We start from the raw sequence: 115,343 nt of genomic DNA, 5'->3' as shown, positions 1-115,343 counted from the left end.
TGCATGCCAACGTCGACCATCCGGCGTTCCTGCAGCAGGCGCGTGAAGACGGCTTCGAACTGATGTCCATCAACGTGGACTATCCGGATTTCCCGAGCATCGCCGACCAGCGTGCGGCGGCCATCGCGCTGGCCAAGGCCGATCCGGCGAGACTGCACTGGGCAACGACGTTCTCGATGGACGGATTCGGCACGCCGGGCTGGGCCGATCGCGTCAACGCCGGCCTGGCCGGGGCGAAAGCTGAAGGTGCGCGCGCGGTGAAGATATGGAAGAACGTCGGCATGATCGAGAAGGACGCCGAGGGTCGCTTGATCATGCTCGATCACCCGGGCCTGTCGCCGGTCGCCGAGCAGGTGCGGTCGCTGGGGCTGGTGCTGATCGGTCACCAGGGCGAGCCGCACAACTGCTGGCTGCCGCTGGAGCGGATGACCACCGACAACGATCGCGAGTACTTCCGGAACCATCCGCAGTACCACATGTACCTGCATCCAGAGCAGCCCAGCTACGACGACCAGATCGCGGCCCGGGACCGCTTCCTGGCGGCGCACCCGCGGCTGCGCTTTGTCGGTGCGCACATGGGCAGCCTCGAGTACGACGTGGACCGTCTTGCTGCGTTCCTGGATCGTTTCCCGGCCGCCACCGTCGACCTCGCCGCGCGGATGAGCCAGGTGCAGTACCAATCGTTGCGCGACCGCGAGAAGGTGCGCTCATTCTTCATCCGCTACCAGGACCGGCTGCTCTACGGCACCGACCTGACCGTCAATCCGGATACCGACCCCGCCGAGTTCCGGGCGTCGGCGCATGCGGTCTGGACGGCCGATTGGCGCTACCTGGCCACGGGCGAGAGACAGCGCGTGGACACGCTGGATGCCGATGTTCCCGGCCTGGCACTGCCACGCGAGGTGATCGACAAGGTGTATTACCGCAACGCGGTGCGCGTGTTCCGGACCGCGAGCCCGGACTAGGCGAGGATCAGCTCGAAGCCCAGGTGCTCGCTCGCTTGGACGATGTCCTCGGGCGCGCTGCGGTCCGTGATCAGCATGTTGAGCTCGGCGATGGGGATGATGCGGTGCAGGCAGATCTTGCCGAACTTGGAGCTGTCGGTGATCGCCACCACGACGCGTGCGGCCTCGACCATCTTGCGGTTGAGCATCGCCTCCGGCTCGTAGTGCGTGGTGATGCCGCGCTCCAGGTCGAAGCCGTCCACGCCCAGGAACAGCATGTCCACGTGCAGGGCATCCAGCGCCTCCACCGTCAGGCCGCCGTAAAACGCCATGTTCTTGCGGCGCAGTTCGCCGCCCAGCATGACGATGTTGATGTTGTTCTTCGGGGCCAGCGCGCCGAGTACGCCGAAGTCGTTGGTCACCACGGTCACGTCGATGTTCGGCAGCGATTCGGCCAGTTGGATCGCCGTGGTGCCCGAATCGATGGCGATGGTGTCGCCCGCCTTGACCAGCGCGGCCGCGCGCTGCCCGATGCGGCGCTTCTCATCCAGGTGGGACGTGCGCTTGGCTTCGTAGTGCGGCTCGGTGGCCGGGCCAGTGCCGACGACGCTGCTGTCGATCGCCCCGCCATACGCCCGGGCCATCACGCCGCGCTCGGCCAGGTAACGCAGGTCCTTCCTGACCGTCTGCATGCTCACTCCGAAACGGCGGGCGAGCGAGGCCACCTGGACGCTGCCGTGCTGTCGCACGAGCTCGCTGATCTGCAGGCGGCGTTGGCTGGTATCACGGGTAACGGACATGGGACCTCCTTGTAGCGCGGACAGTATGGATTATTTCGTTAAATTTCGCTATTGATACAAAACGAAACATGCTATAGGCTCGGTTTCGTTTGGTTGCGTAACATAACTGCCACCTTCTGAGGAGAGACCCATGAAGACCGCGCGGCTGCACCGGAACTTGCTCTTTTGTAGCGTTGCCCTGGCCCTCGCAGCGCCGGTCGGCGCGGCGGCCCAGCAGGCGGAGGCCGATCCCGCGGCCCAGGCGCCGGCCGGGCAGGACCAGGGCGAACCTTCCACGTTGGATACCGTGGTCGTCACCGGCGTGCGCGGCAGCCTGGCGCGCGCCATCGAACTCAAGCGCGATGCCGGCACCGTGCAGGACTCGATCAGTGCATTGGAACTGGGCAAGTTCCCCGACGACAACGTGGCCGACTCGTTGAGCCACATCACCGGCGTCTCCATCTCGCGTACCGCCGGCGGTGAAGGCCAGAAGGTCAGTGTGCGCGGCCTGGGTCCGGAGTACACGCTGACCACGTTCAATGGCCGCATCCTGGCCACCGATGGCGCGGGCCGCGATTTCGCCTACGACGTGCTGCCGGCCGACGTGATCAATGGCGCCGACGTCATCAAGGGCGCGCAGGCGTCGCTGTCGGAAGGGGCCATCGGCGGCCTGATCAACCTGCGCTCGGCCAGCCCCTTCGACCAGAAGGGCCAGCAGGGCATCGTCAGGCTGGAAGGGGATCGCAACCTCATGTCCAGGCTCAACGGACAGAAACTGTCGGCGACCTACAGCAACACCTTCGCCGACGACACGGTCGGCGTGCTGTTCGGCCTGGTGTACGCCAAGCGGAAAGACCGTACCGATATCGCCGGCAACGACGGCGGCTGGAGCCGCAACGCAGACCCCAACGACGAAAGCTGGCTGTGGGGCAACACCTGGGGGGGCGCGATCGATCCCAACGGCAATGGCGTACTGGACCAGGACGAGTACGGCCTGATCGGCCCAGGGCAGTTCCGCGTGGGTTCGATCCTGGAGGAGAAGAAGCGCCGCGCCCTGTCGGGCAAGATCGAATGGCGCCCGAACGACCGTTTCAGGCTGACGATCGACGGCCTGAAGACGCGGCTGGATTCGCCGCAGGTGGGCTACCAGCAATCGTACTATCCGCTGTTCGCGCCCGGACGCTGGTCGGACATGACCATCCAGGACGGCATCGTCACCGGCTTCACCATGGACAACCCCGATCCGGAGCTGCGCCTGAATCCGGAACTGCTGAACATGACCGAGCACCGCGTGGTCGACACCGATCTGTACGGCGCCAATGCCGAGTGGAAGGTCAACGACGACCTGTCGCTTGCCGGCGACGTATACCGCTCCACCTCCAAGCGCTACTCCGGCGGGCAGGACACCTACGTGGTGCTGCGCATGAACCAGCCCAACGTCGCCCGCATCGAACTGGGCGGCGGTGCGGTGCCCAACGTCACCGCCGTCTTCGACGACGGGCGCGAGCTGGCCAGCGGCCTGGCCAACGGCCAGTTCGGCGGTTCCGACTTCAATACGCACTACATGGAGCTGCGCGGCGACAACATCGTCGACGAGATCACCGGTGGAGCGTTGGGCGGCAAGCTGTTCGTCGGCCGCTTCGGGCTGGACAACCTGCATTTCGGTGTCACCGGCACCGACCGCAAGAAGTCGCGCGACCTGATCAACAACACGCTCAACGGTGGCGCGGACTACTACTCCGGCGACAACGCGATCAACGTGGGGGCGCTCGATGGCAATGTGCTGGCGCACGCGTTTTCGCTGCCGAACTTCATGAGTGGCGTGCATTCCAGCTTCCCCCGCACCTTCCTCGCGTTCGATGTGCCGAACTACCTGCGGGCGCTGGCCGCGTACGACGGCAACGCGCGTCCCGGCGGCGGGACTTACGATTTCGGCAACGCGGCCCCTCAATGGAATCCGCTGGAAAGCTACCGCGTCACCGAAAAGACCACGGCGTTCTATGTTCAGGCCGACCTGTCGGGCGAACGATGGAGCGCGGACGTGGGCGTGCGCCTGGTCAAGACCAAGACCACCTCCGAGGCGTGGGATGCCCGGATCCTGAGCATCACCGAGAACGGCGCGTTCAACTACACCGCCGACTACGCCGAGCCGAGCGCGATCCGCCAGGACGGCGACTACCGCTATGTGCTGCCATCGGGCAACTTCACCTGGCGCTTCAACGACGATCTGCAACTGCGTCTCGGCGCGGCGAAGACGATGGCGCGGCCGCCGGTCGACAAGCTGGCGCCCACCAACACCACGGCCAGTGTCTCGTGGGGTGAGTTCACCCAGATCTACGGCGGCAACGTGGACCTGAAACCGTACACCGCCAAACAGGGCGACGCCTCACTGGAGTGGTATTTCAGCGAGAATTCGATCTTCAACGTGGCGGTGTTCTACAAGCGCATCGAAAACCAGATCACCACCAGCTGGGAGCCGGGGCAGGATATCGGCGTGGGCCCGATCGTGGATGCGGACGGCAACCCGATCACCACCGGGCCGACGCTGTTCAATGTCCAGCGCCCCATCAACGGCGACTACGCCAAGGTGCGCGGCATCGAAGCGGGCCTGCAGCACTTCTGGGAGAACGGGCTGGGTTTCCGCGCGCAGTACACGCGCAACTGGTCCAAGAGCTTTGTGGGCGACCAGGAGCGGCCCCTGGAAGGGATCGCGCCGTCGGTGTACTCGCTGGGCGTGATGTACGAGAAGGGCCCGTGGTCGCTCGGTGCCACCGCCGATCGCACCGATGGCTTCGTCACCGCCATCAACGTGCTGGGCGAGGGCTACAACGAACAGGCCGATGCCATCACCTGGCTCACCGCGCATGTCTCCTATAAGTTCAACGATCGCTTCAGCGTGTCGCTGGAAGGCCAGAACCTGCTGGACGAAGCGCAGACCTACAGCATCAACGGCAATCCGTTGCTGTCGCAGGGCTACTACCGTTATGGTCGCTCGCTCAACCTGGGCCTCAGCTACCGCTTCTGACGGGGTGGACGTCAAGAGGCTCCCGTTCCGGGAGCCTCGGGCCCGGCGCAGGAGCCGTCATGTCCTCCCTGTCGGCCAGGGCCGCTGGCGTGGGGATGCCGTCCACCGCTGCGCCGGCCCGCCCTGGCGGGCCTCGCCGCAAGGCAGAGGGCGCAGACGGGTACCCGCTGCCGGTGAAGCGATCGGGTCTGGAACTGTGACGGCCATAACACACGAAATGTGAGTTACGCTATACCGGAGCCGCCGACCACCCTCTCATGAGCCCACCCGATCTGCTGTCTCCACGCGTCGCCGTCGTCGAAGACGAGGACGAACTGCGCGCCCTGATCGTCGGGGAACTGACCGAGCGCGGCTACGACGTTGTAGGGCTGGCGAGCGCGGAAGCCCTGTACCGCCACATGAGTGTCCAGGCGCTGGACATTGTCGTGCTGGACATCGGCCTGCCCGGCGAGAGCGGGCTGGGGGCGGCCTCGCACCTGCGGCAGCTCGACTCGGTGGGCATCATCCTGCTGACCGGTCGCGGCGGCAGGAAACTCATGGCGCAGAGCCTGGCGATGGGCGCCGATCTTTTCCTCACCAAACCCATCGATTACGACGTGCTGGCCGTGGCCGTCGCCAATCTCTACCGCCGCCTGGCGCCTGCGACGAACGATGCGCCTGCGGATGATCCGCGTGCACCCGGCTGGTCCTTGTCCGACGCGGGCTGGACCCTGCATGGGCCCGGTGCCGGGACGCTGGCCCTCAGCGAGGCAGAACGCACGATCCTTGCCCGGCTTCTGGAGCAGCCCGGCACGCCCGTATCGAGAGCGGCCCTGATCGAAGCGCTGACCGATCAGCCATGGGATTTCGATCCTCACCGCCTTGACGTCCTGGTCCACCGTCTTCGCGGCAAGGTCAACAGCCGTTTTTCGCAGCCGCTGCCGCTGCGCGCCGTGCGTGGAATGGGCTACGTGTTCGCGCCCTGACGCTCCCTTCCCGTGAGAAACGGTGAGTTTGGGTGAGCCGTCGTCATTGATGCCCGCACCATCGCAATAGAGACTTCGCGCACTTCCGATACCGGCATCGGTACCGGAACCGCACCGCACGAGCGGTGATGTCTTCTCGCCATCCCGAGGGTCGCCCCCCCGCCACGGTTCACGCCGCGACGCGGGCAAGGCCGTCCTGATGGCTTGCCGGGTCCGATCCGGCCAAGCGGAACAGGGGAAAGTCAGTGAACGAGCAGGGTGAGCCGACGTTGATCGGCGGATGCGCGCGCGCGCGCGCGGGTTCGACAGGATGGCCGCTGCGGAACCGCAGCCGGGCATGGCGCTGGATGACGCTGGCGACATGGCTGCTGGCACCCGCCGCGCTGGCGGCCGATCTGCAGATCACCGACCTTTCCGACACGGGCTACGATCCGACGCCGGCTGGCGGCGAGGTGGTCTACAACGTCACGGTCGAGAACGGCGCCGCCGACACGGTGCCCAACGCCGTGGTCATCTTCGACCTGCCTGCCGGCACCGTGGCCGGCACGCTGCCGGCGTTCTGCAGCGCCGACGCCGGCGTGCCCGCGCGCGTGGTGTGCGCGGTGGGCGAACTGGTGGGTACGCAGACGGCGCAGGGCGCACCGGTCAGTTTCCAGCTGGGCGTCGATACGGGCGGCCAGGCGCCGGGCACGGTGACCCTGCGCGGTGCCATCGGTTTCGGTTCCGCGGTACCGCCGGCCGGCACGCCGATCACGGCGCTCACGCCGGGCGATGCGTTCTTCGCCAGCGACACCAACACCGCCAACAACCAGCGCAACGAAGCCACCACGCTGACCACCGCCGGCGACCTGCGCCTGCTCAAGAGCGCCACACCGGACCCGGTGGTGGGCGGTGCCGAAGTCACCTACACCCTGACCGTCTTCAACGACGGCCCCAGCCCATCCACCCACTTCCGCGTGGTGGACACGCTGCCGGCGGCGACCACGTACGTGGCCAGCAGCTTCAATGGCGCCGGCTGGACGTTCAACAGCGGCACCATGACCGCGACCCACGCCGGCACCCTGGCGGTGGGCGCGAGCAGCAGCTTCAGCTTCCGCGCCCGCGTGAACGCCGGCAGCGGCAACATCATCAACGCGGCGACGGTGGAAGCCATCGGCACGCCCGATGCGGACCCAGGCAACAACGATGCCGACGTCACCACCGGCATCACGCCGGGCGCCGACCTGGCCCTGAGCAAGTCCGCCGCACCCGCGCCCGCGATCGCCGGCCAGTCCGTCACCTTCACCCTGACCGCGCGCAACCTGGGCCCCAGCGTGGCGCAGAACGTCAGCCTCACCGACGCGCTGCCGGCGGGTTTCGTGATCACCGGCGGCACCCAGCCCGGTGGCTGGAGCTGCAGCAACGATGGCGCCAACGGCACGCGCACGTGCACGCGCGCGGCGGACATGCCGGTGGGCGCGGTGGAAACGCTCACCATCGTCGCCACCGTGCCCTCCACGGGCGCCAACAGCAGCGGCGACGTCACCAACACGGCGACGATCACCTCCGCCACGCCGGATCCGAACGGTCCCGTCCTGGGCGTGAACAACAACCAGGGCAGCGTCACCTTCACCGTGCTGGCCGACGGTGCCGACCTGGCGATGACCAAGAGCAAGTCGCCGGCGCTGGTCGCGGTGTGGGATGGCATCGGCCCCGACACCGACAGCCGCATGACCTCGCTGATCCGCGTGCGCAACCTGGGGCCGCGCGCGGCCAGCGGGCAGGTGCAGGTGGTCGACGAACTCGCAGCGGGTGAAGAGTTCGTGTCCGCGTCGGGTCCGTGGACCTGCACGGTGGACAATCCCTACGCCGTGCCGCCCGCGCGGCAGCGCGTGACCTGCGACCTGGATGCCGGTTCGCTTCCGCTGGCGGTGAACAGCGACTCGCCGCAGCTGCAGATCATCAGCCGCGCGCGTGCCGCGGGCGCGCTGACCAATACCGCGTGCACCGGCGGCTCTAACGGTTCGCTCGAACCGCTGACGGCCGGCGGCATCGACCAGGATCCGGAAACCGGCAACGACTGCAGCGGCGCCGGCACGCGCACCACCGACGAGCGCGCCGACCTGCGCATCGCCAAGCAGACCAATGGCCCGGGCGATGCGGACAACGTGCTGACCGCCGCGCAGGATACGGTGACCTACACGCTCACCATCACCAACGACGGCCCGGACAGCACCACCGGCATCGTGGTGAACGATGCCATCCCGGGCTTCGTCGCCGGCCGCACCACCGTCAGCGCGAATGCACCCGCAGGCTGGACCTGCACCACCGGCGCATCGGTGGTGTGCCGCTCCGGCACCACGGCCCTGGCCAACGGCGCCAGCGCCGTCATCGTGCTGACGGTGCAGCGCGCGCTGTTCGACAGTGCCGGCCTGGGCGCGGGCACCTGTGGTGGCGTGCCCACGACCAATGCGTTCTGCAATACCGCCGGGGTCGGCATCGATGCCGCCGTGGCGGGGTCGGTCGGCGAGATCGACGCAGCCAACAACAGTGCGTCGGACTGGCTGCAGGTCGATCGTGTCGCCAACGTGCAGACCACGGCCAAGAGCATCACCTCGGGCGCGACCGGCCAGGCCGGTGTCAATACCACCTACGTGATGTCGTTCCGCAACCAGGGGCCGTCGACGGTGCCGGGCGTGGTGTTCCGCGATGTGTTCACGCTGCCCGCCGACGATGCCGGCTTCGTGCTGATGTCGGCCACGCGCACCGGGGGCGGCACCGCCACGTGCACGGCCACGCCGGGCCCCGGCATCACCACGGCGCCTGCCGCAGGTGGCGTGTCGTACGCCAATCCGACGGCGGGCACCGCACAGGTCACGCTGACCTGCGCGCCGCTGTCGCTGGCCAATGGCCAGACCGAAAGCCTGACGGTGGTGATCCGTCCGAACGTCAACGTCGGCAACACCGGACGCGTGTTCACCAACGTGGCGGACTTCTTCTTCGACCGCAACGGCGACGGTACGCCCGACCCGGCCAGCGGTTCGGATGCCAATGGCAGCTTCGACTTCAATACCGACGCCAGCGCCGGCGACGACCAGCGCAGCGCCAGCCTGCCGTTCAACAGCGGCAGCGTGGACCTGATCACCAACAAGGTGGATACCGGCTTCACCGGTGGCGTGGATCCGTTGGGCTACGACGCCGTCACTGCGGCCAACAACGCCATCACGTATCGCGTGACCGTGCGCAACAACGGGCCGTCGGTGGCGACGAACGTACGCATCAGCGATACGTTGACGCCGCTCGCGGGGCGTACCGTGCGCTTCCTGGGCGTGTCCGCATCCACAGCGGGGCCGTTCGTCGATACGGATTGCAGCGTGACCGCGGGCAGCAACCCCACGGTGGGCGCACCGCTGGTGCTGGATTGCGTGATGCCGGGCATCGGCTTTTCCACCAACCTGCCGGGCGTGGTGGCATCCGGCCAGACCAGCACGCTGTACCTGCGCTATGCCTACGAGACACCGCCCGGCGCCACCGGCGATACGCTGCTGAACTCGGCCACCGCCAGTTCGGCGGAGACCGACACCAACCTCGCCAACAACACCGCGGACCAGGACACGACGATCCGCTCGCGCGCCGACCTGGCCGTCACCAAGACCATGGTCGCGCTGGCGCCGGATCCGGATCCGGCCGTGGCGCTGCCGCCGACCATCGCTTCGGTGTCGCTGCGGCAGCCGTTCTACTACGTGATCGGCGGGGTCAACAATGGTCCGGGCGCGAGTCTCTCGCGCGACCGCACGGGTACCAGTCCGCTCAATGGCACCGGCACGGTGGTGACCGACACGCTGCCGGCGAATCTCATCGTCACCGGCCCGATCACCTGGCGCAAGGACGGCCCTGATCCGGGCGGCGACGAGCAGCCTGTCGGAACGGGCACCTGCAGCCAGGCGGGCACCACCGTCACCTGCAACCTGGGCGACATGACGGTCACCGGTCGCGCACGCATCATCGTGCCCGCGCGCTGGGATGCGTATCCCGCCGGCGGCACCAGCAACAACACCGCGACCATCACGACCGAACAGGTCGATCCGGTCCCGGGCAACAACACCACCACCGTGCCGCTGGGCGTCACCCGCTCCAGCCTGGCGGGCGTGGTGTTCGAAGACCGCGACCGCGCCGGCGCCAACGGGGGTACCCACCAGGGGGCCGCCACCGAACCGGCCATCGCCGGCGTGACCATCACCCTGACCGGCATCGATGCGTACGGCAACGCCGTCAATCGCAACGTCGTCACGGCCGCCGACGGCAGTTACAGCTTCACCGATCTGTCGCCGGCCGATGCCGCCGGCTACACGCTGACGCAGACGCAGCCGGCCGGTCTGATCAACAGTCCCGCGGCCCTGCCCACCAGCGGCGGCGCGGAGCCTTCGCTGGGGGGTACCTACAGCGCCGGTTCGCCCGACTCGGTCATCGCCGCCATTCCCGTCGGTGAAAACCAGGCCGGCGTTCGCTACAACTTCCCCGAAGTGCGCCGCCCGGCGCTGTCGGGCTTCGTCTACATCGATGGCAACTTCAGCGACGTCCGCGACGGGGGCGATGCGCCCATCAGCGGTGCCACGGTCGAACTGCTCGACGCCGGCAGCGGTGCCGTCGTCGCGACGACCACGACCGATGGCAGCGGTGCCTACAGCTTCGGCAATCTGGATCCGCTGATCGTCTACACGCTGCGCGAAGTACTGCCCACCGGCAGCTACCAGAACCGTCCGACCGCGGTGAATCCCGGCCAGGTCGGCGGCGTGCCCTGCGCCACGGGTTGTACGCCGGGCACCGGTGTGGCGGGGGATGCCGCCACCACCGACCGCATCAGCGGCATCGACCTGGGGGCGGGTGCGGACGGCACCGCGTTCAACTTCGGCGAAGACGCCGTGGCCGGCATTTCCGGCAGCGTCTACGTGGACCGCAATGGCAACGGCAACTTCGACGGCGGTGACGCCGGCACGGTCAATTCGCGTCCCAACGGCGGGCTGCAGGGCGTCAGCGTCACGCTGACCGGGGCGGGCGCCGACGGCATTTTCGGCAATGGCGACGATCCGGCCCCGGTGACGGTGCAGACCGATGCCACCGGCGCCTACCAGTTCGCCGGCCTGGTGGTGGGGCAGGACTACCGCGTCAGCGAAACGCAGCCTGAGGGCTATGCCGACGGCAGCGAAAATCCCACCAACGCCATCGACATCGCCAACCTGCCGCCGGCCGGTTCGGCCGGCCACGATTTCGGCGAAACGCTGGGTTCGCTGGCGGGCGTGGTGTTCGAGGATTTCTCGGCCACGGCCGCCAACAACAACAACGGCGCCTTCGATGGCGGCGAGAATCCGATCGCCAACGTCACCGTGACGCTGACCGGTACGGATGTGCTGGGCAACGCGGTGAATGTCGCCGCGCAGACCGACGCGGCCGGCGCGTACGCGTTCCGCGACCTGCTGCCGCCGCAGGGCGGCACCACGTACACGATCACCGAGACGCAGCCGGCGGGGTACATCGACGGCCGGCACACGCCGGGCAATGCCGCCACGCCGGGCAGCGCCACCACGGCGAACGTGATCGACGGCATCGCGATCGATGCGGGTCAGGCCGCCACCGGCTACCTGTTCGGCGAACTCGCCAACGCCGTCATCAGCGGCACGGTCTATCTGGACCGCAACGACAACGGCGACCAGGACGGGGGCGAAGCCGGCATTCCCGGCGTCACCGTGGTCATCGAAGGCGCGGGCCCGGATGGCGTGTTCGGCACCGGCGACGACCTGCCGCCGGTCACCCTGACCACCGATGCGAACGGCGGCTACAGCTACGGCGGTGCCGTCACGGGCCAGAACTACCGCATTGTCGAGACACAGCCCACCGGCCTGGCCGATGGGCAGGAGAACACCTCCAACCGCATCACCCTGACCAACCTGCCGGCTGCCGGTTCCAGCGGCAACGACTTCGGCGAACTGGCGGCATCGCTGTCCGGCAGTGTGTGGCTGGATGCCAACAACAACGGCGTGCGCGACGCAGGCGAGAACGGCATTGCCGGCGTCAGCGTCAGCCTGCCTGCCGGCACGCTGGATGCGCTGGGCAATCCGGTCGCCACGGCCGTGACCGACGCCAACGGCGACTACCGCTTCGGCGATCTGCTGGCCGGCACCTATGCCGTCGTCGAACAGGCGACGCAACCGGTGGTCGGCGGTGTGACCACGCTCAATGGCATCACCGTCGCCGGCACTGTCGGCGGCAGCAACAGCGGCACCGCGACCCCGGTGATCACTGTGCCCAGCGCCGTGACGGGCATCGTGCTGCCTGCGGGCGGTGCGTCCGTGCAGAACGACTTCGGCGAAACGCTGGGCGTGTCGCTGTCCGGGCGCGTGTTCTTCGACGCCGACAACGATGGCGTGCAGTCGGGCGCGGCCGAAACCGGCATCGACGGCGTGACCCTCACCCTGACCGGTACCGATGACACCGGCGCGTCGGTGTCGGTGACCACCACCACCGATGCGAACGGTGACTACGCCTTCGATGGCCTGCGACCCGGCACCTACACGGTGACCGAGCCGCAGCAGCCCACCGGCACCAGCAACGGCCAGACCGTCGCCGGCACCATCGGCGGCACGCCGTCCGGTACCGCCACGCCCATCACCACCGTGCCCAGCGCGATCGGCACCATCGACCTGACCACGCCCGGCACCGCCTCGGTCGACAACCTGTTCGGCGAGATTCCGCTGAACAGCGCGATCAGCGGCCGCGTCTGGGAAGACATCGACAACGATGGCGTCATCGACCCGTCCGAGCAGGGCATCGGCAACGTGGTCGTGCGCCTGAGCGGTACCGACCTGGCCGGCAACGCCATCACCCGCGAGGTGACCACGCAGCCGGACGGCCGCTACGCCTTCACCGGACTGCCGCCCGGCACCTACACCCTCACCGAGCCCGAGCAGCCGGCCGGCACGCTCAACGGCACCACCGTGCCCGGCACCGGCGGCGGCACCGCCACGCCGCCGACCAGCACACCGTCGGTGATCAGCGATGTCGTGCTGGGCGTGGGCCAGGAGGCCAGCGGCAACGACTTCGGCGAAGTGCCTTCCGGCAGCATCGCCGGCCGCGTCTACAACGACGGCAACAACAACGGCGTGATCGATGCCGGCGAAGGCGGCTTCCCCAACGTGCAGGTCGTGCTGACCGGCACCAACGAGCTGGGCGAAACGGTCGAGGTCGCCGTCACCACCGACGGCGAAGGCCGCTACCGCTTCGACGACCTGCGCCCGGGCACCTACACGGTGACCGAGCCCACCCAGCCGGCGGAGACCCTCAATGGCATCACCACGCCGGGCACCGTGGAGGGCACGGCGGTGGGCGTGGCCACGCCGGTGAGCACCACGCCGTCGGCCATCAGCGGCATCGTGCTGCCGCCGGGGGGCGATTCCATCGACAACAACTTCGGCGAGATCGGCGATTCTCCGGACCTGGTGGTCAGCAAGACCGCCACGCCCACCACCTTCACCGTCAACAACCCGGGCAGCTACGCCATCCGTGTGCGCAACATCGGCCAGCAGCCGAGCGCGGGCGAGTACGTGGTGGAGGACCGCCTGCCGGCAGGCCTCACGCTGGCGGCCACGCCGACCGGTAACGGCTGGACCTGCACCGGCGCCTCCGGCGACAACCGATTCCGCTGCAGCAGCAGCGCGGCGATCGCGGCAGGCGCCACGCTGGCCGATGCCATCGTCGCGCAGGTCCGCGTGGATGCGTCGGCGGCGACCGGCTCGCCGGTCGATAACGCCGTGCTGGTGGAAGGCGGCGGCGAGAACGAGTTCCGCACGCCGACCACCGACGAGCGCGCCGACTTCGAAGGCAATCCGGCCGATCTGCCGGTGTGCGATCCGGCGATCACGCAGAACGCGTGCCGCCTGCCCACCGCCGTGCAGTTGTCCGCGTCGGTGTCGGGCACGGTGTGGTTCGACCAGGGCAGCGAGTTCGGCCTGATCGATGGCGGCGACCGTCGCCTGTCCGGCTGGGTGGTGGAAGTGGTGAACGGCAGCGGCCAGGTCGTCGGCACGGCGACCACGGGCGCGGACGGTACGTACTCGATCGCCGACCAGGTGCCGGGCATTCCGCTGGCCATCCGTTTCCGCGACCCGGCGACGGGCGTGGTCTGGGGCCTGCCGGTCAGTGGCGAAACCGTCACCGGTCCGCCGGTGCCGTGCGATGCGGGCAGTGCCATCGCCAATGGCACGGCCAGTTCGTGCCGCAGCAGCGACAGCGGCTTCACGCATCTGGCGGTGGTACTGGCGCCGGGCGCCAACCTGCCGCAGCAGAGCCTGCCGCTGAATCCCGGTGGCGTGGTGTACGACGCAACCACGCGCACGCCGGTGCCCGGCTCACGCGTCACGCTCACGCCGGTGGGTACCTGCGCGGGCTACACGCCGGAACAGCACGTGCTGAACGCCGCGCTGGGCGGTTACACCGTGCAGGGCACGTCGGTGTCGATGACGGTCGGTGCGGAAGGCTTCTATCAGTTCCTGCTGGGTCCGGATGCGCCTGCCTCGTGCCGCTTCCAGCTGGAAGTGACGCCGCCGGCCGGCTACACGTTCGAGTCCGGCATGATCCCGGCGGAAACCGCGCCGCTGTCGCCGCCGTCCACGCCGGGCGTGGGGCATCCCGTGCAGACCAATGCCACCGCGCCGACGGCGCCGGTGGGCACGGAAACCCGCTACTACCTGGAGCTGACGCTGGGTTCGGGCGTGGCGGTGCCGGTGCACAACCACATCCCGCTCGACCCGCAGGTCGCACCGGGCCTGGTCATCACCAAGACCGGCGACCGCAAGACGGTGGAAGTGGGCGACAGCCTGGTCTACACCATCACCATCCGCCAGACGGCGGGTGCGTCGATGGGCACGGTCAATGTGGTCGACCGCCTGCCGCATGGGTTCACCTTCATCGATGGCACCGCGCGTGTCGATGGTGCAGGCATCGCCAATCCGCTGGGCAAGCCCGGCCCGACGCTGGTGTTCGATGTCGGCCCGCTCGCCGTCGGCGCGCAGAAGACGCTCAGCTACCGCGTGCGCGTCGGCGTGGGCAGCATGCAGGGCGATGGCATCAACCGGGCGCGCGCCCACGGCTGCTCGATCGACGGCGGTTGCGTGGATCCGGCCACGCTGGCGCCGTACCCGAACGGCGGCGTGGTGCCGTCCAATCCGGCCGAGTACCGCGTGATCGTCAGCGGTGGCGTGTTCACCGACGAAGGTTGCGTGCTGGGCAAGATCTTCGTGGACTGCAACGTCAACCACGTGCAGGACCGCGAAGAGATCGGCATCCCCGGCGTACGCATGTACTTCGAGGACGGCACCTGGATGGTCAGCGACTCGGAAGGCAAGTACAGCTACTGCGGCCTGCCGCCGAAGAGCCACACGCTGAAGGTCGATGCGTCCACGCTGCCGGTCGGCTCGCGCCTGACCACCAGCAGCAACCGCAACCTGGGCGATGCGGACAGCCTGTTCGTCGATCTGAAGAACGGCGAGCTGCACCGCGCGGACTTCATCGAAGGCAGCTGCTCCAACCCGGTGATGGAACAGGTGAAGGCGCGCCGCACCCAGGGCGAGATCCGCGCGCCGGAGACCGAACGCAACCAGCAACCGTTGCGTTTCGACAGCAAGCCGGCGCGCGCCCCGCAGCAGGCCACCGATTCGGCCAACCAGCAGCCGATCGTCGCGCCCAGGCCGACCGCCACGGATGGGGATGAAGGCAAGGAGGTGCAGCCATGAGCCGCATTTCCTCCCGTCCCTCATCCCTGCCGGAAGCCAAGCCCATGCGTGTCACGCGTCATTCCCATCATCCGCTGGCGTTCGCCCTGGCGCTGGCCCTCGTGCCCACGCTGGCGACGGCGCAGACCGTGTCCGGCGACCAGCGCTTCACGCCCGTGCTGGGGCAGGGCACGCCGCTGTTCCCGCAATCCCCGCAGCTGCAGGACACGGCCTCGCAACCGCTGTACGCGCAGCCGGGCAACGTGGACTACCGCGTCAACGCGGCTGTCGACCGCGTGGTGGTCGAGATCGACCGCGACGGCGTTTCGGCCGACGGCCAGTCGCCGGTGCGCGTGGTGGTGCAGCTGTTCGGTGCCGACGGCAAGCCGCTGGCAGGCGAGGCGTTCGCCACCCTTGAGCACACCGGTGGACGCATCAAGCTGGCGGACGGACGCACCGACGAACTCGGCCCCGGCCGACTGGATGCCGACAAGGTCACCCCCGGCGTGCAGCTTCCCGTGCGCGACGGCAGGGCCGAATTCGAACTGCTCGCGCCGCACGATCCGCAGGACGTGCTGTTGCGGGTGACCTCGGGCGCGCACAGTGCCGAGGGCGTGGTCGGCTTCGTGCCGGAAATGCGCGACATGATCGCCACCGGCCTGATCGAAGGCGTGATCAACTTCCGCCGCAACGGCGACGGGCTGATCAACGGCACCCAGCGCGGCGACGGCTTCGAGCGCGAGATCCGCCGCTGGGAGAAGCAGTTCAACAGCGGCAAGGCCAACGGAGCGGCACGCGCGGCGTTCTTCGCCAAGGGCACCATCAAGGGCGAATACCTGCTCACCGCGGCCTACGATTCGGACAAGGAAGTGCGCGCCCGCCTGTTGCGCGACATCCAGCCGGAAGAGTTCTACCCCGTGTACGGCGACGCCTCGCTGCGCGGCTTCGATGCGCGTTCGGCCGAACGCCTGTACGTGCGCGTGGACAAGGGCCGCAGCTACCTGCTGTACGGCGACTTCCAGACCGGCGACAACCTGGCGACGCAGACCGGCGCGGATGCCGGCACCCGCGCCGCACCGCGCGTGCTGGGCACCTACAACCGTACCGCCACCGGGCTGGGCTGGCACTTCGAGAACGCACGCGTGCGCGGCAACGTGTTCGCCATCGAGGACTCGCTGCGCCAGGTGATCGAGGAACTGCCGGCCGCCGGCAGCGGTCCTTACGGCCTGCGCAATAACGCCGTGCTGGAAGGCAGCGAGCGCGTGGAAGTGGTCGTGCGCGACCGCAACCAGCCCTCGCGCATCGTCTCGGTGCGCCCGCTGGGCCGGCTGGTGGACTACAGCTTCGAGCCGTTCTCCGGCCGCATCCTGCTCAACAGCTTCCTGCCTTCGTTCGACAGCGACCTCAATCCCGTCTCGCTGCGCATCACCTACGAACTGGACCAGGGCACCGAGAAATTCCTGGTGCTGGGCGCGGATGCGCAGCTGCGCGTGGGCGAACATGGCGAGATCGGCGGCTCGTACGTGGACGACCGCAACCCGTTCGCCGCCTTCGAGATGGGCAGCGCGAACATCGGCTACAAGCTGGGCGCCAACACGTGGCTGGTGGCCGAAGCCGCGCGCACGCGCAGCGAAGTGAACACCAACTCGGTCAACCAGTACGGCACGCCCGCGCTGCAGGGCCTCAGCGGGCAGGTGGAAGGCAACGCGTGGCGGGTGGAGCTTGGGCACGCCAGCGCGGACGTGGACCTGAAGCTGTTCGCCGGCCAGTCCGATCCGGAATTCAACAATCCCGCTTCGCCGCTGTACGGCGGCCGCGGCGAGTACAGCCTGACCACGCGCTGGCGTCTCAACGACCGGTTCGAGCTGTATGCCGAAGGACTGCGCAGCGAAGACCGCAACCCCGAGGGCGGCGAACGCAACGCCGCCAGCGCCGGCACGCGGGTGAAGGTCACCGACAGGCTGACGCTGGACTTCGGTTACCGTGCCATCCGCGAGACGGTCGGCGCCTATTACACCTGGGCCACCAGCAGCGGCTACGGCAACATCGGCGGACTGTCGGGCGGCTACGCCACGGGCGCCGGCGGTGGTGCGCTGGGCTACGGCCAGCAGCCGTTGGATCCGTTGACCGGCCTGCCGATCATCAGCAGCGGCAATCCCAACGACGTGGCCAGCGGCCTGCCGGTGGGCACCGAGCTGTCCTCGGACATGCTGCGCATCGGCGCCGGCTACCGCGCCAGCGAACGCTTCAGCCTGGGCGGCGAAGTGGAGCAGGACATCCATGGCCAGGACCGCAACCGCGTGGCGCTGGGCATGGACTACCAGTTGCGCGAACGCAGCCGCCTCTATGGCCGCTACGAGAAGCAGACCGGCATCAGCGGCGTGAACGGCCTGACCCAGGACGGTCGCGAGGCGGACACCGTGGCGCTGGGCGTGGATACCAGCTTCATCAAGGACACGCAGCTGTTCTCCGAGTACCGCCTGCGCGACGCCATCGCCGGCCGCGACATCCAGGCCGCCTCCGGCATGCGCAACCGCTGGGACCTGCGCGAGGGCCTGCGCCTGGATACGTCGTTGGAACATACCAACGTGATTTCCGGCAATGTCGGCGATTCGACCGGCATCGGCGTGGCGCTGGATTACAGCGCCAACCCGCTGTGGCGTGGCAACGTGCGGCTGGAACACCGCATCTCCGACGACGTCGCCGGCACGCCGACCCACGAGGGCTACAACACCACGCTGCTGCAGTTCCTGGCGGCCCGCAAGCTGAGCCGCGACTGGACGCTGCTGGCGCGCAACTACCTGCTGCGCACCGAATACGACGCGCGCGGCGACGTATTGCAGGACCGTTTCCAGATCGGTGCGGCGTACCGCGACACGGACACCAACCGCGTCAACGCGCTGGCCCGCTACGAGTACAAGCTGGAGAAGGACGAGAGCGGCATGGACGGCTCGGGCTTCGGCTCGGACACGGGCCAGGACATCCGCACCAGCGCGCACATCGTCTCGGCGCATGCCGACTGGCATCCGTCGCGGCCGTGGTGGCTGACCGGCCGGGTGGCCGCGAAGTGGCAGCAGGACAGCTTCTTCTACGCCGACACCGGGCGCGTCGACGACGAGTTCAACGCGGTGCTGGTCTCCGGCCGCGTGGTCTACGACATCACCGAGAACTGGGACATCGGCGTGCTGGGTTCGGCGTTCCGCGGCCAGGACGGCGCCAACCAGTATGCGTTCGGCGTGGAAGTGGGGCGCCTGCTGCGGCAGAACCTGTGGCTGTCGGCGGGCTACAACGCCACCGGCTTCCGCGGCGACGAGGACCTGAGCGGTTACGAGTACACGCAGCAGGGCGCGTTCATCCGCCTGCGCTTCAAGTTCGACGAAGACCTTTTCCGTAGAGACGACGTCCGCTACCGCGATCCGGTGCGCTGAGGAAACACGACATGACCATCACCAAGCCCGCCCTTCTCGCCGCCGCCGTCCTCGCCACCCTGGCCATCGGCGCCAGCGCGCAGCAGACCGTGCTCACCCCGCAACGCGACCGGATCACCGACGAGGCCATCCACGCCGACCTGTCCGGCTACGAGCGCACCCAGGGGCGCATCAAGGCGCTCAACGATGCCGGCCGCCCCGTGCGCGACTACCACCTGTCCAAGGCGCAGTGCTGGCTGGACGTGTCCTTCCACGAATACGGCCGCAACGACCGCAGCGACTTCCCGCAGGCAGCGCTGACCGAATCGGAGAAGCTCATTGCCGGCATGGAGCAGGGCGTCGCACCGTTGCCGACCGATACGCCGCTGGTGAACGACGCCGCGCGCGTGCGCGAAGACCTGTGGAAGCGCCTGGGTGCGATCCATGGCACGCCCGGTTTCGCCTGCGCCCAGCAAGCCGTGGCCTGCGGCGAGGTGGAACTGGTGCATGCGGGCAACGAGTTCAACCAGCAGCAGTGGCGGCACGCCAAGCCCTATATCCAGATCGCCGAGGACTGGGTGGGCGACGCCGAAGCGATGGCGCGCCAGTGCGGCGCCGCTGCCGACGCGCCCGCGGTGGTGCCGGCCGGCACCGTGCTGACCGTCAACGTGCTGTTCGAGTTCGACCGCTCCGGCCGCGACGACATCCGGGTTTACTCGCTGTGGAGCCTGGACCGCGAGCTGGCGCGCCTGCCCAAGGAAGGACTGACGCTGACAGGCGTCGAACTGGTCGGCCACGCCGACCGTCTGCAGGGACGCGGGTTCGACTACAACCAGGCGCTCTCCGAACGGCGCGCCCGGACCGTGCAGGCCTTGCTCGTGGAGCGGGGCATCGATCCGGCCATGATCGCCTACACCTTCAAAGGCGACGTGGAGCAGGTCCAGCAGTGCGAGGGCGTCAAGCCCCAGGCGGCCCTGCGCGAATGCCTGATCCCCAATCGCCGGGTGGAAGTGCGGCTGCGCGTCCAGTCCGCCCAGGCCGACCCGCGGTAGCGCCTATACTCGTCTCTCTTCGTGGATGGGTGGAGTGGAGTGATGGGAAACCTGCGCGTGGCCCGGTCGTCTGGAGAGCGGATCCATGAATGACCGCGCCATTCCCGCTACCCGCGAGCGCCATGGCGGTCCTGCATCGCGCCTGGCCCGCCTGTGGCGCGCACCGATGGCCTGGTGGCGCGATGTTCCCATCGCCGATCCGGTGGACAGGCGCAATGCGCCGATGCTGCAGCTGATCTCCTTGCTGCTGGCGGTGCTGCCTGCGCTTGCGTGGGCCTATCGTGCCTTCGCGGTGGATATCCCGTGGCGGCCAGGCGAGCTGACCAGCATGGCGCTGAGCCTGTCGGTATGCGCCGGCGCGGCTCTCAGCTTCGTGCTGATCCGGCATGGGCGCTTCGCGTGGGCCTCGCGGCTGCTGCTGGTGGTGTTCGCCGCCTCGGTGGTGCCCGCCTACCTGACCACCGGGTTCGGCGCGCAACGCTTCGAACAGCCCGTGCTGGTCATCTGGATGGCGATCGCGGCGCTGGTGGTGGGCAGGGGCGCGCTGTGGCTGATGTTCGCCTGCATCGTGGCGGCGTTCTTCCTGGGCATTTCCGTGGATGTGTCCCGCAAGGGCGATGCCGCCGCGCTGTACGGCGACGCCGCATTCAGCGCCGCCATGTTCCTGATGATCGCCATCGTGCTCGACCGCAGTTCGGCCGCGTTGCGCCAGAGCCTGAACGAGGCCACGGTGCGCGGAAACCAGCTCGCGGCCACCAACCAGCGGCTGCAGCAGGAGATCAACGAGCGCGAGCTCGCGCAGGAGCAGCTCATCCACGCCCGCAAGGTCGAGGCGGTGGGTCGCCTGGCGGGCGGCGTGGCGCACGATTTCGGCAACATCATGGCCGTGATCAGCGGCTATGCGCGCAAAGGCCTTCGGGCCGGCCAGGTCGAGGAAGGCAGGGCGTCGTTCGAGGGCATCGAGGCGGCCGCGCGCCGGGCGACGCTGCTGACGCACAAGCTGATGACGTTCGCGCGCCAGGACGACTACGCGGAAGAGACCTTCGATGCCGCCAGCGCCCTGGTGGACATCCAGGCCATGCTGCGCCAGCTGCTCAAGCCCGAGGTGGACCTGCGTCTGGCCCTGGGCGATGCCCCGTCACCGGTCCGGATGGACCGGGACCGGTTCGAACTGATGGTGCTCAACATCGCGGCCAACGCCGACCATGCGATGCCCCACGGCGGCGTCTTCTCCATCGGCGTCGCGCAGGGCGATGAGGGGGGCTGCGTGCTGGAGTTCGCCGATACCGGCACCGGCATGGGCGAAGAAGTGCTTGCGCGCATCTTCGATCCGTTCTTCACCACCAAGCCGGCGGGCGAAGGCACCGGCCTTGGCCTGTCCGTCATACGCGACCTGGTGACACGGGCAGGCGGCACCCTAGGCGCGACCAGCCAGTTGGGGATGGGCACGACGTTCACGGTGGTGCTGCCTGCTGCGGAGTGAATCCGCCCGTGACCGCGGGCTCCACTGATTGCAAGTGAATCCTATTCGCATATAGCATAGTGCGGTCGGACGTCAGCCTGTCGCCGCGTCCCCCATGGCCCATGCAGGGCCTCGTTCTGGGGAACCACCCGTGCAGTACCCCCTGTCCCACGTTGCCGGCCAGCGCGTGTCCGTGCTGGCTGCGTGTCTGTTTTCCGTATTCCAGGCCAACGCCCAGGCCCCTTCTTCCGCCGCTCCGGAACCGACCACGCTCGATGAGATCGTCGTGCGGGGCGAGAAGACCGACCGCTCGCTGCAGGACACCACCGCCAGCGTGGCGGTGTCGACCTCGGTGAGGATCGAGCAGGAAAACCTGCTCAGCCTGTTCGACGTCCTCAACCGGACCGCCAACGTGTCGCAGATGTACGGCGACCGCGGCTTCACCATCCGCGGCATCGCCAACGAGGCCGGGGCGCCCAATCCGCTGGCGACGATCTACGTGGACGGCGCGGCGCTGCCCAGCCAGGTCAGCGATGCGGGCCCGACCGACCTGTGGGACATGGCGCAGGTGGAAGTGCTGCGCGGTCCGCAGTCCACCATCCAGGGCGAGAACGCACTGGCCGGTGCCATCGTGCTGCGCACCGAGGACCCGACGATGGACTGGTCCGGACGTGCGCGCCTGCTGGTGTCCGATCCCTCCGACCGGCGCATCGCCTTCGCCGGCGGCGGCCCGCTGGTGGCCGACGAGCTGGCGTTCCGGGTGGCGGTGGAAGACCGTTCGTTCGACGGTTTCGTCCATAACCCGACACGCGGCGTGGGCGAGGACGAACGCGAATCGACGATGACGCGCGCCAAGCTGCTGTGGTCGCCCAAGGGCATCGAAGGCCTGACCGCGCGCCTGACCTACACGCGCGACGATCGCCAGGGGCCGTACATGTACGCCTACTCGCGCAACGACGTGCCGGACTACTACGACGACCGCATCAACACCTCGGACTATCCGGGCACCACCGATGCGCTGGGCCAGATCGCCACCCTGGAAGTCGACTACGCGCTCGCCGACCGCTGGTCGCTGTCGGCGGTGACGGCGTGGTCGGACACCGACATGCAGCGCCGGTTCGATACCGACCTGACCGAGCGCGCCGAGGCCTACGGCGATACCGACGAGCAGTACGGCACGTTCTCGCAGGAGTTCCGCGCGCACTACCGCGGCGAGCGCCTGCGCGGCCTCGTCGGCCTGTATGCCTCGCAGCGTGAGACCGACAACGTCAGCATCAACCGCACCAACGTGGACACGCCGGTGTCCACGATCGCCGCCGTGCTGCAGGGCGCCGGGCTGGATGCGGCGACCGCGGCCTATGTGGCCGGCCTGTACGCGCAGGCGCTGCCGGTGATCCCGGTGGACTACGCCAGCGACGGCCAGTCGCGTTCGCGCAACGTGGCGCTGTTCACCGACTTCGAAGTGGACCTGACCCAGCGCCTGGCCCTGCTGGGCGGCTTCCGCTACGACCAGGAGGAGTACCGGTTCGGTGCCGTCGCCGTCGCGGATTTCGCCGGCACGCTGCCCGATGCGGCCGCGTTCGGTCCGCAGCTGGCGCCGGCCATCGCCGGCATCAACCAGGCCGTGCTGGGCATGGTGCAGCAGGCCAACAGCCAGACGCCGGAATCCACCCGCGATTTCGATGCGTTCCTGCCCAAGCTGGGCCTGCGCTACGCGTGGACCGACGACGTGTCCACCGCCTTCGTGGTGCAGCGCGGTTACCGCTCCGGTGGCTCGACCTTCAACATCGCACGCGGGCAGAACTATGCGTACGACCCCGAGTTCACCTGGAACGCCGAGCTTTCGCTGCGCTCCCAGTGGCTGGACGACAGGCTGACGCTCAACGCCAACCTGTACTACATCGACTGGGAAGACAAGCAGGTCACTGCGCTGTTCGGCATCAACGACTACGACTACCACACCGTCAACGCCGGCAAGGCGCACCTGTACGGGTTCGAGATCGAGGCCAGCCATCGCGTGGGCGCCGGCTTCGACTGGTATGCGTCGCTGGGCTACTCGCGTACGCGTTACGACGAGTTCAAGACCATCCTCGACGCGCAGATCAGCGACTACACCGGCTCCGAGTTCGCCTACGCGCCGCGCTGGACGTTCGCCGTCGGCGCCAACCTCCGCTTCGGCGAGCACTGGCTGGCCAACCTCAACGCCAACTACCGCAGCGACGTGACGCCCGACATCGGCAGCGACGCACGCAGGCTGTCTTCGCGCACGCTGGTCAACGGCCGCTTCGGCTACGAGAACATGGACTGGAGCGCCTACGTGTTCGCCAGCAACCTGTTCGACCGGGGCTATACGCAGTACGCCTGGTCGGACGACAGCCCGAACGTGATCCTGGGTGCGCCCCGCGTGGTCGGCATCGGCTTCGACTACCGCTGGTAAGCCCCCGGCGTCCGCCACACGGAGTTCCGATGAAGAGCGTCCTCTACCTGCTGCCCGCGCTGGTCGCCTCACTGGCCTTCTACCTGGCCTGTGCGCACCAGCGCTTCTCTCCCGGCGCGATCGCGAAGAAGCGCCCGCTGCGCATCGTCGCATGGCTCTGCACGCTGCTCACGCTCGCGCTGGCCCATGTCCAGCTCGGCGTATGGGCGGGCGTATTCGCCGCGCTTACCGCGCTGATGACGGGATGGGTGGCGCTGCCCTATATCGATGCGTGGTGGCATGCACGAAAGGAGAAGCGCCATGTGGGGTAAGTCGCTGGCTGCGGCACTGTTGGGGCTGCCGCTGACGGTGGGCATCGTCGGCCTGGTGGCGCTGCACTGGCCGGGCGCGCTGACGCGGGTGACGCTGCCCTGGCTGCTGATGTCGTTTCCGATCTGGGTGGCGGTGATGTCCGGTGCGTTCCTGTTCAAGTCCGGCCTGCGCGCCTGGCTGTGGATGGGCGGCGCGACCCTGCTGTGCTTCGGCCTGATCCACCTGTCGAAGCTGCTCGGCTGGGCCACGGAGCTGCCGGCATGAAGGCGGCCACGCTGAGGACGTACCTGTCGGTGCACACCTGGGTGGGACTGGTGGCGGGCATGGGCCTGTTCATTGCGTTCTATGCCGGTTCCATCATCGTGTTCGTCCATGAACTGCAGGGCTGGGAACGTCCCGCCGAGGCGGCGCCCGCGCGGGACGTCGGGTTGGCACAGGCGCAGGCGCTGGTGGACCAGGTGCTGGCGAAGCATCCTGAAGCGGACCATGCCTTCTTCGTCACGCTGCCCGGCGAACATGGCGCGCGGCCGCACCTGTACTGGTTCGACGAGCGCACCTCCCGACAACACAAGTTCGCGCTGGAGGACGAGGGTCTGCGGCAGACGCCCGCGCGCGCCGGCTTCGTCGAATTCATCTACGACCTGCATTTCACCGCGGGCCTGCCACGCACGGCCGGCATGTACCTGTTCGGCGTGTTCTGCATCCTCTACGGCCTGGCGCTGGTCAGCGGCGTGGTGATCTATGCGCCCGGCTTCCTGAAGGACCTGTTCGCGCTGCGGCTGGGGCGCAACATCAAGCGCATGTGGCAGGACGCGCACAACGTCATCGGCGTGCTGTCGCTGCCGTTCCACGTGATCTTCGCGTGGAGCGGCGCGGTGCTGACCATCGGCTTCCTCATGCTGGCGCCGTTCCAGTTCCTGGTCTACGAGAACAAGCTGCTCGGCATCCTGGAGAGCGACTTCGACGTGGCGCCGCACGTGGAGCCCGCCGGCATCGCGCAACCGATGTTGCCGGTGGCCGAGCTGGTGAGGCGGGCGGAACTCGCCCTGCCGGGCATCGCCATCGAAAGCCTCAACTACCACGAGGCCGGCGATGCCCATGCACAGGTCACGCTGTACGGCGAACTGCCGCAGCGACGACTGAACTCCATGGCGGGTGTGGCGCTCAACGCCGCCAGCGGGGAACTGATCAAGGCGCTGCCACCGACGGACTATCCCCTGGGCATGGCCTTCCTGCGCGGCCTGCAGCACCTGCATTACGGCAACTTCGGCGACATGGCGGTGAAGTGGCTCTACTTCGTGCTTGGCATGGCGGGTGCGTTCCTGTTCTACACCGGCAACCTGCTGTGGATCGAGGCGCGCCGCAAGCGCCGCGAGGCGGCGCAACCGCGCCGCACGCGGGTGATGGCAGGTCTGACGCTCGGCGTCTGCCTGGGATGCGTGGCGGGCGTGTCGGCGGTGTTCGTCGCGGCCGCGCTGCTGCCGACCTGGGCCGCAGCGTCGGTGTACTACGCCGTCTTCTTCACGTGCCTGGCCTGGGCGCTGGTGCGCCGTCCCGCGCACGCGGCAAACGAACTGCTGTGGGCATGCGCGGTGCTGACCGCCGCCATTCCCGTGGCGGGAGCCGTGGCCTCGGGCGAACATGTGTTTGCCGCGTTCGCGCACGGCCACTGGCACCGGTTCTTCATCGATGCGACCGCGCTGCTGATGGCGGTGGCGTTCTGGCGGATGGCCGCCGCCACCAGGCATCGCGCGCGGACGGGCGATCCGCATAGCGTCTGGGCCGACCCCCGGCGGGACTGATGTGCTGGGTCCGGCAATGTCGGCCTGCGGTCCGTCGCGGACATCACGCCGCTCGAGGGACCGGGCCACCGATGCTCACGGCGCTCCGCCTGGCTGTCAGGCTGCGCAGATCATCCGCCCCTTTTTGGATGGGTCCTTCACCATAGGGGCCTGAGCGGGCCTCCAGAACAACAAGAGCGGGAGTGACCAGTAGCCGCGTGCGTCACACGTTGATGGTTCATAGAGGCTTGAGTAAGCTGGACCCATGAACACCTCCATTGCTCCCGCCGGTTCCGGCCGTGGGCCGGCGACGCACGACATACGTGACCAGATTGTTGTGGCGGCTACCGAGCACTTCAGCCACTACGGCTATGAAAAGACCACCGTTTCAGACCTGGCCAAGGCGATCGGTTTCTCGAAGGCTTACGTCTACAAGTTCTTCGAGTCGAAGCAGGCCATTGGCGAGGCGATCTGCTCCAATTGCCTGGCACAGCTCGAAAACGAGATCCGTCAGGCCACCGAGGGCGTGGAACAGCCTGCAGAGCGCCTGCGCAAGCTGTTCAAGGCCTCTACAGAGGCGCATCAGCGGCTTTTCTCACAGGACCGGAAGCTCTACGAAATAGCGCAGTCGGCCGCCGCCGAGCGGTGGCCATCGGTCCTGGCATACGAGGAAAGGCTGCGCGCACTGCTCCAGGAGATCATCCAGCAGGGCCGGGACTCGGGCGATTTCGAGCGCAAGACACCTTTGGACGAAACCACCAGTGCCATCCATCTGGTACTGCGCCCCTATCTGAACCCGCTTTTGTTGCCGCATAGCATCGGCTACAGCGAGCAGGCTCCCACGCTGCTGTGCAACCTCGTACTGCGGAGTCTGTCTCCTTGAGCAAGCGGGTTGTGACTATTGACTAATTTAGTCACTAGGTTCAGAGTGCCGTCCACATTGGACCGACGGTACTCTCGATGCGTTATTTTGTTAAAAATTCATTAACTTTCGTACTGGTCGGTCTTCTGGCGGGGTGCGGTACCGAAGCGCCGGCTGACCCGCGAACAGAGGCGCCCTGGGTGCGCACGGCCACCGTAAGAAGTGAGGGCGCCTCATCTCGCGCATTCACAGGAACGGTGGCGGCGAGAGTCCAGAGCGATCTCGGATTCCGCGTATCAGGCAAGGTGTCGCAGCGGCTGGTGGATGCGGGACAGAAGGTGCGCCGCGGGCAGGTCCTGATGCGCATCGACCCGGTCGACCTCCAGTTGTCGGCGCAGGCGCAACAGCAGGCCGTCATGGCCGCGCAAGCCCAAGCCAGACAGGCGATCGCCGATGAGGCCAGGTATCGCGCCCTGCTCGGCACCGGCGCCATCTCCGCCTCGTCGTACGACCAGAGCAGGGCCGCAGCCGATGCAGCACGCGCCCAGCTCAGTGCCGCCAGAGCCCAGGCGCAGGTGGCCAGCAACGCCAATCGCTACGCAGCGCTTCTCGCCGATGCGGACGGTGTGGTGATGGAGACACTGGCCGAGCCGGGCCAGGTCGTGAGCGCCGGCCAGCCTGTCGTGCGCCTTGCGCGGACAGGCGAGCGCGAAGCCATCGTGCAACTTCCCGAGACGCTGCGCCCGGCATTGGGCTCGGTCGGGCAGGCCAAGCTCTATGGCGATCGCAGGGACCCCGTGCCCGCCAGGCTCAGGCAACTCTCCGACGCGGCCGACCCGCTGACACGCACCTATGAGGCCCGATACGTCCTGGACGGCGCGCTCGCAGACGCCCCGCTGGGCGCCACGGTCACGGTCGAAATTGCGGGTGGCGCCTCAGCCGCTGCCGCGCTGCGGGTCCCGATCGGCGCGCTGTTCGACCCCGGGAAAGGGACGGGCGTCTGGGCGCTGGAGGGCAGGCCGGTCAAAGCCGTGTGGCGCCCCGTCCAGGTAATGGGAATCTCGGATGACATGGCGCAGGTCAAAGGCAGCCTGCAAGCAGGCCAGAAAGTCATATCGCTCGGCGCGCATCTGATCAAGAACGGCCAGATCGTCACGCCGCTGGGCGAGGACAAGGCAGCGCACGCCGGGGCTCGGCCATGAGCGAGAGGCGCTTCAATCTTTCCTCGCTCGCGGTTCGCGAACGCTCCGTGACCGTCTTCCTTCTTTTTCTGATCTCGGTGGCGGGCGTCCTCGCATTCTTCCAGCTGGGCCGTGCCGAAGACCCGCCGTTCACCATCAAGCAGATGACCGTCGTCACCGCATGGCCGGGAGCAACGGCGCAGGAAATGCAGGATCTGGTGGCCGAGCCGTTGGAAAAGCGGCTGCAGGAACTGCGGTGGTACGACCGCTCCGAGACCTACACGCGCCCGGGCCTGGCGTTCACGATGGTGTCCCTGCGCGATACGACCCCGCCGTCCCAAGTTCAAGAGGAGTTCTACCAGGCCCGCAAGAAGCTGGGAGACGAGGCCGGGAGGCTGCCCGCAGGTGTCATCGGGCCGATTCTCAACGACGAGTATGCGGACGTGACCTTCGCCCTTTACGCTCTGAAGGCGAAAGGCGAGCCGCAACGCCTGCTGGTGCGCGATGCCGAGGCGCTACGTCAGCAGCTGCTGCATGTGCCTGGGGTCAAGAAGGTCAACATCATCGGCGAGCAGCCTGAGCGCATCTTCGTATCGTTCTCGCACGATCGGCTGGCCACCGTGGGCGTCAGCCCCCAGGAGATTTTCGCAGCACTCAACAGCCAGAACGTGCTGACGCCCGCCGGCTCGATCGAAACGCGTGGGCCGACGGTATTCGTACGGGTGGAGGGCGCATTCGACAGCCTGGAGAAGATCCGCCAGACACCGATCGTGGCGCGCGGACGTACGCTGAAGCTCTCCGATGTGGCCACCGTCGAGCGCGGTTATGAAGACCCCGCTACCTTCCTTGTCCGCAACAACGGTGAGCCTGCGCTCCTGCTGGGCGTCATCATGCGCGACGACTGGAACGGCCTGGATCTGGGCAAGGCGCTGGAATCCGAAGTCGGCAAGATCAACGCCCACCTGCCTTTGGGCATCTCCCTCACCAAGGTCACCGACCAGGCCGTGAACATCAGCTCGGCGGTGGACGAGTTCATGGTCAAGTTCTTCGTCGCGCTGCTGGTGGTGATGCTGGTCTGCTTCATCAGCATGGGCTGGCGCGTCGGCATCGTCGTCGCCGCAGCAGTGCCCCTGACGCTGGCCGCGGTCTTCGTCATCATGGCTGCCACGGGCAAGAACTTCGATCGCATCACGCTGGGCTCGCTCATCCTGGCGTTGGGGTTGCTGGTGGACGATGCCATCATCGCCATCGAAATGATGGTGGTGAAGATGGAGGAGGGGTACAGCCGTGTCGCCGCCTCGGCCTACGCCTGGAGCCACACCGCCGCGCCGATGCTGTCAGGCACCCTGGTCACCGCCATCGGCTTCATGCCCAACGGCTTCGCGCGATCCACCGCGGGCGAGTACACCGGCAACATGTTCTGGGTCGTCGGTATCGCGCTCATCGTGTCCTGGGTGGTGGCCGTGGTGTTCACCCCGTACCTGGGCGTGAAGCTGCTGCCGGACATCAAGCAGGTGGAAGGCGGACACCAGGCCATCTACAACACCCGCAACTACAACCGCTTCCGGGAGCTGCTGGCGCGCGTGATCGCGCGCAAGTGGCTGGTTGCCGGCACGGTGGTGGGACTGTTCGCGCTGGCTGTCGTCGGCATGGGCGCGGTGAAGAAGCAGTTCTTTCCCACCTCGGATCGACCGGAGGTATTGGTCGAAGTGCAGATGCCCTATGGCACCTCCATCCAGCAGACCAGTGCCGCGACGGCCAAAGTCGAGGCCTGGCTCGCCAAGCAGGAAGAGGCAAGGATTGTGACGGCCTACGTCGGCCAGGGCGCTCCGCGCTTCTTCCTGGCGATGTCGCCAGAGCTGCCTGACCCGTCGTTCGCCAAGATCGTGGTGCTGGCCGGCGACGACAAGGAGCGTGAGGCCCTGAAATTCCGCTTGCGCGAGGCGATCGCCGACGGGCTGGCGCCCGAAGCGCAGGTGCGGGTTACCCAGATCGTGTTTGGTCCGCCGTCCCCGTTCCCCGTCGCTTACCGGGTCATGGGCCCGGACACGGGCAAATTGCGGGAGATCGCCGAGGAGGTGGGCGCGATCATGCGGGGCAACCCGATGATGCGCACGGTCAATACCGACTGGGGCCCTCGCGTGCCCACGCTGCACTTCGCCCTGGACCAGGATCGCCTCAATGCCGTGGGTCTGACTTCGAACTCGGTGGCGCTGCAACTGCAGTTCCTGCTCAGCGGTGCGCCGCTCACGGACGTGCGCGAAGACATCCGGTCCGTGCAGGTGGTGGGCCGGGCAGCCGGCGATACGCGCCTGGATCCACAGAAGATCGCAGACTTCACCTTGGCCGGAAGTGCCGGTCAGCGCATCCCGCTTTCCCAGGTGGGCAGCGTGGAGATCCGCATGGAAGACCCCATCCTGCGCCGGCGCGACCGCACGCCCACCATCACCGTCCGGGGCGACATTGCCGAAGGCCTGCAACCGCCGGACGTCTCCACGGCGGTCCTGAAGGACCTGCAACCGCTGATCGAACGACTCCCTGCCGGCTACCGCATCGAACAGGCGGGTGCGATCGAGGAGTCCGGCAAAGCCACGACGGCGATGCTCCCCCTGTTCCCCATCATGATCGCGCTGACGCTACTCATCATCATCCTGCAGGTCCGCTCCATCGCCGCGATGATCATGGTGTTCGCCACCAGCCCGTTGGGCCTGATCGGCGTCGTGCCGACGTTGCTGCTGTTCCAGCAGCCCTTCGGCATCAACGCGCTGGTCGGACTGATCGCGCTGTCCGGCATCCTGATGCGCAACACCCTGATTCTGATCGGCCAGATCCACCATAACGAGCAAGAAGGCCTGGGTGCCTTCGATGCCGTCGTCGAGGCCACGGTGCAGCGGGCGCGCCCGGTCGTCCTGACCGCATTGGCCGCGATTCTGGCCTTCATCCCACTGACGCATTCCGTGTTCTGGGGAACGCTGGCGTACACGTTGATCGGCGGCACTCTGGCAGGAACCGTCCTGACCCTGGTGTTCCTGCCGGCCATGTACGCGATCTGGTTCAAGATCAGACCGTCCTCGCCTGATGAAGAAAGCGGGCCAGCGCTCGCGCCAGCACATTGAAGAGCCGCCAGGCATATGAACCCGGATTCCCTCAAGAAGGCAGCCATGGAAAAGAAAGTCGTTCTGGTCACCGGTGTCTCCTCCGGCATCGGACGCGCCAGTGCACGGGCGCTCGCTGACGCCGGGTGCGTGGTGTACGGCAGCGTCCGCGAGCTCGAACGTGCGGAGCCCGTCAAGGGCGTGACGCTTGTGCGGCTGGATGTCTGCGAGCAGGCAAGTATCGATCACGCGGTCGCGAACCTCATTGCCAGGGAGGGTCGCATCGACGTACTGGTGAACAACGCCGGCCAGAACCTGGTCGGCTCGGTGGAGGAGACCGGAATACCGGAAGTCGAGTCGCTGTTCGATACCAATGTGCTCGGCGCCTTGAGGACCATCCGCGCCGTGCTGCCCCACATGCGCGCGCGCCGCACCGGCCGGATCATCAACCTGAGTTCGGTGCTGGGATTCCTGCCGGCCCCGTACATGGGCGTCTATGCCGCCAGCAAGCACGCCGTCGAGGGGCTGTCCGAGAGCCTGGATCACGAGCTGCGCCAGTTCGGGGTGCGGGTCACGCTGGTGCAGCCCTCCTTTACCAACACCAGTTTCGAGGCGAACACGCAGCGGGTCGGCACTCCGATCTCTGACTACGATCGGGAACGGGAGCTCGCGCTCGGGGCGATCGCGCGCGCATCGAGCGAGGCCCCGGATGCGGCGGCGGTGGCCGATACCGTCGTCGAGGCCGCCCTCGGAAAGTGGAGGATGCGTCGCACGCCCGCCGGGCAGGCATCGCTCCTGGCGAAACTGCGGCGTTTCATGCCTGCCGGGGCGGTGGATGCCAGTCTGCGCAAGACCTTCGGGCTCGCCTGAGTCAAGGCGCATCGGACGCTGCCGAGATGAATGCATCCGCGAAGCGCTGGGAACGCGTGCGCGCACATACCCGGGCATGCATCCTCGAAGCGGCTGCCCAGGCGTTCGAGGCGTCCGGCTACGACGATGCGAGCATGCATCGGATCGCGGAGGTCGCGGGGTATACGAAGGCGACTGTCTACGCGCACTATCGCGACAAGGCGTGCCTGTTCGCGGCGGTCATGGACCTGCATGCGTCGGGCTTTCCCAGGGTCGTTGTGCCTGCCAATCCGGGGTCCGACCTCAAGGAGGCGTTGGCCTATGTCGCGCTCGAGATCCAGAAGCTGGCTCAACCAGGTGCGTGTCGACGCTTCTGCGCGACGCTCCGTCGTTCCACGACGGGGGTGGCCTTCTACACTGAACGCTGGAACGCCTATCTGGCGCCTTACCGGGCGTACATCTGCTCGGCCTTGGCCCGCGAGGGCGTCGATAGGGCAGAGGAGCACGCAAGTCTGTATCTGCAGTTGCTGCAGCAGGCCAACGCGCTGCAGGTCGCGCCGCTGGCGGCGACGAGTACCGACGCAACGCTGAGCCTTTTCAGTCGGGCGTTTGAGGGCCAAAGCCCTCGTGAACAAGGTCATCTCGTTGAAGTTCCTATCTCCGGCATTTCGCGTGCACAGCGTTGACGGCATTTTGCCGGGCCGGACCTACCATCCATCTACTTGGAACGCGGAGCCCACTACCATGAACGACGTCATCATCATTGGCGGCAGCTTTGCCGGTCTCGCCGCCGCCCTTCAGCTCGGCCGCGCCCGCCGGAAAGTCACCGTTCTCGATACCGGGCTGCCCCACAATCGCTTCGCCGGCCACTCCCATGGCGTGCTCGGCCACGATCACAAGCCGCCGCTGGACATCCTGGCCGAGGCGCGGAAGCAACTGGCACGCTATCCCACAATCAGACTCGTCAATGCCCGCGCCGACAGCATTTCTGGCGCCATCGACGAATTTTCTGTTCTTGCTGCGGATGGCGAAAGCATTGGCGCACGCCGCCTGATTCTGAGCTATGGCGTTGTCGACCAGATCCCTGATGTCCCGGGTTTCGCCGAAGGCTGGGGCACGGCCATCGTGCCTTGCCCCTATTGCGATGGCTTCGAAGTCGCGGGACAACACTGGGGTCTCATCTGGTCTGGCCCGCAGTCGATGAATCAGGTCAGACTGTTCCACGATTGGACCGACAGGTTGACGGTCTTCGCCGACGGTCACGACATCGCACCCGATGTCCGGACCGATCTCGCGCGCCGCCACGTAGCTATCGCGGATGGCCGGATCGTCGGGGTCGCTCGTCACGGTGGGCATAAAGCCAGCATCAAGCTCGATGTCGCGCCCGATGTTGCGGTCGACATTCTGTTCGCGCATCCGCGCACCAAGCCGTCCTCAAGCCTGCACGAGTCACTGGGCCTCGACACGGTCGCTACGCCTACGGGTATCGCCCTTAGAGTCGACGAGCGCCGCGAAACCAGCATGCCCGGCATCTACGCGGCCGGCGACCTGGCCAACCCCGGAATGCCCTCGGTCACCACGGCATCATGGCAGGGCGCGACGGCCGGGATCTCCGCTCAACAGTCGATGCTGGTGTGAGCGCAGGGCAAGAGTTCCCTCGGGGAAAACGCTAACCCAGTCGTTCCACGACGCGATGGTTCTCTTGCCGGTAGCCGAAAAACTGCGGCACGGTGGCGCTGCGGCAGAACGCAAGTGCACAACGTCCACGCGGGCCCGCACTCCTTCGGCGTCCGGGACAGCGCCTACTTCGTCACCTGGCTGAACGGACTTGGTTACACTGAGATCTGCAGTGCGCGGCCCTGAACGCCCGCACCGGCTCCTGAACAACCGAGCATCCGCGCCCGTGGCAGAACCTGATTCGCTGTATATCCAGACCTTGGGGGAGATCAAGGTCGTCATCGCCACCGAGTCCGCAGACAAGTCGCAGCACCTGCTCGCCGTCGATCGCGCCTGCGAGCGTCAAGTTCCAACAGTGTCCGAGCATCCCGACGCCGAGCGTCCGCATGACGCCAGCGCGCAGGCAATCGTGAGGCAGACGGATCTCCACGGGTTTTCCTGTGCCTGGAGATAACCCACGCTATCAGAGGCCGTGCCAAGAGGCCTGACGGTGTCCCTGGTCCGGGACCGCCCCGCGGGCCAGGCGGGCCGACCGGAAGTGCACGGTCTTGGCCATCGTTCTGGGGCGCGACGGCCTCAGCGCCTGCATCTTCTGGCCGGACAATACTGGTAGTCCGCTTCTGGCCGGCAGCGGACAGATGAGTTGGGCCGGGCGGCTATCGCCCTCTGTCCATTCCTGCATGTCAGATTACTCCGTCCGCAACACACCCCCGCGTCCACGCGAGTGTCCCCTAGATCGCAGACTTCGATCCCTGGTCGCTATCAGTCCGGGGTCAGTCTGATGGGCCCGCGCTCAGCATCTCACCGCATTTACCTAGAAAGCCATAGCAGCGAAGCTTGAGATGACTGTTCGCGTCATCGAGCAACGCATGGGCGATGGCGAGGTGTAGTCCTGCATATCCAGTTAGATGTCAGGCGGGGCGTAGACGCACCCGTCATGTACGGCGTCTTCAGATACGGAACATCCCAAGGTCGAAACCGGCCGCCACGGCGATCACCAACAAGATGGTGAGCAGCGTAGCGATGCCCCAGGGATGCGCGGAATTGATCGTCCAGCCCAGCAGTGGGACTCTCTTCGGCACCTAGAGACGGGTGTCATGGGGAGAGTGATAGAAGCCGACGCCGCTTCGCGGCGCGGCTTAGTTCAGGCGCTAGGGCTTTTTGGCCGGGGGAAGTAGTTTATCGATCCCTGGATTTTTGCCGACCTCATACCATCCGATCTTCGTACTCACAATCGTGCCGCGCACTGGATTCGATGGCTTGGGCCGGGTCGTTCTCGCCGGCACGCATTCACTGGTTGCGGATGGACAGTACCAGCATCCGTTCGCGGTGCAGACATCAACTTCACCCTTATCGTTAACAGACCACGCGCATTTTGGCCCGGCGTCTATGCACACGCCCACTGCGTTCCTGCCATCTACCGCCACTGCGGTACCGCAGTAGAATCCACCCATCAGGATTACTGTGGCAATCAATAGGGATTTCATAACACCCTCCTTTTCTTTCGGCGCCCCCTGCAAAAAATCCGACGGAGAGCCTAGGCGAACGGGGACACCGTCTGTCGGAAGACTGGTATATGCGCGATTACAAACCGACCTGCGCGACGCAGGACTAGCCCAGCACTCCGACCGGGTGTGCCAATCATCCAGTCGCATAGGACCGTGCTCGATGTGGTTACCTGCCCACCAATCTCGGTAAAGGTATATACATACGAGCGGTAAACCTTGTGGGCTTGGCGCGAGCGCTGGAGGTCAGGGTTGGCGAATGGATGGCGAGGTCGATTTGCGAAATTCCCGGCAACCAGACGACGGCACGCTCGCTGACCAACGCCGGGTCCAGCACTGCAGCCATCGCAGCTACGCTTCATGATGGTCTCTCGATCAGTTTCCGACCCGTTACAGACATCCGTCGCCGCCCGAACGCACTCATCTTCCGGCTGATCGAGGAAGAACCCTGTAGCCGGCATCATTGTGCCATGGGCCCGTGGCGCGATCGGATCCATGCATGGGGCAGGCGGGTGGATCCGCAACCGTCCACGGCATCAAGGTAAGCGAGTAGGCCACCTCAAGCGGGGTGTCCCGGCTTGTGCCAGGCAAGTCCGGGGGCACTGCGCAATGCGGTGGGACACCACGGCCGAGTGGCAGCTCATCCCACGCGAAGCGGAACTTCAGCAGGGGAATGTGCAGCACCATTCCGCTGTTGGGTAACCTCACTTCCCACGTGTAGCCGCTGGTATTGCCGGCGTGCGCTCCCGCCACTTCTTCGCCTACGAACAGTCCGCGTTGCACGTGGTGGAGCATCGAGGAAAGCTCCGCGGCTCCAGAGAACGTCTCCCCACCCGCCAGCACGACAAGTCGGCCATCGAACACGGGCGACCTCCGTTCCCAATGCGACATCAACCCTTCAGGCGGCTCGTTGCGGCGGGACAGGTGGCCATTGGGAAGGCGCTCTTGAGTGGCCAGTTCCTGTTTGTCGAAAACTTCTACCGAGTACAGGCGACCGTGCCTGTCCGCCACGGAAAGCGACGCGTCACGGGCTTCCACCGAGGCGTACTTGCGGAGCGGATCGCGGACGAGATAGGAAAACAGATAGTTCTCGTTGCCTTCCGATCCGCCGCCATTGCTGCGGAGATCCAGTATCAGGTTGCGCGCTCCGCGCTCGTGCAGTGTTTCGAATAGCTGGCCGATGACGGCTTGATAGTCGCTTCCGGCTTTGCGATAACGCTGATTGCTGAAAGTCGGGACCACCAGCCGGGCCGTCTGGCCGTCCAGCCACTCCAGTTTTGCCACCGGTGACTCCTCGGATGCCGTCTGCGCCGGTCGGGCCGAAGCAGGCATGCCCGCGACCACCATTTCGGTGATCGCGCCAGAGGCATCTTGCAAGCGTAGGCGGTAATGCCGGGCCCCTCCACGCATCCAATAGCGCACCATCGCATAGCCCGCGCCTCCGGCCTCGCGCATCGCGCCGGTTGCGATCCGGCCATCGTGTCCCAGCGCTGCCATCGACTCCCGTACCAAGTCGTCCGTCGTTTCTCCGTCTATGGCCAATAGACGTGTGCCGGGGGAAATGAAGGCTGCATCTCCCCATCCCTTCTCGATCCATGCACCACCTTCGGTCCAGTGGATGTCGAGCGGAAGCAGGCCTTGGCCCTGCCTGTCCATGCGCCTCATCGCCGGGCTGCGATGCAGGGTCAGATGACCTTCACCGATCCGGCTGAGCAGCGGCCTGAGCGTTCGAAACAATCCCTGCGCGTCTTCGATGCCGGGAAGGGCTTGATGCGCCTCCTCCTTGGCGAGCCGCCAAGCGCGCTCGGACTGGAACCACGTCGTGTCTGGAAGGCCAGCCTCAACCACTTTCACGGCAAGATCGAAGTCCTCTTCCACCTGCTCGGGCGTCATGACGGTTGACGCGTCGTCAGATGCTGCGCTCAAGCCTGTCGGCAGGCATGCAACGCCCAGGAACAGCCATTTCTTCCACGGATTGACCCGGTTCATCATCCGATGCCTAATAGGCAAAATATTGCCATTCATTGGATGCGAAGAAGCATGCCCAGTCAACCCATCCCTGAATTCCTGACGCATGTCGCCCACAACCTGAGGACGCGCCGCCTTGCGGCCGGCCTGAGCCAGCGCGCGCTTGCCGACGCAGCGGGTGTGAGCTTGCGCATGGTGGGAGCGATCGAGAACGGCACCAGCAGCGCGAGTACCTCCACCCTGGACCGGCTAGGGATCGTGCTGGGTGCCAGTCTGTCCGAGTTGGTGGCCAATCCGCAGAGCCCATCGACGCAGCGGCCACAGCGACTGGGATGGAAGGGGCGTCACGGGGGAACCGGCACGTTGTTGTCCAGCGTCCGTGCTACCCGCGAAGTGGAAACCTGGGAATGGCGGCTGGAGCCGGGCGAGTCCTATCGTGCCGGCGCCGATCCCCAGGGCTGGCACGTGCAACTGGTAGTCGCCGCAGGCCAAGTGACACTACTCATGAATGGTGAGGAACGGACACTGCGCATCGGTGCCCATCTGTACGCCAGCGATCATCCGCATACGTTCGCCAATCGTGGGAAGAGCCAGGCGCACTTCTTCCGTATCACCATCTGCTAGGCATGGCGTGCAGACACAAAGTTGTTCGCGCGCCTTGCAACGGCAACCCTTCCGTGCCGCACCAAGTCGCCGGGCTACGAAACACCGGCAGAGCGATATCGACAAACTGTTGCGTCGATCGGTTGAATCCAAGAGCGTTCTGATCTGCTATGCACGCTACTAACCGGGTACAGAAAGTGAGAAAGCCCGAACGCCTGATGGCACGCGGGCTTTCCATGACAGCGCGGCTTCGGTCCGAGAATCGTGCTACGCCTGCACTTCAGCGCGGAAGGCAATCTCGATCAGCTGTTCGGGGAAGGCGAGCGTGGAAACCCCGATGAGGTTGCTGGCGACCTGCGGAACAGGCTGGCCGTAGACGGCTGGCCTGACCTTGCCGCTGGCGGCGAACGCGGCCGGCACGTCGATGACGAACAGAGTTTCCTCCACCACGTCCGCCAGCGATCCGCCCAGCTCGGCCAACAATACCTGCGCGTTCTCGTAGGTGCGCTTCATTTGCGCCTCCATGGTGTCGAAGTTGGCAGGCTTGCCGTCGGCGCCTAGAGCGGCCGGCGCGACCAGCTGCCCTGCCGGCGTGTGCGAGAGCTGGCCCGACACGAAGATCGAGTTGTTCACGCGCACGGCCTGCACATACCCATAGGCCGATTCCCACGGTACGCCGAAGCTGGCCGTCTTGCGGTTGGAGATGCTCATTGCGTTGCCTTTTCCAGAGGGATAGCACCAGTCTGGCGGTACGTCCGGGGCCCCGCATGCCCCGAACGGGTGAGGCAAGCGCGATCGGTTGGATGTTGGACGTCTGGTTTTGGCCGATAGCGGACGAGAATTGCCACTCGAACCGATGCAGAACGATGTCCATTCGAACCCGCGCCAGCGGCCATGCTTGCAGGCCGTGTGAACTCTTTCCCTGAGTGCGTTTCGGTCGTACCCCGTCTTCCTGCCTGGTTCGCGCGTCTTCCCCTGTCGATGACGGAAGGCAACGGGCGAACCGTCTGAGTACAAGACGGGAGCCGGGTAAATCCCGGCCCGCTGCGTCGCGATATGGATCGATTTAATGCGATGATTCCGGCCAGTCCAGGGCTGTGCTTCCGGGAGGCTGGTTCATGCAGGTGGCGCGAAGCACGCGCGCATGTCTTGTCGCCGACGTCGGCGGCACGAACGCGCGCGTGGGCTGGACCCTCGACGGACAGAGCGTGCGCGACGTGCGGGTGCTGCGCTGCAGCGATCACGCTTCGCTGGCCCACATCCTGGGCGGCTATCTCGAGCGGATGGCGCGCAGCCAGCCGGAGGTGGCGCTTGGCGATGCCGTCGTGGCCATCGCGGGATATCTGCAGGGCGATCGTCTGGTCAACGCCAACCTTCCGTGGGAGGTCTCCGTTGCCCGCACCGCCGAAGCGGCGCGGCTGGATTCGCTGGTCCTGATCAACGACTTCGGCGCCGTGGCCCATGCCATTCCCGGTGTGCCGCGGCAGACGCTGGTGCCGTTGCTGCCCGGGCAGCAGGACCGGGGCATGCAGGTGCCGGCGCTGGTGCTGGGCCCGGGGACCGGCTTGGGGGCCGCCCTGTGCCTGGACCGCACCGGCGCGGAGGTGCTTCTGACCGAGGCGGGCCACGCCGCCCTGGCGGCAGGCAATGCGCTGGAACTGGCGGTGCTGCAGGACCTCGTCACGCGTTGGCGCCACGTCGACAACGAACGCGTGCTGTCGGGGACCGGCATGATGCACCTCTACGGGAGCCTGGCCCGCATGCGAGGGGAAGCGCCACTGCACCTGCGGTCGGAGCAGGTCGTCGCCGCGGCGCATGCATCGGATGCGACGGCCCGACAGACGCTGGACGTCTTCTGCGGCTGGCTCGGCGGTCTGGTGGCCGACCTGGTGCTGACATCGGGCGCGCGCGAGGTGTACCTGGCGGGCGGCGTAACCGCGCACATCGCGCCGTTCCTGCACGCCGGACCCTTCCAGCAACGCTATTGCGCAAGATTCGATCCGCCGCGGGTGCCGCCGCCGGTCTGGCGCATCGATCATGGGCAACTGGGCCTGATCGGTGCCGCGGCCCGCTGGCGGGGCCGGACTTCCCCTTCCTTCCGATCCATCGAGGAGCACGCATGAAAGGCAGAAGAAGGTTCCTGGGTCATATGGCGCTGTCCGCCGGCGCGATGTCGTGGGCCCGCGGCGTCACCGCCGGGCCAACACCGGGTGCGGGCGTCCGCGGCGGGCGCGTGGTGTCCACCTGGGATTTCGGTGTGGCCGCCAACCAGGCGGCATGGCAGCGGCTGTCGACGGGTGGGAGTGCATTGGACGCGGTGGAGCAGGGCGCGCGCTGGGCCGAGAGCGAGCTGTGCAATCCCACGGTAGGACGTTGCGGCCATCCCGACCGGGAGGGCGTACTGACGCTGGACGCCAGCATCATGGATGGAGACGGTCGCTGTGGCGCCGTGGCCGCGCTGGAGGATATCGACCACCCCATCAGCGTGGCGCGACGGGTGATGGAAGACACGCCCCATGTGATGCTGGTGGGCAAGGGCGCACAGCAGTTCGCCATGGCGCAGGGCTTCCGCAGGCAGCGCCTGCTGACGCCGGAAGCCGAGCAGGCGTGGCAGGCATGGCGCGAACGGGCGAAGTACGAACCGCAGATCAATGCCGAGCGGAACCTGAAACCGGGCAACCAGGAAAACCACGACACGCTGGGGATGCTGGCGATCGACCGCAACGGCCGGCTGGCCGGTGCCTGCACCACCAGCGGCATGGCGTGGAAGATGCACGGTCGCGTGGGCGACAGTCCCCTCATCGGGGCGGGCCTGTACGTGGACAACGAGGTCGGCGCCGCCACCGCGTCGGGCGTGGGCGAAGAGATGATCCGCAATGCCGCGAGTTTCCTGGTGGTGGAACTGATGCGTCAGGGGCGGTCGCCGATGGAGGCCTGCCGCGAGGCCATCGCGCGCGTCGTCCGCAAGCGTCCCGAGGCCAGCAGGTCGTTGCAGGTATGCTTCCTGGCCATGAACAGGCAGGGCGAGGTAGGCGCGTTCGCCCTGCATCCGGGCTTCGTCTATGCCGTCTGCGATGCCGGCAGGCAGGACGCCCTGCACGCGGCCGATGCCGTCTACGACGGCGCGGCGGCATGAGTCGCCGCGTATCCCTGTCGCTGGAGATCGCGGCCGGGTCGCTGGTGTCCGCACTGGCCGCGCAGCAGGGCGGCGCAGACCGCGTGGAGCTGTGCGACGCACTCGAGACCGGAGGTACCACGCCCTCGTACGGAACCCTGGCGTTGGCCCGCGACCGGCTGCGCATCCCCCTGTTCGTATTGATCCGCCCCCGCCCCGGCGACTTTGTCTACGACACGCTCGAGGCCGAGGTGATGCTGCGCGACATCGAAACCTGCGTGCGCCTGGGCTGCGACGGTATCGTGGTCGGGGCCCTGGATGCCGATGGCGACATCGATGAAGCCCTGTGCCGGCAGTTGGTGGCAGCGGCGGGACCGCTGCCGGTGACGTTCCACCGGGCGTTCGATGCGGTCCGTGAACCTGCGGCGGCCCTGGAGCGGATCGTCGCGCTGGGATTCTCGCGGCTGTTGACCTCGGGCGGTCGCGCGAACGCCGAGCAAGGAAGCGCGGCCATCGCGGCATGCGTGCGCCAGGCGCAGGGGCGCCTGCAGGTCATGCCGGGCGCCGGCCTCGACGCGGGCAACATCGCGCGGGTCGCCTCGCTCACGCACGCCCGCCAGTTCCATGCCTCCGCGAAAGTGCAGCGCATGTCCGCGATGCGCACGCCGTCGTCCGCGCTGCCGGGCCTGTCCACAAGCTGGAGCGAGACCGATGCCGCCCGCGTGCGCGCGCTGCGCGATGCCCTGGACGCGCTGGAAGCCGCGTAGCGCTGCTCAGCGCGACATGGAGTACGGAAGCGCCAGTCGCCCGCCGGCCCGCGCCGTGTCCGGTGCGGCCTGCATGGTGAAGCGCAGTTCGCCACCGGCCATGATCTCCTCGTGCTCCAGATAGGTGCGCTCCAGCGGCCTGCCATTGAGCGTGATGCTGCCCACGTAGGCATGGGCGTCGTCCAGCGCGTCGGCGACGACGGTGAAGCGCTTGCCGTTGGGAAGGTGAAGCGTGGCGCGGGGCAGGAACGGGCGGCCCAGTACGTACTGGTTGCTGCCCGGCGTGACCGGGTAGAAGCCGAGCGTGGTGAACACGTACCACGCTGACATCTGCCCCAGATCGTCGTTGCCGGCCAGGCCATCCGGTCGCGGCGCGTACTGGGTGTCCATGATCTGCTTCAGGCGCGCCTGCGTGCGCCAGGGCTGGCCCGCATAGGCGTACAGGTAGGCCACGTGGTGGCTCGGCTCGTTGCCGTGCGCATACCAGCCGATCAGCCCGGTGATGTCTTCCATGTGCGCGAACACCGACGGGTCCACCTTCGCGTCGAACACGGCGTCCAGCCGGTCCAGCAGCGCGTCGCTGCCGCCGTGCGCCGCGGCCAGGCCGGCCACGTCCTGCGGTACGTACCAGGAATACTGCCAGGCGTTGCCTTCGGTGTAGTCCGTGCCGTAGCCGCTGGCGGCCGGGTCGAACGGCTCGCGGAACGTGCCGTCGCGCCTGCGCGCGCGCATGAACCCGGTGGCGGGATCGAACGCATGTTTCCAATGCGACGCCCGCCGGCCGAACTCGGTGGCTACGTCGGTCCTGCCCATGGCCTGGGCCATCCGGGCGATGGCCCAGTCGTCGTAGGCGTACTCGAGGGTCTTGCTGGCGGCTTCGCCTTCTTCGTCGATGGGCACGTAGCCCAGCTCGCGATAGGCGGCGATACCGTCGTAGGGGCCGTAGTTGGCGCTGGCCACCATGGCCTGCAGGGCCTGCTCGGCGTCATAGCCGCGTATCCCTTTCATGTAGGCGTCGGCGATCACGGGCGCCGCGTGGTAGCCGATCATGCACCAGGTCTCGAGACCGTGGAACGACCATACCGGCAGCACCCCATACGGACTCTGCCGACGCGAGGCGAGCAGCGAGTTGACGAAGTCGTTGGTGCGCTGCGGCGGCTGCAGCAGGGTGGTCAGCGGATGCAGGGCGCGGTAGGTGTCCCACAGGGAGAAGGTGGAGTAGTTGGTCCAGCCGTCGGCCTGGTGGACGGCATTGTCGGGTCCGCGGTAGCGACCGTCGCTGTCCATGAACAGCGTGGGGCCGAGCAGGGTGTGGTAGAGCGCCGTGTAGAAGCTGGTGCGCTGTGCCGGGTCCCCGTGCGCCTCCACCGCTCCCAGCGCCTGGCTCCACTGCCGCTTCGCCGACGCGCGCATGCCATCGAAGTCCCAGCCCGGGGCCTCCGCATCGAGGTTGGCGATGGCGTTGTCCTCGCTCACCGGCGAAATGGCGACTTTCACCAGCAGTGGCTGGCCGGCGGCCGCTGCGACATCGAAGGCGGCGACCAGTTGGCGTCCCTCGATCTGCGCGCGCTGTCGCGGGTCTTTCTCGCCGGGAGGCGGAAATCCCTTGTAGGGAATGTCCTGTTCGGTGTCGTGCAACTGGTGACCCGTGGGCGGGCGGGAGAAACGCACGGCGAAGTACAGCTGCCGGCCCGGCGCCCAGCCGCGGGTTTCGCGGAAGCCCGTCACGGTGCCATCGGGGCGCACGCGCAGCCGCGACCACGAAATCTTGCCGGGGTAGTCGTACATGCTGGTGCGCAGGTCCAGCACGATGTGCCCCGGCTTGCCCGCGGGGAAGGTGTAGCGGTGCATGCCCACGCGCGCGCTGGCGGTGAGCTCGGCGCGCACCTGGTGGTCGTCCAGGGTGACGGCGTAGTAGCCGGGCTGGGCCGTCTCGGTGGCGTGGCGGAAGCGCGAGGTGTAGCCGCTGCGGGGTTGGTCGGGATCGCCCCGTTCCAGCTTCGGTTCCCCGGTGGCGGGCATCAGCAGCAGATCGCCGAGATCGGAGTGGCCGGTGCCGGAGAAGTGGGTGTGGGAAAACCCGACGATGGTGGTGTCGTCGTAGCGATAGCCCGCCGCCCATCCGTAGCCCTGCTTGCGTGGCTGGATGCGCGTATCCGGCGACAACTGGATCATGCCGTAGGGCACGGTGGCGCCCGGGAAGGTGTGGCCTTCGCCCCCGGTTCCGATGAAGGGATCCACCGCGTGGAAGGCGGCTTCGCCGACGCCGGCCGGGCTGGCCAGCGCCTCACCCGATGCGGTGAAGAACGCCCCCGCGATCCCTGCCAGCATGAGGGCCTTCGTGCCGAGTCGCTTCATCCGCGCACCTTTTGGATCGGTTGAATGCGGGGAAAACTAGCATACCTCCGGCATGGCCAGGAGACGGGCGCGGGCGGAGGCGTGCGTGCGCCGTCTCCTCCCGGCGGGCACGGCAACTGCTGCGCAGCAGCATGCAAGGCGGAGAGCCGCGTGATAAACCTGTCGGCATTGGATCGATCCAATTGTGCCGCCGGCCCGTGCCGGGAGCGTGGCATGGAGGGGAGCGATCGCCCGCGCTTGTCGGCCCCGCCACTGGAATCCGCATGCACACCCGCTTCAAACCGATCACGCCCGTCCATGCAACGCGCAGCCTGGTCGTGCTGCGTGCCTTGTGCTTCATCGCGCTGTTCGCCGTGCTTGCCGGCGCGCAGGCGGTGGAGCAGCGGCGGCTGGACCAGGGCTGGGAGTTCAGGCGGATACCCACCGGGGCGGGTGATGAGGATCCTGCCGGCATCGGGTCCGCATGGCGTACGGCCTCGATGCCGGGCACGGTGCACACCGACCTGCTGGCCCATGGCCTGATTCCGGACCCGTATGTCGGTGCACCGGAAGCAGGGCTGCAATGGATCGGCCTGGCGGACTGGGAATACCGCACCACGTTCCACGTGAGCGCGGGCATGCGCCAGGCCGCGCGCAGCGAGCTGGCGTTCGATGGACTGGACACCTTCGCCGAGGTGTTCCTCAATGACGAGAAGGTGCTGGACGCCGACAACGCCTTCCGTACCTGGCGCATTCCCGTGCAGGGACGCCTGCGCGAAGGGGCCAATGAGCTGCGCGTGGTCCTGCGTTCGCCCATCCGGCGCCTGCTGCCGACGGTGCAGGCCATGCCGCACCGCATTGCCGGCAACTACCCCTCGCCCTACGGCGACGAGCCGAAGGACGCCATGACGGCGAACTTCGCACGCAAGCCCGGCTATCACTACGGCTGGGACTGGGGCCCGCGCTATGTCACCGCCGGCATCTGGCGGGCGGTGCGACTGACCAGCTGGGATGCGGCCCGGGTGCAGGACCTGCAGGTGCGCCAGGACCGTGTGGGCGAAGACCTCGCCGAACTGACCGCCATTCCCACCGTGGAGGTCGCCAGGCCGGGGCGTTACATGGTGCGCGTATGGCAGACCGCACCGGATGGCCGCAGGACGCTCGCGGGCGAGCGTGAGGCTGCGCTGTCCCAGGGCATCGCGCAGGTACCGCTGTCCTTCCGCATCCGGCAGCCGCAGCGCTGGTATCCGGTCGGCTATGGCGGGCAGCCGCTGTATGCGTTCGCGGCGGAGCTCGCGCAGGGCGCGGACGTCATCGATGCGCGCAGCGTGCGCACGGGCCTGCGCAGCGTCGAACTGCGGCGCGAGCGGGACGCGGCAGGGCGCGGCTTCGCGTTCGTGGTCAACGGCATCCCGGTGTTCGCGAAGGGCGCCAACGCCATCCCCTTCGACATGTTCCCCTCGCGGGTGACGCCTGCACAGCTGCGGCGCGTGCTGCAGTCGGCGGTCGACGCCAACATGAACATGGTGCGCAGCTGGGGCGGGGGCTACTACGAAAGCGACGCGTTCTACGACATCGCCGACGAACTGGGCCTGCTGGTGTGGCAGGACTTCATGTTCGGCGGGGGCATGCAGCCGGCCTACGATCCGGCGTTCCGGGCCAACGTGGTGGCCGAGGTGCAGGACCAGGTGCGGCGCCTGCGCAACCACCCCAGCATCGTGCTGTGGTGCGGGAACAACGAAGAAGAGATCGCCTGGAAATACTGGGGCCATGGCAAGACACTGAAGGACGCCGATCCGGCTTTCGCCGCGCGGGTCTGGGAAGGATATGTCCAGCTGTTCGACCGCGACCTGCGCCGCGTCGTGGCCGAAGAGGCGGGCGGCATCGCCTACTGGCCCAGTTCGCCGAGCGACGACATGGCGGAAACGGCCAACACGCCCGCCAGCGGCGACATGCATTACTGGGAGGTGTGGGGCAATCCGGCGCGCCCGCCCTCGGCCTATCTGGGCCTCACGCCGCGCTTCGTGTCCGAGTACGGCCTGCAGGCCTGGCCGGTGCGCAGGACGATAGACCAGGTGATCGGTCGCGACGAACAGCGCATCGATTCGCCGACGGTCGAAGCGCACCAGAAGTTCCTGGCCGGCAAGGGCAACGAACGGCTGCTGCACTACATCCGCATGGAATTCGGCGAGCCGCGCGACTTCGCCGGGTTCGTCTATCTCAGCCAGGTGATGCAGGCCGAAGGCATCGGCTTGGCCGCGCGTCACCACCGTGCCAGCCGGCCGCACACGATGGGCTCGCTCTACTGGCAGCTCAACGACGTGTGGCCGGGCGCTTCGTGGTCGGGCGTCGACTGGTTCGGGCGCTGGAAGGCGCTGCAGTTCCATGCGCGCCGCTTCTTCGCGCCCGTGGCCGTGACGGCGCTGCGCAAGGACGGGCGCACGACGGTCTCCGCGGTGTCGGACCGCACCGTGCCGCGCCGGGGCCAATGGCGATTGAGAGTGATGGACCTGGGTGGGCGCGTGTTGCGCGACGAGCGCAGGGCGATCGAGGTGGCGCCGCTGTCGGCCATGCGGCTGGCCGCCTACGATGATGCCGATCTGCTTGCGGGCGCCGATCCCGCGCGGACCGTGGCGGTGTTCGAGCTGCGCGTGGAAGGCGAGCCGCCCTCACGCCAGCTGGTCTATTTCACCGAGGCCCGGAACATCGCCTGGCCCGCCTCCGCCGTCCGCGCCAAGCTGCACGCCGACCGCCGGGGTGCGGTGCTGGAACTCTCGGCCGATGCGGTGGCGCGCGCGGTCTGGGTGGACTTCGGCGAACTCGATGCCGAGCCGGCCGACAATGCGCTGACCCTGCTTCCCGGCGAACGCACGACGCTGCGCATTTCGTCCAACGCCGCCCCTGGCTCCCTGCGCCGGGCACTTCGCATCACCACCCTGGCGGACGTCCTGTCCGCACCGTCATCCTCCCGGAGCACCGCGACCCCATGAGTCCTGCCATTCCCCCGCATGCCGCTTTCCGCAGCGAGACCTTCCTGCGCGGCCACATCCGCCGCACGATGGCCTTCTACCACCCCCGCTGCATCGACCCCGCGGGCGGGTTCTTCCACTACTTCAAGGACGACGGGCGCGTCTACGACGCGTCGCACCGCCATCTGGTCAGCAGCACGCGGTTCGTCTTCAACTACGCGACGGCGGCGCTGGAGTTCGGCGACGAGGACCCGGGGCTGCGCCAGGTCTACCTGGACGCGGTACACCATGGGTTGAAGTTCCTGCGCCAGCGGCATCTGGACCCGGTGAGCGGAGGCTACTTCTGGACGCTGCGCGATGGCGCGCCGGAAGACACCACGCAGCACTGCTACGGTGCGGCCTTCGTGCTGCTGGCGTACGCCATCGCGTTGAAGGCCGGGGTCGAAAGCTGCCGTGGGTGGATGGATGCGCACTGGGACCTGCTGGAAACGCGCTACTGGGAGCCGGACCACGGCCTGTACCGCGACGAGGCCACGCGCGAGTGGCAGTTCAGCGACTATCGCGGCCAGAACGCCAACATGCACATGTGCGAGGCGATGCTGGCCGCGTACGAAGCCAGCGGCGAGACGCGCTACCTGGAGCGCGCGCTGCTGCTGGCCGACCACATGACACGCCGCCAGGCCGCGCAGACCGAGGGCCTGGTCTGGGAGCATTACGATGCGCAATGGCGCGTGGACACCGACTACCACCGCGACGATCCGAAGCACCTGTTCCGTCCCTGGGGGTTCCAGCCCGGGCACCAGACCGAATGGGCCAAGCTGCTGTTGATCCTGCACGGACACCTGCGCGATGCCGGACGCGATGTGGCGTGGCTGGTGCCGCGTGCGCGGGAGCTCTTCGATCGTTCGATGGAGGCGTCGTGGGATGGGGAGTACGGCGGACTGGTGTACGGCTTTGCGCCCGAGTCGTTGAGGAAGGACATCGCCGGGCCCTCGCTGCCCGATGGCCGGTACTTCGTCTGCGACGACGACAAGTACTTCTGGGTGCAGGCCGAATCCCTGGCCTGCGCCGCCCGGCTGGCGAAGGCGACGGGCGACGACCGCTACTGGCAGTGGTACGACCGGCTGTGGGAGTACGCCTGGGCCCACATGATCGATCACGTCCACGGCGCCTGGTTCCGCATCCTCGACCGGCGCAACCGGAAATACGACGAGGACAAGAGCCCGGCGGGCAAGACCGACTATCACACCATGGGGGCCTGCCATGACGTCCTGTCCGTACTCCGCGCGCATGACTGAGCCATCGCGCCACCGTCGGGCGCCGGTCGCCGCGGCGCTGCTCCTGCTGGCCGGTGCGCTGCCGGCGCAGGCGCACGATGCGGACTTCGCGACCTCGTTCGAGCCGGGTGAACCCGTACCGGCGCCGGCGGAGCAGGCGGACGTCGGCATCGCCGTCGGCAATGGTCCGGCGCGGCCGTATGCCGCTCCGGCGAAGATGGGCTACACCGGGCAGCGGGCGCTGCGCTACCGCGCCGATGCGGCGGGCCGCGCACGCTTGTTCGCGGTCGATATCGAAGTGCAGCAGGACACCGTGCTGTCGTGGCGGGTGCTTCCGGAAATCGTCGACGGCCACACCGCGGCCTCCACCGGCGTTGCGGTCGACCTGCTGTTCGATGACGGAAGCAGGCTGTCGCAACGGGGACTGACCGACCATCACGGTGCGCCGGCCACGGCCGGGGGACAGGCGGCATCGAAGACGCTGTATCCGCAGCAGTGGGCGCACAAGCAGGTCCGCGTGGGCGATCTGGCCGCGCTGCGCGGGAAGCGCATCCGTGCCATCGAACTGCAGGTCCAGCCGGTTCCGGCCGCGGTCTCGACCGGCTGGATCGACGATATCGCCCTGCGCCGCCAGGCGCAGCCGGAGGTCCGGCGTCCCAGCGACTACGTCATCACCACCCGCGGCACCCAGTCCAACGCCACGTTTTCGCGGGGCAACAACATTCCCGCCACGGCCATGCCGCATGGCTTCAACTTCTGGGTCCCCGTGACCGACGCCGGCTCGCTGGGCTGGCTGTACCGGTGGAACGAGCAGAACGGCGACGACAACCGGCCGCGCCTGCAGGCGTTGTCGATCAGCCACCAGCCCAGTCCGTGGATGGGCGACCGCCAGACCTTCCAGGTCATGCCGTCGTCGACGCACGGCGTGCCGGAGGCCGACCGCGGGAAGCGGGCGCTCTCCTTCTCCCACGACAACGAGGAGGCCCGGCCGCACGCCTACCGCGTGGACTTCGACAACGGCATCCGTGCCGAGATCGCGCCTAGCGAACGTGCGGCCATCTTCCGGTTCCGCTTTCCGGAGGGCGGCGAGGCCAACCTGCTGTTCGACAACGTGGATGCCCGCGCCGGGCTGACGCTGGACGCGGCGACGCAGACCGTGCGCGGCTATTCCGACACCCGCAGCGGCCTGTCCAACGGCGCCACGCGCATGTTCGTCTATGCGCGCTTCGACCGGCCGTGGCTGGACAGCGGCAAGATCGACACGGGACGACCCACCGGCTACGTGAAGTTCGCGCCGGGCCAGGCGCGCGAAGTCGTCATGCGCATCGCCACGTCGCTGATCTCGGTGGAGCAGGCGCAGCGCAACCTGGAGCAGGAAATCGGCGACGCCGGCTTCGATCTGGTCCGCGCGCGCGCGCAGGATGCGTGGGACGCACTGCTGGGCCGGGTGAAAGTGGAGGGCGCGAGCCACGACCAGCGGGTCACGGTGTACTCCAATCTGTACCGGCTCTTCCTGTATCCCAACATCGCGCACGAGAACGTCGGCAGTGCCGGGCACCCCGACTGGCGCCATGCGGACCAGAACAGTTGGTCCAAGGAGAACGCCGGCGGCGATGCCGAGCGGACCTCCGCCTCCGTGAAGCCCGGCAGGATCTACGTCAACAACGGCTTCTGGGATACGTTCCGCACCACGTGGCCGGCCTACGCCCTGTTCGCCCCCGAGCGCGCCGGCGAGATGATCGACGGCTTCCTGCAGCAGTACCGCGACGGCGGCTGGGTCGCGCGCTGGTCATCGCCCGGCTATGCCGACCTGATGGTCGGCACCAGTTCCGACGTGGCGTTCGCCGATGCGTGGCTGAAGGGCGTGGGCGGCTTCGATGCCCGCGAGGCATACGAGGCGGCGCTGCGCAACGCCACCGTGGTGCCGCCGGTATCGAACGTCGGCCGCAAGGGGCTGTCGCGGTCGATGTATCGCGGCTATGCCGACCATGGGGTGCATGAAGGCCTGTCGTGGACGCTGGAAGGCGCCCTCAACGATTTCGGCCTTGCGCAGATGGCCAGCGGACTGGCGGCCCGGGAGGAAGACCCCGCACGCGCGCGCCGCTATGCGGAGGAAGCGGAGTACTTCCGGGCCCGCGCGACCGACTACGTGCACCTGTTCGATCCCGCCACCCGGTTCTTCCGCGGCCGCGCGCCGGATGGCCGCTGGCACTCGCCGGCATCGGCGTTCGATCCGCGCGTCTGGGGCGGCGACTACACCGAAGCCAATGCATGGACCTTCGCCTTCACCACGCCGCACGATGCCGCCGGCCTGGCCCACCTGCTGGGCGGAGAGGGCGCGCTGGCGCAGCGGCTGGACGCGTTCTTCGCCACGCCCGAGACCGCGGAGAAGAAGTTCGCCGGTTCCTACGGCAACACCATCCATGAAATGACCGAAGCGCGCGATGTGCGCATGGGCATGTACGCGCACAGCAACCAGCCCTCGCACCACATTCCCTGGATGTACGTGGCGGCAGGACAGCCCTGGAAGACGCAGCGCATCACCCGCGACATCCTGGGCAGGCTGTATCTGGGCAGCGAGATCGGGCAGGGCTATCCCGGCGACGAGGACAACGGCGAGATGTCGGCGTGGTACCTGTTCGGCATGCTGGGCCTGTATCCGCTGAGGATGGGGGCGCCGGAGTACGTCATCGGGTCGCCCGCCTTCCCGTACGCCCAGGTGGATCTGGGCGATGGACGGACGCTGACCGTGATCGCCCGCAACAACGACGCACGCAACGTATACGTGCAATCGCTCAAGGTCGATGGCAAGCCCTGGTCGCAGGCGTGGATCCGCCACCAGGACATCGCCGACGGCGCCACGCTGGAATTCGTCATGGGGAGCGCGCCTTCCGCATGGGGCAGCGGCACCGACGCATTGCCGCCGTCGCTGACGCCGCCGGGCGAAGCGCCGCGCGGCCTGGCCGACCTGACATCGAACGCCCTCAGCGTGTCGCTGGGTGGACGCGGCAAGGCGGGCGCACTGGTCGACGACGACGCGTCCACCGGGCTTTCGCTGCGCGCAGACGCCCCTCTCGACTTCCGCTTCGCGGCCCCGGCGCGCGCCACGCACTACACGCTGACCAGCGCGGACCAGGCACTGGCAGGCCTGTCATGGACGCTGGAAGGCCGTTCCGGCGACGGGGCGTGGACGCGGCTGGACCACAGGCGCGAGCAGGCATTCCCGTCCGGCCGGCAGTTGCGTCCTTTCCGCATCGAGCGCCCGGGCGACTATGCCGAGTACCGGTTGCGGCTGGATGCGCCGGCAGGCGTCGCGCTGGCCGAGGTCGAGCTGCTGCGGCCGGTGACGCGGCAGGCCGTCCCGTGAGGCCGACGGCACCGGTGCCGGAGACGCATGCCGTGGCGTGGTTGTTGCGCGGCAGCATGCAACCCGGAAACCGCTGTGCTAATTATGTGCTCCGTGGATTAGACCGATCTAAACCGGTCTTTCGTGGAGGGGAGGGGCCAGGAAGGGAACCTGGGGCGCCGTCATGGCGCACGGACCGTCCTGTGGTGACAGGTTTTTATTTTCGCGAATTTTAGATCGATACAAATTCCATCGCGTCAGCAGCCGATCAATCTTGGGAGAGGGTGATTGAAATGAAATGCACGCCACACGCACGCACTCGCAGCACGCTGTATGTAGGGATCGCCATCGCGTTGTCCGCGACCGTCGCATCCGCTAACGCGCTCGCACAACAGGCGGACAGCGCGCCCGCCACGCCGGACCAGGCCCAGGTGCAGGCCACCGACCTGGATACGGTGACGGTCAAGGGCTACCGCTACTCGATCGAGCAGAGCCTGGAGCAGAAGCGCAACGCGAACGCCGTGGTGGAAGTCATCACCGCGGAGGACGTCGGCAAGTTCCCCGACAAGAATGTCGCCGATGCGCTGCAGCGCGTGCCGGGCGTGCTCATCAGCCGCGATGGCGGCGAAGGCAAGAACGTCAGCGTCCGCGGCCTGTCCTCGGAGCTGGTCCTGACCCAGTTGAACGGCAACTACATCGCCAGCGCCGAATCCAACGGCGACCCGACCCGTTCTTTCAACTACACGCTGCTGCCGTCGAACATGCTGGGCAGCGCCGAGCTGTTCAAGACGCCGGAGGCGCGCATCGACGAAGGCGGCATCGGCGGCACGGTGATCCTGCACACGCGCCGTCCGCTCGAGCTGGAGCCCAACTCCGGCTTCGTCAATGTCGAAGGCACCTGGTCGGACACCACCAGGAAGACCGATGGACAGATCTCCGGCTCGTATTCCTGGCACGACAAGGAAGACCGGTTCGGCGTGTTCGTCGGCTATACCCAGCAGAAGCGCACCACGCGCACCATGGGGGCCAGCACCGAAAGCTGGCAGTGGTACGGTCGCGACGAGGGCGGCACTGCGGTCGACGTCAACGGCAAGCCCTCGGACTTCAACTCCAACTGGTGGGGCGGCACGGGCTTCTGGGACCAGAACGGCAACTACTACACCGGCTTCATGATGCCGACGTCGGTCAACTTCAACGTCAAGGAAGAAGAACGCGAGCGCAAGGGCGGACAGCTGACCTTCCAGTTCAAGCCGACCGACAACCTGACCCTGACCGCGAACTACTTCCGCTTCGACCTGTCGCAGGACTCGCAGACCAATACGCTGAAGGTTCCGGAATGGAACATCGCCCGTTACCACGGCGACGGCAACTGGCGGGGCGGCCGCCTGCTGGACGGGCTGACCTTCGACCCCAGCGGCACCATCGTCACCGGCGCGAACTACAGCCTGCATCCGGGCAAGGCGTACTACTGCAGTGAGGAAGAGGCCGCCGCTGCCGGCATGGCCCCGGGCGGCTGGGGTTCGGACGACTGCACCGTGCCGACGCCGCAGATCACCGGCAGCTACAACATCGAGAAGTCGCTTTCGCAGACCGCCGACTTCGGCGGCGAGTGGCGCGGCGAGAAGCTGGACGTGTCCTTCAAGGTCGGCCGCACCTGGGCCAAGGGCGGCCCCGAGCTGCAGTTCTCGCTGCCCATCAAGCCGCGCCTGCAGAATGCGGACGGCAGCTGGACCAACGGCAACTACGCCAGTGCCTGGGACCTGACCGGCACGCCGACGATGACGTTCTCGCCGGAGCTGCTGCAGAACCTGCAGAACGGCATCCTGCAGGTCGACCTGGGCTCGACCGGCTCGTCCTGGACCCGCAACGACACCCGCCAGAAGTACGCCCAGATCGACGGCACCTGGCACTTCGACGGCGATGTGTTCGAGTCGCTGCAGTTCGGCATCAAGGGCCGCGACGGCGGCATCCACCGCAGTACCGGCAACAGCTACTGGGTGTGCCCGGGCACCGACCCGGGCGACTACGACAACCGCTACTGGGCCGGCCGCTGCAACAGCGTCGCCACCCAGTTCTCGCCGAGCCTGATCACCTCGCTGGGCAACCTGCCCGGCGGCATCAACGCCAGCGCGTACCCGGCGATCAACTTCCCCGGCTACATCGCCTATCTCAACAGCACCTACGGCGCCATGCAGACCCGCGAGGAGGAGAATTTCGTCTACAACGTCGACGAGAAGATCTACTCCACCTACCTGCAGGCCAACTTCCGCACCGACCGCCTGCGCGGCAACGTCGGCGTGCGCATCGCGCGCACCCGGCAGCACGCCGACTCGACCGACAAGATCACCTCCTACCAGGACTACTTCTTCGACGGCGCCGATGGCAACCCGCTGGCCTGCGTGCAGGGTGACGCGATGCCGACCGGCGCCCCCGCCGACACGTATTGCGGCAGCGAGGGCTTCTGGAGGCTCCACGAGCGGGTGGCGCGGCCCGAATCGTACGAGGTCGCCGCGCTCGACCGCACCTATACCGACGTGCTGCCGAGCTTCAACCTGGCCTACGACCTGACCGATGACCTGGTGCTGCGCGCGGCCGCGTCCAAGGTGATGTCGCGTCCGAGCTACGGCGACATCGCCTCGCCGGGCAGCCTGGAGTACTACAGCCAGGAATACGTCGACGACCGCCGTCTGACCGGTGGCGCGGGCGAGCTGGGCTGGTACGGTTCGGGCAGCAACAAGGGACTGGAGCCGTACCAGGCCGACCAGTTCGACCTGGGCCTGGAGTGGTACTTCCATCCGGGCTCGGTCGCCGGCGTGGGCCTGTTCCGCAAGAACGTGCAGAACTTCGCCGTGAACGTGATCACCGACGTGAACATGCTCGTCGGCGGCGAAATGGTCACCGTGCAGAACTACAGCACCCAGGCCGGCGGCCGGGATGCGGTGTCGCAGGGCGTGGAACTGTATGCCCAGCACACGCTGGATTTCGGCCTGGGCTTCCAGTTCAACTACACCTACAACGACGCCAGCAAGGCGGCCGTGACGCTGGAGGACGGCACCGAAGTCGGCAAGACGTCGATGCCCGGCAGCGCGAAGAACCAGACCAACTTCACCGTGTTCTACGAAACGCAGGACCTGTTGCTGCGCGCCTCGTACAACCGCCGCGGCGAAGTGGTGCAGGGTCTGGTCAACGGGCTGAACGTCTATGAGGAGCCGTACTACCAGATCGATCTGAACGCGGCCTACAACATCACGCCCGCCCTCAGCATCAGCGCGTCGGTGCTCAACCTGACCGAGGAAGAGACGCGCTCGCACCTGGGCAACGACACCAAGGACCGCTTCTACACCAACGGGTATGCGGGCCGCATGGCTTACCTGGGCTTGACCTACAAGTTCTGAGGTCGCGCCGCGTGTTCCGGCCCCATGCTTTCTCTCCCGCCCGGCGACGGGCGGCATGGGGCCGACGGCCCGGCCACGGCCGGGCCACTTTTCTCCTTGCGTGCGGGATGCTTCCGGATGCCGCGCGCGCCGAACCACAGGACGGGAACGCATGAAGCCGACCACCCCGCTTTCGCTGCTCCGCACCGTACCGCTGCTGTTCGCGCTGGCGGCCCCTGCCGCCGTGCCGGCGACGGCGGCCGCGCAGGGCCCGAGTGCCGAGGTCAACACCTTCATCGGCAGCAAGGATGACGGCAACACGTTCCCCGGCGCCTCCGCACCGTTCGGGATGATCCAGGTCAGTCCGATCGGTTCCCACTACTCGGGCTGGCGCTACGACGATCCGCAGATCCGCGGCTTCGGCCACTCCTTCCTTTCCGGCGCGGGATGCTGGGAGCAGGGTGGGCAGGTCTCGGTGCTGCCGGTGACCGGCCGCATCGGTCCCGGCGGCGATTTCGATACGGCCGATCCGAAAGCGTTCGACCACAAGCGCTACGGCGCGCGCTACCGCCACGACGGCGAAAGCGGGCAGGCCGGCTACTACAGGGTGCGGCTGACGGATTACGGCGGGATAGATGCCGAAGCCACCGCGCTGACCCGCGCGGCGGCCGAGCGTTACACCTTCACCGCAACGGGCGAAGGCCATGTGCTGGTCAACATCGGCCAGGCCAACGAACGCCACGCCGTGACCGGCAGCAGCCTGGCCGTGGTCGGCGACCGCACGGTGGAAGGCAAGCTGGTGACCCAGAGCTTCTGCGGTGGGCATCAGTACACCACCTGGTTCCGCCTGGAGTTCGATCGCCCGTTCAAGGCGTTCGGCACCTGGGGCGAGGCCGGCGGCGTGCCGGGTTCGCGTCACGTGATGGAGGGCGAAGGCAAGCCCAGCGGTGCGTGGCTGACCTTCGACCTGGGCCGCGACCGCAGCGTCACCGCCGTGTCGGCGATCTCGCATGTCGACGCCGAAGGCGCGCGCAACAACCTGCGCAGCGAGGGCATGGCCGGGGGCAGGCTGCTCCGCTTCGAGCAGATGCGCGCGCGTGCGCAGAGGGCCTGGGACGCCGAACTGTCCAGCGTGCGCGTGCACGGCGGCGGGCGCGACGATCGCGTGGTCTTCTACACCGCGCTGTACCACGCGCTACTGCAGCCGTTGACCGGCAGCGACGCCGACGGCCGCTACCGGGGCTACGACGATCTGGTCCATCGCGCCGATGGATGGACCTACTACGAATACTTTTCGCTGTGGGACACCTACCGCTCGCAGAACCAGCTGATCGCGCTGTTGCGGCCGCAGCGGGCCATGGACATCGCGCGTTCGCTGCTGGCCATCGACCAGCAGGGAGGCTGGCTGCCGCGCTGGGGGTACGCCAGTTTCGAAACCAACATCATGACCGGCGATCCGGTCACCCCGTTCCTGGTGGATCTGTGGCGCTTCGGCGCGCTGCAGGGGCGTGAGGCGGAAGCGTACGCGGCGCTGCGCAGGAATGCGTTCGGCGTGCCGCCCCTGAACTCGCGCCATGCCGGCCGTTCCGGCAATCCCAACTACCTGGCGCAGGGCTTCGTCCAGTACGACCGTGCGTTCCCCTCCAAGGGCATGGACGTGGACCCCCACCATGGCGGCTCGGCGACCCTGGAATACGCACTGGCCGACTGCTCGCTTTCGGTGATGGCCGGGGCGTTGGGGCATGACGACGATGCCGCCGTGCTGAAGCGCCGCGGACGCAACTGGCGCACGCTGTGGGATGCATCGGTTCGCGACGAGGCGGCGGGCTTTGCCGGCTTTCCACGTCCGCGTACCGAGGATGGGCAGTGGTACACACCGTCCGATGGCCAGTACAGCCCGCGTTCCCACCACGGTTTCCACGAGGGCACGGCGTGGCAGTACCAGTGGCTGGCGCAGCAGGACGTGCCGGGCCTGGTGGAGGCGATGCACGGGCCGCAGGAAGCGGCGCGGCGCCTGGACGACTTCTTCGCGTACGACGCGCTGCTGGCCGATCCGGCCGGCGCCGCGCGCAAGCAGTGGGTCGTCGGGCCCTACAGCTACTACAACCAGTTCCGCTACAACCCCAACAACGAACCGGACCTGCACGTGCCGTGGATGTACACGCTGATCGGCCAGCCGTGGAAGACCTCCACGGTGCTGCATGCCGCGCAGCAGCTGTTCACCAATGCGCCCAACGGCGTGACGGGCAACGACGACCTGGGCACCATGTCGGCGTGGTACCTGTTCAGTGCGATGGGCCTGTATCCGGTGGTGCCCGGGACCGGGCAGTTCGTGCTGCACGCGCCGCGCTTCCCGCGTGTCGACGTGGACATGGGCCAGGGGCGCACGCTGAGGATCGAGGCGCCGCAGGCCGGCGACGGCAAGCCGCGCTACATCCGCGGCGTGTCGCTGGACGGCCGCGAGCATGCCGCCGTCTGGCTGGACTGGGAGCACCTGCGACAGGGCGGCCGCCTGCGCTTCGACCTGGCCGATGCGCCGCAGCCGCAGGGCTGGGGCACGCGGGCGCAGGACCTGCCGGTGTCGCCCTGCGCCGCCGCGCCGTCGTCTTCGTCGGGGGCCGGTCGTTGAGCCCATGCTCCCGCCGCGCATCCAAGTCCGCATGATGGTTTACGCTGGGCGCATCGTCGGAATGGATCGATCCATATGAGCCAGAAACGCCCACCCCGGGCAGGGTCCGCGCGCACGCCCAAGGCCGCGAAGGCGGGGGGCGGCGCCGCTTCCGGGGCCAAGGCCGGCAAGGCGGCGCCCGCGGCGCGCGCGCGCGACCCGCAGCGGGTGGTGACCGTCACCGATATCGCCAACGCCATCGGCGTCTCGCGCGCCACCGTATCGCTGGTGCTGCGCGGCAGTCCGCTGGTCCACGCCGACACGCGCGCCCGCGTGGAAGCGGAACTCAAGCGGCAACGCTACGTCTACAACCGCGGCGCGGCCAACCTGCGCCGGCGCACGTCGTCCAGCGTGGCGCTGGTCATCAACGACCTGGCCAATCCGTTCTTCGCCGAGTTCGCGGCCGGCGTGGACGAGGCCCTGGGCGAGAAGGGTTACGTGACCCTGCTCGGCAGCACGGGCGAGTCGCCCGAGCGGCAGCAGGCCGTGCTGGCCTCGCTGATGGAGCACACGCCGGCGGGCGTGATCCTGTCGCCTGCCGAGGGCAGCGATGCGGCCCAGTTGCACAAGGTGCTGGACGCGCGCGCGAACGTGCTGCTGTTCAATCGCGAACTCGCCGGCGCCGACGACTGGGGCTTCCTGGGACTGGACAACCAGCATGGCGCGCAGCTGGCCACCGAACACCTGATCGCCCTGGGCCATCGCCGCATCGCGTTCTTCGGCGGACATGCCGATTCCAGTTCCTGCCGACAGCGCCGCGCGGGCCATGCGCAGGCGATGAAGCGGGCGGGCCTGCCGGTCGATCCGGCGTGGCTGATCGAATCGGCGCCCAACCGCCTGGAAGCGGCCGCGCGCACGGGCGAGCTGTTCGGCGAGCAGGCACCGCCCACCGCCGCCGTCTGCTACAACGACACGGTCGCGCTGGGCCTGATGCTGGGCCTGCTGGCGCGCGGCATCCAGCCGGGCAAGGGCTTCGCCGTCACCGGCTTCGACGATATCCCCGAGGCGGCCGTGACCACGCCGCCGCTGACCACCCTGGCCGCCAACCCACGCGAGCGTGGGCGGCAGGCCGCGCAGCTGGTGCTCGCGCAGATGGACGAGGGTGCCGTGCCCCGCAGGACCATCGCGCCGGTCACCCTGAGCGTGCGCGAGAGCAGCGGAGCGGCGCTGAAATGAACATGTCGCCGCCCCTCGTCGCATCGGCCTGTTGCGTTACCGCGCGACGACGGCCGCACCCCGTCTCTCCTCTGATGCTTCCTTCGCCATGAAACCCATCGCTCCATTCACCCTCCTTCTCCGCCACGCCGGTCCCGTGCCGGCGCCGTGCGCTTTGCTGCGCGGTGCGTCCGCATGAGTGCTCCGGCGCGCAAGATCGTCTGCTTCGGCGAGGCCCTGATCGACATGCTGGCCCAGCCCCCCGCATCGCCCGAAGCGCCGCGCAATTTCCTGCAGTACGCAGGCGGTGCGCCGGCGAACGTGGCGGTGGCGGCGGCCCGGTTGGGTGCCCAGGTGCACTTCGCCGGCATGCTGGGCGAGGACATGTTCGGCGACTTCCTGTTCGACAGCCTGGCGTCGGTGGGCGTCTCCACGGACTGCATCGTGCGGACCGGCGAGGCGAAGACGGCGCTGGCGTTCGTGGCGCTGGACGAACACGGCGAGCGCAGTTTCAGCTTCTACCGCCCGCCGGCCGCCGACCTGCTGTTCCGGGCCGCGCATTTCAAGCCGGCGTGCTTCGAGGGTACGGGCGTGTTCCATGTCTGTTCGAACAGCCTGACCGGTGCCGACATCGCCGATGCCACCTACGAAGGCATGCGGCGCGCGCGCGCCGGCGGCGCCACGGTCAGCATCGACATGAACCTGCGCCCGGCCCTGTGGCCGCAAGGCGAAGACCCCACGCCGCGGCTGTGGCAGGCGCTGGCCGAGGCCGATCTGGTGAAGCTGTCGCGGGAGGAACTGGAGTACCTGGCGCGACCACTGGGAACCGAGGCAGCGGTCCTGCAGCGCCTCTGGCAGCATCGGGCGCAACTCCTGGTCGTGACGGACGGCGCCGGGCCCATCGCCTGGCATACGCGTGCGGCCAGCGGGACGGTGGAGACGTTCCGGGTCACCCCGCTGGATACCACCGCGGCCGGCGATGCGTTCGTCGGCGGGCTGCTCTTCCATCTGACGCAGCACGACAGGCTTGGCGAAGGCATCGCCGCTTTCGTTTCCCGCCAGGACGATGTCGCCGCTGCCCTGCGCTTCGCTGCCGCCGTCGGTGCATTGGCGGTCACGCGCAAGGGCGCGTTCGCCGCCATGCCGACCGTGCAAGAGGTCAACCAGCTGTTGTCGTGACCGCCCCGCGCCTGGCGGGACAACGTCGTCACGACGCAGGGCCAACCCCGGCCACGAAGAACAGGATCGACCATGACTGCTACCGGCAACCCCATCGGATCCATCGTCGTCGTGGGCGGCGGCAGCGCGGGCTGGATGGCGGCGACCGCGCTGGCCACCTACCTGGGCAGGCAGGCATCGATCCGCCTGGTCGAATCCGAGGAGATCGGGATCGTCGGCGTGGGCGAGGCCAGCGTCCCCTACATGAAGCAGTTCAACGCCGGCCTGCTGGGCATCGACGAGTTCGATTTCGTCGCCCGCACCCAGGGCACCTTCAAGCTCGGCATCCAGTTCAACGACTGGGGCCAGATCGGCGATTCCTACGTCCACGGCTTCGGCAGGATCGGCCAGGGCATCGGGCCGCTGCCTTTCCACCAGTTCTGGCTCAAGCTCTTCCACGCCGGCCGCGCACGGCCCATCGGCGAGTACTCGCTGCCCACCCTGGCCGCGCCGCTGGGGAAGTTCATGTCCAGCCCGGGCAATGTCCCGCCGGATTCGCCGCTGGCGGACATCGCCTATGCCTATCACTTCGACGCGGGGCTGTACGCGGGCTACCTGCGCGAGCTGGCCGAGCGGCGGGGCGTGCAGCGCATCGAAGGCAAGATCACCCATGCCCTGCAGCGCGGCGAAGACGGCTTCATCGAAGCCGTGGTGCTGGAGAGCGGGGAACAGGTCGCCGGCGACCTGTTCATCGACTGCTCCGGTTTCCGTGGCCTGTTGATCGAACAGACGCTGCAGACCGGTTACATCGACTGGACGCACTGGTTGCCCTGCAACCGGGCCATGGCGGTGCCGTGCGCCACGGCCGGCCCGCCGACACCGTACACCCGCTCCACCGCCCGCGCAGCGGGATGGCAATGGCGCATTCCCCTGCAGAGCCGGATCGGCAACGGCTACGTGTACTCCAGCGAGCACATCAGCGATGACGAAGCCGCCGCCACGCTGCTGGCCAACCTCGACGGACGTGCGCTCGCCGATCCGCGCCCGCTGCGCTTCACCACCGGCATGCGCAGGAAGCTGTGGAACAGGAACGTCGTCGCCCTGGGCCTGGCCAGCGGTTTCATGGAGCCGCTGGAATCGACCAGCATCTACCTGGTCCAATCCGGCATCCAGCGGCTGCTGGGCCTGTTCCCCGACCGTGGTTTCGACCCCTTGCTCGAGCGGCAGTTCAACGAGGAATCCGCGTTCGAATACGAAAGCACGCGCGACTTCCTGATCCTGCACTACTGCGCCACCCGGCGGAACGACAGCGCGTTCTGGGACTACTGCCGGACCATGTCGATCCCCGACACCCTGCAGCGGAAGATCGACATGTTCCGCAACGGGGGGCGGTATTTCCGCACCGGCGACGAGTTCTTCGCACTGCCGAGCTGGGTGCAGGTGATGCTGGGGCAGGGCATCGTCCCGGCCGGCTACCATCCCATCGTCGACGACATGCCCGAACAGGCCCTGGTCGAACATGTCGCGCGCGTGCAGCGATCGATCGCGGACAGCGTGGCGGCCATGCCCCGGCATCAGGATTTCATAGACCGCCACTGCCGGGCGCCGGTGGCGTGACGCGCATCCCGCCGGCCGACGGCGGCCGGATCGGGCACGTACTGCCGCCCTACCGGTCCAATGCGTTCCCCAGGTGCGAGCTCAGGTAGTCGAAGTACAGATCGATGTAGCTGATCCCGTTCTCCTGATCGATCAGGTAGGGATTCATCAGGGTGTGCCGCAGTATCACCAGCCGGTCGGCATCGCTGCCACCGTGCATGGAGGCCGGATCGATGCCCAGTTGCCCCAGGATCCGATGCATCTCCGGCTCCCCCACCATGGCGCGCTGCAGGGTGGTGATGGAAGCGAAGAACTGCTTGACCTGCAGTGGCTGCGAGGGGTCGCAGCGCAGCCGGTCGTGGAGCTGGCGGACGAAGGCGTTGGCCTGGCGGATGTCCCGGTTGCCGGCCGGATTCAGCGCCAGGCAGACCAGATTGCTGTCGGGCGGAAACGGTACGCCGGCGGCAAGGCGGGGGGCCATCTCCCGGGTGAAGCGCTCCGCCCGGGCCAGGAACGCCTCCGCGGCCAACACGGTCTGCCGGGGCATGATGCCGAAGTGGACGTGGTCCAGGGGCAGGACGCGATGGGTGACGTAGACGGCGGCGGCCGCAGCTCCCGATTTCGATCCCTCGGGGATGTACTGGCCGAGTTGCCGGTATCGGCTCATGTAGTCGTCGGCGGCACCTTCGCGGAAAACGTAGTCCGCATGCTCGGACAGCAGTTCCACCGCACGGTGGTCGCGGCAGACGAAGGCGCCGGTGCCATAGGGCAGATAGCCCAGCTTGTGCGGGTCCACGGTGACCGAGTCGACCTGGGACAACGCGGAGAACGCGGCATGCACTTCCGGACGCGGAAAGTCCCGGTATTCCCGGCGGATGTCCTCGAAGGCGCGGAGCGCGCCGTCCGGTTCGCGGAACAGCGTGGCCAGGTAGCCTCCCCACGCCGCGTCCACATGCACACTGAAGCCCAGCCCATGCCTGCGCGAGCGCTCGCGCGCCACCACCACCTCGTCGACGGGATCGATCGTGCCGTACTCGGTGCTCCCCAGTACCGCAACGGCCATCAGCACCGGCTGCCGTTCGTACTCGCAGCGTTCGAGCTCCTGTTGCAGCGCGGCCGGGTCCAGGCGCATGCCCGCTACCGGCAGCAGCCGGAGCTGGTCGCGGCCCAGGCCCAGCAGCTTCAGCCCCTTGCTCCACGAATAGTGCGCGGTGATCGGCGCCAGCACGCAGGGCGTGCGCAGGTCGCGATGCCGTGAGAAGAACTTCGTCAATCCCAGATGCTCGATGCGCTGCGCGTCGACCGCGGCGCGCCAGCGCTGCCGCTCATCGTGGTCCTGGCAGGAAAGCCAGTGCCGCCACGCCTCGAGCAGCGCGATCGCGTCCGCAGGCCCCAGGTTGAAGGCCTGCCAGTCGTCGTCGGGCAGTGCCAGGCCGGGCACGCCTGCGGCACGCAGCGCCACGGGGAACGCCTTCAGTGCCAGCGCCAGGCGCAAGGCCTGATAGTTCGCCAAGGTGCCGCCCGAGGTCAGGTGTCCGAACGCACAATCCGGCCGTGAGGGATCCGCGACAAAGCCCAGCATGCGGGCCAGCTGCAGTCCCACCTGGACCTCCAGCTGCACGGTGATCGGCGCTGCGTCCTCGCTGACGTTGTTGGGGTTGTAGGGCAGGGCGAGGATCTGCGCCGCCAGGCCCGGCAGCAGGAGGTCGGAGGCCATGTGCCCGATGTAGCGGGGGCTGTGGAAGGGCACCGATTGCTTGAGCGCGGCCGACAGTTGGTGCAGTTCGCGCCGCATCCTGGCCTCGAAGGCCTGGTACTGCGGCTGCAGCGTCGCCGAGGTGGGGATCGCCGGCGGGTCTTCAGGATGGAAGTTGCGCCGCCAGTGCACATGGTCGCGCAGGAATTCCACCACCAGCTTCTCGAGCAGGGTGTCGTTCTCGCCGTAGGGCCCGAGGAAGCAGGCGGCCAGCATGTGGCGGTCCGCCTGCGCTTGCGCATGGACAGGGGCCGCGGGCCAGGCTTGGGGAGTCTGTGTCATGGCCGCAGCCTAGGCGGCTTTGGCCGTGCCCTCTCTGATCTGGATCAACCGGCGGTCAACACGCGGGTCCGACCGTTACCGCCGGACCCGCGACGACATGCCGCAGGTGGAGCAGCGCCCTTCGATGCGGTTGACACAGGTCAAGACCATCACCGCCGTGCATGACTAGTCTTCCGCGCGGCCAGGGCCACGCGCTGCGATGAATCATCGCGACACCCGTCGGCGGCAAGACGCCGGCGCGCGTCGCCCGACGGTCCCGGACGTTGTTCCCGCACTCACCACGAGCACTCCCTACCATGCATATCGAGAGGCAACGTTCTTCCCTTCCGGTCCGGCGCGTCCACGTGCCGGAGGGCTCCTCGTTCCCGCTTCGTGAAGGTTGCGGACAGGGAGGCCCCGCGCTGCCTCCGCTTGTCATGCGCGCGGCGTTGCTGGTCGCGCTTTCGGCCGCCACCGCGGCCGCCGTCGCCACCCCTGCGGAAGGGAGCGAAGGGCGCCTCACCCTGGACGCCCGCTATCGCTTCGAGCATGTCGAGCAGGATGGCCCCTTGCAGAACGCGAGCGCCCACACGCTGCGCACGCGGCTCGGCTACATGACCGCGACATGGCATGGCCTGAGCGGGCTCCTGGAGGTCGACGACGTGCGTCCGCTGGGGGCGGACCACTACAACGACACGCGTAATCGCCAGGGCGCCTACGCCACCGTCGCCGACCCGCAGGGCACGTCGGTCAACCAGTTGCTGGCAAGGAGCCGCTTTGCCAAGGGAAGCGTCACGGCAGGCCGCCAGCGCATCAACCTGGACAACCAGCGCTTCGTGGGCGGCGTGGGCTGGCGGCAGAACGAACAGACCTACGATGGCGGTGTGATCGAGTTCAAGCCGACGCCGGCCTCCACGCTCACCTACGCCTACATCGACAACATCGATACCGTCTTCGGTCCCGATGGCCCCGCCACGCCGGGCAGGACAGCGCCGGCCGACATCGAAGGCCACAGCCATCTGGTCAATACCCGGCATGTCTTCGGGCCCTCCTTGACCGTGGCGGCCTACCACTACCGGCTTGGCCTGGACAACATCGCGGTGAACGCCACGGCGCCGCTGGGAACGCTGTCCAGCAGGACGAGCGGCGTGCGGATGCAGGGCGTGCTGGGCAGCACCGCGTACACGCTCGAACACGCATGGCAATCCTCGCTCGCTGGCAATCCCTGGCATCTGGACAGCCGTTACCGGCTGATCGAAGCCGGCCACCCATGGGCCGGCACGCAGTGGACGCTGGGACAGGAAGTGCTGGGTGCGGGGCGCGGACCGGGCGTGGGCAACCGGGCATTCCAGACGCCGCTGGCCACCAAGCATGCCTTCCAGGGATGGGCCGACGTGTTCCTCACCACCCCGGCGGACGGCCTGCGCGACGCCTACGTCACGGCGAACCGGCCGGTCGCGGGCGGGAAGCTGCAGGTGGCCTATCACGATTTCCGCAGCGACCGCGACGGCCGACGCTTCGGCAGCGAATGGGACGCCGCGTACAGCCGGGCGATTCCTGCGGCAACGGGGTGGGTGGCGACGCTGAAATACGCCGCTTATGAAAGCGCTCGCGGATCGGGCACGACGGATACCCGCAAGTTCTGGCTGCAGGTGCAGTACACGCGCTGAGTCCCGGCGGCGAATGACGCGGGCTTGATCCAGGTCAAGCGGCAGGCGCAGCGGCGTCGCCAGAATGCGACGCTGCCGACCACGAACGGATGCCATGGCTTTCCACGATCTGCGCCACTTCCTGCAACATCTGGGTGACAGAGGAGAGCTGCAGCATGTCGACGCACCGGTGAGCGTCGAACTGGAGAGCACTGCGCTGTGCCAGCGGGCGCTGCGCGAGCAGGGCCCTGCCCTGCTGATGCGCAACACGGGCTCGGCGCATCCGTTGCTGGGCAATCTGTTCGGACACCGGCGCAGGATCGAAATGGCGATGGCCGGCCGGCCCATCGCTTCGCTGCGCGAACTGGGTGGATTGCTGGCGTCGATCAAGGAGCCGCGCTGGCCCGGCAGCCTTCGCGATGCGCTGGCGCAGTGGCCGGAACTGGCGCAGCTGGCGCATGTCGCGCCAAGGGCGGTGACCGACGCAGCGTTCAACGAGCATGTGCTGGAAGGCGGCGACATCGATCTTGGCCGCCTGCCGATCCAGCGGTGCTGGCCCGGCGACGCGGCGCCGCTGATCACCTTCGGCCTGGTGATCACCCGTGGCACCCGCCAGGCGAGGCAGAACGTGGCCATCTACCGCCAGCAGGTGATAGACCGCGATCGCGTGATCATGCGATGGCTGCCGCACCGCGGCGGTGCGCTGGACCATGCGGATTGGCAGGCCGCGCAACCGGAACGTCCGTTCCCGGTGCTGGTGGCGATAGGCGCGGACCCGGCCACCCTGCTCGCAGCGGTGGCGCCCGTGCCCGACACGCTGTCCGAATACGAGTTCGCCGGCCTGTTGCGCGCATCGCGCACGCGCGTCTGGCACAGCGAACTGACCGGACTGGACGCCCCCGCGGGCGCCGAGGTGCTGCTGGAGGGCTTCATCCATCCGGACGACACCGCGCTGGAGGGGCCGTTCGGCGACCACACCGGCTACTACAACGCGCAGGGCCGCTTCCCGGTGATGACGATCGAGCGCATGCGCATGCGCTCGGACGCCATCTACCACGGCAGCTACATGGGACGTGCGCCATTGGACGAGCCGTCCGTGCTGTCGATGGCCCTCAACGAGGTCTTCGTCCCGATCCTGCGCAAGGTGTTCCCCGAGATCGTCGACTTCCACCTGCCGCCGGAGGCGTGTTCCTACCGCGTGGCGGTGGTCAGCATCCGCAAGCAGTACGCGGGCCATGCGCGGCGCGTGATGATGGGCGTGTGGTCGTACCTGAGGCAGTTCACCTACACCAAGTTCGTCGTCGTCACCGACGAGGACATCGACGTGCGCGACTGGGCCCAGGTGGTCTGGGCCATCTCCACCCGCGTCGACCCGGCGCGCGACAGCCTGCTGGTGGAGAACACGCCCATCGACTATCTCGACTTCGCCTCGCCGGTGGCCGGACTGGGATCCAAGCTGGGCCTGGACGCGACCCGGAAATGGAAGGGCGAAAGCGATCGCGAATGGGGGCGCCCCATCGTGTCCGATCCCGGCGTGGAGAAGCGCGTGGACGCGCTGTGGGAGCAGATCCGCCTTGCCCGGTCCGGCATGGACGCCCACGCCGCACCGGCATGGGCGCGAGCCCCCGACACATCCAGGAGGCACTGATGCAACTCGTCTGTCCCGCCGGCAACCTGCCGGCCCTGCGCACCGCGATCGATGCCGGTGCCGACGCGGTCTATGTCGGCTTCCGCGACCAGACCAATGCGCGCGCGTTTCCCGGCCTGAACTTCGATGAGGAGGAGCTGCGCCAGGGCATCGCCTATGCGCATGCGCGCGGGCGCAAGGTCTACGTCGCCCTGAACACCTATCCCGACAGCGCGCGCCTGTCCCACTGGCAGCGCGCCGTCGATCAAGCCGCCGGGCTGGGCATGGACGCGATCATCGCCGCGGAAATGGCCGTGCTGCACTACGCGAGCACCCGCCACCCGGACCTGCCGCGTCATCTGTCGGTGCAGGGATCGGCCACCACCGCCGCCGCGCTGCGCTATGCGCACCAGCGGTTCGGCATCTCGCGGGCGGTGTTGCCACGCGTGCTGTCCATCCAGCAGGTCGAGCGGTTGTGCACGGTGTCGCCGGTACCGCTGGAGGTGTTCGCCTTCGGCAGCCTGTGCATCATGGTCGAGGGCCGCTGCCAGCTGTCCAGTTACGTCACCGGCGCATCGCCCAACCGCCACGGGGTCTGTTCTCCTGCCTCGTTCGTGCGCTGGGAAGAAGGCGAGGCGGGGCGCAGCGTGCGCCTGAATGGCGTGCTGATCGATCGGTTCGCACCCGCCGAGCCCGCGGGCTACCCGACGGTGTGCAAGGGCCGCTTCGACGTGGGCGGGGAGGTCTTCCATGCGCTGGAGGAACCCACCAGCCTGAATACCCTGGAGCTGCTGCCGCGCCTGGCGCAGGCGGGAGTGGCGGCGTTGAAGATCGAGGGCCGCCAGCGTGGCGCCGCGTACGTGGGATCGGTCACCCGCGTCTGGCGCGAAGCGATCGACCAGCAGCGGCGCGCATCGCAGGGATGGCAAGCCCGTCCGCAATGGCAGGACACCCTGGCGTCCCACGCGGAAGGGCGGCAGACCACGCTGGGACCCTACCACCGTGCATGGCACTGAACCGATGAAACTGAGCCTTGGCCCGTTGCAGTATTTCTGGCCGCGCGAGCGCGTGCTGTCCTTCTATCGCGACGCCGCCGGCTGGCCTCGTCGACATCGTCTACCTGGGCGAAACCATCTGCAGCAAGCGGCGGGAACTGCGCACGCGCGACTGGCTGGCGCTGGCGGAAGAACTCGCCGACAGCGGCAAGGACGTGGTCCTGTCGACGCTGGCGTTGATCGAGGCCGAATCCGAACTGGGCGTGGTGCAGCGCCTGGCCGACAACGGCCGCTTCCTGCTCGAGGCGAACGACCTGTCCGCCGTTCAGGTGTGTCGCGAGCGCGGCATCGGCTTCGTCGGCGGGCCCACCCTGAACGTCTACAACCACCATGCATTGCAGCTCTTGATGGAAGACGGGCTGCGGCGCTGGGTGCCCGGCGTCGAGCAGGGGCGGGAACTGCTGAAGGCGTTGCGCGCGGCCATGGACGCCGACGGCCAACCGATGCCGGAGCTGGAGGTGATGGCATGGGGCCGCTTGTCGCTGGCCTATTCGGCACGGTGTTTCACCGCGCGCGCCGCGGACGTGCCCAAGGACCAGTGCGGATTCCGCTGCATCGAACATCCGGACGGGCTGCCGCTGGACACCCGCGAGGGCGAGCCCTTCATGGTGATCAACGGCATCCAGGTGCAGGGCATGGAAACCGTCGACATGGCGCCCGAACGCGATGAGCTGGCCGAATGCGGTGTCGGCATCCTGCGCCTGTCGCCGCAGCACGAGGACATGGCCGCGGTGGTGGAGCACTTCCACGCGATGCTGCGCTCGCCGGTGCCGCCGCCCCGTCTGGGGGCGCGGAACGGTTACTGGCTCGGGCGTCCGGGCAAGGCGTCGCTGGCGGGACCGGCCCTCGACTGAAGGCCGGGTTGTCGGGCGCTTGCGTGGAGGCGGGTCGGGCTCAGCCGGCGTCATCGACGCAGAAGTGCGCACCCAGGCTCTTCCGGCGTTGCAGGGCCGCCTGCAGGAAACGGAGCACGAGCTTTCCCTGCCAGGTGTGGCCAAGCCCCGGGTGGACGGCGAGGTGGTCCATGGCATCGCGCATGCGCGCGCGCTGGCGCACCGGGCCCAGGGCCGAGCCCGCGAGTCGCCGGAGTTCGCGAAGTGCGGGCATGTCCGCGGCCTGGCTGCGATCGACCCAGCGCGGGTGCCCGTGCACGGGGGCATGCAGGCGGATGTCGGCGAGGCGGCGGCCCAGCCGGCGCCCGAACACCACCCCCTCCAGCAACGAATTGCTCGCCAGCCGGTTGGCGCCGTGCACGCCGTTGCAGGCCACTTCGCCGACGGCGTACAGGCCCGGCACGTCGCTGCTGCCGTCCAGGTCCACGGCGATGCCGCCCATGTGGAAGTGCGCGGCCGGCGTCACCGGAATGCGCTGGTGGCGCGGATCGATGCCGTGCCGCCCGCACAGGGCCAAGACCGTGGGAAACCGCTGCGCCCAGTCGCCTTTCAGGGGGGTGGCGTCCAACCAGACCCGCGTGCCTGCCTGCCGGCATTCCCACACCCTGCGCGCGACGTGGTCGCGCGGCGCCAGGTCCCCCATGGCGTGGTGGCCATCCATCACCGCGCGTCCCTGGTCATCCACCAGCCGCGCGCCGGCACCGCGCAGGGCTTCGGTGATCAGCGGCAGCGCGCCTTCCTGTTCCACGTCCATGGCCGTGGGATGGAACTGCACGAACTCCGCGTCGCGCAGGCGCGCACCGCAGGCCAGCGCGAGCGCCAGGCCGTTGCCGTCGGCGCTGGCCGGATTGGTGGTGGCCGCGAACAGCGCGCCGCAGCCGCCGGTGGCCAGCACCAGTTCGGCGCATTCGAGTTCCTGTGGCGGCGTCCACGCTTCGATCAGCGCCACGCCCGACACCCGGCCGTCGCATAGCCGGATGGCGTCCAGCCAGGCCGGTGCCCGCCAGGTGATGTGGGGCGCCCGGCGTGCCGCATCCGCCAGCGCCTGCAACAGCGCCTGGCCGCTGGCATCGCCACCGGCGTGCACGATGCGGGAACAGCCGTGGCCACCCTCGCGCCCCAGCTGCAGCCCGTCACCGTCGCGATCGAAGACCACGCCCTGCGCCTGCAGCCAGCGCACAGCCCGGCCGGCGTCACCGACCAGGTAGTGGACGGCATCGTGGTCGTTGTGGTGGGCGCCGGCCGCCAGTGTGTCCCGCGCGTGTTCCGCCGCGGAGTCGTCGAAGGCCATGGCCGCTGCGATACCGCCCTGCGCCAGCGCGGTGCAGCCGCCGCTGCCGGGGGGCGAGCCGCCCACCAGCAGCACCGGCCTGGGCGCGGCGGACAGCGCGGTGACCAGGCCGGCGACCCCGGTGCCGACCACGACCAGGCGGTTGGCGGGCAGGTTCACACCCGCTCCCGCCGGCCCACCGCGAGCATCCGCTCGAGTGCGGCGCGCGCGCGGCGCGAGGTCTCCGCGTCGATCTCCACCCGGTGCCGCAGGTCGCGCAGGCAGTCGAAGATCCCGGGCAGCGTGATCCGCTTCATGTGAGGACACAGGTTGCACGGTTTCACGAACTCGATGTCCGGGAAGCGCGTGCGCAGGTTGTCGCCCATCGAGCACTCGGTGATCAGGGCGACCCGGGCAGGGCGTTCGCGTTCCAGCCAGCGGCCCATGGCGGTGGTGGAGCCGACGAAATCGGCTTCCTCCAGCACCTCCGGCGGACACTCCGGGTGGGCGATGACCCGCGCGTCGAAGCGCGCGCGCGCATGCCTGGCCTGTTGCGCCGTGAACCGCTCGTGCACTTCGCAACGGCCCTCCCACAGCACCAGTTCCACGGACGTCATCGAAGCGACATGACGGCCGAGGAACTGGTCGGGCAGGAAGATCACCTTGTCGGCCCCCATCGATTCGACCACCTGCAGCGCATTGGCCGAGGTGCAACAGGCGTCGGACTCGGCCTTCACCGCGGCGCTGGTATTGACGTAGGTGACCACGGGCGCACCGGGATGGCGCGCGCGCAGGGCGCGCACGTCTGCGGCGGTGATCGAGCTGGCCAGCGAGCAGCCGGCTTCGGGGTCGGGGATGAGCACCGTCCGCTGCGGTGCGAGGATCTTCGCGGTCTCGGCCATGAAATGCACGCCGCACATGACCACCACGTCGCTGTCCACGGTGGCGGCCGCCTGCGCCAGGGCCAGCGAGTCGCCGGTGATGTCGGCCACGCCGTGGAAGATCTCCGGCGACTGGTAGCTGTGCGCCATGATCACCGCGCCGCGCTCGCGCTTGAGCTTGGCGATGGCGTCGATCCAGGGCAGATGGAACGGCCATTCCAGGCAGGGCACGCCACTGCCCGCACGTTCCATCACATCGGCGTAGCGCTCCTCCAGGTCGGGCGACCACGCCGGGCGGACGGCCGCGTTCATGCCGCCACCTCGCGGGACCGGTGGGCGCTGCGTGCGCGCTGCAGCAGCCGGGCGCCCCGCTGCAGCAGGATGCGCGAGCCCAGCGGAAAGGTCTCCCACGGCAGGCGGTCGAGCAGGTTGCGCAGCAGCAGGCCGAGTTCGGTGTCGCCGGTCAGCATCAGCCGTCGCTGGAAGAAGAGCGTGTCGGCGTCTTCCAGCCGGCTCGCCAACAGCAGCAGATCGGTGACCGGACCGGACACGGTCGCTTCCGCCGCTTCCGTGCTGGGCCGCAGCCGTTCGCCTTCCAGCGTGAGGACCCACCGCAGTCCCAGATCGCTCACCTCGATGCCGATGCGGCGCCCCGCGATGGGCGCCAGGGTGCGCCGGGCGTCGGGCGATGCCAGGGCCTGGGTGAGCAGGCGGGGCACTGCGATGTGATGCACCGGGTCGGGAACACGTGTCAGCAGCAGGCGCCAGTAGCGCGGCGGCGGCAGCAGGCGCAGCACGGGATCGGTGATGTGCGGAAGGTCGGATGCGGACATGGAGGGCGCCTGTGGAGGGGAGGCCTGGAATTCGGGAGCGCGTTGCCGCTGGTGGGCGTGCGCGATCAGCCAGGCCATCAGCAACTGGCCACGGTCGGGATCGAGCCCGCAGCGCCGTGCCCGGACGCGTGCCCGCGCGATCACCTGCTGTTCGCGTGCGGCGTCCAGCGCAGGCATGCCCGCGCGTGCCTTGATCCTCCCCGCCAGCGCGGCCAGCCGTTGGCGCAGGGAGAACAGCACGACCATGCGGTCATCCACGCGATCGATCGCCAGCCGGGTGCCGGCCAGGGCCAGAGCGTCGAACCGCGTCACCGTCGTGCGCCATCCGCATGCGTGATGGGCGTAGCAATCATGGCAGGACGCGACTTCCTTGCAGGACCGGGTAGCGGGCCATGCTAGGGGCCCTGCCGGCGCGGGCCATTGACCTGGATCAAGTGGATGGCACCGGCCTGGCCATCAGTCCGGCGCGGGGTGACTGCCGGTGTCGCAGGTCGCGTTACTGCGGCCCCGTCGCCTCGGTGCCGGCATGCCTTGCGCGCACTTCGCGCGATGCGGCCTGTCCCGCCGTGCGCGGAATCCATGCGGCGTTTTGTTGACCAGGATCAACACTGTGCCGGCGCTGCGGGCCCATCCTCCCTGCGCGGTCCGCACATGGGGCCGATGACCTTGAGGAGATCCGCCATGGCACTGCCCACCCGCTGGAACCCGTTCCGCCAGGACAACCGTCTGGACTGGTTTCCCGAGCTTGAAGACCTGGTACGCAACCTGGGCGCGCGTGGCCCGCTGGCGCGTCAGTACGAGCACATGCTGGAGATGCGCATGGACGTGCGCGAGGACGAGCAGGGATACCACGTGAAGGTCGATGTGCCGGGGGTGAAGAAGGAGGACATCGATATCGCCATCCAAGGCAACCAGGTCACCATCACCGCCGAAGCGAAGCGCGAGAAGAAGCGCGACGAGCAGAAGGAGCTCTACAGCGAGCGCTACGAAGGCCAGGCCTACCGTTCGTTCACGCTGCCCTCGGAGATCGACGACGCCCGGGCCGAAGCGCACTACGACGGCGGGGTGCTCAGCCTGCTTCTGCCGAAGAAGCCAGGCAACGGTTCCCGCAAGCTGACCGTCAACTGATCCTTGAACGCCCGCGCGTCGCACGGCGCCGCGCGGGCACGGCATCCGGAGCAGGCCATGGCACGCATCCAGCACCCGCCTGGCGCCGCGCGGCGACGCGCGCCCTCGACGGACACCCGCCACCCGGCGCCGGCACGTGCCGTCATGCCCAACGAGGTGGGCGGGCGCCTGCGCGCCATGCTCCAGCATGTGACCCGCTACGTGGGCGAACATCCCTGGATATTCTTCGGTGGGCTGGCAGCGCTGATGCTGGTGGCGGGCGCATTGTCGCGCACGCGCCCCTGACGCGCCGACCGGCCCGCCCGGACCCGCCCTCCGCGGCCGACGGTCGCGGACGACACGCCTGCGCATGACCTGGCAGGCGTCGCCCCTGCCACGGGCCATCCGCGGCATCACCTGCCGCGCGGCGCCACACGCATGTCCTGGCGCAATCCGCTGCCCGGGTACAGCACCACCTGCACACCCTCCTCCAGGCCCGAGAGCACCTGCGCGTGCTCCTGTCCGGTGTGGCCGATGCGCACATGGCGCAGGCGGGCGCGGCCCTGCTGCACCGCATAGACGGCCCATGCGTCGCCATCGCGGAACAGCGCCGCCAGGGGAACGCGCAACACGGAGGGATGCTGCCAGACGATGAATTCGGCCTGCAGCTGGAAGCCGTCCCCCAGCGCGCCGGACCACGCGACCTGCCTGCTGGCGTCATCCAGGGCGATCCGCACCCGGGTGCGGCGCTCTTCGACGCCCAGGGCGGAAACCTTGGCGAATCCACCGGGCTCCACGCTGCGCACCTGCCCCGCAAGCGGCTGTGCACCTCCCCAGTCGCTCAGGCGCACGCGCATGCCGGGCCGGAGCCGCACGGCATCGGTGGTCAGCACATCGGCCACCACATCCAGGTCGAGGGTCTGCCCAAAGTCGAGCAGCGGCTGTCCCCGGGCGACCGGCACCGCGCTCTCGACATGGCGGCGGATCACGCGGCCGGCCACCGGCGCGCGCAGCTGGACGCCCTGCGCGCGCGAGCCGGCGCCCTGCAGGCCCAGCGCGCGCCGGTAGCCGTCCTCGATCCGTTCCAGCGTCTGCACGCGCTTGCGCGCCGACAGCAATGCGGCGGCGTCGGACACCGCCTGCGCCTCCAGCTCGTCCAGACTGTCGTCGGAGATGAGCCGGTCGTGGGCGAGCAGAAGGCCACGCTGCAGCGCGAGCGCGCTGCGCACCTGCGACGCTTCGGCCGCCGCCGCGGCGAAGCGCGCGGCCTCGATTTCGCTGGTGACGGCCGCCAGTTGCGCGGCGTCCTGCGCCCGGCTGGCCGGATCCAGCAAGGGCGAGGAAGAGGGCCTCACGACCGCGACCACCTCGCCCTCCCGCACCTGCTGCCCCGGTTCCACGGCGATGCGCTCGACCATGCCGTCCACCGGCGCGGCCAGCCGATAGGGGGAACGCAGGTCGGTGCGCGCTTCTTCGGTGAAGCCCGACATGAGCGGCCCGCTGTCGACCCGGGCCATCTCCACCGGTACCGGCCTGGGCAGCCAGCCCCATAGCGCCACCGCGACCAGCGCGATCACGGGCAGCGCGTACAGGGGCGCGCGCAGACGTCGGGGTTTCGAAGGTGCACGCGCCATGGCCGCTCCTCAGTCGCGTGCCTTCAGCACGCCGACCAGATCCAGGCGAAGGACCTGGCGCCACAGCGCAAGCGCGCTGCCCGCCGCCGACGCCAGCGCCACGGCACCGGCCATGCCATAGGTCTGGGCGCTGACATGGTGGGGCACCCGGACCAGTTCGGAGTCGTAGCCGAGCAGCAGCAGTGCGATCAGCGCATGACCCAGCGCGAAGCCGACCGGCAACGCGCAGACCACCAGCAGCGAAAGCTCTCCCAGCAGCAGGTAGCCGACTTCGTGCGGCGTGAATCCCAGCACGCGCAGGCTGGCCAGCTCGCGCAGCCGTTCGGACAACGCCACGCGCGTGGCGCTGTACACCACGCCTGCGGTGATCACCACGCCGAACGACGTGGCCACCACGGTAAAGGTCAGGATGGTGCGGCCCAGGCTCGCATAGAAGTTGCGGATGCTCTCCAGGCGCTGGACGATGCCCGCCACCGCGGGACGGCGGTCGAGTTCGGCCAGCAGCCGCGGGAGGCGCGCGGCATCGACGCGCAAGGCCAGCGCATCGACGCGCCTGCCGTCGCCGAGCGCGTCGTGCAGGGCATCCATCGGGAGATAGGCCTGGGCGCCGAACGGTTCGTCCACCAGGCGCGCGACGGGCATGCGCAGGACGCGCCGACGCTCGACCAGGACCTCCAGTTCGACCACCTCGCCTGGACGCACGTCCAGCACCTGCGCCAGATAGCGGGTCAGCGTCACCCCACGGAGCGGCAGGTCGAGGGGGTCTCCCGCAGGATCGAGCGGTCGCCGCAGGCGCGCGTCGGCGGTCAGTCCCATCAGGACCGTGCGATGCACCGCGGAGCGGAAGCGGAGCTGCACCGGGACCGCGCGCTGTGCTTCCGTCCGCAGCACGCCGCCGAGGGAGGCGGCTTCGGCGAGCGCGGACTGCGACACGGGATCGCCCAGCGTGACGTACAGGTCGTAGCGGTCGGCGCGTTCGAACTGGTGGTCGATCAGATACCGGATGGCGTCTTCCTGGAAGCGGCCGACCAGCATCACGCCGGTCCCCAGCGCCAGGCCGATGCAGGTCAGCACCGTGCGCAACGGACGTTCCGTGAGGCTGCGTCCGATCAGCCGATGGGCAGGGTCGAGCCACGTACCGGCGCGCCACGGTCCGCGCGGCCGGATGCGCGCGGGCGTTCGTGCCCGCATGGCTTCGGCCGGGGCCAGGCGGGCGGCATGCATGATCGGAAGGCTGGCGCCCAGCAGGGCGCTGCCCACACTGACCAGCAGGGCCGTCACCAGCACCATCGGCCGCAGCTGGAAATCGAGGAACGGCAGCCGGTAGAACTGGCGATAGAGATCCGCCAGCCGTTCGCCCAGGCCCGCGCCCAGGGCGATGCCCAGCACGGCGCCCGCCAGGCCGATGGGAAGGGCAAGCCCGGCATAGTGCCGCCAGACCTCGCCGTCGGTGTAGCCGAACGCCTTCAGCGTGCCGATCTGTTCGCGCTGCAGCGTCACCAGGCGCCCCAGCACCACGTACAGCACGAACGCCGATACGCCCAGGAACACGGCGGGAAACAACCGGGCCATGGTCCGCAACTGGCGCAGTTCCTCGTGCAGGTAGCGATGCGAGCGCTGGTCCCGGCGGGCGATCGCGCCTGTTCCGCCGAAGCGGGCGAGCCTGGCGTCCACCGCATCGAGCACCGCCGGCAGCTGTGCCTGGCCGTGCACGGCGATGGCGGCGCTGTTGAACGCCCCGCGCATGCCCAGCATGCCTTCCAGCGTCGCGCGCGGCAGCCAGACGATGGCGAAGGTCCGTGCGTCGGGGAACAGGCTCTGCGGGGAGATCTGCGCGACGAACTCGGGGGTGGCGCCGATGCCGACGATCGTGAACGCCTGCCGGTGGCCGTTGATCAGCAGTGGCAGGGAGTTGCCCTCCCGCAGCGCGTGCGCATCGGCGAAGGCATCGCTGACCACCAGCACGCGCTGCTCGCCCCGCGCGGGAAGCCGCCCGCTTCTAAGGTGCAGGCGGTTCAGGGCGCCGGCGTCGGCCAGGGGTGCGCTGACCGCGTGGATCCTGACCGGTTCGCCGAGGCCCGGCACCTGCGCGCGTCCCCACGCCACCACGCGCGTGTCCACGCGGGCGACGCCCGGGATGGAGGCCAGTGCGTCGGCCACGCGCAACGGCGCGCGCTTGAGATCGACGAACACGTCGGCGAAGCCGTACTGCTGGTAATAGCGGTCGCGGCTGGACTGCAGCGAGTCCAGCGTGGCGCGCGACATGACCAGGTTGGCCACGCCGATGGCGGCGACCAGCGCCACCGCGCCCGCCTGTCCCCGCAGATGCCACAGGTCCCTCCACCGCTTGCGCGCGAGCGTCTTCACCACTGCAGGTCCGCAGGCCGGGAGCGGGTGGCGTTGGTGGCCTCCCTGACGATGCGTCCGTCGCCCAGATGCAGGACCCGGTGGGCCATGCGGGCGATGTCGGCGTTGTGGGTGATGATCAGGGTGGTGGTGCGCAAGGTCCTGTTGGCCTGGTCCAGTGCCTCCAGGACGCACTTCCCGGTGGCCAGGTCCAACGCGCCCGTGGGCTCGTCGCACAGCAGGATGTCCGGACGCTTGGCGATGGCGCGCGCGATGGCGACACGCTGCTGTTCGCCGCCCGAGAGCTGGGAGGGAAAGTGGTCCAGCCGCTCGCCCAGTCCCACCATGGACAGCGCGTCCTCGGGCGCCATCGGCGCGTCCGCGATCTCGGTGATCAGTGCCACGTTCTCGCGGGCGGTGAGGCTGGGAAGCAGGTTGTAGAACTGGAACACGAAGCCGACATGCTTCCTGCGGAAGCGTGTCAGTTCGGCGTCGCCCGCACCGTCCAGCCGCTGGCCGCAGTACCGCACTTCGCCCCCGGTCGCCGTGTCCAGGCCGCCCAGGATGTTGAGCAGGGTGGACTTGCCGCTACCGGACGGCCCCAGCAGCACCACGAACTCGCCGCGTTCCAGGGTCAGGTCGACGCCCCGCAACGCATGCACGACCGAGGCGCCCATCGCGTAGGACTTCGTCAGGCCCGTGGCGCGGAACACCGCGTCGGTGGTGGCTGCCTCAGCCTGCATCGCGGCGGACGGGCGGGGCGCGCCCGAGCGCGGCGATGAAGGCGTCCAGGGCCGCCGCGTGACGGGGCGGCGGCAGGTGCGCGCCATCGACCACCAGGGTGGCGACGGGGGCGCGCCCGCAGATCCGTTCCATCTCGGAAAAGGCAGCGGCCGCGCCGTTGCCGCCCTGGGTACAGAACAGGGCGATGCGGGGGGCCGAGCCGCCATGCGAGCGGGCGTAGGTCCGTACCGGTGCCGCCATGCGGCCCATCCAGATGGGGCCGCCCAGCACCAGCAGATCGTGCGCGCCCGGCGGGAAGCGCGCCGGCAGGAGGGCGGGGGCGCTTCGTGCGACGGCATGGAACATGGCACCCAGCAGGCCCAGCGCGCCCCGCCGCGCGCGGGGCTCGCGGATGGCCTCGATGTCCGCTTCCTGTCCCAGCCTGGCGCGTATCTCTTCGGCCAGCTGCCGGGTGTGGCCGGTCATCGAGTAATAGGCGACGAGCGTGCGTCCGCGTGTCATCCGCGCGCCTGCTCAGCCGGTCGCCTGGGAGGAAGGCGCTTCCACCTTCTGCTGGAGCGCCCGCTCGATATGCGAAAGGATGCTGCGCTCGTCGGCGCCGGTCAGCTCCTTGGCGATCTGCAGCGCCACACGCTCGCGCAGGTGCGGTCCCATCGCATGGTGGAGGGCGCCCAGGAACCGCGCAGGGGCGATCAGCACGAGTTCGTCGAACGCATGTTCCGAGCGGCCGCTCTCCAGCGCGTCGCGCACCTGCTGGGCGAAGCGGTCCGCCACCTTCCGGGCCGACGGCGTGTGCGGCTCGACCGCATGGCGCCCATGGCCGAAGCGATCGTGCGTGGTGGGTGGGCGATCGCTTTCCAGCTCGCGGGGACGCATGCGGCCCTCCGCATTGGTGAAGCATTCCAGCTGCCGCACCAGGCCCTCGTCGCTGTCCAGCGAAAGCAGGCGCGCGCGCGACCGGTCGGCTACCAGTATCCAGGTGATGCTCATCGTCGTGCCGCTCCCGCCTTGTGGAGACTTCACGTTGGCACGGCCTGCAACGGGGACGTTGACCGCGATCAAACAAAACGTCGGACGCGCAGGCGCCGTGGCGGTCAGGAGCAGGCGGAGGCGACCGCGTCCTGTCCCGGCGCGCCGCCCCTCGTGGCGGGGTGGGCGCAGCGGCTGCGTGCATCGTCCGCGCGCAGGGGCCGGTCCACGTACGCCCGGACCGCGTCCATCAACCGTTCCCGGGCGATGCGGACGCAGTGCCCCTGCGCGTCGTAGCGGCGGGCGGCGTCCTCGGGCATCGGCTCCAGCGAATCGGCCACATCGTTGGCCAGGCAGGCCAGGGCGGGATGGGCATCCAGTGCGGTGATCCGCAGGTGGCGAACCCCCTGCCGCGCGGCTTCTTCGATGAGCGGACCGGGCATCCGCCTGCGCACGAGCCCATCCACCCATGCGTCCGCGCAGGCCGACGCATCCGCGGGTCCGCGTTCGGTGGCAAGATCGATGTTGGCGCGCAGGCAACCCTCGGCCACCTGCGCCGCCGCGACGGCGACCAGGTCCTGCGCCGCATCCGAACCGTAGGGCAGCTCCAGCATGCGCAGGGCGTCGGCCACCCCGATGAGACTGATCCGCGGGCCATCGCCCTGGGTGTGCGGGTACACCATCATCGCGTCGTCCAGCAGCCGGGTCGCCAGCGCCGCCGCCTCGACCAGCCGGGCACGGTCGAGCCGCGGCACGCCGAAGACGTCATCGGCGACGAACCCCGACAGATTGATGGCCGCCGCCGGCATCCAGCCATCGGGTCCGTGGTCGGTTCCCGCGCAGGCGAGCAGCGGTTCCCCCGGCAGCACCTGCCATCGGCTGCAGGCGGCGACGAAGCGGTGCGCCCACAGGGGTGCCATTGCGCCCTCGGCGGTGGCCACGGCGTCGGCGATCCGGCGCCACGTCGCATCGATGGTCGCGTCGCGGACCAGGCCGTCCTGGCGCCATCGGTACAGGCCGTCCCAGGCTTTCACCGACGCCAGCGACGTGAAGCGGGTGACCGGTACCATGGACATGCTCCCCCTGTATCGGAAGCACTACTCTGGCGGGCACCTCGCCTGGCGATATTGATCCACGTCAACCTGCGATGGGCGGACGTCCTGCAGGCAGCGGCGCAGCGCGGCGGCCAGGTCCTCGCGGCTGTAGGGCTTGCGCAGCAGCGCGTGCGCAGGGGGATGCGCGCGCGGCTGCTCCAGCAGCTGCGCATCCTCGTAGCCGGACGTCAGCAGGATGGCCAGGTCCGGACGCGCGGCGCGCACTTCCGCCGCCAGCTGGGCGCCGTTCATGCCTCCCCCGAGCATGACGTCGCTGAACACGGCCGCCACATCGCGTTCGCGGGCAAGCAATGCCAGCGCCTGGCCCGCGTCGCCGACCGCCGTGGCGCGATAGCCCAGCGAGGCGAGGAAGGCGATGGCGATGTCGCGCACTTCCGGTTCGTCTTCGACCACCAGCACGTGTTCGCCGCGGCCCTCCACGATGGGCGGCGCGCCTGCGTGTTCGACGCTGGCGCAGGCCGGTGCGACGGGAAGCGCCAGCGTGACCTGGGTGCCATGACCGAGACGGCTGCGGATGCGCAGCTGGCCGCCGCTCTGTTCGGCGAAACCGTACACCATGCTCAAGCCCAGCCCGCTGCCATGTCCGGCCCGCTTGGTGGTGAAGAATGGCTCGCAGGCGCGCGCCAGGGTCTCGGCCGTCATGCCGTGCCCGGTGTCCTCCACGCAGAACTCGATGCGCGATCCCTGCGGGCGATCCGCCGCGGCATCCCGTGCCTCGTCCGTCACTTCGCGGACGCTCAGCCGGATGGTGCCGCCCTGCGGCATCGCATCGCGTGCGTTCAGCACCAGGTTGACCAGCGCCGAGTCCAGCTGCGCGGCATCGGCGTACACCGGTGGCAGGCTCGCAGGGCAGTCCACGCTCAGCCGGATGGACTCGCCCAGGGTGCGTCGTAGCATCTTTTCCAGGTCTTCCAGCAACCGCGGCGGCGATACCGCGATGGGACTGAGCCGCTGCCGGCGCGCGAACGCCAGCAGCTTGCGGGTGAGTTCGGCGCCCCTGGACGCGGAGCGCAACGCGCTGGCGATCAGGTCCGCCGCCTCCGGGTCGTCCGCACAGCGGACCTGCAGCAGCTGCAGGCTGCCCGACATGACCGTCAGCAGGTTGTTGAAGTCGTGTGCGATGCCGCCGGTCAACTGGCCGATCGCATCCAGCCGTTGCGCGTGCGCCAGCTGCTCTTCCGTGCGCCGGCGCTGGATCATGCCGGCCACCAGGTTCGCCACCGAGCGCAGCAGGTGCATGGCGTCGTGGTCCAGCGCCCGGGGCGCCGGCGCGCGCACCAGCAGGGCGCCCATGACGTGCCCCCGGTCCATCAACGGAACGGTGGCGCCGCTGCCGGTATCGCCCCCCAGCAACGGCAGCGGCCAGGCCGTGCCGCGCAGGTCGTCGATGACCCGCGGGTGGCTGCGGCCGAGCTGCTGCCAGTGTTCGGGCACGCTGAAGAGTCCGCGCGAAAGCGGCGGCGGGCCGAAGTAGGCCTGCACGTCGACATGCGGCGCCTCCTTCAAAAACACGATCGCCACCGCTTCGGCCCCCAGCGCGCTGGCCAGCATTTCCGGCAGCCGCGGAACAAGTGCCTCTTCATCGGCCAGTTCCACCGCTTCCTGGCCGATGCGGGCGACCAGGGCGTCGTAGCGCGCGCGCACCAGCGCCTGGCGCGCGCGCTGGGTCTCGGAGATGTCGCGGATCGACGCCAGGTAGCGGGGACCTTCGTCCGTCTGCAGGGGACTCAACGCGATCTCGACCGGAAACTGCGCGCCATCGCGCCGCTGGCCGACCAGCGCCATGCCGGCACCGCCCATCGGCCGCGTGCGCGGCATGCGCATGTAGTCCGCGCGGTGGGAGCGGTGGCGCTCGCGCGCGTCTTCGGGGATCAGCTGTTCGACCGGCAGGCCGGTCAGCCCGGCGGGCGGATAGCCGAACAGCCGCTCCGCCTGCCGGTTCGCCATCGCGATCAGCCCGGCGCCGTCCACCACCACCAGCGCATCGGGCACCGTATCGAACAGCTGCGGGAACACGCCATCACCCCGGGGTCTTGTGCACCTGGACGGCCAGCAGGTAGCCCGCTCCGCGCACCGACTTGATGATGGCCGGATGCGCCGGGTCGGATTCGATCTTGCGGCGCAGGCGGTTGACCTGCATGTCGATGGCGCGGTCGAACGGCCCGGGCTCGCGCCCGTGCGTGGCGTTCATCAGCTGGTCGCGGCTGAGCACCTGGTTCGGCCTTCTCAGCATCGCCACCAGCAGGTCGAAGTCGCCGGTGGTCAGTTCGATGTCGCATCCGTCGCGGCCGATCAGGCGGCGCGACGATATCTCCAGGCGCAGGCCCGCGAACTCGAGCACGCCAGCGGCCTGCGCGGAGGCCGTCGCGGTCGCGACCGCGGGCGCACGACGCAGTACCGAGCGGATGCGGGCCAGCAGTTCGCGCAGGTCGAACGGCTTGGCGACGTAGTCGTCCGCACCCAGCTCAAGGCCGACCACGCGGTCCACGGCGTCGCCGCGCCCGCTGACCACGATGAGCGGGCCGTGCCAGCGGTCGCGAAGCTCCCGCACCAGGCTCAGGCCATCGGCGTCCGGCAGGCCCAGGTCCAGCAGGATGGCGTCGACGGATGAGGCATCCAGCACCGCGCGCAGGCGCGCGCCGCTGTCCGCCAGCGTGACCTTCAGGCCGTGGCCCTCCAGGTAGCGCGACAGCATCCTTGCGATCTCGGCGTCGTCGTCGACCACCAGCACATGCGGTGCCGTCGAAGGCGCTTCATCGCGGCGGGAGAGGCGATCCGGCGTCAAGAGGGAGGCCCGGGGCCGAGGGGCTCATGTCATGTTAGTCCCGCGAACGGCAGCGGGAGAGCGCCGCTGGCCTGCGCCGCAGGCCGTCCGACGAGCGGCAGGAGCGGACTGCCGCGATACCCAGAAGCGGACATGCCGTCGGCATGGCCTGCCGGGTGGCGTCGGGAGCTAGGCGTGCTGCAGCATCGCCCTCAGGCCGGCCTCGTCCCGGATGACGATCTCCCGGCGTGCCACCGAGATCAGGCCATGCGCACCCAGCCGCGAGAGCGCGCGGGTCACCGTTTCGAGCTGCAGTGCCAGGAAACTGCCCAGGTCCGCGCGGGTCATGCGCAGCAGCAGATGATGGGCACTGAACCCGAGGGCGTGCATCCTCGCTGCCAGATCCAGCAGGAACGCGGCCACGCGCTGCTCCGCGTTGAAACTCCCTATCGCCAGCATCCAGTTCCAGTCGCGGCGCACTTCCGCCGCCAGCATTCGGGTGACATACGGCAGCAGTTCGCTTCCCTCCGTCCTCAGCCAGGACAGCGGCAGCTCCCACACTTCGCAGGTGTCCAGGGCGATGGCATCGCAGGCATGCACGGATATGTCGAACGAATCGATGCCCAGCAGGGCGCCGCGGACATGGAATCCGGTCACCCGTTCCCTGCCGTCCTCGCTCAGCACGCAGGTCTTGAACACGCCGGCGTGGACGAGGAACAGCGAACGGCAGGGCTGTCCCGCGCGGAACAGCCGGCGCCGCGCCTGCAGCCGGCGGCGCTGCAGGGGGGCATGCCGCATCAGCAGGTCTTCCCCCTGGACCTCGGACGGAGGGGCGACCGCCCGGACGCCGTCCGACGGCCCGGCGAGGGTGGGGGGCTCCGCGAAATGGCCGACATCCAGCATCACTGCGTCCTCCGGATGGGGAAGGACGAGGCTATGCCGCGCGTGGCACGCGCCGGCATCGCGCCGGACACGGTCTGTAACGGCCTGTAACGGCACCGCGCCCCGGTGGCATGCGCACTGCCGCTGGCGGGCCCTGGGAACGATGCGTTGTTGATCCACGTCAACTCGCTCGACGGCGCGCCGCGGTCAACTCCCTCCGGCACGTACGGGCGTGCGGCAAACCGGAGACGAACATGAACGACAAGCAATTGCGTCAGGCGGTCATCGACGAGCTGGATTTCGAACCCAGCATCGACGCCGCCGATATCGGAGTGATGGCCGAGGATGGCGTGGTCACCCTGACGGGGCATGCGAGCACCTACTACCAGAAGCTCAGCGCCGAACGCGCCGTGTGGCGGGTCAAGGGCGTCAGGGCGGTCGTGCAGAACATCGAGGTCCGTTTCGTCGGCGATACCAGCGATGAGGAGATCGCCAAGCGCGCCCTCGGCGTCCTGAAGTGGAACAGCGCCGTGCCGACCGACATCCATGTCACCGTCAACAAGGGATGGGTGACCCTGGATGGCCGGGTGGAATGGCAGTACCAGCGCACCGGCGCGGAAACCGCGCTGCGCACGCTGCGCGGGGTGACGGGCATCACCAACAACATCGCCATCAAGCCTTCCGTGCAGGTGCCCGTGGTGCAGCAGCGGATCGAGGATGCGCTCAAGCGCAGCGCCGAAGTGGAAGCCAAGCAGATCCGGATCGCCATCAAGAACGGCGACACCGTGACGCTGGACGGCAAGGTCGATACCTGGAGCGAACGGGTGGCGGTCGAGCGGGCGGTATGGTCCGCGCCGGGCGTCAAGGATGTCGTCGACCATCTGGTCATCGCCTGACACCGCCTGCGTGCCTGCCCGCCGGCGCATGCGTGGGCAGGGCCGGACCAGACACAGGCCCGCGTGCGCGCTGCGCAGGATATGCCCGGGAGACGGTCCGTGGCGGGGCCGCCGTCCCGGGATGGCATGACGCGGGCGAGGGGTCACTTCCACTTCGCCGATCCGTGGCAGCGCGGCCGCTGCGCATCCTCCGTGGCACGGCCCCCGTGCCTGCGGACCACCGACTACGAGCACCGACATGAACGACACCGCATCCCCGCAGGTCTGGTACGAGACCCTGCGCGACAACAGCCACGTGCTGATCCGGCACATCCGTCCGCAGGACCGGCAGGCCGAGCGCGATTTCATCGAACGGCTTTCCAGCCAGGCCAAGCACTACCGCTTCCTCGGCGGCGTGTGCCATCCCAGCGAAGCGCTGCTGTCGCAGCTGACCGTGCTGGACCCGACGCGTGCGGCCGCCCTGGTCGCGCTGGAGGCGGGCGACCAGGGCGATGGCAGCCTGCTGGGCGTCGCCCGCTACGGGGCCGATGCCGAGGGCGCGCGTTGCGAACTGGCGGTCGCGGTGGCCGACGCGTGGCAGCAGAAGGGGCTTGCGACCGTGCTGATGCAGCGCCTGATCGACATCGCGCGGTCGGCTGGCATGAAGGCGCTCTATTCCGTCGACTTTGCCGACAACACCGCGATGCACGACCTGGTGCGTCCGCTGGGCTTCACCACCCGGCCCGACCCCGACGAGGCCTCGCAGGTGATCCACGAACTCCTGCTGTAGTTCCCCGTGGGGGCGATGCACACCGGCTCCGCCGGCCGGTAACCGGCCAGCGGAGTCCGCGCGCCGCCGGATCGGCTCAGTGCGCGAAAAGCATGGGGATGGCGGACTTGCGCAGGAGTTCGCGGGTTGCGCCGCCCAGCAGCCATTCGCGCGCGCGGGTATGGCCATAGGCGCCGGCGACCATCAACTGCGCACCCGATTCCCTGCAGTGCTGCAGCAGGGTCAGCGCCACGGAGTCGGCCACCAGCGGCCGGGAGACCGTGTTGACCTCCAGCCCATGCCGCGCCAGGTGCAGGCTGATGTCCAGTCCGGCATCGCCCTCCCCGCGTGCCGCTCCGCCCGGTGCTGCGACATGCACCACGTCGACCGATGTCGCCGACGCGAGCAACGGAAGCGCATCGTTCAGCGCCCTGGCCGCTTCGCGGGCGGGATGCCAGGCGACGACGACGTGTCCGGACGACGACGGCGGCGAGGCCTTGGCCGGGACCGTCAGGACCGGACGCCCCGACTCGAACAGCAGCGCTTCGAAGTAGCCGTAGGCGGTTCGGGCGCCGGGCTGGTCCGCGTCCGGAACGCCGACGATGGAGAAGTCCGCATACAGCGCGTGTTGCGCGGCCAGGCGGGTGGGATCGCCCGCCAGGGACTCGTCCAGGCGCACTTCCCACGAGATGCCCTCCTTCTCCAGGCGGGTGCGCAGCTTGGCCGCATTGCGCTTGCCGGTTTCGCGCAGATCGTCGTACAGCGCGATCATGCCGGGCTCCGGCGTCAGGCCCCAGGGATCGACGGCGGACACCGGCAGGCTGACAAGCTCGAGCACCGCCAGATGGGCCTGCAACCGCGACGCCAGCGCGATGCCGTGCGCAAGCGCCCCCTCGTCGGCGGAGGTCGCGGTGACGGGAACGAAGATGTCTTTGATCATGGCGGCATTCCTCAGCTGGGCGATGCGTACACCATGCCCACCGCAGCAACCGGCATGTTGATCTGGATCAACAGGACTAAGGCCGTGGCGCAGGCGACCTGCAGTGCCCCTGGCGGCCGCGCGGCACGAGGGCGCGCGCCGTCCAGGTGGCCAGCCACAGCAGGGCAGGCGGCAGCACGGCCGCCACCAGCGTCAAGGTCACCGGCGGGGGCTGGAAGCCGAACCAGGCGCTCGGGCCGTGCAGGTGCGTCACCACGCCCAGCAGCACGCCGGCCGGCACCGCAATGCACCACAGCAACGGGTTGCGCCGGCGCCACCATGCTTTGCGTCCGGGCGCGAGGTTGGCGACCAGCAGCGACAGGTTGCCCATCACCAGCGCGATGAAGGCCAGTGCGCCGGTCTGGGCAGAGGGCAGGCCGGCCCCGCGTCCCAGCAGGTAGAGCGCGCTCACCGCGAGCAGCGCGACGATGCCCTGGGCGAAGCTGCGCAGCAGCAGCCGGACATCGAGCAGATGCCGCGACGGGTCGCGCGGCGGACGGCGCATCACGTCGCGCACGCCGGGCTCGCGCTCGAACACCAGCGATGAAGCCGGGTCGATGATCAGTTCCAGGAACACCACGTGCAGGGGAAGCAGGACCAGCGGCTCGCCCAGCAGCAGGGGCAGCAGGGCCAGTCCGGTGATGGGCACGTGCACGGCCAGGATGTAGCGCACCGCGCGGACGATGTTGTCGTAGATGATGCGTCCGGCCCTGATCGCGCGCACGAGGGTGACGAAGTTGTCGTCGAGCAGCACGATGGACGCCGCCTCCCGTGCGACCTCCGTGCCGCGGGCGCCCATGGCGATGCCGACATGGGCGGCGGCAAGCGCGGGCGCGTCGTTGACGCCGTCGCCGGTCATCGCCACGACATGGCCGGCCCGACGCAGTTCCAGCACCATGTCCAGCTTCTGCTCCGGCCTGACCCGGGCGAACACGTTGGTGCCCGCCATCACCCCGCTGCGTGCGTCGCCGCCGGATGCCGCCAGATGTTCGCCCAGCGCCACCGTGGTGCCGGGGATGCCGGCCTGCTGTGCGATCGCACGGGCGGTTTCCGGATGATCGCCGGTCAGCATCACCACGCGCACGCCCGCCGCCAGCGCCTCATGCACGGCGTCGGCGACGCCTTCGCGCAGCGGATCTGCGAAGCCGACCAGCCCCGACCATTGGAGTGCGCAGTCCTCCAGGCGGGCAGGGGGTGAGGCGAAACCGGCATCGACCGCGCTCGCCGCCACAGCGAGCACCCGCAGGCCACGGCGGGCCATCGCCGCGGCATCGGCTAGGTGGCGCGCCCGCTCATCCGGCGGCAGACCGCAGAGCGTCGCGACCGCCTCGGGTGCGCCCTTGCAATAGATGCGGACCTCGTCCGCATGCCGTCCGGCGCGCCATGCGTGGCCCACGACCGGCAAGGGCTGCATCAGCGGGTACTCGTGCATCCGCTGCGCATCGTGCGGGCGCGCCAGGGAAGGTTGGCCGCCGAGCGTGGTCCGCAGGGCGCGCTCCATCGGGTCGATCGTGTCGTCGGCGCTGGCCGCATCCGCGTACTCGAGCAGGGTGCGCAGGGACGGCGGCAGGGAGGCGGGAAGGGTGGCCCGCGCGGCCGGCGCGACCAGTTCCGCCACGGCCATGCGGTTCTCGGTCAGGGTGCCGGTCTTGTCGGCGCACAGTACGGTCACCGCGCCCAGCGCCTCGATCGCCGGCGGGCGCCGGACCAGGGCGCGATGACGCACCATGCGCCACGCGCCCAGGGCCAGGAACACGGTCAGCACCACCGGGAACTCTTCGGGAATGTTCGCCATCGCCAGGGTGATGCCGGCCAGTGCGGCCTGCACCCAGTCGCCGTGGAGGGAGGCATGCAGCGTGGTGACCGTCGCGCTGACCAGCAGGGCGAGCACGGCGAACACCGCGACCACGTGCTTCATCTGGCGCTGCATCGGCGTGCGCGGCGTGCGCACCTTGTCCAGGGTCGCGCCGATGCGCCCGATGGCGCTGTCGGCGCCGATGGCCACCACCTCCGCCAGCCCATGTCCTGCGAGCACCAGGGTCCCGGCATGCACGCGGTCGCCCGGCGCCGATCCCGCGCTGCGTCGCACCGGGACGGATTCGCCCGTCAGCAGCGATTCGTCCAGCTCCAGCCCCGGTGACGCGTCGCCGGCGTCGCACAGGCGGGCATCGGCCGCGACGCGCTCGCCTTCCTCCAGCAGCAGGAGGTCGCCCACCACCACCTCGCGAGCCGGCAGCGATACGGTCTGTCCGTCGCGGCGGACGCGGGCGCGCGGGCTGCCGAGGTCGCGCAATGCGTCCAGCGCGCGTTCGGACCGGTATTCCTGGAAGAACGCCAGCCCCACCACCACCAGCACGGAGACGCCCAGCACCACGGCTTCAGACAGCTCCCCGAGCACCAGATACAGGGCCGTCGCACCCAGCAGCAGCGCCAGCATCGGCTCACGGATCACGCCCAGGCCGATCCGCAGTGCGGTGCGGCGTTCGGACCGTGGCACCAGGTTGGGCCCCTGCGCTTGCTGGCGGCGCTGCGCTTCGGCGGCCGTGAGGCCCGGTGGCAGCGCGCCAGCGGGCGCTGGACGGCAGGCCTGTCCCTCGGGCTGCGGGGTGGGCGCGTCGGCCATCAGCGTACTCCGCGGCCGGCGAGGGCGCAGGGCACGTCCGCCGCGTTCGGCCTCGAACCGCCCTGGCGGATGCGGACGGCGGCGCCGCGTGGCATCGATGGCTCCTTGTGGCCCCAGGTCTGCGACGCTACGCCCTCGTGGCGGTCCGCGTGTTGATCCGCATCAAGGTCCGGCGGTGGCGCCTCCCGCGCCGGCAGGCGTGGGGTGTTTGATCGGGATCAAGTCGGCGCCGCGCGCGAAGGGCCAGGATAGGGCGGCGCCGATATCGGCGTGTCCGTCTGCAGGGAATCGGATCATGAACAAGACAACGGTACGTCTGCTGGCCGCCACCCTGTGGGTGGGGACGGCCTGCGCGTCGGCGGCGGAGCGCGAACTGAGCTGCACGCTCGCATTCAGTACCCAGGAGTGGTCCGCCCTGTACGCCAGCACCGTCGGCGAAGGGACGGTGACCTGCAGCGATGGCGCCTCGCTCCCCGTGGCGATCCGCGCGAACGGCATCGGCATCACCGCCGGCAAGTGGAAGATCGTGCAGGGAACGGGCAGGTTCACCCGGGTGACCGACATCGATGACGTGCTGGGCCATTACGTGGCGCTGAGCGGCGACGTGGGCGTGGTGAAGACGGGCACGGCGCGCGTGCTGACCAAGGGCAGGGTGTCGTTGGCATTGAGCGGCACGGGGGAGGGATTCGACCTGGGCGTGGCCATCGGCGATTTCCGGATCGGCCGCCGCCATTGGCGCGCGCTGCCCGACGACGGGCGTTGACGCCGGCGATGGACGATCGCGTCCCGGCGCCGCCGCCTGCGCGTGCGGCGGCCTGCGGCTCAGGAGCTCAGCCGGAAGACCGTGGCCGGCCGGCGGGGGGCGTGTCGGCATGCGGCTTCAACCGCTCGATGCCCAGTGCGCCCAGCACGTATTTCTCCACGACAGGCTCGCTGGTGCCGTGGCGCATCTTGAACAGGAAGTACTTCTCGAAGGCGACCTTGGCCAGGTGCACCCAGTGCCCCTCGCGGGTCCAGGTGACGTTGCGCGGCGGGATCTGCGGCAAGGCCACGAACGCGATGCCCGTATCGCCCATGTCGGCCAGGCAGACGGCATTCCACGTGCCTTCGAACGTGGCGGGCTTGCCGTCGAGTTCGGCCTGGATGTTGCGTACCAGGGTCGTCACCATCGATTCGATCATGAAGCCGGTCTTGGGCGCGCCGGTGGGCACGGGCGTGCTTTCCACCGGCGGGATGGCCACGCAGACGCCTGCGGCGAAGATGTTGCGATGGCGCACGCTGCGCTGGTGGCGGTCGACCAGCACGAAGCCGCGCGGGTTGCACAGCCCCTCGACGGCCGCGACCGCATCGACGCCCTTGAAGGCCGGCAGGAGCATCGCGTAACGGAACGGCAGGACGTGCTCGTTCTTGGGTTCGCCGTGTGCGTCGACCTCCACCACCGACATTTCCGCTTCACGCACGCCGCGCACCCGCGCGTTGTCGATCCAGCGGATATGCCGCTTGCGCAGCTCCGATTCCAGCATGCCCTTGGAATCGCCGACGCCCCCCAGCCCCAGGTGGCCGATGTAGGGCTCGCTGGTGACGAAGGACATGGGTACCCGGTCGCGCAGCCTGCGCCGGCGCAGGTCGGTATCGAGGATCAGCGCGAACTCGTAGGCCGGCCCGAAGCAGCTCGCACCCTGCACCGCGCCGATCACGATGGGGCCGGGATCTTCCAGGAAATGCTGGTAGGCCTCCCAGGCCCGCGCGGCGTGCGCGGTGGTGCAGATCGACTGGGTGAACCCCTCTCCCGGGCCCAGTCCGGGCACTTCCGCGAAGGCCAACTGCGGCCCCGTGCAGATGATCAGGTAGTCGTAGCTGTGCCAGCTGCCGTCGGCGCTGCGCACGCAGTTGCCGGCGGTGTCGATGTGCGCCGCCGGCGAAGGACTGAAGGCGATGTCCTTGTTGTGCAGCGGCGGGGCCGCTGGCAGGGTGAAATCGTCGGCCTGGCGCCAGCCCACGGCCAACCATGGATTGGAAGGCGTGAAGCTGAAGCGCTCGCCGTCGCCCAGCACCGTGATGGGGTGGGCCGGCCCCAGCGTGCTGCGCAGTTCGTAGGCCGCACTCATGCCGGCCAGGCCGGCGCCGAGGATGAGGAATCTGGCCATGACGGGTGCCTCGCAAGGGGTGTTCCATGATCGTCAGCGCGTGGACGCATCCATTGACCGGGATCAACGATGCGGCCGATTCCGGCGTCGGCCTGCAACCCGCCTAGGCCGCGTCGCCGTGCGGGCGTCCATCAGACTGCGCGCGCTCGCGCCGTATCGTCTGGAATTCCTCCAGTTGGCGGCGCAGGGCATCGATGGCCTCGCTGGCGGCCACGTAGGCGTCTTCGTGCGCGCGGTCCGCCTCGCAGCTGCGGCCGGCATGGAATTCGCCGCCCGGCAACGACGCATGCGCGGTCACGCTGAAGCGGTTCCCGCTGTGGTGGCGGTGCTCGCTGCGGCTGACGGTCACGCGGCAAGCCTGCAGGCGCGGGGCGAAATGCTGCAGGCGGTGGGCGTGGCGCGTGATGTGGTCGCTGAGCGCCGGCGAAGGCGGCAGTCCCAGATAGGTGATCTCCACGGGGATGTTCATGGCGGCAGCTCCGGGTGCGCGTCGGGGTGGAATCCGGTCCGCTGGCGGACCGACGGGGCCTGCTTCACAGGCCGGATGGATAGGTGTCGGGCGGCTCGTGGCGGGACCAGAGACCGGTCACCTCCAGCGGCTCCACCGCGGAGGTCTCGTCGAGATGGAAGAGGGCATCGAACTGGCCGGGCAGGGTCGCGCCGAAGTAGTGGCTCGCCAGTTCGCTCTGTGGCCGGTAGACCACGCCGATGGCGCGCTCCAGCCGGGGGGCGTCCAGCGCGTCCGCCACCGGGCCGGACAGCGCCAGGAAGAAGCGATCCTTGCCGGTCCGGTACAGCAGGTGCTCATGACTGTCGGGATGGGCCGGGCGCACCCAGCGACGTTCGGCCGGCGCACCCCAGTCGCGCGCGGCGGTCACGTGGCCGGTGTAGGTGGTGAAGCCCACGCTCAGCGTGGCCGGGCCGCCCATGCGCTCGCGCAGCAGCTGGCCCACGTTCCACTCGCCCCGGTGCGCCATCTCGGTGGCCCGCGCGTCGCCCAGGTGCGAGTTGTGCGCCCACACCACGATCCGTCCCTGCCTGCCGCTGCCGCGCAGATGCCAGCGCAGGTCGAGCAGGGTGTCCACCATGTGGCTGTCGCGCAGGTTCCACGACGTGGCCCGGCCGGCGAACATGGCCCGGTAGTAGCGTTCGGCATGCACGACCACCTGCGCGTTGCGTTCGGCATGGAACTGCGCATCCGCGGCCGCGGCTCCATCGCTGCTGCGGTAGTCGGCGGCCCGTGCGCACAGGTCCACCAGCAGCGCCGCCGCCGCATCCCGGCAGGGCGGGCGCAGGCCGGCGGCCACTTCCGCGCCGTAATCCTGCGGGTCGCGCACATGGTCCAGGCAGGCATACAGGCCGCGTGCGACGGCGGCCTGTTCCGGATCCACGTGTTCCAGATAGGCCACCACGGCGTCGGCCGAGCGATAGAGGCTGTACAGGTCCATGCCGTAGAAGCCGGCCTGCCGGTGGGGGGAACGGCCCGCGTTGTGGCTTCGCAGCCAGTCGATGAACGCGTGGACATCGCGATTGCGCCACATCCAGGCGGGAAAGCGCTCGAAGTCCTGGAACGCCTGGTCCAGCGCATCCTCCCCGGCCGCGGTGGCATACCGGTGCAATCGCAGTACGTCGGGCCAGTCCCCTTCCACGACCACCGCGTCGAAGCCCGCTTCCGCGATGAGGCGCCGGGTGATGGCGGCGCGCATGGCGTAGAACTCGTGCGTGCCGTGCGTCGCCTCGCCCAGCAGGGCGAAATCGCGGGTGGCCGCCATGCGCAGCAGCGGGTCGTAGTCGCTGGGATCCTCGCGCAGTACGTGTGCGTGGTCGCGCAGGACCGCCAGTGGCGTGTGGATGGCCATGCATCGGATCGGCGTGCGTGGGTGCACGATCATCCCTGGCCCGGTGCGGGGCGATGTTGACGTGGGTCAATACCCGGCGGCGCCGGCCACGCCATCGTGATGGCGCCACCGCAGGAGGTCGCACGCCATGATGCAGCTGCCATTCCAGGACCGCGAGCAGGCCGCCCACGCGCTGGCGGCCGCCTTGGCGCGCTATCGCGGCATGCATCCGGTGGTGCTGGGCATACCGCGGGGCGCCATGCCGATGGCGCGCATCGTGGCCGACGCACTGGACGCGGACCTGGACATGATCCTGGTACGCAAGCTGGGCGCGCCCGGCAACCCGGAGCACGCCATCGGTGCGGTGGACGAGCGCGGCTCGGTGCTGCTCAACGAAGCCTCGGTCTGGTCGGGCGCCGGCCGCGCCTACCTGCAGGCGGAGATCGACCAGCAGATGGCCCTGATGCGCGAACGCCGGGCCCGCTACGGGGGCGATGCCCTGGGCGACCTGACCGGCCGCACGGTGATCGTCCTGGACGATGGCCTGGCCACCGGCGCGACCATGGTGGCGGCCTTGCGCGCGGTGCGCGCGCAGTCGCCGGCGCGCCTGGTCTGCGCGGTTCCGGTGGCCGCGGCGGACAGCCTGGCGGACGTGCGGCAGGTGGCGGACGACGTGGTGTACCTGGCTACACCTTATCCGTTCCGGGCGGTCAGCCTGTACTACCGGAACTTCGCCGAGGTGACCGATGACGATGTGGCGGCCGCGCTGCAGGGGCGGCGGAAGGCCGCATCGCGCGGTATCGCCAGCCAGCCGGTGCGCATTCCGGCCGGACAATGGCTGCTGGAGGGCGCGCTGCGCGTTCCCGAACATGCCATCGGCCTGGTGGTGTTCGCGCATGGCAGCGGCAGCAGCCACCTGAGTCCGCGCAATCGTCACGTGGCCGATGCCCTGGCGCAGAAGGGCATCGCCAGCCTGCTGTTCGACCTGTTGACGCCGCGGGAGGATGTCACGCCCTCGGTGCGTTTCGATATCGCCATCCTCGCCTCGCGGCTGGAATCGGCGGTGGCGTGGGTGCGCCGGCAGCCGCATTGCCTGGGGTTGCCGCTCGGCCTGTTCGGTGCCAGCACGGGCGCGGCCGCGGCCCTGCGGGTGGCCGCGGCCCACCCGGACCTGATTGCCGGTGTGGTGTCCCGGGGCGGGCGACCCGACCTGGCCGGGCGCGACATCCTGCAGCGCGTGCGGACCCCGGTGCTGCTGATCGTCGGCGCCGCAGACCCGGACGTGCTCGAACTCAACCGGAGCGCCCGCGGCGTGATGGGCGCCCGGGCCGAACTGGTCACCATTCCCGGCGCGGGTCATCTGTTCGAAGAACCCGGCACCCTGGAGGCGATGACCGTGGTCGCGGCCGACTGGTTCGCGCGGGAACTGGGTGCCCACGGCGAGCGGCGTCTCCAGCAGCGCCAGTAGCGCCTGCCCGGTGCGAAGGGGCCGGCTCAGCGCGCGGTGTAGCCGCCGTCGATCACCAGTTCGGAACCGGTCACGAAGCCGGCTTCATCCGACGCGAGATAGACCACGCCCCACGCGATGTCCCGCGGATCGCCCAGCCTGCCCAGCGGATGCAGCTGGCCCAGCGTCTCCAGGGCGGCCTCGAGGTCTTCGGCGCCGCCTGCCAGGACGTGGCCTTCGACCATGGGCGTACGGATGTAGCCGGGGTGGATGGAGTTCACCCGGATGCGGTCCGGGGCGTAGAACAGGGCGTCGGTCTTGCTCATGAGCCTGACCGCGCCCTTGGAGGCATGGTACGGCGGCACGTCCGCGGCCCCCACCAGGCCGTAGATGGAGGAGAGGTTGATGATGCTGCCCCCGCCCGCGCGGCGCATCGCGGGGATCGCATGCTTGGTGCAGAAGAACACCCCCTTCACGTTGATGGCCTGCACCCTGTCCCACTCGGCCTCGGTGAGCTCGTGGGTGGGCTTGTCGGTACCTGCGATGCCGGCATTGTTGACCAGCACGTCGATGCTGCCGAAGGCGGCAGCGACGTCGTGGATGGCGCGGCATACGTCGGACTCGCGGGCGACGTCCACATGCCAGTAGCGGGCCGCATGTCCGGCAGAGGAAAGCTGGTCGGCGAGCGTGTGTCCTTCTTCGTCCAGCACGTCGAAGAGGGCGACGCGCGCGCCTTCCTGCGCCATGCACATCGCGCAGGCCCGGCCGATGCCGCGCGCTGCGCCGGTGACGATGCAGGTCTTGCCGAGCAGTCTGTCCATGGCGATCCGGGCCTCCCGCAACGTGGCCGTCGAACAACCCGGCTGCCAGCGTGCAGCTGCCCCAGCGTGCCGGAGTTGACCGTGGTCAATGATCGGCCCGAAAGGGCGGTCGGCCGTGGGTACGCGCCGCGGCGCCGTCCTCGACGTCGCGGCCCACGCGATGCGCCGCGCTACTCCAGCGGCATGCGCGCCAGGTAGCGGTCCACCAGGCGCTGCGCCACGGGCGGATCGACGTTCGCAAGGCCGATCACCACCCGGCCCAGGGTGGGGAACACGCGGAATTCGGTGTTCATCCCGGCGGTGCCGCCCCCATGGCCGTACCACGGCAGGCCCTCGAATTCGCCTGCGGTGAATCCCAGGCCATAGCCGGCATCGTCCGGGCGCGTGGCGACGGCCAGCAGGGACGGGTCCAGCAGGCGGCCGCCCTGCAATGCGCGTGCGAAGCGCAGCAGGTCGCCGACCGTGCTGTAGCCGCCGCCGGCAGCGGTTCCGCGCCACGGCAGCGTGTGCGCCGCATCCAGCCATTGGCCGCGGGTGCGCATGTAGGCGCGCGCGCGCCGGGGCATGTCGTCGGACTCGGGCAGCGAACCGGTGTCGCGCATGCCGGCCGGGACCAGGATGTGTTCTTCGACGTAGGCGTAATAGTCCTGGCCCGACACCGCTTCGATGATCGCGCCCAGCAGCACGAAACCGTAGTTGGAGTAGTCGTGGCGGGACCCGGGGGGATGCGCGGGCGCACGCGCGCCGTACAGCGCCAGGTAGTCCGCATGCGTGCGCAGGCGCTCGCGTTGGCGATCGAACGCCGGACCGAAGATGTCGCCCGCGCCGGCACGGTGCGACAGCAGCTGCCGCACCGTCGCCCTGCGCATGTCGGGGTTGGGGTAGGCCTGCAGATAGTCGCCCAGCGTGCCGTCCAGCGACACCTTCCCGGCCTGCACCAGCTGCAGGATCGCCACCGAGGTCAGCATCTTGTTCATCGAGCCCAGCCGGAAGCGGGTATCCAGCGTGTTGCCGGCGCCCGTGGCGCGGTCGGCCAGGCCCCAGGCGCCCTGCAGCAGGACCTCGTCGCCCTGCGCGATCAACAGGGCGCCGGCAAAGGCGTCCTTGGCCGACGCCGCTTCGGCGAAGGCGGCCACGTCGTCGAGCGCACCCTGCGCATCCAGGCGGGCAGGCTTCAGGTCCGGTGGCGTGGCCACGCCGGCCAGGTCGATGCGCGCCGTCGGTCCCGGCTCCAGCGTGACCCGCAGCCGTGCGTGGTTGTCGGATTCCCTTTCACGCAGCAGCGCTACCGCGGTGTCGCCCTCGGCGGGCTCGCGCCTGGCCAGGATGAAACCGCCGATGCTGTCGCGGAACTCGAGCAGGTTGTCGATGTTCATCGCCGACCCGTAGCGCTGGCCGAACGCCTCCCATGTCGCCCGGTCGCCCCTGTTGAAGGCGGCGATCCAGGCATCCAGGGCCTGCCGGGCGTCGGCCTCGGTCGCGGGGTGCGGTGTCGATGCCGGCGCGTCGTCCGTGGGGGCGGGCCGGGCGGACAGGGTGGGGCAGGCGCAGAGGCAGGCCAGCAGCAGGAGCGGTCGGATCATGGCGGTACTCGGGAGGGGTCGCTCCTGCAGATGCCGGCCCGTGCCGAAAGGTTGCAGTCGCGTCGCGGACGACGGCGGAGGGTTCCGTGGCGCGACCTGCGGACGATATGCGGATCGTATATGATTCGTATATCCACCCGATGCGAGGCCCCCATGGGCATAGTGAACATCGACGACGACCTGCACGATCAGATCCGGCGCGCCTGTACCGTCACCCATCGTTCCATCAACGCGCAGGCCAACTTCTGGATCAAGGTCGGCCTGTTGTGCGAGATGAATCCCCATCTGAGCTTCCAGGAGATCGTCGCCGACGAGTTGCGGGCGGCGGGGGTAAAGCCACATCCCCTGCGGCCGGCGCGCGCGTGATCAAGAGCGCCGCCGAAATCGCCTTGATGGCCCGGGCCGGTGCGCTCCTGGCCGGAGTGTTCGATGCCTTGGGACGGCTGCGGCTGGAAGGCCGCAGCACGCTGGAGGTCAACGACCTGGTGGAACGCATGATCGTGGACGATCTGCATGCGCGGCCCGCCAGCAAGGGCCAGTACGGTTTCCCTTACGTGCTGAACGCCTCGATCGACGACGTGGTCTGTCACGGGGTGCCGTCATCGGACGATGTGCTCCGCAGCGGCCAGATCGTCAATTTCGACATCACGCTAGAAAAGGACGGCTATATCGCCGACTCCAGCACGACCTATCTGGTGGGCGAGGTGGCCTACCCCGCACGGCGCCTGGTGGAGGCGACGTACCGGGCGATGTGGAAGGGAATCGCGGCGGTGCGCCCGGGCGCGCGCCTGGGCGACATCGGCCATGCGATCGCGCACTACGCCCGTGCCCAGGGCTACAGCGTGGTGAAGGAGTACTGCGGGCATGGCATCGGCCGGGCCATGCACGAAGCGCCGCAGGTGCTCCACTACGGCCGTCCCGGTACCGGCCTGGCGCTGGAGGAAGGCATGGTGTTCACCATCGAGCCGATGCTCAACCAGGGCAAGGCCGCGATCCGCGCGCATCCGGACGCGTGGCCGGTGTACACCCGCGACGGCAGGCTGTCGGCGCAGTTCGAGCACACCGTCGCGGTCACCCGCACCGGCGTGCGCGTGCTGACGTTGCGAGCCGGCGAAGCGCCGCTTTGCGAGGTGGACTGAGCGCGCGCGGCACGAAGGCCCGGGATGATCGTTGGCCGCAACCGGAGCGGTCGGGTTGCCGTCGCGCCGGCCTCGCCGGCTGAGCAGATGGCGAAATCCACACCTGGTATATGCTGCCGCCCACGTTCCACTCCTTCGTTTCGGGCTCAATGTCGGCGCCCGGCGACAACCGACCGGTGCTGCGCGCTACGCGCGCGTGGTCGCGGGTCGCGCAGGGCCGGCGTGCCGCGCCGGCCGGTTACCTGCATGCATGCGATGTCGCGATTCTGTTGTGTGGTCTGGGGTGCCACGCTGGCGCCCCTGGCGCTGACCGGAGAAGCCGGCACATCACGCGCGGCCGAGACCCTGGACCGTGTGGTGGTGACCGCCACGCGGCTGGAAGCGGTCACCGCATTCGATACGCCCGCCTCGATCAGCGTGGTGCCCATGGGGGATGGAGGCGCGCGCACGCAGGCCGCGCTCTCGGAGGCGCTGGACGGCGTACCGGGCGTACAGGCGCGCGAGCGGCAGAACTTCGCGCAGGACACCCAGTTGTCGATCCGCGGGTTCGGTGCGCGCTCCACCTTCGGCGTACGCGGCGTGCGGCTGTACGCCGACGGCGTGCCGGCGACCATGCCCGACGGGCAGGGCCAGGTGTCGCACTTCAGCATGCTGGGCGCGGACCGCGTGGAGGTGTTGCGGGGCCCGTTCTCGGCCCTGCATGGCAACTCTTCCGGTGGCGTGATCCAGGCATGGAGCGATATCCCGGACGAAGGACACGACGCCCGCCTGCAGGCCAGCGCCGGCAGCCACGGCACATCCGTGCTGGGCGCGCGCCTGCGCGGTGCCGGCGATGCCGTGGGTTACAACGTGGCGGCGTCGGTGTTCGATACGCGCGGCTATCGCGACCACGCGGCCGCGCGCCGCGAGTCGTTGAACATCCTGCTGCGCCTTCGCCGCGGCGCCGGCACGCTGGATCTGGTCGCCAATCGTCTCCACGCGCCCGATGCGCAGGATCCGCTGGGCCTGACGCGGGCGCAGGCATGGCAATCGCCCCGCCAGGCTGCGTCCGTCGCCACCGCGTTCGACACGCGCAAGTCGGTGGGCCAGGATCAGGTGGGCGCGGTGTACGCGCTGCCGTTCGGCGACGGACACCAGGTGCGGGTGATGGGCTATGGCGGCCAGCGCGATGTCGAGCAGTTCCTCGCATTGCCGGTCGGCGCGCAGGCCAATCCCCTGAACTCGGGCGGCGTGATCGACCTGGACAACGCCTATGGCGGCGCCGACCTGCGCTGGTCATGGGCCGGACGCCTGGGTGACCGGCCCGTCGAATTCGCGGCCGGCCTGGGTGCGGACCGGCAACGCCAGCATCGCCGCGGCTACGAGAACTTCGTCGGCACGGCGCTGGGCGTGCGCGGCGCGCTGCGGCGCGACGAGCGCAACACGGTGCAGAACGCGGACCAGTACCTGCAGGCCTGGTGGCGGTTCGCGCCGCGCTGGTCGCTGCTGGCGGGCGCGCGCCGCAGCCGCATCACCTTCACGTCCCGGGATGCGTACGTCACCGCGACCAATCCCGACGACAGCGGGCGCGTGGTCTACGACCGCACCCTGCCGGTGGCGGGACTGGTGTTCGCGCCGGACGAGGCGTGGCGCCTGTACGCCTCCTGGGGGCGCGGCTTCGAGACGCCGACCTTCAACGAACTGGGTTACCGCGCCGATGGCGCCGCGGGCCTGGCGTTCGACCTGCGTCCGGCGGTCAGCCGCAATGTCGAGCTGGGTACGAAGTGGCGGGTGTCGGACGGGACGACGCTGGAGGCGGCGGTGTTCCGTGCCGATACCGACGACGAACTCGCCGTGGCGCGCAATGTCGGCGGACGCAGCAGCTACCGCAATGCCGGCGCCGCGCGCCGGCAAGGACTCGAACTGCAATCCGACGTGCCGCTCGGCGATGCGTGGCAGGTGCAGTTCGCGTACACATGGCTGGACGCGACGTTCCGCGACAGCTTCCCCATCTGCACGGCCGCCGGCTGCACCACGCCCGGCGTGCGGGTCGCCGCGGGCACGCGCATTCCCGGGATAGCACGGCAACAGGCCTCGCTGCGGCTGCGCTGGCGGGGCGAGCGCTGGCAGGCCTCGGCGCAGCTGGTGGGCATGGGCGATGTGACCGTCAACGACACCGGCAGCGAGCGCGCGCCCGGCCATGGCGTACTGCACCTGGAAGCAGGCCGCGAGCGGTCGTGGGCGAGCGGCCGCCTGCAGGCGTTCGTCCGCATCGACAACGCGCTGGACCGGTTCCACATCGGCTCGGTGATCGTCAACGAAGGCAACGGACGGTTCTACGAACCCGGCGCAGGGCGCACCTTCACCGTCGGCGCCCGCTGGCACTGGACTGCGCGATGACGCGTCAGTCCAGGCCTCGCGGCAGGTAGACGCTGGCGCGCAGGCCGCCTTCGCTGCGATTGGACAGCTGCACCTGGCCGCCGTGCGCGAGCACGGTGTGCTTCACCGACGCCAGTCCCAGGCCGATCCCGCCGGTACTCCGGTTGCGCGACGCCTCGCCACGCACGAAGGCCACGAACAGCTGTTCGGCCTGCGCCGGGTCGATGCCGGGGCCCTCGTCGTCCACATCCAGGCGATAACCGTCGCCTTCGGCCGCCAGCGCGATGCGCGCGCGGTGGCCGTACTTGAGGGCGTTCTCGGCCAGATTCGCCACCATGCGCCGCAGCGACACCGGATCGCCCCGCATCGGCGCGGGCGGGCCCGCATCGGCGCGCACGTCATGGCCCATGTCGCGCAGGCTGTCCACCACGCTTTCGACCAACAGGCGCAGATCGAGGGGTTCGCGCAGCACGCGCCGGTTCTGGTCGTGGATGAAGGCGAGCGTGGCATCGATCATCTGCGACATCTCGGCGATGTCGGCGCTGGCCTTGGCGCGGCTCTCCGCGGGCAGCGCGTCCAGCCGGAACGCCAGGCGCGCGAGCGGCGTGCGCAGGTCGTGCGCGATCGCCCCCGCCATCTCGCCGCGCTCCTGCAGCAGGCGGTCCAGGCGCGCCTGCATGGCGTTGAAGGCGGCGGCCGCGCTGGCGAACTCGCTGGGACCGGTCACGGGCAGGGCAGGCGCGCCGGTTTCGCGTCCCATGCGGTCGGCCGCGCGCGTGAACTGGCGGATGGGCGCGGCCAGCGCCCGCGAAAACCACCAGGCCAGCGGCAGCAGGCCCAGCATGCCGGCGAGGAACAGCGTGGCGAGGCGGGCGACGAAGCTGGCGCGGTTGCGGGTGTTCTCCACCACCCGCCAGCGCCCATCGGCCTGCTTGAAGGCGGCCACGAAGTCCCCCCGCAACGGCGCATCCGGTCGCCACGCCAGCATGAACCGTTGCGCCGCCGGGTCGCCTGCGTCTTCCGGCGGCCGGGCGGCGCCATCCATCGGGGGGACCCCCAGGCCGGCGCCGGCCATGGGGGGCGGCCCGGCAGGTTCGCGCGGTGCCGGCGAGAACGGCTGCGGCCGCACCAGGTGGTAGAAGCGGACGTGCTGCGCATCGCTGCCGAGCCACTGGCCCAGCAGATCGCGCACGAACGGTGAGGCGCGGTAGCGCGCGGGATCCGGGGTGGGCGGTTGCGCGGCGTCGTAGACCTTCAGGTCCGGATCGGTGGCGGGCATGCGCGAGGACAGCAGCGCGGTCAGTTCGCTGAAGGCGATGCCGTCGTCGGGATGGTGGTACAGCAGTACCGCCATGCCGATGGCATGCGCAACCGCCAGCGCCGCCAGCAGCAGCAGGAACGTCCGCGCGAACAGCGGCAGGCGGCGCAGGCGTGTGGTCACCGGCGCACGACCGACGGCAGCAACATGTAGCCCTCGTTGCGGATCGTCCGGATCATGTCCGGACCGCCGCGCTCGCTGAGCTTGCGGCGCAGGCGGCTCACCTGGCTGTCGATGGCGCGGTCGTAGACATCGACGTTGTGCCCGCGCGCGTAGTCGAGCAACTGGTCGCGGCTCAGTACCCGCTGCGGGTGCTCGACGAAGGTGCGCAGCAGGGTGAATTCGCCATCGGACAGCGTGATGTGCAGCCCCGTCGGGTCGCGCAACTCGCGGCGTGCCACATCCAGGCTCCAGCCGTCGAAGCGGTACTGCATGCCGGCCGCCGGCGCCGGCTCGCTCTCCGTGGCGGGCGGATTGCGCCGCAGCAGCGCCCGCATGCGCGCGAGCAGCTCGCGCGGATTGCACGGCTTGGCGAGGTAGTCGTCCGCACCCACCTCCAGGCCGATGATGCGGTCGGTATCGGTGCCGAGCGCACTGAGCATGATGACCGGCGGGCCGGTCTCGCTCGCCAGGCGGCGCGCCGCCGACAGGCCATCCTCGCCGGGCATCATCACGTCGAGCACCACCAGGTCCGGCCGACGGCGCGCGATCGCCTCGCGCATCGCCGCCACGTCGCCCGCCACCTCCACGCGATAACCGTGATCGCGCAGGAAATCGCCGATCAGCGTGCGCAGTTCGGGGTCGTCGTCGACCACCAGGATGTGGGAGCTCAGGTCCATCGTGCAGCGTCGCCGTCGGCGTCCTTGGGAAGTATGCGCCAGCCCGGACCTGCCGCCGAGGAAAAAGGCGCCGCCACGTGGCGTGGCGGCAAGGGTTCCAGGGATTCAGGACACGGTCGGTCTGTCGCCAACACCCGGGCAGTCTGCCCGGCGCGCATGGCGTCGATGTGCCGGCATGTGGCGGCGTGTGTCGGCGCACGCCTCGTGCGTCGACACGGGCGGGCAAACGCGCGCGACAGCGCGCGCGCAGGCTCGGGGTTTCCTCCCTGCAGGTGCCTGCCATGCCCGCTCCCTCCCTGCGCGTGCTCACCCGGGACAACGGAGCCGGCCTGAGCCGCGACCTGCGCCTGATGGCGGAAGGCCTCTCGCAGGCCGGCCTGGAATGCGAAAGGGTGGCCTTCGGGGCCGGTGGCCGCTCGGGCAAGGCGATGCAGCTGGGCCTGTGGGCTCGCCGGCTGCGGCACGGCCGGACCGACGTGCAGGTCTTCCTCGAACGGGTCTATCCGCGCTGTCTGCCGCTGTCCAGGCGCAACGTGCTGGTGCCCAATCCCGAGTGGCTGCTGGACCGATGGCAGCCGCTGCTGCCGCGGTTCGACCTGGTCCTGTGCAAGACCCGCCATGCGCAGCGCATCTTCCAGGCGCGAGGATGCCCCACCGCCTACATCGGCTTCACCAGCGATGACCGGCGCGACGTGTCCGTGCCGCGCGAACGCGCCTTCTTCCATCTCGCCGGCAGCAGCGCGGCCAAGGGTACCGAGGTGCTGCTGGCGGCATGGCGCCTGCATCCGGAGTGGCCGCGGCTGACCGTGGTGCAGGCCCAGCGCCATGCGCGCCGCGGGCCGGCCGCGGTCAACATCGAGCACCACATCGGCCATCTGGACGACAGCGCGCTGCGCTGGCTGCAGAACCGGCACCAGTTCCATGTGTGTCCGTCGGAAGTGGAAGGGTACGGGCACCATCTGGTCGAGGCGCTGAGTGTCGGTGCGGTGGTACTGGCGACCGATGCGGCCCCCATGAACGAGCACGTGACGCCCGAGCGTGGCGTGCTGATCGCGGCGCGGCCCGGGCGGCGCCAGGGGCTGGACACCACGCACCCGGTGACCATCGAGGCGATCGAACGTGCGGTCGACCGTGCGCTGTGCCTCACGGGCTGGCAGCGCGCCGCGATGGGCGAGGCCGCGCGTGCCCATTATCTGGCCAGCCGCAGCACGTTCCACCAACGGGTGCGGGCGTGCGTTCCCCTGCTGCTGGGCGAGGCGGCGCCGCGCCTGGCCAGCGGACGCGCGGGGTGAACCCCCGCCGCCTGCGGCAGCACGCCTGCCTGGCCGAGGTCCTGCGGGACGCCGCCGCCGGCATGGCGCCGGGGCATGTCCGGCGTCGCGTGTTCCTGGTGGGATGCCCGCGGTCCGGCACGACCCTGCTGCAGTCGCTCCTGCACGCGCACCGGCAGATCCGCTCCCTGCCGGAAACGCATTTCCTGCCGCTGCTGCTGGGCAGCGAGGAGCACCGTCGCTGCGAAGCCGACCGACCCCGCACGCCCGTCGCCCGCCTCAGGCGCTGGCGGCGCGACGCCCTCGTGCGCTGGTCGTTGGTCGATCCGCGCCGCGCCGCGCGCGCATGGTCGTCGTTGCGCGGCCTCGCGTTGCCGGTGCTCATGCCCGAGCGGAAGCGATGGTGGCTGGATGCTCAGCTGCGGGCGTTCGTGCGCACCCTGGACGCCCATGCGCTGGCCCTGCACAAGCCGATCTGGCTGGAAAAGACGCCCGATCACCTGTTCTACATCGACCATCTGCGCGCCACGGTGCCCGATGTGCGCTTCCTGCATGTGCAGCGCGAGGGCCCGCAGGTCGTCGGCTCGCTCTATCGTGCCGCCCGCGATCATCCTGCCTGGCGACCGTTCCTGTCGCTGGAGCGGTGCGTGGACCGCTGGGACACCGCCAGGCGGGAGAGCGAGCGCTGGCGGGGCGATCCGCGGCACCTGCATGTGAGCTACGAAGCGCTGGTGCGCGAGCCCCACGCGACACTGGCCAGCGTGCTGGCGTTCCTCGGCTGCGAAGCGGACGATGCGCTGTGGTCCCGCTACCGCACGCTCGCCGGGGAACTGCTGCGCGCGGACGAGCCGTGGAAGGCCGGAAACCTGGAACCCCTGCACGCGCGCGATGCGTTCTGCGACGTGCTCGATGCTTCGCAGCGCCGCTGGGTGGAGTCCGCGTTGGCGGCGCGGGGAAGTCCGCGCACGACGGCGCGGGCGCCGGACACGCGCTGACACAACCGGACATTCCCGCGCCACGCGGCCAGGCCATGCTGGCCGCGTTCCGCCCGGCATGGTGGAGTGGTTCGCAGGCCTCTCCCTTGCGCTGTCCACTCCCCATGCCGCCCTGCCCATCCGTGCCCTTGCGGCCTCTTCCGGTGAGAAGATCCCTTGTTCGACCATGCGTTTTCCCGCGCCGCTTTCCTGATGCTGATCACCACCGGCCTGGCGGCGTGCTGCATGCAGCCCATCCGCGCGCCGCATCATCCGGTGTCCTTCGGGCCCGGGGGGCCTCCCCGTCCCGTGGGGTCCCGTCGACGCGCCTTACCCCCTGCATGGCCTCCATCCCGTGCCGCCGCCGGCCCCCGGGCTGGAGTTCGAGTTGGAGAAGGCGCTGGAAGCCTGCGCGGTCGAACTCGACCTGCCATCGCCCATGGCGGAAGAAGAGGATGCCGCGACGACGTTGACGGACGATCAGTGGGCGCTGCTCGACCTCTGCCTGGAGGCGATGGGTGAGGAGCCGCGACTCGAAGGGTACGAACACGAAGAAGATCCTGCGTGACCCGCCGAGGGGGTGCGCTCCTGCCTGGCGACGCGATCCGGCGTGCGGCTTGAGCCCTGCACGCCCGACGCGGTGCATCCGCGCCGGACAGGGGACGACATGCTTGACCGCCTGATCGCAGGCGCGTGCAGCCTGCTGATCATCGTTCTCGCCACGCTGGTACTGCTGTCGCAGCGTTCGCCGCCGAGGAGCGGGGATGCGCGGGAGACTGCGTTGCGGCTGCGCTTCATCCCCCGTGCCCCTGCCCCGGATGAGGCGCATTCCCGTCCGGCCACGGCCGCGGCCTGGGCCTCATCACGCGGCGAAGCCGGGGCAGGGGCACCCGCGCCACCGGCGAGGTCGTCGGGTCCCGCACGCGCCACCGTGCCCGCTCCGCGCATGCTGCTGTACGGACGTGACGGGCGCTTGCGCCTGCCCGACGTTCTCGGCAACGCACCGGCCGCGACCGCCAGGCCACCGGGCAGCACGCCCGACGGACGCCAGGCCGGCGCTCGCGGGCCCTTCGATCGCGTCAACCCCATCGACTACAAGGCCACGCGCTTCGACCAGGCCTGGCTTGGAAAGGGCACGGCGGGCGATGCGGCGCTGGAGAACGCGCATGGATCGGTCACGGGCGCCGCGGTGAACATACCGCTGGGCGATGGCGACCAGCCGGCACGCCCCCGGCCGCCGCCGCCGGTGCGCTTCAATCCCGCGCTTCACGAGCGGGTGGCGGACCTGGGCAGCGAAGCGACGGGCGACGCCTACAAGGCCGCGCCCATCGCGGAAGAGCCGGCGCCGGGGCTCGACGGCGCGGCCAGCCGCACCCTGCGGGAACAACTGGCGGCCCTGGAGCGCGAGTTTCCGCAGTGCGGCGCCTCGCGGGTGTCCGCGCTGGCGCGCCCGGTCCGCCTGCATCTGGCCCAGCTGGAGCGCATCGAGTACGCGGTCGCGCACGGCGCCGACCCGGTCCGCGCCGAACACCTGTTGCCGCGCGAAGCGGACGCGGCCTACATGCTGGCGCGGCGCGCCCTTTGGTACGCACGCCAGAAGCTGGCCCAGTGCAGCCGGTGACCGGGCGGCGACCGCGCGATGGGCCGGACGCGGCCCGCGCACCGTGCCGCGCAGGGATCAGGCATCGGGCGTGCGGCCGGGCATGGCGGCACGCGCGCACCGCCGGGGTCAGTTCACCAGCGTCTGGATCGCGCGCGCCGGAATGGTGACCACGGCCGAGGCCTGGCCCACGTACAAGTTGTAGGCGATCTCCTTGTCGGTGGGATTCATCACCACGGTCGCCAGGCGGCCGTCGGGGTTCACGAAGGACGTGGCCAGCAGGGTGCTGCGGCTGGTGGCGGTGCTGACACGGTGCGCCTGCGGCCGGATGAACCTGGAGAAGTGGCCGATGTAGTAGTAGCTGGGCGTGTAGATCAGCTCGCCGGTGCGCGTGTCGGCATGCAGCGGCGCGAAGCAGTAGTTGCCCACGTGGTTGGGGCCGCCCTTCTCGTCCAGCAGCATGTTCCAGTCGGTCCAGCCCACCGCGCCGTTGTTGAGGTCGTGGATCATCGAGGTGCCGTAGCGCTCGGCGTTCGGCCAGTGCTGGTAGCGCGCCGGGTCGAACTTCTCCACCGCCGCTTCCGTCAGCAGCACGGGCTTGTCGGGGAACGCCTCGGTCACGGCCGCCACGTTGCGGAACATCGGATCGAAGCCGGCCCAGGTCTCGTACCAGTGGAAGCCCAGTCCCCAGGCGTACTTGGCGGCTTCGGGGTCGCCCAGGATCACCTGCGCGCGGTACGGCATCATGTCGCGGTTGTGGTCCCACACGATGATCTTCTTGTCGGCGTAGCCGGCGGCGTGCATCGTCGGGCCCAGATGGTCCTTCAGGAAGTCGCGTTCCTCCTCGGCCGTGTACAGCATCGACTCCCAGGTCTGGGTGGCCATCGGCTCGTTCTGCACGGTGATGCCCCAGATCGGCACGCCTTCCTTCTCGTAGGCCTGGATGAACCGCACGAAGTAGTTCGCCCACGCCTGCCGGTACTCGGGCAGCAGCGCGCCGCCGCGCAGCATGTTCCCGGTGGTCTTCATGAAGGCCGGCGCGCTCCATGGGCTGGCGAACAGCGGCAGCTCGCCGCCCGCGGCCGCGATGGCCTGCTTGAGCATCGGCAGGCGGGCCCGGCGATCGTGCTCGATGGAGAACGAGGCCAGCGTCTTGTCGCCTTCCTCCACGTACGTGTAGCTGGCCGGGCTGAAGTCGGAGCTGTGGATGGTGGTGCGGGCCAGCGAATAGCCGATGCCGGACTCCCTGTCGTAATAGGCGCGCATGAACTCGGCGCGCTTGTCCGGCGAAAGCGTGGCGTAGACCTCGGCGGTGGAGTCGGTGATGGCGCCGCCGATGCCCAGCAGCGGCTGGAAGCGCCGCGTGGGATCGACGAACACCGAGTTCTCGACCTCGGTCAGCGCGTGGCCGCCTTTGAGGGTGACGGTGCCGGCCTGGCTGAGGCGTTGCCCGGTGTCGCGTGCAGTGGTGTAGATGGTCACGGTGGCCGATGTCGGCATGGGGCGCTCCTGCGGTGGCGCGGCATCGGCGTGCGTGGGGCCGGCGGCCATCGTCGCGCCCAGGGCGACGGCGGCGAACAAGCGGATGGAATGCATCGATATGCCTCGTGGAAAGCGGGTGACGCGGCCAGGCAGGCCATGTGCGCCGCGCTGTTGTTGACAGCGCTGTCATACCGCTGCTACATCTCGCTGTCAATGGAGCGCGCGTCCGGTGGCACGACAGTGTGACGCCCGGCCTGCACAAGGCGGGCGGGACGCGCGGGCGTGTTGCCCTGCAGCAGGATCGGCGGGGCGCAGGGTCGCCGCGGTCGTGGTATCCAAGGGGCCGCCGGGGCTGTCAGAATCCGGCGTCGTGCCGGGAGAGTGGTTCGGGAATGGAGCGGGAGCGCATGCGTAGTCGGATCGAGGATGTGGCCGCTGCCGCAGGCGTGTCGATGAAGACCGTATCGCGGGTGCTGAACAACGAGCCCAACGTGCGCGACGAAATGCGCCAGCGCGTGATGGCGGCCGTCGAGAAGCTGCAGTACCGCCCCAACCTGTCCGCGCGCAGCCTGGCAGGGCAGCGTTCCTACGTGATCGCGCTGGTGTACAACAACCCGTCGCGCAACTATCTGATGGAAATCCAGAACGGCATGCTGGAAGCCTGCCGCGACAACCACTACAACCTGGTGCTGGCACCGGTGGGGGCCTCGCGCCAGCGCAAGGTGGACGACCTGAAGGTGGTGTTCGAGCACTTCGCGCCGGACGGCGTGGTGCTCATCCCGCCCCTGACCGACGATCCGGTGGTGCTGGAGTTCCTTGAAGCCCACGATGTGGCCTTCGCCTGCATCGCGCCCAAGCATCCGGACGGCCGCATCGGCGTGATGATGGACGAAACCGCGGCCGTGCGTGAGCTGATGGCCGGGCTGGTGGCGCAGGGCCACCGCCGCATCGGCCACATCAAGGGCCCGCCCGCGCACGGTGCCTGCCAGTGGCGTTTCAAGGGCTATCGCGAAGCGCTGCGCCGGGCGGGAATCGAGTACGACGAAGACCTGGTGGTGCAGGGTGCGTTCTCGTTCGAATCCGGCATCGAGGCCGGCAACCGCCTGCTCGACCTGAAGCGGCCGCCCACCGCGATCTTCGCCGCCAACGACGACATGGCGGCCGGCGTCATCCGCGCCGCGTGCGAGCGTGGCCTGGTGGTGCCGCGCGACATCTCCGTCTGCGGCTTCGACGACACGCCGATCGCCCGCCACATCTACCCGGCGCTGACCACGGTGCGCCAACCCACTTCCGACATGGGGCGACTGGCCACGATGCAGCTGCTGGCGCGCATCCGCGCGACGGATGCCGGCGGCATGGTGCAGGTCGAGCACGAGGTCCTGTTCCGGGAATCGACGCAGCCGCCCGTCAGGCATCGCAGCGCCTGACCGCTGCGCGGGCCGCGGGCACGCCGGGGGCGGCATGGCCTATGCTGCGGTCATGGGCGATTCCCGGCTCGAAGACTTCATCGCGGCGCACAGGCGCCTGTTCGTGCTGACCGGTGCCGGGTGCAGCACCGGGTCGGGCATTCCCGATTACCGGGACGAGCACGGCGCATGGAAGCGTCCGCCGCCGGTGACCTACCAGGCCTTCGTCGGCGACGGGCTCACCCGCCGCCGCTACTGGGCGCGCAGCCTGGTGGGCTGGCCGCGGATCGCACAGGCGCGGCCGAATGCGGCGCATCGCGCGCTGGCGGCACTGGAGGCGCAGGGACGCTGCGGCCAGCTGTTGACCCAGAACGTCGATGGCCTGCACCAGGCCGCAGGAAGCCGCGCCGTGATCGACCTGCACGGCCGTCTGGATGCGGTCCTGTGCCTGGGGTGCGGCGCATCCTCGTCGCGCGCGGACCTGCAGGTGCGGCTGGCGGAGGCGAACCCGGCCTGGGCCGGCCTGGTGGCGGGTGCGGCGCCCGACGGTGATGCGGACCTGGAAGGCGCCGACTTCGCCGGATTCCAGGTGGCCGCGTGCGACGCCTGCGGCGGGATGCTGAAGCCGGATGTCGTGTTCTTCGGCGAGAACGTGCCGCGTGCCCGGGTCGACGCCGCGATGGCGCGGCTCGCGCAGGCCGACGCGATGCTGGTGGTGGGTTCGTCGTTGATGGTCTATTCCGGCCTGCGGTTCGTGCACGCGGCGGTGCGCGCGCAGATCCCGGTGGCCGCCGTCAACCTGGGCCGCACCCGCGCCGAGGACCTGCTGCGGTTCCGGACGGCGGCCCCGTGCGGGGACGCGCTGCGCTTCCTGCTCGGCGCCGACGCGCTGGCGGCCGTCATGACGCCGGCGTCGGCTGCAGGCTGATCCAGCGTTCCAGCGAGTGCGGCGACAGCGCGCGCGAGACGTAGTAGCCCTGCAGCAGGTCGCAGCCCAGCGAGGCCAGCACGGCGCGCTGCCCCGCGCTTTCCACGCCTTCGGCCACCACCTTCAGCGACAGGCTCTCGCCGATGCGCAGGATGGACGTGGTCAGTGCGCGCGCCGATTCGCTGTGCTCCAGGTCGCGCACGAAGCTCATGTCCAGCTTCAGTTCGCTGATCGGCAGGCGGTGCAGGTGGCTCAGGCTGGAGTAGCCGGTGCCGAAATCGTCGATCGACAGGCTGACGCCCATCCGGTGGATCGCGTCGATGTTGGCCAGCACCTCGGCCTTCTGCGCCAGCATCACGCTCTCGGTCACCTCCACCATCAGCTCGTCCGGCGACAGGCCGCACTTGCCCAGCACGTTGCCGATGAAGGCGGGCAGGTCCTGCTGCTCGAAGTTGATCGCCGACAGGTTCACCGACACCCGCGGCACCGGCACGCCGCGACGGCGCCAGTCGGCCATCTGCGTGCAGGCTTCCTCCAGCGTCCAGCGGCCCAGTTCGTCGATCAGGCCGCATTCCTCGGCCATCGGCACGAAGGTGGCCGGCGAGATCTCGCCGATCTCCGGATGCCGCCAGCGCAGCAGCGCCTCCACGCCGTGCAGGCGCGCGTCGTCGTCCAGCACCACCTGCGGCTGGTAGTGCAGGCGCAGCTGGCCGCTGCGCACGGCCTCGCGCAGCGCGTTCTCCAGGGCCAGGCGCTCCTGCATGGCCTGGTTCATCTCCAGGCTGTAGAACACGATGCGCGCGCCGCCCTCGGACTTGGCGCGGTACATCGCGATGTCGGCGTGGCGCACCAGCGAGTCGACGTCCCAGCCGTCGGCAGGAAACATGGCCACGCCGATGCTGGCCTGCGGCGCCAGCATCATCCGGCCGGCGATGACCGGTTCGGCCAGCCGCGCCATCAGCCGGTCGGCGAGGTTGGCGGCTTCCTCCGCGCTGCGGTCGGGCACGGCCAGCACGAATTCGTCGCCGGCCAGGCGCGCCACCACGTCGCCTTCGCGCAGCTCGCCGCCCAGCCGCTTGGCCAGTTCGCGCAACAGGGCGTCGCCTGCGGAGTGGCCCTGGGTGTCGTTGACGATCTTGAAACGGTCGATATCGATGAACAGCAGGGCCACGGCGCTGTCGCGGCGCGCGGCGCCCAGCAGCATCTGCTCCACCTTGCTGTTGAACAGCGCCCGGTTGGGCAGGCCGGTCAGGGTGTCGAAGAACGACAGCTGGTGCATGCGCGCATGCGCGCGATCGCGTTCGATCGCCAGCGCGCACAGGTGCAGGCAGACATCCACCACCCGCTGGTGGAACTCGTCCGGTGCGCGGTTTTCCCAGTAGTACAGGGCGAACGTGCCCAGCACGCGTCCGTCGTGGCCCTTCACCGGATTGGACCAGCAGGCACGGATCCCCAGCGCCAGGAAGGGCGCGTTGTAGGCCTGCCAGCGCGGATCGCGTTCGATGTCGCTGCATTCGACCGCTTGCCCGCTCCAGGCCGCCGAACCGCAGGCGCCGACCATGGGGCCGGCCAGTTCGCCGTCGATGACGGCGGCGATCTGGTCGGGCAGGCTGGGGGCCGCCAGGGGCCGCAGGCGGCCATAGTCGTCCAGCCCGATCACCGACGCCACGGCCTCGGGCATGACCTTTTCCACTTCGCGGCAGATGAGGGTCAGCACGTCCTGCAGCAGCTGTTCGCGGACGATCGCGCCCAGGACCTTGCGGTGCAACTCTTCGTGCAGCTTGCTGTGGGTGATGTCGGTGTAGACGCCGAGCAGGTAGCGGACGTTGCGGTCGGGGTCGTACACCGGGTTGACCACCGCCGAGATCCACAGCGGCACCCCGTTCTTGGCGTAGACCAGCAATTCGGTCCGGTAGCCCTGCTGCGTATTCAACTGCCCGCGCACCCATTCGACCGTTTCCGGGTCGGTATGCGGGCCGGCCAGGAAATCGCTGGGCCTTCGGCCGGCGGCCTCCTCCAGCGTGTAGCCCAGCATGCGCGTGAAACCCTGGTTGATCCAGGTGACGCGGGCCGCCTCGTCGCAGACGACCACCGCATTGTCGCTGTGGTCGATGACCCACGATACGTCGCGGGCGTCATCGACGAAGTGCGACGGCATGACGATGGCAGTGGGCCTCATGGTCGGTCCTTCCCCAAGAACGGTATCTGCCTGATGGTCCGGGTTCGCCACGGCGTCCTCTGCTCAGCTGCCCCCGAAACGGGGCTGTACGGAACGGTATCGGCCCCTGATCGCCGCACTTTACCTGAACTTCACGCCCGCGCGGGGTGGCCGTGCCGGCTGCAAACGCTTCCAGTGCCCACGCGGGAAGCCACGCCGCCGTGCGCGCGCGTTCCTGCACGCAGCGCGGGTGATGTCCCGTGTCCGAACGGGAGTACGCGCAGCGTGGCCACGGCACTGACGCACCGGCGTCATGAAGGCGCCCTAGCCTTGCCGCCCGCATGACAGGGGGTGGCCATGAAAGCACGATGGATGGGACTGGGGATGGGAGCGGCGCTGTGCCTGGCGGCATGCGGGGACGCAGCCCGTCCCGCTGTCGTGGAGGCAAACGCAGCGCCTGCGGACGGGATGGCGGGCGCAGGCGATGTCGCGGCCATGACCGCACCGTACGCGCGCGCCGAGCGCGCGCTGGCAGAGGGCCGGATGCTGGCGCCGGCCGGCGACAATGCGGTGGAGCACTATCTGGACGCGTGCGCGCAACCGCCGGAGTGCGTCCGCGCCCGGGCGGCGCTGGCCGAACTGCAGCCGTACGTGCTGATCGCCGCCGAGCAGGCGATCGCGCGGGGCGACGGCCGCGAAGCGGTGCGCCTGCAGGCGCTGATCGCCCGCATCGATCCGGGTGCGCCCGCGTTGCCGCGGCTGCGCGCCAGTCTGGACGCGCTGGTGCGCGCACAGGAGGCGGCTGATGCGGAAGGGGTCGCGTCCACCGCTCCGCCGCCGGCGCAGCGCTCACCGGGGTTGCAGCCCGTCGTCGCTGCGGACCCGGCGCCCGCACCGGCGACCCCGTCCGTGCGCGCGCCGGAGCCGCCGTCCCCGGCCGCGCCTGCGCTGGCCGTCGTGGCGCAGCCCCGTTCTTCCATCGCCGCTGCCGCGCCTTCGCCTGAAGTGGCGCAGGTGCGCGCCCCCCGCCTGGTGCAGGACGCACAGCCGCGGTATCCGCTGCCGGCGCTGCGCGCGCGCATCGAGGGCGAAGCGCAGGTCGCCTTCACCATCCAGCCCGACGGCAGCGTGCGCAACGCGCGGCTGCTGTCGTCCACGCCGCCGGGCATGTTCGAGGCTTCGGCATTGGCCGTGGCGCAGCGCTGGCGGTTCGAAGCCACCGGGCGTGCGCACGATTCCAGCCGCACGGTGCGTTTCCGCCTGCCGGCCGAGGCCGCCCGCGACGGCTGATTGGTGTCCACCGGCGTCTGCGGCGACAATGGCCGCATGACCCCTGCGACCGATGCTCCGCTCCTCGACACCGTCGAACACGAAACCGGCCCCGCGCCGCAATGGTCCGTGCTGTGGTTGCACGGGCTGGGCGCCGACGGCCACGACTTCGCACCGCTGGTCCCGGAACTGGTCAGGCCGGGCTGGCCGGCCCTGCGGTTCGTGTTCCCGCACGCGCCCGTGCGCGCGGTGACCATCAACAACGGCGTGCGCATGCGTGCGTGGTACGACATCGTGGGCATGGACTTCCCCACCCGGGCGGACAGCGCCGGCATCGAGGAATCGCTGGCGCAGGTGGATGCGCTGATCGCGCGCGAACAGGCGCGCGGCATCCCGCCGGAGCGGCTGCTGCTGGCCGGATTCTCGCAGGGCGGCGCCATCACGCTGGCGGCCGGCCTGCGCCGGCAGGTTCCCCTGGCGGGCCTGATCGCCCTGTCGACCTACCTGCCGGGCGCGGCGCAGGCGGGGCGGCATCGGGGCGCGGCGGCGACCGCGCAGCCGGTGTTCATGGCCCACGGCACGGGCGACCCGGTGATTCCGCTGATCCACGCCGAGCAGAGTGCGCAGGCGCTCGGCGAACTGGGCTTCGATGTCCAATGGCACCGCTATCCCATGGGCCACCAGGTCTGTGCGGAGGAAATCCGTGACCTGGGTGACTGGATGAGCCGGCGGTTTGCGTTGTAATCACCGTGCGTCCCCGACGGGTGACGCAGGGCGCCGCCATGGGTAACCTAGGCCGCGGGGGATCACGCCAACGTTCATCGAGGACGCCTTTGCCGTGAAAGTGGTCATCGCCGACGACGAACCCTTGGCGCGCGAGCGCCTGCGCGCGCTGCTCGCCGAACATCCCGGCATCGACGTGGTCGCCGAGGCCGAGAACGGGCTGGATGCGCTGCAGGCCTGTTCGCAGCATCGTCCCGACATGGTGCTGCTCGACATCGCCATGCCCGGCGTGGACGGCCTGGAGGCCGCCCGCCACCTGGCCGCCTTCGATCCCCGGCCGGCGGTGGTGTTCTGCACGGCGTACGACGAACATGCGCTGTCCGCTTTCGAGGCGGCCGCGATCGACTACCTGATGAAGCCGATCCGGTCCGAGCGGCTGGCCGCGGCGCTGGAGCGCGCGCGCACCTTCATCGCCGGGCGCGAGACGCACGCACCGGCGGCATCCAGCCAGCAGCCGCGCACGCACCTGTGCGCGCGCCTGCGCGGCAGCCTCCGCCTGATCCCGGTCGACGAGGTGCATTACCTGCAGGCCGAGGAGAAGTACGTGGTGGTGCACCATGCGCGCGGCGAGGACCTGATAGAGGAATCGCTGAAGTCGCTGGAGGAGGAGTTCGGCGGGCGCTTCGTGCGCATCCACCGCAACTGCCTGGTGGCGCGGCACGAACTGGTCGAGATCAAGCGCGTCGGCGACGGCCACGTGCAGGCCATCCTGCGCCACGGCAAGGCGCCGCTGGAAGTCAGCCGGCGCTGCGTGGCCGGCCTGCGCGAGACGGTCAAGGCCCTCTGATCTGCGCAGCGGCCATGGCATGCGGGATAATGCCCGCATGAACACGCTGCGCATCGCCACCCGCAAGAGCCCGCTCGCCCTCTGGCAGAGCGAACACGTCGCCGCACGGCTGCGCGAGGCGCATCCCGGCCTGGTGGTGGAACTGGTGCCGATGAGCACGCGCGGCGACGAAGTGCTGGACCGCTCGCTGGCCGCGATCGGCGGCAAGGGCCTGTTCCTCAAGGAACTGGAACTGGCCATGCTGCGCGGCGAGGCCGATTGCGCGGTGCATTCGCTCAAGGATGTGCCGATGGAACTGGAGGGGCCGTTCGCGTTGCCGGCCATCCTGGCCCGCGCCGACCCCGCCGACGCCTTCGTGTCCAACCACCACGACGGCATTGCGGCGTTGCCTCACGGCGCGCGCGTGGGTACCTCCTCGTTGCGGCGGCAGGCCCAGCTGCGGGCGCTGCGCCCGGACCTGCAGTTGCTGGACCTGCGCGGCAACGTCAATACGCGCCTGGCCAAGCTGGATGCCGGCGAGTACGACGCCATCGTCCTGGCCTGCGCGGGCCTGCAGCGGCTGGGGTTCGCCGGGCGCATCCGCGCACGCCTGGACGCGCCGGAGTGGCTGCCGGCGCCGGCACAGGGTGCGGTGGCGGTGGAATGCCGTGCGGACGATCACTCTGCGCACGCGCTGTTCGCGGTGCTGGACGATGCCGCCACCCGCACCTGCGTGGAGGCCGAGCGCGCGATGAACCGGGCGCTGCACGGCAGC

The 115,343-nt window shown here is 69.1% G+C and carries 82 protein-coding genes (2 of these 82 only partly in view); 54 read left to right on the top strand and 28 right to left on the bottom strand.

The features are described from left to right. Positions 1–965, top strand: partial view of an amidohydrolase family protein gene (locus tag MUU77_RS16920; protein WP_245089326.1) — the 3' portion only. It extends 136 nt beyond the left edge of the window; only the last 965 of its 1,101 coding nucleotides appear in the window; the start codon falls outside the window, past its left edge; the stop codon is at positions 963–965. Here the strand turns inward: MUU77_RS16920 and agaR are convergent. Further along, entirely contained in the window at positions 962–1,744 is a 783-nt protein-coding gene (gene agaR, locus MUU77_RS16915; protein ID WP_245089324.1) for a transcriptional repressor AgaR, read from the bottom strand. The two genes, MUU77_RS16920 and agaR, sit on opposite strands and share 4 nt — an antisense overlap. Positions 1,745–1,874: 130 nt before the next feature. On the opposite strand from agaR, the gene MUU77_RS16910 reads away from it, so the two are divergent. From MUU77_RS16910 to MUU77_RS16820, 17 genes are all read left to right on the top strand, one after another. Next, the gene (locus tag MUU77_RS16910; RefSeq protein WP_245089322.1) at positions 1,875–4,748 is read left to right on the top strand and encodes a TonB-dependent receptor; all 2,874 of its coding nucleotides are present in this window, start codon (positions 1,875–1,877) and stop codon (positions 4,746–4,748) included. Between the two features lie 257 nt (positions 4,749–5,005). After that, positions 5,006–5,713, top strand: coding sequence for a response regulator transcription factor (locus MUU77_RS16905; RefSeq protein WP_245089320.1), 708 nt, complete (start codon positions 5,006–5,008; stop codon positions 5,711–5,713). Between the two features lie 245 nt (positions 5,714–5,958). Then, the gene (locus tag MUU77_RS18545; protein WP_280640383.1) at positions 5,959–15,477 is read left to right on the top strand and encodes an SdrD B-like domain-containing protein; all 9,519 of its coding nucleotides are present in this window, start codon (positions 5,959–5,961) and stop codon (positions 15,475–15,477) included. Then, entirely contained in the window at positions 15,474–18,884 is a 3,411-nt protein-coding gene (locus tag MUU77_RS16885; protein ID WP_245089318.1) for a hypothetical protein, read from the top strand. The genes MUU77_RS18545 and MUU77_RS16885 overlap by 4 nt, the downstream gene beginning before the upstream one ends. 11 nt (positions 18,885–18,895) lie before the next feature. Next, positions 18,896–19,915 (top strand): OmpA family protein, encoded by a 1,020-nt coding sequence (locus MUU77_RS16880; protein ID WP_245089316.1) that lies wholly within the window; start codon positions 18,896–18,898, stop codon positions 19,913–19,915. An 85-nt stretch (positions 19,916–20,000) separates the two neighbouring features. Continuing rightward, positions 20,001–21,398 carry an ATP-binding protein gene (locus MUU77_RS16875; protein ID WP_245089313.1) on the top strand — a complete coding sequence of 466 codons (1,398 nt, stop codon included), beginning with the start codon at positions 20,001–20,003 and terminating at the stop codon, positions 21,396–21,398. A 130-nt stretch (positions 21,399–21,528) separates the two neighbouring features. Beyond that, complete coding sequence (locus MUU77_RS16870) at positions 21,529–23,814, top strand: TonB-dependent receptor (RefSeq protein WP_245089310.1); 2,286 nt, start codon at positions 21,529–21,531, stop codon at positions 23,812–23,814. A 29-nt stretch (positions 23,815–23,843) separates the two neighbouring features. Beyond that, positions 23,844–24,125, top strand: coding sequence for a hypothetical protein (locus MUU77_RS16865; RefSeq protein WP_245089307.1), 282 nt, complete (start codon positions 23,844–23,846; stop codon positions 24,123–24,125). Further along, positions 24,115–24,390 carry a hypothetical protein gene (locus tag MUU77_RS16860; RefSeq protein ID WP_245089304.1) on the top strand — a complete coding sequence of 92 codons (276 nt, stop codon included), beginning with the start codon at positions 24,115–24,117 and terminating at the stop codon, positions 24,388–24,390. Before MUU77_RS16865 ends, MUU77_RS16860 begins: the two co-directional genes overlap by 11 nt. Continuing rightward, positions 24,387–25,928, top strand: a complete 1,542-nt coding sequence (locus tag MUU77_RS16855; RefSeq protein WP_245089301.1) for a PepSY-associated TM helix domain-containing protein — start codon at positions 24,387–24,389, stop codon at positions 25,926–25,928. The genes MUU77_RS16860 and MUU77_RS16855 overlap by 4 nt, the downstream gene beginning before the upstream one ends. Positions 25,929–26,172: 244 nt before the next feature. Further along, on the top strand, positions 26,173–26,790 hold the full coding sequence (locus MUU77_RS16850; protein ID WP_245089298.1) for a TetR/AcrR family transcriptional regulator: 618 nt from the start codon (positions 26,173–26,175) through the stop codon (positions 26,788–26,790). Between the two features lie 77 nt (positions 26,791–26,867). Beyond that, positions 26,868–27,971, top strand: a complete 1,104-nt coding sequence (locus MUU77_RS16845; protein ID WP_245089295.1) for an efflux RND transporter periplasmic adaptor subunit — start codon at positions 26,868–26,870, stop codon at positions 27,969–27,971. Beyond that, positions 27,968–31,066 (top strand): efflux RND transporter permease subunit, encoded by a 3,099-nt coding sequence (locus MUU77_RS16840; RefSeq protein WP_245089292.1) that lies wholly within the window; start codon positions 27,968–27,970, stop codon positions 31,064–31,066. The genes MUU77_RS16845 and MUU77_RS16840 overlap by 4 nt, the downstream gene beginning before the upstream one ends. A gap of 15 nt (positions 31,067–31,081) precedes the next feature. After that, on the top strand, positions 31,082–31,915 hold the full coding sequence (locus tag MUU77_RS16835; RefSeq protein WP_245089289.1) for an oxidoreductase: 834 nt from the start codon (positions 31,082–31,084) through the stop codon (positions 31,913–31,915). A 26-nt stretch (positions 31,916–31,941) separates the two neighbouring features. After that, positions 31,942–32,580, top strand: coding sequence for a TetR/AcrR family transcriptional regulator (locus tag MUU77_RS16830; RefSeq protein ID WP_245089286.1), 639 nt, complete (start codon positions 31,942–31,944; stop codon positions 32,578–32,580). Positions 32,581–32,638: 58 nt separating this feature from the next. Then, positions 32,639–33,532: an NAD(P)/FAD-dependent oxidoreductase gene (locus MUU77_RS16825; protein WP_245089283.1), complete on the top strand. Its 894-nt coding sequence runs from the start codon at positions 32,639–32,641 to the stop codon at positions 33,530–33,532. 265 nt (positions 33,533–33,797) lie between these two features. Next, entirely contained in the window at positions 33,798–34,025 is a 228-nt protein-coding gene (locus MUU77_RS16820) for a hypothetical protein (RefSeq protein WP_245089281.1), read from the top strand. A 1,471-nt stretch (positions 34,026–35,496) separates the two neighbouring features. On the opposite strand, the gene MUU77_RS16815 is transcribed toward MUU77_RS16820, so the two are convergent. Beyond that, a complete protein-coding gene (locus MUU77_RS16815; RefSeq protein WP_245089277.1) occupies positions 35,497–37,065 on the bottom strand; it encodes a S41 family peptidase in 1,569 nt (522 codons plus the stop codon). A gap of 51 nt (positions 37,066–37,116) precedes the next feature. Here MUU77_RS16815 and MUU77_RS16810 point away from each other — a divergent pair, with 51 nt between their 5' ends. Further along, positions 37,117–37,668 carry a helix-turn-helix domain-containing protein gene (locus MUU77_RS16810; protein ID WP_245089274.1) on the top strand — a complete coding sequence of 184 codons (552 nt, stop codon included), beginning with the start codon at positions 37,117–37,119 and terminating at the stop codon, positions 37,666–37,668. Positions 37,669–37,914: 246 nt separating this feature from the next. Here MUU77_RS16810 and MUU77_RS16805 read toward each other — a convergent pair whose 3' ends face one another. Then, positions 37,915–38,358: a Rid family hydrolase gene (locus tag MUU77_RS16805; protein ID WP_245089271.1), complete on the bottom strand. Its 444-nt coding sequence runs from the start codon at positions 38,356–38,358 to the stop codon at positions 37,915–37,917. 407 nt (positions 38,359–38,765) lie between these two features. Here MUU77_RS16805 and MUU77_RS16800 point away from each other — a divergent pair, with 407 nt between their 5' ends. From MUU77_RS16800 to MUU77_RS16790, 3 genes are read left to right on the top strand one after another with little or no spacing between them, the layout of a single operon-like run. After that, the gene (locus MUU77_RS16800; RefSeq protein WP_245089267.1) at positions 38,766–39,770 is read left to right on the top strand and encodes a glucokinase; all 1,005 of its coding nucleotides are present in this window, start codon (positions 38,766–38,768) and stop codon (positions 39,768–39,770) included. After that, a complete protein-coding gene (locus tag MUU77_RS16795; RefSeq protein WP_245089264.1) occupies positions 39,767–40,783 on the top strand; it encodes a N(4)-(beta-N-acetylglucosaminyl)-L-asparaginase in 1,017 nt (338 codons plus the stop codon). Before MUU77_RS16800 ends, MUU77_RS16795 begins: the two co-directional genes overlap by 4 nt. Next, positions 40,780–41,529 carry a copper homeostasis protein CutC gene (locus tag MUU77_RS16790; RefSeq protein WP_245089261.1) on the top strand — a complete coding sequence of 250 codons (750 nt, stop codon included), beginning with the start codon at positions 40,780–40,782 and terminating at the stop codon, positions 41,527–41,529. The genes MUU77_RS16795 and MUU77_RS16790 overlap by 4 nt, the downstream gene beginning before the upstream one ends. A 6-nt stretch (positions 41,530–41,535) precedes the next feature. Here the strand turns inward: MUU77_RS16790 and MUU77_RS16785 are convergent, their stop codons facing one another. Continuing rightward, on the bottom strand, positions 41,536–43,887 hold the full coding sequence (locus MUU77_RS16785; RefSeq protein ID WP_245089258.1) for a GH92 family glycosyl hydrolase: 2,352 nt from the start codon (positions 43,885–43,887) through the stop codon (positions 41,536–41,538). 263 nt (positions 43,888–44,150) lie between these two features. Between MUU77_RS16785 and MUU77_RS16780 the strand changes: the two genes are divergently transcribed. From MUU77_RS16780 to MUU77_RS16745, 8 genes are all read left to right on the top strand, one after another. Further along, positions 44,151–46,856 carry a glycoside hydrolase family 2 protein gene (locus MUU77_RS16780; RefSeq protein ID WP_245089255.1) on the top strand — a complete coding sequence of 902 codons (2,706 nt, stop codon included), beginning with the start codon at positions 44,151–44,153 and terminating at the stop codon, positions 46,854–46,856. Beyond that, the gene (locus MUU77_RS16775) at positions 46,853–48,133 is read left to right on the top strand and encodes an AGE family epimerase/isomerase (RefSeq protein WP_245089252.1); all 1,281 of its coding nucleotides are present in this window, start codon (positions 46,853–46,855) and stop codon (positions 48,131–48,133) included. Before MUU77_RS16780 ends, MUU77_RS16775 begins: the two co-directional genes overlap by 4 nt. Continuing rightward, positions 48,126–51,479 carry a GH92 family glycosyl hydrolase gene (locus tag MUU77_RS16770; protein WP_245089250.1) on the top strand — a complete coding sequence of 1,118 codons (3,354 nt, stop codon included), beginning with the start codon at positions 48,126–48,128 and terminating at the stop codon, positions 51,477–51,479. The genes MUU77_RS16775 and MUU77_RS16770 overlap by 8 nt, the downstream gene beginning before the upstream one ends. Before the next feature lie 272 nt (positions 51,480–51,751). Beyond that, entirely contained in the window at positions 51,752–54,853 is a 3,102-nt protein-coding gene (locus tag MUU77_RS16765) for a TonB-dependent receptor (RefSeq protein ID WP_245089246.1), read from the top strand. Between the two features lie 151 nt (positions 54,854–55,004). Continuing rightward, complete coding sequence (locus MUU77_RS16760; protein ID WP_245089243.1) at positions 55,005–57,461, top strand: GH92 family glycosyl hydrolase; 2,457 nt, start codon at positions 55,005–55,007, stop codon at positions 57,459–57,461. Between the two features lie 75 nt (positions 57,462–57,536). Beyond that, positions 57,537–58,676: a LacI family DNA-binding transcriptional regulator gene (locus MUU77_RS16755; protein WP_245089240.1), complete on the top strand. Its 1,140-nt coding sequence runs from the start codon at positions 57,537–57,539 to the stop codon at positions 58,674–58,676. Between the two features lie 174 nt (positions 58,677–58,850). Next, positions 58,851–59,834, top strand: a complete 984-nt coding sequence (locus MUU77_RS16750) for a carbohydrate kinase (protein ID WP_245089237.1) — start codon at positions 58,851–58,853, stop codon at positions 59,832–59,834. Between the two features lie 72 nt (positions 59,835–59,906). Beyond that, positions 59,907–61,430, top strand: a complete 1,524-nt coding sequence (locus tag MUU77_RS16745) for a tryptophan halogenase family protein (protein WP_245089234.1) — start codon at positions 59,907–59,909, stop codon at positions 61,428–61,430. Between the two features lie 49 nt (positions 61,431–61,479). Here the strand turns inward: MUU77_RS16745 and MUU77_RS16740 are convergent, their stop codons facing one another. After that, positions 61,480–63,447, bottom strand: a complete 1,968-nt coding sequence (locus tag MUU77_RS16740; protein ID WP_245089232.1) for a pyridoxal-dependent decarboxylase — start codon at positions 63,445–63,447, stop codon at positions 61,480–61,482. Positions 63,448–63,472: 25 nt separating this feature from the next. Between MUU77_RS16740 and MUU77_RS16735 the strand changes: the two genes are divergently transcribed. From MUU77_RS16735 to MUU77_RS16715, 5 genes are all read left to right on the top strand, one after another. Then, on the top strand, positions 63,473–63,616 hold the full coding sequence (locus MUU77_RS16735; RefSeq protein WP_245089229.1) for a hypothetical protein: 144 nt from the start codon (positions 63,473–63,475) through the stop codon (positions 63,614–63,616). A 247-nt stretch (positions 63,617–63,863) separates the two neighbouring features. Further along, a complete protein-coding gene (locus tag MUU77_RS16730) occupies positions 63,864–65,096 on the top strand; it encodes an alginate export family protein (RefSeq protein WP_245089226.1) in 1,233 nt (410 codons plus the stop codon). Positions 65,097–65,190: 94 nt separating this feature from the next. Continuing rightward, the gene (locus MUU77_RS16725; RefSeq protein ID WP_245089223.1) at positions 65,191–66,723 is read left to right on the top strand and encodes a UbiD family decarboxylase; all 1,533 of its coding nucleotides are present in this window, start codon (positions 65,191–65,193) and stop codon (positions 66,721–66,723) included. Further along, positions 66,723–67,718: a peptidase U32 family protein gene (locus tag MUU77_RS16720; protein ID WP_245089220.1), complete on the top strand. Its 996-nt coding sequence runs from the start codon at positions 66,723–66,725 to the stop codon at positions 67,716–67,718. Before MUU77_RS16725 ends, MUU77_RS16720 begins: the two co-directional genes overlap by 1 nt. Positions 67,719–67,735: 17 nt before the next feature. Further along, a complete protein-coding gene (locus MUU77_RS16715) occupies positions 67,736–68,611 on the top strand; it encodes a U32 family peptidase (protein ID WP_245089217.1) in 876 nt (291 codons plus the stop codon). 40 nt (positions 68,612–68,651) lie between these two features. On the opposite strand, the gene MUU77_RS16710 is transcribed toward MUU77_RS16715, so the two are convergent. From MUU77_RS16710 to MUU77_RS16700, 3 genes are read right to left on the bottom strand one after another with little or no spacing between them, the layout of a single operon-like run. Beyond that, on the bottom strand, positions 68,652–70,100 hold the full coding sequence (locus tag MUU77_RS16710) for an FAD-binding protein (RefSeq protein WP_245089214.1): 1,449 nt from the start codon (positions 70,098–70,100) through the stop codon (positions 68,652–68,654). Continuing rightward, positions 70,097–71,053, bottom strand: a complete 957-nt coding sequence (nadA, locus tag MUU77_RS16705; RefSeq protein ID WP_245094610.1) for a quinolinate synthase NadA — start codon at positions 71,051–71,053, stop codon at positions 70,097–70,099. Before nadA ends, MUU77_RS16710 begins: the two co-directional genes overlap by 4 nt. Before the next feature lie 56 nt (positions 71,054–71,109). Continuing rightward, complete coding sequence (locus MUU77_RS16700) at positions 71,110–71,946, bottom strand: SCP2 sterol-binding domain-containing protein (RefSeq protein ID WP_245089211.1); 837 nt, start codon at positions 71,944–71,946, stop codon at positions 71,110–71,112. A gap of 369 nt (positions 71,947–72,315) precedes the next feature. On the opposite strand from MUU77_RS16700, the gene MUU77_RS16695 reads away from it, so the two are divergent. Beyond that, a complete protein-coding gene (locus MUU77_RS16695) occupies positions 72,316–72,762 on the top strand; it encodes an Hsp20/alpha crystallin family protein (RefSeq protein WP_245089208.1) in 447 nt (148 codons plus the stop codon). A gap of 57 nt (positions 72,763–72,819) precedes the next feature. After that, on the top strand, positions 72,820–73,047 hold the full coding sequence (locus MUU77_RS16690) for a hypothetical protein (protein ID WP_245089205.1): 228 nt from the start codon (positions 72,820–72,822) through the stop codon (positions 73,045–73,047). Between the two features lie 107 nt (positions 73,048–73,154). Here the strand turns inward: MUU77_RS16690 and MUU77_RS16685 are convergent, their stop codons facing one another. The 9 genes from MUU77_RS16685 to MUU77_RS16645 form a co-directional block, all read right to left on the bottom strand. Then, positions 73,155–74,375: an HlyD family efflux transporter periplasmic adaptor subunit gene (locus MUU77_RS16685; protein WP_245089201.1), complete on the bottom strand. Its 1,221-nt coding sequence runs from the start codon at positions 74,373–74,375 to the stop codon at positions 73,155–73,157. Positions 74,376–74,384: 9 nt separating this feature from the next. After that, positions 74,385–76,742: an ABC transporter permease gene (locus tag MUU77_RS16680; protein ID WP_245089200.1), complete on the bottom strand. Its 2,358-nt coding sequence runs from the start codon at positions 76,740–76,742 to the stop codon at positions 74,385–74,387. After that, complete coding sequence (locus tag MUU77_RS16675; RefSeq protein ID WP_245089198.1) at positions 76,739–77,464, bottom strand: ABC transporter ATP-binding protein; 726 nt, start codon at positions 77,462–77,464, stop codon at positions 76,739–76,741. Before MUU77_RS16675 ends, MUU77_RS16680 begins: the two co-directional genes overlap by 4 nt. Next, positions 77,454–77,966, bottom strand: coding sequence for a hypothetical protein (locus MUU77_RS16670; RefSeq protein WP_245089196.1), 513 nt, complete (start codon positions 77,964–77,966; stop codon positions 77,454–77,456). The genes MUU77_RS16675 and MUU77_RS16670 overlap by 11 nt, the downstream gene beginning before the upstream one ends. A gap of 12 nt (positions 77,967–77,978) precedes the next feature. Next, the gene (locus MUU77_RS16665; protein ID WP_245089194.1) at positions 77,979–78,455 is read right to left on the bottom strand and encodes a host attachment protein; all 477 of its coding nucleotides are present in this window, start codon (positions 78,453–78,455) and stop codon (positions 77,979–77,981) included. A gap of 104 nt (positions 78,456–78,559) precedes the next feature. Beyond that, positions 78,560–79,510: a ribonucleotide reductase N-terminal alpha domain-containing protein gene (locus MUU77_RS16660; protein WP_245089191.1), complete on the bottom strand. Its 951-nt coding sequence runs from the start codon at positions 79,508–79,510 to the stop codon at positions 78,560–78,562. A gap of 21 nt (positions 79,511–79,531) precedes the next feature. After that, positions 79,532–81,565: a PAS domain S-box protein gene (locus MUU77_RS16655; RefSeq protein ID WP_245089188.1), complete on the bottom strand. Its 2,034-nt coding sequence runs from the start codon at positions 81,563–81,565 to the stop codon at positions 79,532–79,534. A gap of 4 nt (positions 81,566–81,569) precedes the next feature. Further along, positions 81,570–82,274, bottom strand: coding sequence for a response regulator transcription factor (locus MUU77_RS16650; protein ID WP_245089185.1), 705 nt, complete (start codon positions 82,272–82,274; stop codon positions 81,570–81,572). A 228-nt stretch (positions 82,275–82,502) separates the two neighbouring features. Next, the gene (locus MUU77_RS16645; RefSeq protein WP_245089182.1) at positions 82,503–83,216 is read right to left on the bottom strand and encodes a helix-turn-helix domain-containing protein; all 714 of its coding nucleotides are present in this window, start codon (positions 83,214–83,216) and stop codon (positions 82,503–82,505) included. 233 nt (positions 83,217–83,449) lie between these two features. Here MUU77_RS16645 and MUU77_RS16640 point away from each other — a divergent pair, with 233 nt between their 5' ends. Both MUU77_RS16640 and MUU77_RS16635 read left to right on the top strand, forming a co-directional pair. Further along, positions 83,450–84,091 (top strand): BON domain-containing protein, encoded by a 642-nt coding sequence (locus MUU77_RS16640; RefSeq protein WP_245089179.1) that lies wholly within the window; start codon positions 83,450–83,452, stop codon positions 84,089–84,091. A gap of 238 nt (positions 84,092–84,329) precedes the next feature. Next, positions 84,330–84,860 (top strand): GNAT family N-acetyltransferase, encoded by a 531-nt coding sequence (locus MUU77_RS16635; RefSeq protein ID WP_245089177.1) that lies wholly within the window; start codon positions 84,330–84,332, stop codon positions 84,858–84,860. 76 nt (positions 84,861–84,936) lie between these two features. On the opposite strand, the gene MUU77_RS16630 is transcribed toward MUU77_RS16635, so the two are convergent. Together MUU77_RS16630 and MUU77_RS16625 are read right to left on the bottom strand one after the other, a co-directional pair. Then, entirely contained in the window at positions 84,937–85,779 is an 843-nt protein-coding gene (locus MUU77_RS16630) for a universal stress protein (protein WP_245089174.1), read from the bottom strand. Between the two features lie 76 nt (positions 85,780–85,855). After that, positions 85,856–88,441: a cation-translocating P-type ATPase gene (locus MUU77_RS16625; protein ID WP_245089171.1), complete on the bottom strand. Its 2,586-nt coding sequence runs from the start codon at positions 88,439–88,441 to the stop codon at positions 85,856–85,858. A gap of 295 nt (positions 88,442–88,736) precedes the next feature. Between MUU77_RS16625 and MUU77_RS16620 the strand changes: the two genes are divergently transcribed. Beyond that, on the top strand, positions 88,737–89,204 hold the full coding sequence (locus tag MUU77_RS16620; RefSeq protein ID WP_245089170.1) for a hypothetical protein: 468 nt from the start codon (positions 88,737–88,739) through the stop codon (positions 89,202–89,204). 67 nt (positions 89,205–89,271) lie between these two features. On the opposite strand, the gene MUU77_RS16615 is transcribed toward MUU77_RS16620, so the two are convergent. The 3 genes from MUU77_RS16615 to MUU77_RS16605 all read right to left on the bottom strand — a co-directional run bounded on the left by MUU77_RS16615 (position 89,272) and on the right by MUU77_RS16605 (position 92,447). Beyond that, positions 89,272–90,588 carry an FAD/NAD(P)-binding oxidoreductase gene (locus tag MUU77_RS16615; RefSeq protein ID WP_245089167.1) on the bottom strand — a complete coding sequence of 439 codons (1,317 nt, stop codon included), beginning with the start codon at positions 90,586–90,588 and terminating at the stop codon, positions 89,272–89,274. A 103-nt stretch (positions 90,589–90,691) separates the two neighbouring features. Then, positions 90,692–91,057, bottom strand: coding sequence for an HPF/RaiA family ribosome-associated protein (locus tag MUU77_RS16610; RefSeq protein ID WP_245089164.1), 366 nt, complete (start codon positions 91,055–91,057; stop codon positions 90,692–90,694). 64 nt (positions 91,058–91,121) lie between these two features. Continuing rightward, complete coding sequence (locus MUU77_RS16605; RefSeq protein WP_245089161.1) at positions 91,122–92,447, bottom strand: erythromycin esterase family protein; 1,326 nt, start codon at positions 92,445–92,447, stop codon at positions 91,122–91,124. A gap of 127 nt (positions 92,448–92,574) precedes the next feature. Between MUU77_RS16605 and MUU77_RS16600 the strand changes: the two genes are divergently transcribed. Then, positions 92,575–93,894: an alpha/beta fold hydrolase gene (locus MUU77_RS16600; RefSeq protein WP_245089158.1), complete on the top strand. Its 1,320-nt coding sequence runs from the start codon at positions 92,575–92,577 to the stop codon at positions 93,892–93,894. Positions 93,895–93,920: 26 nt separating this feature from the next. Here the strand turns inward: MUU77_RS16600 and MUU77_RS16595 are convergent, their stop codons facing one another. Continuing rightward, a complete protein-coding gene (locus tag MUU77_RS16595) occupies positions 93,921–94,694 on the bottom strand; it encodes a glucose 1-dehydrogenase (RefSeq protein WP_245089155.1) in 774 nt (257 codons plus the stop codon). Positions 94,695–94,864: 170 nt separating this feature from the next. Then, a complete protein-coding gene (locus MUU77_RS16590) occupies positions 94,865–96,277 on the bottom strand; it encodes a serine hydrolase domain-containing protein (RefSeq protein ID WP_245089152.1) in 1,413 nt (470 codons plus the stop codon). 153 nt (positions 96,278–96,430) lie between these two features. On the opposite strand from MUU77_RS16590, the gene MUU77_RS16585 reads away from it, so the two are divergent. From MUU77_RS16585 to MUU77_RS16575, 3 genes are all read left to right on the top strand, one after another. After that, entirely contained in the window at positions 96,431–96,643 is a 213-nt protein-coding gene (locus MUU77_RS16585) for a ParD-like family protein (protein WP_245089149.1), read from the top strand. Continuing rightward, the gene (gene map, locus MUU77_RS16580) at positions 96,640–97,416 is read left to right on the top strand and encodes a type I methionyl aminopeptidase (protein WP_245089146.1); all 777 of its coding nucleotides are present in this window, start codon (positions 96,640–96,642) and stop codon (positions 97,414–97,416) included. Before MUU77_RS16585 ends, map begins: the two co-directional genes overlap by 4 nt. Before the next feature lie 255 nt (positions 97,417–97,671). Continuing rightward, positions 97,672–99,795, top strand: a complete 2,124-nt coding sequence (locus tag MUU77_RS16575; RefSeq protein WP_245089143.1) for a TonB-dependent receptor — start codon at positions 97,672–97,674, stop codon at positions 99,793–99,795. Positions 99,796–99,799: 4 nt separating this feature from the next. Here the strand turns inward: MUU77_RS16575 and MUU77_RS16570 are convergent, their stop codons facing one another. Both MUU77_RS16570 and MUU77_RS16565 read right to left on the bottom strand, forming a co-directional pair. Further along, positions 99,800–101,215 carry an ATP-binding protein gene (locus MUU77_RS16570; protein WP_245089140.1) on the bottom strand — a complete coding sequence of 472 codons (1,416 nt, stop codon included), beginning with the start codon at positions 101,213–101,215 and terminating at the stop codon, positions 99,800–99,802. Further along, positions 101,212–101,931 carry a response regulator transcription factor gene (locus MUU77_RS16565; protein WP_245089137.1) on the bottom strand — a complete coding sequence of 240 codons (720 nt, stop codon included), beginning with the start codon at positions 101,929–101,931 and terminating at the stop codon, positions 101,212–101,214. Before MUU77_RS16565 ends, MUU77_RS16570 begins: the two co-directional genes overlap by 4 nt. 281 nt (positions 101,932–102,212) lie before the next feature. Here MUU77_RS16565 and MUU77_RS16560 point away from each other — a divergent pair, with 281 nt between their 5' ends. From MUU77_RS16560 to MUU77_RS16545, 4 genes are all read left to right on the top strand, one after another. Then, complete coding sequence (locus MUU77_RS16560; RefSeq protein ID WP_245089134.1) at positions 102,213–103,223, top strand: glycosyltransferase; 1,011 nt, start codon at positions 102,213–102,215, stop codon at positions 103,221–103,223. Further along, complete coding sequence (locus tag MUU77_RS16555; protein WP_245089131.1) at positions 103,220–104,197, top strand: sulfotransferase; 978 nt, start codon at positions 103,220–103,222, stop codon at positions 104,195–104,197. The genes MUU77_RS16560 and MUU77_RS16555 overlap by 4 nt, the downstream gene beginning before the upstream one ends. A 367-nt stretch (positions 104,198–104,564) precedes the next feature. Beyond that, positions 104,565–104,744 carry a hypothetical protein gene (locus tag MUU77_RS16550; protein ID WP_245089128.1) on the top strand — a complete coding sequence of 60 codons (180 nt, stop codon included), beginning with the start codon at positions 104,565–104,567 and terminating at the stop codon, positions 104,742–104,744. A 99-nt stretch (positions 104,745–104,843) separates the two neighbouring features. Continuing rightward, on the top strand, positions 104,844–105,797 hold the full coding sequence (locus tag MUU77_RS16545; RefSeq protein WP_245089126.1) for a hypothetical protein: 954 nt from the start codon (positions 104,844–104,846) through the stop codon (positions 105,795–105,797). Positions 105,798–105,905: 108 nt separating this feature from the next. Here the strand turns inward: MUU77_RS16545 and MUU77_RS16540 are convergent, their stop codons facing one another. Beyond that, the gene (locus MUU77_RS16540) at positions 105,906–107,372 is read right to left on the bottom strand and encodes a glycoside hydrolase family 30 protein (protein ID WP_245089123.1); all 1,467 of its coding nucleotides are present in this window, start codon (positions 107,370–107,372) and stop codon (positions 105,906–105,908) included. A gap of 293 nt (positions 107,373–107,665) precedes the next feature. On the opposite strand from MUU77_RS16540, the gene MUU77_RS16535 reads away from it, so the two are divergent. Both MUU77_RS16535 and MUU77_RS16530 read left to right on the top strand, forming a co-directional pair. After that, positions 107,666–108,685 carry a LacI family DNA-binding transcriptional regulator gene (locus MUU77_RS16535; RefSeq protein ID WP_245089120.1) on the top strand — a complete coding sequence of 340 codons (1,020 nt, stop codon included), beginning with the start codon at positions 107,666–107,668 and terminating at the stop codon, positions 108,683–108,685. A 52-nt stretch (positions 108,686–108,737) separates the two neighbouring features. Then, positions 108,738–109,592 (top strand): NAD-dependent protein deacetylase, encoded by an 855-nt coding sequence (locus tag MUU77_RS16530; RefSeq protein ID WP_245089117.1) that lies wholly within the window; start codon positions 108,738–108,740, stop codon positions 109,590–109,592. Here the strand turns inward: MUU77_RS16530 and MUU77_RS16525 are convergent. Next, positions 109,564–111,771, bottom strand: coding sequence for an EAL domain-containing protein (locus tag MUU77_RS16525; RefSeq protein WP_245089114.1), 2,208 nt, complete (start codon positions 111,769–111,771; stop codon positions 109,564–109,566). The genes MUU77_RS16530 and MUU77_RS16525 overlap by 29 nt on opposite strands. Positions 111,772–112,245: 474 nt before the next feature. Here MUU77_RS16525 and MUU77_RS16520 point away from each other — a divergent pair, with 474 nt between their 5' ends. The 4 genes from MUU77_RS16520 to hemC form a co-directional block, all read left to right on the top strand. After that, positions 112,246–113,040, top strand: coding sequence for a TonB family protein (locus tag MUU77_RS16520; RefSeq protein ID WP_245089111.1), 795 nt, complete (start codon positions 112,246–112,248; stop codon positions 113,038–113,040). 36 nt (positions 113,041–113,076) lie between these two features. Then, positions 113,077–113,763, top strand: a complete 687-nt coding sequence (locus MUU77_RS16515; RefSeq protein ID WP_245089108.1) for an alpha/beta hydrolase — start codon at positions 113,077–113,079, stop codon at positions 113,761–113,763. A gap of 94 nt (positions 113,764–113,857) precedes the next feature. Further along, positions 113,858–114,589 carry a LytTR family DNA-binding domain-containing protein gene (locus tag MUU77_RS16510; protein WP_245089105.1) on the top strand — a complete coding sequence of 244 codons (732 nt, stop codon included), beginning with the start codon at positions 113,858–113,860 and terminating at the stop codon, positions 114,587–114,589. 37 nt (positions 114,590–114,626) lie between these two features. After that, positions 114,627–115,343 carry the 5' portion of a hydroxymethylbilane synthase gene (hemC, locus tag MUU77_RS16505; protein ID WP_245089101.1) on the top strand. The gene runs 192 nt beyond the window's last position, so the window shows 717 of its 909 coding nt (coding positions 1–717); the start codon lies at positions 114,627–114,629; its stop codon lies beyond the right edge, outside the window.

The sequence above is a fragment of the Pseudoxanthomonas sp. F37 genome (genome assembly GCF_022965755.1).
Classification (GTDB): domain Bacteria; phylum Pseudomonadota; class Gammaproteobacteria; order Xanthomonadales; family Xanthomonadaceae; genus Pseudoxanthomonas_A.
The sequence above is the reverse complement of the archived record's forward strand: the minus strand, read 5'-3'. Positions and strand labels throughout refer to the sequence as shown.

Excerpts from the sequence above, each read along its gene's own strand:
- MUU77_RS16865 (WP_245089307.1), top strand. The coding sequence starts at position 23,844 with ATGAAGAGCGTCCTCTACCTGCTGCCCGCGCTGGTCGCCTCACTGGCC.
- MUU77_RS16725 (WP_245089223.1), top strand. The coding sequence starts at position 65,191 with ATGGCTTTCCACGATCTGCGCCACTTCCTGCAACATCTGGGTGACAGA.
- MUU77_RS16560 (WP_245089134.1), top strand. The coding sequence starts at position 102,213 with ATGCCCGCTCCCTCCCTGCGCGTGCTCACCCGGGACAACGGAGCCGGC.
- MUU77_RS16665 (WP_245089194.1), bottom strand. The coding sequence starts at position 78,455 with ATGAGCATCACCTGGATACTGGTAGCCGACCGGTCGCGCGCGCGCCTG.
- MUU77_RS16615 (WP_245089167.1), bottom strand. The coding sequence starts at position 90,588 with ATGGCCAGATTCCTCATCCTCGGCGCCGGCCTGGCCGGCATGAGTGCG.
- MUU77_RS16675 (WP_245089198.1), bottom strand. The coding sequence starts at position 77,464 with ATGCAGGCTGAGGCAGCCACCACCGACGCGGTGTTCCGCGCCACGGGC.
- MUU77_RS16645 (WP_245089182.1), bottom strand. The coding sequence starts at position 83,216 with ATGCTGGATGTCGGCCATTTCGCGGAGCCCCCCACCCTCGCCGGGCCG.
- MUU77_RS16695 (WP_245089208.1), top strand. The coding sequence starts at position 72,316 with ATGGCACTGCCCACCCGCTGGAACCCGTTCCGCCAGGACAACCGTCTG.
- MUU77_RS16860 (WP_245089304.1), top strand. The coding sequence starts at position 24,115 with ATGTGGGGTAAGTCGCTGGCTGCGGCACTGTTGGGGCTGCCGCTGACG.
- MUU77_RS16635 (WP_245089177.1), top strand. The coding sequence starts at position 84,330 with ATGAACGACACCGCATCCCCGCAGGTCTGGTACGAGACCCTGCGCGAC.
- MUU77_RS16730 (WP_245089226.1), top strand. The coding sequence starts at position 63,864 with ATGCGCGCGGCGTTGCTGGTCGCGCTTTCGGCCGCCACCGCGGCCGCC.
- MUU77_RS16520 (WP_245089111.1), top strand. The coding sequence starts at position 112,246 with ATGACCGCACCGTACGCGCGCGCCGAGCGCGCGCTGGCAGAGGGCCGG.
- MUU77_RS16640 (WP_245089179.1), top strand. The coding sequence starts at position 83,450 with ATGAACGACAAGCAATTGCGTCAGGCGGTCATCGACGAGCTGGATTTC.
- MUU77_RS16670 (WP_245089196.1), bottom strand. The coding sequence starts at position 77,966 with ATGACACGCGGACGCACGCTCGTCGCCTATTACTCGATGACCGGCCAC.
- MUU77_RS16530 (WP_245089117.1), top strand. The coding sequence starts at position 108,738 with ATGGGCGATTCCCGGCTCGAAGACTTCATCGCGGCGCACAGGCGCCTG.
- MUU77_RS16830 (WP_245089286.1), top strand. The coding sequence starts at position 31,942 with ATGAATGCATCCGCGAAGCGCTGGGAACGCGTGCGCGCACATACCCGG.
- MUU77_RS16815 (WP_245089277.1), bottom strand. The coding sequence starts at position 37,065 with ATGAACCGGGTCAATCCGTGGAAGAAATGGCTGTTCCTGGGCGTTGCA.
- MUU77_RS16585 (WP_245089149.1), top strand. The coding sequence starts at position 96,431 with ATGGGCATAGTGAACATCGACGACGACCTGCACGATCAGATCCGGCGC.
- MUU77_RS16525 (WP_245089114.1), bottom strand. The coding sequence starts at position 111,771 with ATGAGGCCCACTGCCATCGTCATGCCGTCGCACTTCGTCGATGACGCC.
- nadA (WP_245094610.1), bottom strand. The coding sequence starts at position 71,053 with ATGGAACGTGCGGGCAGTGGCGTGCCCTGCCTGGAATGGCCGTTCCAT.
- MUU77_RS16840 (WP_245089292.1), top strand. The coding sequence starts at position 27,968 with ATGAGCGAGAGGCGCTTCAATCTTTCCTCGCTCGCGGTTCGCGAACGC.
- MUU77_RS16590 (WP_245089152.1), bottom strand. The coding sequence starts at position 96,277 with ATGATCCGACCGCTCCTGCTGCTGGCCTGCCTCTGCGCCTGCCCCACC.
- MUU77_RS16905 (WP_245089320.1), top strand. The coding sequence starts at position 5,006 with ATGAGCCCACCCGATCTGCTGTCTCCACGCGTCGCCGTCGTCGAAGAC.
- MUU77_RS16795 (WP_245089264.1), top strand. The coding sequence starts at position 39,767 with ATGAAAGGCAGAAGAAGGTTCCTGGGTCATATGGCGCTGTCCGCCGGC.
- MUU77_RS16810 (WP_245089274.1), top strand. The coding sequence starts at position 37,117 with ATGCCCAGTCAACCCATCCCTGAATTCCTGACGCATGTCGCCCACAAC.
- MUU77_RS16595 (WP_245089155.1), bottom strand. The coding sequence starts at position 94,694 with ATGGACAGACTGCTCGGCAAGACCTGCATCGTCACCGGCGCAGCGCGC.
- MUU77_RS16565 (WP_245089137.1), bottom strand. The coding sequence starts at position 101,931 with ATGGACCTGAGCTCCCACATCCTGGTGGTCGACGACGACCCCGAACTG.
- MUU77_RS16775 (WP_245089252.1), top strand. The coding sequence starts at position 46,853 with ATGAGTCCTGCCATTCCCCCGCATGCCGCTTTCCGCAGCGAGACCTTC.
- MUU77_RS16785 (WP_245089258.1), bottom strand. The coding sequence starts at position 43,887 with ATGAAGCGACTCGGCACGAAGGCCCTCATGCTGGCAGGGATCGCGGGG.
- MUU77_RS16765 (WP_245089246.1), top strand. The coding sequence starts at position 51,752 with ATGAAATGCACGCCACACGCACGCACTCGCAGCACGCTGTATGTAGGG.
- MUU77_RS16880 (WP_245089316.1), top strand. The coding sequence starts at position 18,896 with ATGACCATCACCAAGCCCGCCCTTCTCGCCGCCGCCGTCCTCGCCACC.
- MUU77_RS16625 (WP_245089171.1), bottom strand. The coding sequence starts at position 88,441 with ATGGCCGACGCGCCCACCCCGCAGCCCGAGGGACAGGCCTGCCGTCCA.
- MUU77_RS16745 (WP_245089234.1), top strand. The coding sequence starts at position 59,907 with ATGACTGCTACCGGCAACCCCATCGGATCCATCGTCGTCGTGGGCGGC.
- MUU77_RS16770 (WP_245089250.1), top strand. The coding sequence starts at position 48,126 with ATGACTGAGCCATCGCGCCACCGTCGGGCGCCGGTCGCCGCGGCGCTG.
- MUU77_RS16910 (WP_245089322.1), top strand. The coding sequence starts at position 1,875 with ATGAAGACCGCGCGGCTGCACCGGAACTTGCTCTTTTGTAGCGTTGCC.
- MUU77_RS16755 (WP_245089240.1), top strand. The coding sequence starts at position 57,537 with ATGAGCCAGAAACGCCCACCCCGGGCAGGGTCCGCGCGCACGCCCAAG.
- MUU77_RS16605 (WP_245089161.1), bottom strand. The coding sequence starts at position 92,447 with ATGGCCATCCACACGCCACTGGCGGTCCTGCGCGACCACGCACACGTA.
- MUU77_RS16575 (WP_245089143.1), top strand. The coding sequence starts at position 97,672 with ATGTCGCGATTCTGTTGTGTGGTCTGGGGTGCCACGCTGGCGCCCCTG.
- MUU77_RS16855 (WP_245089301.1), top strand. The coding sequence starts at position 24,387 with ATGAAGGCGGCCACGCTGAGGACGTACCTGTCGGTGCACACCTGGGTG.
- MUU77_RS16850 (WP_245089298.1), top strand. The coding sequence starts at position 26,173 with ATGAACACCTCCATTGCTCCCGCCGGTTCCGGCCGTGGGCCGGCGACG.
- MUU77_RS16845 (WP_245089295.1), top strand. The coding sequence starts at position 26,868 with ATGCGTTATTTTGTTAAAAATTCATTAACTTTCGTACTGGTCGGTCTT.
- MUU77_RS16660 (WP_245089191.1), bottom strand. The coding sequence starts at position 79,510 with ATGTCCATGGTACCGGTCACCCGCTTCACGTCGCTGGCGTCGGTGAAA.
- MUU77_RS16835 (WP_245089289.1), top strand. The coding sequence starts at position 31,082 with ATGAACCCGGATTCCCTCAAGAAGGCAGCCATGGAAAAGAAAGTCGTT.
- MUU77_RS16780 (WP_245089255.1), top strand. The coding sequence starts at position 44,151 with ATGCACACCCGCTTCAAACCGATCACGCCCGTCCATGCAACGCGCAGC.
- MUU77_RS16740 (WP_245089232.1), bottom strand. The coding sequence starts at position 63,447 with ATGACACAGACTCCCCAAGCCTGGCCCGCGGCCCCTGTCCATGCGCAA.
- agaR (WP_245089324.1), bottom strand. The coding sequence starts at position 1,744 with ATGTCCGTTACCCGTGATACCAGCCAACGCCGCCTGCAGATCAGCGAG.
- MUU77_RS16875 (WP_245089313.1), top strand. The coding sequence starts at position 20,001 with ATGAATGACCGCGCCATTCCCGCTACCCGCGAGCGCCATGGCGGTCCT.
- MUU77_RS16750 (WP_245089237.1), top strand. The coding sequence starts at position 58,851 with ATGAGTGCTCCGGCGCGCAAGATCGTCTGCTTCGGCGAGGCCCTGATC.
- MUU77_RS16760 (WP_245089243.1), top strand. The coding sequence starts at position 55,005 with ATGAAGCCGACCACCCCGCTTTCGCTGCTCCGCACCGTACCGCTGCTG.
- MUU77_RS16720 (WP_245089220.1), top strand. The coding sequence starts at position 66,723 with ATGCAACTCGTCTGTCCCGCCGGCAACCTGCCGGCCCTGCGCACCGCG.
- MUU77_RS16805 (WP_245089271.1), bottom strand. The coding sequence starts at position 38,358 with ATGAGCATCTCCAACCGCAAGACGGCCAGCTTCGGCGTACCGTGGGAA.
- MUU77_RS16620 (WP_245089170.1), top strand. The coding sequence starts at position 88,737 with ATGAACAAGACAACGGTACGTCTGCTGGCCGCCACCCTGTGGGTGGGG.
- MUU77_RS16545 (WP_245089126.1), top strand. The coding sequence starts at position 104,844 with ATGCTTGACCGCCTGATCGCAGGCGCGTGCAGCCTGCTGATCATCGTT.
- MUU77_RS16685 (WP_245089201.1), bottom strand. The coding sequence starts at position 74,375 with ATGGCGCGTGCACCTTCGAAACCCCGACGTCTGCGCGCGCCCCTGTAC.
- MUU77_RS16690 (WP_245089205.1), top strand. The coding sequence starts at position 72,820 with ATGGCACGCATCCAGCACCCGCCTGGCGCCGCGCGGCGACGCGCGCCC.
- MUU77_RS16885 (WP_245089318.1), top strand. The coding sequence starts at position 15,474 with ATGAGCCGCATTTCCTCCCGTCCCTCATCCCTGCCGGAAGCCAAGCCC.
- MUU77_RS16825 (WP_245089283.1), top strand. The coding sequence starts at position 32,639 with ATGAACGACGTCATCATCATTGGCGGCAGCTTTGCCGGTCTCGCCGCC.
- MUU77_RS16610 (WP_245089164.1), bottom strand. The coding sequence starts at position 91,057 with ATGAACATCCCCGTGGAGATCACCTATCTGGGACTGCCGCCTTCGCCG.
- MUU77_RS16630 (WP_245089174.1), bottom strand. The coding sequence starts at position 85,779 with ATGATCAAAGACATCTTCGTTCCCGTCACCGCGACCTCCGCCGACGAG.
- MUU77_RS16535 (WP_245089120.1), top strand. The coding sequence starts at position 107,666 with ATGCGTAGTCGGATCGAGGATGTGGCCGCTGCCGCAGGCGTGTCGATG.
- MUU77_RS16515 (WP_245089108.1), top strand. The coding sequence starts at position 113,077 with ATGACCCCTGCGACCGATGCTCCGCTCCTCGACACCGTCGAACACGAA.
- MUU77_RS16600 (WP_245089158.1), top strand. The coding sequence starts at position 92,575 with ATGATGCAGCTGCCATTCCAGGACCGCGAGCAGGCCGCCCACGCGCTG.
- MUU77_RS16790 (WP_245089261.1), top strand. The coding sequence starts at position 40,780 with ATGAGTCGCCGCGTATCCCTGTCGCTGGAGATCGCGGCCGGGTCGCTG.
- MUU77_RS16800 (WP_245089267.1), top strand. The coding sequence starts at position 38,766 with ATGCAGGTGGCGCGAAGCACGCGCGCATGTCTTGTCGCCGACGTCGGC.
- MUU77_RS16540 (WP_245089123.1), bottom strand. The coding sequence starts at position 107,372 with ATGCATTCCATCCGCTTGTTCGCCGCCGTCGCCCTGGGCGCGACGATG.